This is a genomic window from Pontibacter virosus (genome assembly GCF_003096355.1).
GTDB classification, from domain to species: domain Bacteria; phylum Bacteroidota; class Bacteroidia; order Cytophagales; family Hymenobacteraceae; genus Pontibacter; species Pontibacter virosus.
The window spans coordinates 57,672-139,376 of sequence record NZ_QEKI01000012.1 but is presented as its reverse complement, the minus strand read 5'-3'; the positions used below and the strand labels follow the sequence as shown (position 1 = coordinate 139,376).

Annotated in this window: 68 protein-coding genes (1 of these 68 cut by a window edge); 45 read left to right on the top strand and 23 right to left on the bottom strand. The window is 50.0% G+C overall.

Annotated features, from left to right (window positions below; genetic code table 11):
* The first annotated feature begins 482 nt into the window (after positions 1-482).
* From C8E01_RS16210 to C8E01_RS16190, 5 genes are all read left to right on the top strand, one after another.
* Complete coding sequence (locus C8E01_RS16210) at positions 483-3,620, top strand: efflux RND transporter permease subunit (RefSeq protein WP_116544499.1); 3,138 nt, start codon at positions 483-485, stop codon at positions 3,618-3,620.
* Between the two features lie 406 nt (positions 3,621-4,026).
* A complete protein-coding gene (locus C8E01_RS16205) occupies positions 4,027-4,299 on the top strand; it encodes a DUF4834 family protein (RefSeq protein ID WP_116544498.1) in 273 nt (90 codons plus the stop codon).
* Positions 4,300-4,341: 42 nt separating this feature from the next.
* Complete coding sequence (locus C8E01_RS16200; protein ID WP_165820670.1) at positions 4,342-6,786, top strand: YfhO family protein; 2,445 nt, start codon at positions 4,342-4,344, stop codon at positions 6,784-6,786.
* A 45-nt stretch (positions 6,787-6,831) separates the two neighbouring features.
* Positions 6,832-7,731 (top strand): 1-aminocyclopropane-1-carboxylate deaminase/D-cysteine desulfhydrase, encoded by a 900-nt coding sequence (locus C8E01_RS16195; RefSeq protein WP_116544497.1) that lies wholly within the window; start codon positions 6,832-6,834, stop codon positions 7,729-7,731.
* A 68-nt stretch (positions 7,732-7,799) separates the two neighbouring features.
* Positions 7,800-8,429, top strand: coding sequence for a DUF4230 domain-containing protein (locus tag C8E01_RS16190; protein ID WP_116544496.1), 630 nt, complete (start codon positions 7,800-7,802; stop codon positions 8,427-8,429).
* A 393-nt stretch (positions 8,430-8,822) separates the two neighbouring features.
* Here C8E01_RS16190 and C8E01_RS16185 read toward each other — a convergent pair whose 3' ends face one another.
* Positions 8,823-9,305: a regulatory protein RecX gene (locus C8E01_RS16185; RefSeq protein ID WP_116544495.1), complete on the bottom strand. Its 483-nt coding sequence runs from the start codon at positions 9,303-9,305 to the stop codon at positions 8,823-8,825.
* Between the two features lie 146 nt (positions 9,306-9,451).
* Here C8E01_RS16185 and C8E01_RS16180 point away from each other — a divergent pair, with 146 nt between their 5' ends.
* The 3 genes from C8E01_RS16180 to C8E01_RS16170 all read left to right on the top strand — a co-directional run bounded on the left by C8E01_RS16180 (position 9,452) and on the right by C8E01_RS16170 (position 13,524).
* Entirely contained in the window at positions 9,452-10,333 is an 882-nt protein-coding gene (locus tag C8E01_RS16180; protein WP_116544494.1) for a DMT family transporter, read from the top strand.
* Between the two features lie 202 nt (positions 10,334-10,535).
* Positions 10,536-13,121 carry a DUF5686 and carboxypeptidase regulatory-like domain-containing protein gene (locus C8E01_RS16175; RefSeq protein WP_165820669.1) on the top strand — a complete coding sequence of 862 codons (2,586 nt, stop codon included), beginning with the start codon at positions 10,536-10,538 and terminating at the stop codon, positions 13,119-13,121.
* Positions 13,122-13,209: 88 nt separating this feature from the next.
* On the top strand, positions 13,210-13,524 hold the full coding sequence (locus tag C8E01_RS16170) for a hypothetical protein (RefSeq protein ID WP_116544493.1): 315 nt from the start codon (positions 13,210-13,212) through the stop codon (positions 13,522-13,524).
* Between the two features lie 119 nt (positions 13,525-13,643).
* Here C8E01_RS16170 and C8E01_RS16165 read toward each other — a convergent pair whose 3' ends face one another.
* Positions 13,644-14,594, bottom strand: a complete 951-nt coding sequence (locus C8E01_RS16165) for an EamA family transporter (protein WP_116544492.1) — start codon at positions 14,592-14,594, stop codon at positions 13,644-13,646.
* 163 nt (positions 14,595-14,757) lie between these two features.
* Here C8E01_RS16165 and C8E01_RS16160 point away from each other — a divergent pair, with 163 nt between their 5' ends.
* From C8E01_RS16160 to C8E01_RS16130, 7 genes are all read left to right on the top strand, one after another.
* Positions 14,758-17,208, top strand: coding sequence for a bifunctional UDP-N-acetylmuramoyl-tripeptide:D-alanyl-D-alanine ligase/alanine racemase (locus C8E01_RS16160; RefSeq protein WP_116544491.1), 2,451 nt, complete (start codon positions 14,758-14,760; stop codon positions 17,206-17,208).
* Positions 17,209-17,805: 597 nt separating this feature from the next.
* Positions 17,806-18,054 carry a FeoA family protein gene (locus C8E01_RS16155; RefSeq protein WP_116544512.1) on the top strand — a complete coding sequence of 83 codons (249 nt, stop codon included), beginning with the start codon at positions 17,806-17,808 and terminating at the stop codon, positions 18,052-18,054.
* 11 nt (positions 18,055-18,065) lie between these two features.
* Positions 18,066-20,219, top strand: a complete 2,154-nt coding sequence (gene feoB / locus C8E01_RS16150) for a ferrous iron transport protein B (protein ID WP_116544490.1) — start codon at positions 18,066-18,068, stop codon at positions 20,217-20,219.
* A gap of 918 nt (positions 20,220-21,137) precedes the next feature.
* Positions 21,138-24,380: a SusC/RagA family TonB-linked outer membrane protein gene (locus tag C8E01_RS16145; protein ID WP_243409634.1), complete on the top strand. Its 3,243-nt coding sequence runs from the start codon at positions 21,138-21,140 to the stop codon at positions 24,378-24,380.
* A gap of 11 nt (positions 24,381-24,391) precedes the next feature.
* Positions 24,392-25,867 carry a SusD/RagB family nutrient-binding outer membrane lipoprotein gene (locus C8E01_RS16140; RefSeq protein ID WP_116544489.1) on the top strand — a complete coding sequence of 492 codons (1,476 nt, stop codon included), beginning with the start codon at positions 24,392-24,394 and terminating at the stop codon, positions 25,865-25,867.
* Between the two features lie 187 nt (positions 25,868-26,054).
* Complete coding sequence (locus tag C8E01_RS16135) at positions 26,055-28,412, top strand: TonB-dependent receptor (protein ID WP_116544488.1); 2,358 nt, start codon at positions 26,055-26,057, stop codon at positions 28,410-28,412.
* A gap of 11 nt (positions 28,413-28,423) precedes the next feature.
* The gene (locus C8E01_RS16130) at positions 28,424-29,452 is read left to right on the top strand and encodes a DUF4249 domain-containing protein (RefSeq protein WP_116544487.1); all 1,029 of its coding nucleotides are present in this window, start codon (positions 28,424-28,426) and stop codon (positions 29,450-29,452) included.
* Between the two features lie 61 nt (positions 29,453-29,513).
* On the opposite strand, the gene C8E01_RS16125 is transcribed toward C8E01_RS16130, so the two are convergent.
* The 5 genes from C8E01_RS16125 to C8E01_RS16105 all read right to left on the bottom strand — a co-directional run bounded on the left by C8E01_RS16125 (position 29,514) and on the right by C8E01_RS16105 (position 33,976).
* Positions 29,514-30,230, bottom strand: coding sequence for an SAM-dependent methyltransferase (locus C8E01_RS16125; protein WP_116544486.1), 717 nt, complete (start codon positions 30,228-30,230; stop codon positions 29,514-29,516).
* A complete protein-coding gene (locus C8E01_RS16120; RefSeq protein ID WP_165820668.1) occupies positions 30,227-30,997 on the bottom strand; it encodes an alpha/beta fold hydrolase in 771 nt (256 codons plus the stop codon). Before C8E01_RS16120 ends, C8E01_RS16125 begins: the two co-directional genes overlap by 4 nt.
* Positions 30,998-31,054: 57 nt before the next feature.
* Positions 31,055-32,110 carry a selenide, water dikinase SelD gene (gene selD, locus C8E01_RS16115; protein WP_116544509.1) on the bottom strand — a complete coding sequence of 352 codons (1,056 nt, stop codon included), beginning with the start codon at positions 32,108-32,110 and terminating at the stop codon, positions 31,055-31,057.
* 119 nt (positions 32,111-32,229) lie between these two features.
* The gene (mnmH, locus tag C8E01_RS16110; RefSeq protein WP_243409631.1) at positions 32,230-33,309 is read right to left on the bottom strand and encodes a tRNA 2-selenouridine(34) synthase MnmH; all 1,080 of its coding nucleotides are present in this window, start codon (positions 33,307-33,309) and stop codon (positions 32,230-32,232) included.
* Entirely contained in the window at positions 33,263-33,976 is a 714-nt protein-coding gene (locus tag C8E01_RS16105; RefSeq protein ID WP_116544484.1) for a pyridoxine 5'-phosphate synthase, read from the bottom strand. The genes mnmH and C8E01_RS16105 overlap by 47 nt, the downstream gene beginning before the upstream one ends.
* Positions 33,977-34,142: 166 nt before the next feature.
* On the opposite strand from C8E01_RS16105, the gene C8E01_RS16100 reads away from it, so the two are divergent.
* The 15 genes from C8E01_RS16100 (at position 34,143) to C8E01_RS16030 (ending at position 47,723) form a co-directional block, all read left to right on the top strand.
* A complete protein-coding gene (locus tag C8E01_RS16100; protein WP_116544483.1) occupies positions 34,143-34,604 on the top strand; it encodes a GatB/YqeY domain-containing protein in 462 nt (153 codons plus the stop codon).
* Positions 34,605-34,711: 107 nt separating this feature from the next.
* Positions 34,712-35,230, top strand: coding sequence for a CvpA family protein (locus C8E01_RS16095; protein WP_116544482.1), 519 nt, complete (start codon positions 34,712-34,714; stop codon positions 35,228-35,230).
* 70 nt (positions 35,231-35,300) lie between these two features.
* A complete protein-coding gene (locus tag C8E01_RS16090; protein WP_116544481.1) occupies positions 35,301-35,582 on the top strand; it encodes a hypothetical protein in 282 nt (93 codons plus the stop codon).
* 86 nt (positions 35,583-35,668) lie between these two features.
* A complete protein-coding gene (locus C8E01_RS16085; RefSeq protein ID WP_116544480.1) occupies positions 35,669-36,241 on the top strand; it encodes an anthranilate synthase component II in 573 nt (190 codons plus the stop codon).
* 43 nt (positions 36,242-36,284) lie between these two features.
* On the top strand, positions 36,285-37,061 hold the full coding sequence (locus C8E01_RS16080; RefSeq protein ID WP_116544479.1) for an alpha/beta fold hydrolase: 777 nt from the start codon (positions 36,285-36,287) through the stop codon (positions 37,059-37,061).
* Positions 37,058-37,723, top strand: coding sequence for a CBS domain-containing protein (locus C8E01_RS16075; RefSeq protein WP_116544478.1), 666 nt, complete (start codon positions 37,058-37,060; stop codon positions 37,721-37,723). Before C8E01_RS16080 ends, C8E01_RS16075 begins: the two co-directional genes overlap by 4 nt.
* 8 nt (positions 37,724-37,731) lie before the next feature.
* A complete protein-coding gene (locus C8E01_RS16070) occupies positions 37,732-39,120 on the top strand; it encodes a POTRA domain-containing protein (protein WP_243409630.1) in 1,389 nt (462 codons plus the stop codon).
* Between the two features lie 14 nt (positions 39,121-39,134).
* Positions 39,135-40,022: an NAD kinase gene (locus tag C8E01_RS16065; RefSeq protein ID WP_116544477.1), complete on the top strand. Its 888-nt coding sequence runs from the start codon at positions 39,135-39,137 to the stop codon at positions 40,020-40,022.
* Positions 40,023-40,145: 123 nt separating this feature from the next.
* Positions 40,146-41,147: a DUF6089 family protein gene (locus C8E01_RS16060; protein WP_116544476.1), complete on the top strand. Its 1,002-nt coding sequence runs from the start codon at positions 40,146-40,148 to the stop codon at positions 41,145-41,147.
* Between the two features lie 48 nt (positions 41,148-41,195).
* Positions 41,196-42,002 carry a type IX secretion system protein PorG gene (gene porG, locus C8E01_RS16055; protein ID WP_116544475.1) on the top strand — a complete coding sequence of 269 codons (807 nt, stop codon included), beginning with the start codon at positions 41,196-41,198 and terminating at the stop codon, positions 42,000-42,002.
* 60 nt (positions 42,003-42,062) lie between these two features.
* A complete protein-coding gene (locus tag C8E01_RS16050; protein ID WP_116544474.1) occupies positions 42,063-42,806 on the top strand; it encodes an isoprenyl transferase in 744 nt (247 codons plus the stop codon).
* 8 nt (positions 42,807-42,814) lie between these two features.
* On the top strand, positions 42,815-45,292 hold the full coding sequence (bamA, locus tag C8E01_RS16045) for an outer membrane protein assembly factor BamA (protein ID WP_116544473.1): 2,478 nt from the start codon (positions 42,815-42,817) through the stop codon (positions 45,290-45,292).
* A 9-nt stretch (positions 45,293-45,301) separates the two neighbouring features.
* Complete coding sequence (locus tag C8E01_RS16040) at positions 45,302-45,967, top strand: OmpH family outer membrane protein (protein WP_116544472.1); 666 nt, start codon at positions 45,302-45,304, stop codon at positions 45,965-45,967.
* Positions 45,968-45,998: 31 nt separating this feature from the next.
* Positions 45,999-46,604, top strand: coding sequence for an OmpH family outer membrane protein (locus tag C8E01_RS16035; RefSeq protein WP_116544471.1), 606 nt, complete (start codon positions 45,999-46,001; stop codon positions 46,602-46,604).
* Between the two features lie 81 nt (positions 46,605-46,685).
* Positions 46,686-47,723: an RluA family pseudouridine synthase gene (locus tag C8E01_RS16030; RefSeq protein ID WP_243409628.1), complete on the top strand. Its 1,038-nt coding sequence runs from the start codon at positions 46,686-46,688 to the stop codon at positions 47,721-47,723.
* Between the two features lie 91 nt (positions 47,724-47,814).
* Here the strand turns inward: C8E01_RS16030 and C8E01_RS16025 are convergent, their stop codons facing one another.
* The 8 genes from C8E01_RS16025 to mazG all read right to left on the bottom strand — a co-directional run bounded on the left by C8E01_RS16025 (position 47,815) and on the right by mazG (position 56,117).
* Positions 47,815-49,419, bottom strand: a complete 1,605-nt coding sequence (locus C8E01_RS16025; RefSeq protein WP_116544470.1) for a tetratricopeptide repeat protein — start codon at positions 49,417-49,419, stop codon at positions 47,815-47,817.
* Positions 49,420-49,463: 44 nt separating this feature from the next.
* Positions 49,464-50,426: a PstS family phosphate ABC transporter substrate-binding protein gene (locus C8E01_RS16020; protein WP_116544469.1), complete on the bottom strand. Its 963-nt coding sequence runs from the start codon at positions 50,424-50,426 to the stop codon at positions 49,464-49,466.
* A 368-nt stretch (positions 50,427-50,794) separates the two neighbouring features.
* Entirely contained in the window at positions 50,795-51,637 is an 843-nt protein-coding gene (locus C8E01_RS16010) for an energy transducer TonB (protein WP_116544467.1), read from the bottom strand.
* 228 nt (positions 51,638-51,865) lie between these two features.
* Positions 51,866-52,522, bottom strand: a complete 657-nt coding sequence (locus C8E01_RS16005) for an energy transducer TonB (protein WP_243409626.1) — start codon at positions 52,520-52,522, stop codon at positions 51,866-51,868.
* A gap of 177 nt (positions 52,523-52,699) precedes the next feature.
* Positions 52,700-53,224: an ExbD/TolR family protein gene (locus C8E01_RS16000; RefSeq protein ID WP_116544465.1), complete on the bottom strand. Its 525-nt coding sequence runs from the start codon at positions 53,222-53,224 to the stop codon at positions 52,700-52,702.
* Between the two features lie 22 nt (positions 53,225-53,246).
* Positions 53,247-53,849 (bottom strand): ExbD/TolR family protein, encoded by a 603-nt coding sequence (locus C8E01_RS15995; protein ID WP_116544464.1) that lies wholly within the window; start codon positions 53,847-53,849, stop codon positions 53,247-53,249.
* Positions 53,850-53,874: 25 nt separating this feature from the next.
* A complete protein-coding gene (locus C8E01_RS15990) occupies positions 53,875-54,741 on the bottom strand; it encodes a MotA/TolQ/ExbB proton channel family protein (RefSeq protein ID WP_207774908.1) in 867 nt (288 codons plus the stop codon).
* Positions 54,742-55,304: 563 nt separating this feature from the next.
* Positions 55,305-56,117: a nucleoside triphosphate pyrophosphohydrolase gene (gene mazG / locus C8E01_RS15985; protein ID WP_116544505.1), complete on the bottom strand. Its 813-nt coding sequence runs from the start codon at positions 56,115-56,117 to the stop codon at positions 55,305-55,307.
* Between the two features lie 169 nt (positions 56,118-56,286).
* On the opposite strand from mazG, the gene glmM reads away from it, so the two are divergent.
* The 3 genes from glmM (at position 56,287) to C8E01_RS15970 (ending at position 59,637) form a co-directional block, all read left to right on the top strand.
* A complete protein-coding gene (glmM, locus tag C8E01_RS15980) occupies positions 56,287-57,678 on the top strand; it encodes a phosphoglucosamine mutase (protein WP_116544463.1) in 1,392 nt (463 codons plus the stop codon).
* A gap of 135 nt (positions 57,679-57,813) precedes the next feature.
* Positions 57,814-58,956: a cysteine desulfurase family protein gene (locus C8E01_RS15975; protein ID WP_116544462.1), complete on the top strand. Its 1,143-nt coding sequence runs from the start codon at positions 57,814-57,816 to the stop codon at positions 58,954-58,956.
* Positions 58,957-59,055: 99 nt separating this feature from the next.
* Positions 59,056-59,637, top strand: a complete 582-nt coding sequence (locus C8E01_RS15970) for an LOG family protein (protein ID WP_116544461.1) — start codon at positions 59,056-59,058, stop codon at positions 59,635-59,637.
* A gap of 283 nt (positions 59,638-59,920) precedes the next feature.
* On the opposite strand, the gene hemH is transcribed toward C8E01_RS15970, so the two are convergent.
* Positions 59,921-60,949, bottom strand: coding sequence for a ferrochelatase (gene hemH, locus C8E01_RS15965; RefSeq protein ID WP_116544460.1), 1,029 nt, complete (start codon positions 60,947-60,949; stop codon positions 59,921-59,923).
* A 369-nt stretch (positions 60,950-61,318) separates the two neighbouring features.
* Here hemH and era point away from each other — a divergent pair, with 369 nt between their 5' ends.
* The 4 genes from era (at position 61,319) to C8E01_RS15945 (ending at position 64,211) form a co-directional block, all read left to right on the top strand.
* Positions 61,319-62,206, top strand: coding sequence for a GTPase Era (gene era, locus C8E01_RS15960; protein ID WP_116544459.1), 888 nt, complete (start codon positions 61,319-61,321; stop codon positions 62,204-62,206).
* Positions 62,207-62,269: 63 nt separating this feature from the next.
* Positions 62,270-63,583: a ribosome biogenesis GTPase Der gene (der, locus tag C8E01_RS15955; protein ID WP_116544458.1), complete on the top strand. Its 1,314-nt coding sequence runs from the start codon at positions 62,270-62,272 to the stop codon at positions 63,581-63,583.
* Positions 63,584-63,655: 72 nt separating this feature from the next.
* The gene (locus C8E01_RS15950) at positions 63,656-63,835 is read left to right on the top strand and encodes a hypothetical protein (protein WP_116544457.1); all 180 of its coding nucleotides are present in this window, start codon (positions 63,656-63,658) and stop codon (positions 63,833-63,835) included.
* 190 nt (positions 63,836-64,025) lie between these two features.
* Positions 64,026-64,211, top strand: coding sequence for a hypothetical protein (locus C8E01_RS15945; RefSeq protein ID WP_116544456.1), 186 nt, complete (start codon positions 64,026-64,028; stop codon positions 64,209-64,211).
* A 76-nt stretch (positions 64,212-64,287) separates the two neighbouring features.
* Here C8E01_RS15945 and C8E01_RS15940 read toward each other — a convergent pair whose 3' ends face one another.
* The gene (locus tag C8E01_RS15940; protein ID WP_116544455.1) at positions 64,288-64,857 is read right to left on the bottom strand and encodes a hypothetical protein; all 570 of its coding nucleotides are present in this window, start codon (positions 64,855-64,857) and stop codon (positions 64,288-64,290) included.
* Positions 64,858-65,080: 223 nt separating this feature from the next.
* Between C8E01_RS15940 and C8E01_RS15935 the strand changes: the two genes are divergently transcribed.
* Entirely contained in the window at positions 65,081-66,163 is a 1,083-nt protein-coding gene (locus tag C8E01_RS15935; protein WP_116544454.1) for a hypothetical protein, read from the top strand.
* A 90-nt stretch (positions 66,164-66,253) separates the two neighbouring features.
* Here the strand turns inward: C8E01_RS15935 and murQ are convergent, their stop codons facing one another.
* The 4 genes from murQ to C8E01_RS15915 form a co-directional block, all read right to left on the bottom strand.
* Entirely contained in the window at positions 66,254-67,072 is an 819-nt protein-coding gene (murQ, locus tag C8E01_RS15930) for an N-acetylmuramic acid 6-phosphate etherase (protein ID WP_116544453.1), read from the bottom strand.
* A gap of 46 nt (positions 67,073-67,118) precedes the next feature.
* Positions 67,119-67,979 (bottom strand): hypothetical protein, encoded by an 861-nt coding sequence (locus C8E01_RS15925; RefSeq protein WP_116544452.1) that lies wholly within the window; start codon positions 67,977-67,979, stop codon positions 67,119-67,121.
* Positions 67,980-68,039: 60 nt separating this feature from the next.
* Complete coding sequence (locus C8E01_RS15920) at positions 68,040-68,297, bottom strand: cytochrome b5 domain-containing protein (protein ID WP_116544451.1); 258 nt, start codon at positions 68,295-68,297, stop codon at positions 68,040-68,042.
* A 107-nt stretch (positions 68,298-68,404) separates the two neighbouring features.
* Positions 68,405-69,556 (bottom strand): formimidoylglutamase, encoded by a 1,152-nt coding sequence (locus tag C8E01_RS15915; protein WP_116544450.1) that lies wholly within the window; start codon positions 69,554-69,556, stop codon positions 68,405-68,407.
* A gap of 242 nt (positions 69,557-69,798) precedes the next feature.
* Between C8E01_RS15915 and C8E01_RS15910 the strand changes: the two genes are divergently transcribed.
* The 7 genes from C8E01_RS15910 to C8E01_RS15880 all read left to right on the top strand — a co-directional run bounded on the left by C8E01_RS15910 (position 69,799) and on the right by C8E01_RS15880 (position 78,820).
* On the top strand, positions 69,799-71,556 hold the full coding sequence (locus tag C8E01_RS15910) for an AMP-dependent synthetase/ligase (RefSeq protein ID WP_116544449.1): 1,758 nt from the start codon (positions 69,799-69,801) through the stop codon (positions 71,554-71,556).
* A 230-nt stretch (positions 71,557-71,786) separates the two neighbouring features.
* Entirely contained in the window at positions 71,787-72,221 is a 435-nt protein-coding gene (locus tag C8E01_RS15905) for a MarR family winged helix-turn-helix transcriptional regulator (protein WP_116544448.1), read from the top strand.
* 26 nt (positions 72,222-72,247) lie between these two features.
* A complete protein-coding gene (locus C8E01_RS15900; RefSeq protein ID WP_116544447.1) occupies positions 72,248-74,650 on the top strand; it encodes a 3-hydroxyacyl-CoA dehydrogenase/enoyl-CoA hydratase family protein in 2,403 nt (800 codons plus the stop codon).
* 98 nt (positions 74,651-74,748) lie between these two features.
* Positions 74,749-74,883: a GIY-YIG nuclease family protein gene (locus C8E01_RS15895; protein ID WP_116544446.1), complete on the top strand. Its 135-nt coding sequence runs from the start codon at positions 74,749-74,751 to the stop codon at positions 74,881-74,883.
* A 51-nt stretch (positions 74,884-74,934) separates the two neighbouring features.
* Positions 74,935-76,113 (top strand): acetyl-CoA C-acyltransferase, encoded by a 1,179-nt coding sequence (locus C8E01_RS15890; RefSeq protein WP_116544445.1) that lies wholly within the window; start codon positions 74,935-74,937, stop codon positions 76,111-76,113.
* A 38-nt stretch (positions 76,114-76,151) separates the two neighbouring features.
* Positions 76,152-77,948, top strand: a complete 1,797-nt coding sequence (locus tag C8E01_RS15885; protein WP_116544444.1) for an acyl-CoA dehydrogenase family protein — start codon at positions 76,152-76,154, stop codon at positions 77,946-77,948.
* A 140-nt stretch (positions 77,949-78,088) separates the two neighbouring features.
* A complete protein-coding gene (locus C8E01_RS15880; protein ID WP_116544443.1) occupies positions 78,089-78,820 on the top strand; it encodes a glycosyltransferase family 2 protein in 732 nt (243 codons plus the stop codon).
* Here C8E01_RS15880 and C8E01_RS15875 read toward each other — a convergent pair whose 3' ends face one another.
* Positions 78,821-80,281: a hypothetical protein gene (locus C8E01_RS15875; RefSeq protein ID WP_133242781.1), complete on the bottom strand. Its 1,461-nt coding sequence runs from the start codon at positions 80,279-80,281 to the stop codon at positions 78,821-78,823.
* Positions 80,282-80,517: 236 nt separating this feature from the next.
* Positions 80,518-81,705, bottom strand: the 3' portion of a protein-coding gene (gene recG / locus C8E01_RS15870) for an ATP-dependent DNA helicase RecG (protein ID WP_116544441.1). Its footprint extends 909 nt past the window's final position; the window shows 1,188 of its 2,097 coding nt (coding positions 910-2,097); its start codon lies off the right edge, out of view; it ends in the stop codon at positions 80,518-80,520.

Below are 81,705 nucleotides of genomic sequence, written 5' to 3'. Positions count from 1 at the left end.
GGTTAAACTACTTGGGTAAGTCATAAGTCTGCTAACTTTTCTTACTCAAACAACCGGCACCTGCTTTTTTATTCATTCAAATCAAAACAGCCTCTTAGGGTTAGAAAAAAAATTTTTTGTTGATCAACAAACTCAATGTCACTTAATAATAGCTAATATAGAAGGAAATAATATATAGAAAAGTAACTATTAAAAAAGCAATTTTAAATTTAATTATTTAAGTAATATTTAAAATTTTTATAGATACAAATAGGATTTTGAGCTTTCTGCTTTGATTTTTTATTCTTGATTTAATGTTATGTAACAATAAAGGCAATAAATTTTTCAATAAAGGTAAAACTAATTTTTTAGTTTTACCTTTATTGAAAAATAATGTATAACGCTTAATGTGCTACAATAAACTGATTTATCCGCTCTGAGATAGCTGAAATACATTATCAACTATCATTAAAGAATTAAATAAATATTGCGCTGTTGTAGGGATGAAGTTTCTAACACCTTTCAGAACTGTTATACTTTTTGTAGCTGTGAGTCTGCTAGGGCTTGCGCTGGTGCCGAGGCTGTCCATAGACCTTAACCCCACACACAGCCTGCCGAGCTTAACGGTGCGCTATGCCTATCCCGATGCGCCGCCCGCCGTGGTGGAAGAGGCCGTTACATCGGTACTGGAGAATGCTTTTTCGCAGTTGCAGGGGCTAAAGGAGATAGAGTCCATTTCAAATTACAATCAGGGGCATATTACGCTTAGCTTCGGCAGGCACGAAGACATGGACCTGAAACGGTTTGAATTGGCGGCGCTGTTGCGGCAGGTATACCTCACATTGCCCGCCACTGTCAACTATCCTGCTATTAGTCCAGGGCAGGTGAGCTCTGTAAAAGCCATGCCGCTGCTTATCTATAATGTAAATGCTCCGTTGGCTGCCAGTCATATTCAAAAAGTTGCAGCAGAAGTGCTACAACCAAGGTTATCGCAATTACAAGGCGTGGAGCAGGTCACGGTGACAGGAGCAGAGCCGCTGCAGCTGAGTATAATCTTTAACCAGGAGCGCCTGATCCGATATGGTCTGAAGCGCGAAGAGATATTGGAGCGGGTAGGGCAGGAGTCGCAGGCCGTATACCTGGGGTCTGTGACTGACGCAAAGGGGCAGCGACTATCTGTGATGGCCAGCAATGCATTAGAGAGCATCACACAACTAAAGGAACTGCCTGTTGCTTATACAGCCAATGGTGCTGCCGTGCTGCTGCGTGATGTAGCTACCGTAGGTATAGAGGAGCAGGAGCCGCAGCGTTATTTCAGAGTGAATGGCCTGAATACGGTTGCTGTAACAGTGTATGCACAGCCTGGGCAGAACAATATGCAGCTGGCAAATGATGTGGAGAAAGAGATGACGGCGCTGCGACAGCTGCTGCCAGCGGCCTTTACCGTGCAACAACAATACGACGATACCGCTTTCCTGCGGCAGGAACTGCACAAGGTATACGTGCGCACAGGGCTCTCGCTGTTGGTGCTGGTACTGTTCGTTTTTCTGCTTCACCGCGATTGGCGCTACCTGTCGGTACTCTTCTCGGGGCTGGTCGTAAATCTCTGCCTGGGCGCATTGTGCGCCTGGAGTCTTGGCATCGGTATTCACCTGTATACCCTGGCTGGCGTTACGGTGTCATTTGGACTCGTGGTAGACTCTGCCATTATCATGCTGGACCACCTGCACCGCCGCGGCAACCGTAAAATATTTGCTGCCCTGGTGGGGGCCACGCTCACCAGCCTATGTGCTTTGTTGGTAGTATATGTACTGCCAGAGGAGCAACAACTTAACCTGAGGGAGTTTGCCCAGATTATGATGGCCATGCTGGCGGTGTCGTTAGTGGTGGCATGGTTCTATACACCCGCAGCTTACAAGCTTTTAAGCCCAAAGCAACAGTCAAAACAAAAAGGCCGACAACAGTACCGAAGACTCAGAAATCAAGTATGGCTGTGGCAATATTATGGTTCCTTTATTCAGTTTCTGGCGCGTTACCGCATTGCTTTTACAACCACAGTAGTTTTGTTTTTTGGCCTCCCTGTTTTTATGCTGCCTGCTTCTGTGGAGGGGTGGGGTTGGTATAACAGCACCATTGGCAGTGAGCTATATCAGCAACAGGTTAAACATTATGCTGATGTGGCCTTGGGCGGTGCGCTTCGTCCTTTTGTGCAGGAGGTATACGACAAGGCTAGTTTCCGCACGCCTGAGAAAACGGTACTGCACCTGCATGCCACCATGCCCCACGGTGCCACACTTACCCAGATGAACGAAGCTGTGCGAACAGTGGAGCAATATCTGGCTTCGGTAGCAGGGTTGGAGCAATACGTAACGCAGGTGCAGAGCGGACAAAGCGCCACCCTACAAATAACTTTTGACCCTATTTCTGAACGGGCAGGTCTGCCATACACCCTGCGAAGCCAGCTTATTGCACAGTTCATGAACTGGGGCGGCGCTAACTGGCAAATTTACGGTGTGGGAAGAGGCTTTTCGAGCGGGGCAGGTGGCAGTAGTACGCCTGCGTTACTGGCCGAACTGCGTGGCTATAACTACAGTGAGTTAGAGCGGCAGGCTGAACAACTGGCCGCCAAGCTGGCTGAGAATACACGTGTGCGGGATATAAATACTAATGCTGTTGCTTTGTGGGGAGAGCAGGCTACAGAAGAATATGTATTTCAGTTTGATAATGCGCAGCTAAACCTGGCAAAGCTAAACTCGAGTGAGGTGACGGAGGCATTGAGAGCGCACGCAAAACCAATGGCCCCTGCCATGTACCTGCTTTACCAGAACGAGCTGATGCCCGTGTCTCTGCGGGAGCAGGATGCGGAGCAGTTATCGGTGTACCAATTACTCCATGGTAGTTTCAGGCGGGAGGATGGTAAGCCTGGCATGCAGATCGGCACGCTTGGTAAGCTGTCATTCGAAAAAAGCGCCAATGCCATTCATAAAAAGGATCGGCAGTATATCCGTAACCTCAGCTTTACTTACTTTGGTAACTACAAGTATGGCGCGCAGTTTCTGGATGAAGTACTGGCACAGGCAAGGCAGGAAATGAAGCCTGGATACACAGCCGAAGCCACATCGCTTTTTAAGAATGTAAACAAAGAAGCAGGGAAGCAGTACGGCGCGCTGGCGGTAATGGTGCTCGGAATCTTTTTTGTATGCGCCATCCTGTTTGAGAGTTTGCGGCAGCCTTTTTTTATTATGCTTACTGTACCTGTTTCATTTATAGGGCTGTTCCTTGTCTTTAGTCTTTTTAATTTCTCTTTCGACCAAGGTGGCTATGCAGCCTTTATACTGCTGGGTGGAGTAGGCGTAAATGCTGCAATTTTCATTATCAACGATCTGAATAATCTTAAAAGCACCCGAAGCAGTAGTCGGGCTGTCCTTAAAGCTGTTACACATAAGGCCTTGCCTGTCTGCCTTACGGTTACCTCAACGGTACTTGGGCTAGTGCCTTTTCTTATAGATGGGCAGCAGGAAGTGTTCTGGTTTTCCTTTGCCGTAGGGGCGATAGGTGGTTTTCTCTTTTCGCTTATAGCTGTGTTTGTGTGTTTGCCCGTGTGGTTAATGCCCCCGGAAAAGCAAGTAAATTTTGCGTAGCTTATTAGCTACTTTGTGAAGATATACTCCAACCGTGACTTATACCTGAGCGTGTAGTAAGTCGCTGCTTATAAACTGAAAATTCTTCTCTATAATGGGAAGAGTTGGGAGGACCCGGTAACTGCGAAAATCCTGTAAATCCTAAAATCTTGTAAATCCTGATTCAGACATATTCACAACAGCGGCCAGAGTCCGCATGATAACCCTCGCTCGCCTCTGGCGAGCGAGGGTTATCATGTAAGCGCAATACCTTACTTTCAAGCCTCCCTGCAAATTCCTATCTTTGCATAAGCCCCGCCGAAATGGCAGCAAAAACTTTTTGGCAGGGGAATTGTATCTGAACAGGTACTGTTTTTGTTAACTAATAGACGGCCGCTTTGTGCTGGCTATACCTTAACCGACTATCATGATCAAATTCATATTCATAACCCTACTCGTTATCTTTTTTATCCGGCTGGTGGCTCCTTTCCTGTTCCGCTGGTTACTGGCCTTTTTCGTGAAGAAGAGCCTACGCAACGGCACTTTTTTCTATAGCAATATGAACCAACCGCAGCCTGAGCCGCGCGCCAGCAACAACGGCCGTCAGCAAGGAGGCGTCAAGATCGACTACATACCGGAGCAGCCCGACCGTAAGGATTTCAATGGAGGGCAATATGTCGATTATGAAGAAATAAAATAAAAGTCCTATCTTTCAGCTCTATTCTGAGGTTTCCTGAAAGATATGACAGCTTCTATTGACTTTAAGCGCGATGTGCTTCCGCACCTCATCGCGGTTCTGATTTTCCTTCTTCTTACCGCCGTATACTTCGCTCCTGTCCTGTTTGAGGGCAAGGCGATGGCCCAGCACGACATCCTGCAGTTTAAGGGCGGCGCCAAAGAGATACAAGACTACCGCGAGGCTACTGGCGAAGAAACCCTCTGGACAAACTCCATGTTCAGCGGCATGCCTTCCTACCTGATCAACACCCGCTACTCAGGCGACCTTTCGGGCTACATCCATAGCATCCTGACCTTCAACATGCCGGCCATGGCGGGCAATATCTTCATTACGCTGCTCTGTGCCTACATTCTACTGGTCACCTTGCGGCTCAATACCTGGGTGTCGATCATCGGCGCCATCGCCATTGCCTTCACATCCTACAACTTCATTATTCTGGAGGCGGGTCACAATACCAAGTCTCTTACCATTGCCTACATTCCGCTGGTGCTGGCCGGTATGTTCTATGCCCTCCGGCGAAACGTCTGGATAGGGGCTGCCATTTTTACGCTGGGGCTCACCCTCAACCTGCATTTCAACCACCTCCAGATGACCTACTACATGCTCCTGATGGTGCTGGTATGGATGGTGGTGGAGTTGATCTATGCCGTGAGAGAGGGCAGAATAGCTGACCTGATTAAGCGTGGCTTGATACTAGCAGTGGCGGCTGTGTTGGCTGTGGGCGTTAACTTCGGCAGACTCTATACTGTGGCCGAGTACAGCCAGCACAGTATCCGTGGCAAGTCGGAGCTGAGCGTGGCCAACAGCGGCGATAAAACTTCCAGTGGCCTCGACCGCGATTATGCCTTTAGCTGGAGCTATGGCGTAGGCGAAACCATCACGCTGCTTATACCTGATTTTTATGGAGGAAGCAGCAACAACACCCGGCTTGACAAAGACTCGGAAAGCTACCAGGCGCTGCTGGGTCTGGGAATGCCGCCGGTGCAGGCAGAGCAGGCGCTCGAGCAGGGCTTGCCAACCTACTGGGGACCACAGCCGATGACGAGCGGTCCTGTATACGTGGGCGCGATCATCGTTTTCCTGTTCGTGCTGGGACTTTTTATCGTGCACAAACCTACCCGCATTTGGCTGCTGGGCGCCACCATCCTATCGATTGTGCTGGCCTGGGGTAAGAACTTTGAGGTCTTCAACTACTTCATGTTCGACTACTTCCCTGGCTACAACAAGTTCAGGGCGGTATCGTCTGCCTTGATCATTGCGCAAATCACGATGCCACTGCTAGGTATACTGGCGCTCTACAAGCTTATCCGTGATCGTGGTCAGATCAAAGACCTAGACAATAAACTGCTGATTTCAGGAGGTATCACAGCCGGTGTCTGTCTGCTGGTATGGGTGTTTGCCGGTTCAGCCAGTTTTATCGGCACTGTGGATCCGCAGCTGCAGCAGTCTTATTTCCCGGTTGACGCTATCCGGGCTGACCGCGAAAGCATGATGCGCTCGGATGCCCTGCGTTCCTTTGTCTTCATAGCCTTGTCGGTTGGTCTGCTATACTTTTATTTGAAAGGTAAACTGTCAGCCACCATGGCCATGGCAGGTATAGGTCTGCTGATACTGGTGGACCTGTGGAGCGTGAACAAGCGTTACCTCAACGATGGCGATTTTCAGAAGCGTATCGTAGAGAACCATTTCCAGCCGACCAAAGCCGACCAGATGATCCTGCAGGACAAAGACCTGCACTACCGTGTGCTATACCTGCCGAATCCGTTTAACGATGCCCGTACTTCTTATTTCCATAAGTCAGTGGGTGGCTACCATGGCGCCAAGCTGCGCCGCTACCAGGACGTAATTGACCGTCACATTGTGCAGAACAACCTGGAGGTACTGCGCATGCTCAATACCCGTTACGTGATCACGGGCGATCCACAGCAGCCGGTGCAGCGTGTGCCAGGTGCCCTGGGCAATGCCTGGTTTGTGAGCGAAGTAAAAACGGTAAACAGCCCGGATGAAGAGATCGAAGCGCTGAACGGGCTGGATGCCAGCACTACGGCAGTAGTGGACGTGTCGAAGTTTAAGACAGCTGCTACAAATTATAATGCCGAGGGTTCTACCATCGAGCTGACCGAGTACCAGCCAAATGCCTTAACCTACACCGTAAATGCAGCGCAAGCCGGTCTGGCAGTGTTCTCCGAGGTATATTATGAAGATGGCTGGCAGGCTTACCTGAACGGACAGCCTGTGGACCATATCCGGGTGAACTACATTCTGCGTGCCATGGAAGTGCCGGCTGGTCAGCATACTATCGAATTTAAGTTCGAGCCGAGCTCTTATACCTTGGGCAATACCATCTCATTGATCTCATCCATTTTGCTGCTCGTAGTCATCGGTGGTGCTATCTTTTATGGGATGCGCCGCAAGCCTGTAGAAGTAGATAAAGAAGTGATCGTATAAATTGAGGCCCCGGTTGAACAGATCGGGGCCTTTGTTTTAAAGCACATGGAAGCACCGCTGCAACAGCTACACAGCAAGGTATGGGAGGCGCAAGGTATAGCGCTTTGGGTCAAGCGCGAGGATTTGCTTCACCCGACCATTTCGGGCAATAAGTGGCGCAAACTCAAGTATAACCTGCAGGAGGCCAAGCGGCTTCAGCACGACACACTGCTGACTTTTGGCGGGGCCTACTCCAACCACATCGCGGCAGTAGCAGCGGCGGGGCAGGAGTTCGATTTCAAAACCATCGGCATCATCCGGGGAGAGAAGCACCTGCCGCTCAACCCGACACTCAGCTTCGCCGCATCGGCAGGTATGGAACTGTACTATATCTCCCGCGAGGCTTACCGGCAGAAGTCCGATCCGGTATACCTAACTCAACTGGCCGGGCAGTTCGGAGATCCTTACATCATACCTGAAGGCGGTACTAATGCCCTAGCCGTAAAAGGCTGCACTGAAATTGTGTCAGACATCCCGATCGACTATGACTACATCTGTTGTGCAAGCGGCACGGGCGGTACTCTGGCAGGTATTATTGCCGGACTTGGAGGAGAAAAACAAGTGCTTGGCTTTCCGGCTTTGAAGGGAGGAGAATTCCTTCGTGAGGAGATTGAACAACTGGTCGATAGGTATAACGGCCAGCACTACCACAACTGGCAGCTGATCACTGATTACCACTTCGGCGGCTACGCCAAGGTAAAACTGGAATTGCTGGACTTTATACGCAGCTTTCAGCAGGAGCATAGCTTGCCGTTGGAGCCGGTCTATACCGGCAAAATGTTCTACGGCCTGGTTGATCTGATCCAAAAAGGCTACTTCCCGCGAGGCAGTCGTATAGTGGCAGTGCATACCGGCGGGCTGCAGGGCAATGCTGGTTTTGAGGAAAGGCTAGGTATAGCGCTGTAGCTGATTTGAACTTTAGCACCAAAATTGCTGTGTAGACCGTAGTTAACACAATCGACATAAACCTGCTCATGCCCCTCATCCGACTTTTGTTCCGCCTGCTGCCCTTCATCCTGTTGCTGCTGGTAGGCTGGTATGTCTGGCGACAAGTGAAAGACACCTTCGGCCCCGACGAGAAACAACCTGAAGTCATCGTGAATTACAACACCATCCTGACCACTGTGGAAGAGCTCGGAAAGATGGAGCTGGTGCGCTATAATTTCAAAGATGTAGTGGAATACGAGAAGAACGTGTCGCGCTGGGTGCCAAATTCTAAAGTAGTATTGATCGTGACGGGAGAAGCTGTGGGCTGTATTGATTTTACGAAGCTGACCGAGCAAGACATTCTTTTTCAGGGCGACTCGCTGGTGCAGATCAGTCTGCCGGAGCCAGAGCTCTGCTACTACAAGATAGACCACAGCAAGTCCAAAGTCTTCTCAAAGGAGAACACCTACTTCCAGGATGCCGACCTGGTGCAGGAAAGCTACCGCTACGCCGAGTCCAACGTGAAAGAAGCGGCCATCAACGCCGGCATCCTGCGCCAGACGCAGGTAAACGCCGAGAAGGTACTCAAGCCTATTTTAGAGGAAGTGACTGGTCGAAAAGTGGTGCTGGTGCCACAGCGGCGTATCCAGAATCCGGAAATGCCGAAGAGGAGGTGATGATTGGATTGTTAAATTGTTGATGGTTAAATTGTTGGGTGCACGATTAACCCACCGCTCTCGAGAGGGGGATTCCCGCAATTCCTATATAATACAGGTATAAGCCTTTTAGTTATTTTTTACTCTACCAGCTCTAACCACTCCTGTCCCTATGACGCCAAATAGACATTTTTCTGTCATTTCGACCTGGGGGTAGGGGCCCTCTTTTGGGAGAAATCAGGAATGTAGTTAAGGTACTGAAATATTCCAGCTCTCTCAATTTTTTTGAGATGACAGTTTCGGCTCACTATTTCTGAAGTTGACAGCATTCCTTTCTGCCACTAGGCGAAATCTTTCGTGCACGATTCGGACAGGTCGCGACCTGTCCCTACAGTTTATACCTTTCTAAATTCCTCAACTCTCCAGCTTCTTTATCGCATCCTGCACCAAATCACTTTCATAGCCTTTGCTGACCAGGTAATAAGTTAGCTTCTGGCGGCGGGCAAAGGGGTTCTTTTCTTTTTCGGAGGCGTTTTTTTTCTCCAGGAGTTGCTGCAGGTTCTGATCGTATACCTCAAAGTCAATCTCTTTCAAGCCCTGCTTAATGCAGTAGTCCGAGATGCCTTTGGCTTTGAGGCCCTGCACGATCTTGCGGCGACCCCATTTCTTGAGGCCATACTTGCCGCGCACATAAGCCTGGGCGTAGCGTTCCTCATCCAGCATTTTCTCCTGCCCGAGGCGCACAATAATTTCCTCTACATCATCAGGTTCAAGTCCGTAGGTATAGAGTTTGGTGCGCACCTCCTGCTGGGTTCGCTCCTGGTAGGCACAGTAAGCTGCCGCCTTGATCAGGGCTTCTTTGGGGGTATAGGTTTTCTGTTTTTTCTGTCGTTCCAAATCGTTCGTGTTGCTCCTGTTTAAAACAAGTTTGGGCCTGCAAGAGTTGCGCTATTTTAAGTAAAAACAAGTTAGCAATACCGCAATTAAATCAACAATTAAATTGAATTACCCGCACCTTTGTGGTTGCAATAGTAATTTCGAATATGTTTTCAAAAGGAGTCAGGTACATGCTGCTGTCCACCCTGTTCTTTTCGCTCATGAATGTGTGCGTAAAGATGGTGCCGCATATACCTGCTATTGAGGTGATTTTGTTCCGCTCGGTGGTGTCGCTGGTGATGAGCTATGTGGTGTTGCGCAGTAAGCGGGTGAGGGTATGGGGGAGTAACTACGGCCTCCTGATCGCCCGCGGGGCGGCTGGGGCCGTGGCGCTGATGCTGTTCTTTAATACGCTGCAGAATATACCGCTCGCCACTGCGGCTACCCTGCAATACCTGTCGCCCATTTTCACCACGATCATGGGCATCTTCATCGTGAAAGAGAAAGTGAAGCCCTGGCAGTGGGTGTTTTTTGCTGTTTCGTTTGCAGGTATTCTGGTTATCGAGGGCTTTGATACCAGTGCCGACTCTTTTTATGTGTGGCTGGGGGTACTGAGTGCGGTTTTCTCAGGGTTAGCTTATAACTTCATTCGTCGCCTCAATGTGCGGGAGCATCCACTGGTGATCGTGTTTTATTTCCCGCTGGTGGCGCTGCCTATATCAGGCATTTACTCCATTTTCAATTGGGTGCAGCCCGAAGGGTGGGACTGGGGTATACTGTTGCTGGTGGGTGTGCTCACACAGCTCGGGCAGTATTACATGACCATGTCGTATCAGGCCGAGGAAATCTCGAAAGTAGCGAACCTCAACTTCATCGGCATCATCTACGCGCTATCGCTGGGCTTTATCCTGTTCGACGAGCACTTTGAGCTGGCCACCTATGTAGGTATGGGACTTGTGCTGGTAGGGGTAGTGCTGAACGTGCGCTACAAAAACCGACTGTCTCAGCGCGAGATCGACGCCCACGAAACGAAGCTGCCTAAGGTTTAGCGCGCAGATGAAGCCGTCTTCATCTGCTAGCCATATTTTGACGCATGCACCGTGTTCAACTTCTGAGGTATAGGGATAAAAAAAGCGTATACCTGTGAAGAGTTTTCCAGACTTAAATTATGAAAAAGCTAAACATGAAGGGCACGTTTTGTCGTTAGTTCTTAAATTGTAAAGCTGAACATCCAACACAAGAGCCCCGTACATGCGCCCTGCTTTTCTACTCTTCCTGCTATACCTGCTGCCAGCTATCACCATGGCGGGTGTCCTGCGCGGGCGCATCACTGATGAGAACAACCAGGGCTTGCCCTTTGCCAGCATCTACATCAAAGAAACCGCCAGCGGCACTGCCTCAAACGATCAGGGCAATTTCCAACTGCAGCTACCCGCCGGTACTTATACCCTGGAGTTTAAGTATGTCGGGTACAGGGCCCGCATCGAAACGGTGACGATCGGCGATGGCGCGCAGGAACTGAACGTGCAGCTGCTGCCGGAAGTACTCAACCTGAAAGAGGTCGTGGTGAAGGCAGCCGACGAAGACCCGGCTTACGGCATTATGCGCAACGCCATCCGGCTGCGCAAGTACCACCGCGACGAAGTGAATGCCTGGAGCGCCCGGGTGTACATGAAAGGCGTGGCCCGCATGGATAAAGTGCCCGGCAAGGTGCTGGGGGTGCGGGTGGTGGATGTGGACACGGGCATCGTATACCTGTCGGAGTCGGTGTCGGAGCTGCATTTCAAGAAACCGAACAAAGTAAACGAGCGCGTCATCTCATCTAAAGTGAGCGGCAAGAAACAGGGCTTCAGCTTTAACCAAGCCTCAGAGATGAACATCAGCTTCTATGATAATCTGCTGAAGGTGGAGGGGCTAAGCGAACGGGGCTTTGTGTCGCCACTGGCCAATAACGCGCTCTTCTTTTACCGCTTTGAGTACCAGGGCGCTTTCGAGGAAAACGGGCGCACGATCAACAAGATCAAAGTCATACCCAGGCGCAAGAACGACCCGGTGTTTCAAGGGAACATCTACATCGTGGACGGCTCCTGGCGCATCCACAGCACGGATCTCACCCTCACTAAAAACGCGGGTATCGATTTCGTCGATTTTATAAGAGTGCGGCAGGTATACGCCCCGGTGCAAGACCATGTCTGGATGCCGGTGTCGCAGCGCTTTACTTTTGAGGCATCGGGGCTTGGCTTTAAAGGAGGCGGTTATGCCACAGGCGTGTACTCCAGGTATAAGGTGCAGCCCGCCTACAGCCGTCCGCCAACGGTGGTGGAGCCGGAGTCGGAAGTGGTGGAAGATGCCTTGGCGGTGGAAGTGAAGCCCGCCCGTCGGCAGCGGGCGCGGGTGATCGAACCTATATCGGCAACACCCGAGGAGCAACCTGCCATACACGACGAAAAGCTGTTCAGCCGTGAGGTGCTGGTTGTGGAGAAAGAAGCCAATACCCGCGACTCGGCCTACTGGGCTGAGATCCGGCCGGTGCCGCTCACCGAGGAGGAGCAAACCGACTACCAGCGCAAAGACAGCCTGGAGGAAATTCGCGAGTCCAGGGTATACAAAGACTCGGTGGACCGCATCCGTAACAAACCTACTTTCGGGAGCTTTTTTACGCGCGGCTATACGTACAACAACACTTACGAGCGGCGCTTTTTCCGGATCGACCCGCTGCTGAGCCTGACGGGCGGACCGAGCGTGCTGCAGTACAACACCGTGGAGGGCACCGTGCTAAACGTGGGCATGGAGTACCGGCAAAATTTTGAGGACCGTCGCTTTTACGAAATAGAACCGACCATTCGCTATGGACTCGCCAACGAGAAACTTAACGCCAAACTGCGCGTGGGCTATACCTACGACCCCATCAAGCGGAGCATGATTTCGGTGGAAGGGGGCCGCTTTGTGGACCAGATCAACTCCACCAACCCGATCTCACCGTTTGCCAACACGGTCTATACCTTGCTGCTGCAGCGCAACTACCTCAAGCTTTACCAGCGCGACTACGCCCGGGTGAACTACCGCTCTGAGATACTAAATGGCGTTACCATCCTTACCTCGCTTGATTACAGTCACCGCATGCAGCTGGAGAATTCCACCGACTATACCTTCCGGGAAAGCAGCAGCGGCGGCTTCACCTCCAATGTGCCCGAGAACGCCGAGCTGGCCGATGCCTCTTTCAATCCGCACCAGGCCTTGACGGCGGCCTTTACTGTCGCTTTCCGGCCGGGCATGAACTACATCTCCCGACCCGACCGCAAAATCAACATCGGGTCGCGCTGGCCTACCTTCTCGCTGGGCTACCGGGGCGGCATCAAGGCCCTAGGCGGCGATGTGAGGTATACTACCCTGGCGCTTCGTATTTCCGACGACTTTAGCCTGGGCCTGCTGGGCAGCAGCGAGTTTAGCTTTACCGGTGGCACCTTTTGGGGCAAGGAGAACATGCAGCTGATGGACTACCGTCACTTCAATGGCAACCGAACGGTGTTTGCGGGCGTGTATACCGGCTTCCAGCTGCTCGACTACTACAGGTATAGCACCAGCAGCCGCTACCTGGAAGGGCACTACGAGCATCACTTCAACGGCTTTCTCTTCAACAAAATCCCGCTCTTCCGCAAGCTCAAGTGGCAGGAGGTGGTGAGTTTGCATTACCTAAACACGCGCGAGTCGGAGAACTATCTGGAACTTGGCCTGGGTATAGAGCACATCTTCAAAGTGCTGCGCGTCGATTTCTTCACCTCGTTTCAGGAGCGGCAGAAAGTGCACACCGGGCTACGGTTCGGGTTTGGATTTTAAGGTATAGTGCCGGGTGGGTGCTGTTTTATAACCAAATACACAGGATGGCCGTTAAAAAAGCACAGTTCATAACCATTTATACACGACCATGAAGAAGCTAAAAGATATACTAATAACAGGATTGGCGCTGGCGCTGGTAGCGGTATTGGGTACCAGCTGCGGCGAGCGACCACAGTCTGACCCGGTAGATGATACCAGTACCGCCGAAGCTATCACAAACAAGAGCGAGTCCGCACAAAACCTGACCAAGCCGCGCCCAGCCCCCATTGGAGACACAGCTGAAACAGGCGAGCAGGCCGACCGCTTTGGCAACCTGCCTTCTAACGTAGATACAGTAGCCCGCCAGCGGGTAGAATTGGAAAAGCAACAGCAACAACAAAAGAACCCCAATCAGCAGCCCTAACAGCGCAACCTAATTGAACCTGGCTGCGGATAAAAGCAGGCAAGGACAGTAACAGGCAAATCAAACAAGAGGCCATACCTGAAAGCGATCAGGTATGGCCTCTTGTTTATGGCTTGCAGCTACTTTACCACTGCCGTAGTGCCCACGGGCGGAATCACCAGGCCGGCGCCCGTTTTCTTGCGGCCTTTGAGGTTGATGTTGTAGATGATCACCGAGATAAAGATCAGCACATAGGCCGCCACCTTTACCGCCGTGGTTTCTTCGTTGAAGTACAGGAACGCCACCACAAAGTTGAGAATCGGGTTTATGTACATCAGGATGCCGATGGTGCCGGAAGTGAGCTCTTTTAGTGCATAGAGGTTCAGGAACAGCGGCAGCACCGTAAAAACAGCGCTCAGTATACCTGTCATTAAAAAGAAGTGTCCGTCCAGCACCACCTCAGAGCTGCCTTTGAACTGCTCGTAAAAGGGTGCGATGAAAACAAAAGAGAGCACTAGCTGAAGTGTGAGTAGCACGATCTTGTCGTATACCTTGAGGAGGCGCTGCGTGATCAGGTAAAAGGCGTAACTCAGCGCAATCAGCAGACTGAACAACAGGCTCGTCAGTTCGCCCGTCCCGATCAGCACGCAGCTCAGCGCACTCAGCCCGATGGCCACCCACTGGTTTGGCCGCAGTTCTTCTTTGAGCAAGGTAAAGCCCAGCACCGCCGTCAGGATCGGGCAGAGCAGGTACGAGAAAGAGCCGGTCTGGATGTTGATGTGGTTGATCACATAAATGAAAGTCAGCCAGTTAATGGTCAGCAGCGAGCCGCCTAGAAAGGTATAGAGGAGGAACTTACGGGCCTCACGCGGCTTGGAGGCCTTTACCTGCATTATCGTCTGCATCAGGTTCTTCCGCCGGAACAGTACTGTAATAAGCAACAGGAGGATGACAGACAAAGCCACCCGAAAAAAAAGTATCTGCCCGCTTGGGTAGTCGGCCAAGGCCTTGAGCGGGAAGGGGATGAAGCCCCAGATTACGAAGGCCGCTATACCTGCCGCGTAATATGGTTTGGTATTCGTCGTTTCCATTTTAAACTAAAAAGAGCGCAAAGGTATTGTTTTGATTTTGAAAATGCTGCTATATAGTGCTCAGTATATGAGTTTCAACATCTATTGCCGGCTTGTTTAATTCTTTGCAGCGCACCACAACCCTTCGCATGAAACATTATCTTTGAGCTTTAAATTAATTTGTATGCTCACCTTTTCCCAGCTTCAAGCCATTACAGGCGGCACCGTAGTACAGCAGGGGCAGGACACTTCCGTGGTGCACCTGCTTACCGATAGCCGCAAGCTCTCGCAGCCTGCGGGCACGCTGTTTTTTGCCATCAAGGGGCGCCACAATGACGGGCACGTATACCTGGGGCAACTCTACAGGCTGGGTGTGCGGCAGTTTGTGGTGGAAGAGGCGGCAGGATTGGCACCGCTATACCCGGAGGCTAACATCCTGCAGGTGCACAGCAGCCTGGAGGCTTTGCAGGTGGCGGCGGCGTGGCATCGGGCACAGTGCCGTATACCTGTGTTGGGCATCACGGGCAGCAACGGCAAGACCATCGTGAAGGAGTGGCTGGCGCAACTATTGAGTCCGGAGGAACTGGTTGTGAAGAGCCCGCGCAGCTACAATTCCCAGATCGGGGTGCCGCTCTCGGTGTGGCAGCTGGATCAGAACCATACCTTCGGACTGTTCGAGGCAGGTGTATCGCAACCCGGCGAGATGCAGAAGCTGCAGCATATCATACAGCCAACCCTCGGGCTGTTCACCAACATTGGCAGCGCCCACGACGAGGGCTTTACCGACCATCGGCAGAAAGTAGCGGAGAAAATGCAGCTGTTCAGTAAGGTCGGGCTACTCTTCTATTGCCTGGACCATGAGCTGATACACGAAGCAGTGCAGCGCCAGGGTATACTTTCCTTTACCTGGTCGCGCAGGCAGCAGGCAGACGTGGAGATTCGCAATAGCAGCATCTCCGGTCACAAGACCATTGTGGGCTATACCTTCCGGGGTGAGCAGCACAGCCTGGCCATCCCTTTCACAGACGATGCTTCGGTGGAAAATGCCCTGCACTGCCTGGCGGTGCTGCTGCAACGCGGAACCGACCTGACAGCCATTCAGGATCGCCTGGACCGGCTGCAGCCCGTGGCCATGCGCCTCGAAATGAAAGAAGCCATCAACGGCTGTTACCTGATCGACGACACCTACAACAACGACCTCGCGGGCCTTTCCATCGCTCTTGATCTTTTGGCCAGTCAGCCGAAGCGGGGAAGGCGTACGCTTATACTTTCTGATCTGCTGGAGTCGGGTATGGCGGAGGAGAAACTCTATAGCGAAGTAGCTGCCCTGACCAAAGCCCATCAGGTGGAGCGCCTGGTCGGGATAGGGCCGACCATACAGGCGCATGGCGCTAAGTTTAGCTGCGAAACAACCTTTTTTGCCAGCACTGCCGAGTTCCTGCAGCAGTTCAGTTCTGAACAGTTCCGTAACGAGCTGGTGCTGGTGAAGGGCGCGCGCGTGTTCGGTTTCGAAAAGATCGTGCAGGCTTTTCAGCAGAAGGTGCACGGCACGGTGCTGGAGGTGAACCTGGATGCGCTGGTGCACAACCTCAATTATTACCGCTCTAAATTGGCATCGGGTACCAAGCTGATGGTGATGGTAAAAGCCTTCGCCTACGGCAGCGGCAGCTTCGAGGTAGCGAACCTCTTGCAGTTCCATCGGGTAGACTACCTGGCAGTGGCTTACGTGGACGAAGGCGTGAGCCTGCGCGAGCACGGCATCACGCTCCCGATTATGGTCATGAACCCGTCGCCGGACAGCTTGGCCAAACTGCATCAGTACAGCCTCGAGCCTGAGATTTACTCGTTGGAACTACTCCGCGATTTTCTGGCAACTGCCCAGCCTGATATCAGCTACAAGATTCACCTGAAGCTCGATACCGGCATGCACCGTCTTGGCTTTACAGAAGAAGACTTCGACGAGCTTTTCTCCTTATTAAGGGAGCATCCGCAGGTGCGGGTGGTGAGCGCTTTCAGTCACCTGGCCGGGGCCGACGAAGCCCTACACGACGATTTTTCGCGGATGCAGCTGCAAAACTTCACCGCTTTGGCTGCGGAAGCAGAAGAACGCCTCGGCTATACCTTGCTCAAGCATATTCTCAATTCGGCGGGCATCGTGCGCTTCCCGGAGCACCAGCTGGACATGGTGCGGCTAGGTATAGGCTTGTACGGAGTGGAGTCTACGGGCTCGGAGCAGGAGGCGTTGCAACCTGTGAGTACGCTCAAAACGACCATCTCCCAAATCAAGCACATCCGCCAAGGCGAAACCGTGGGCTACAGCCGCAAAGGTATAGCCGACACCGACAAGACCATCGCCACCATCGCCATCGGTTACGCTGACGGCTATGACCGTCGCTTCAGTAACGGAGCCGGGCAAGTGATCATTGCAGGACAGCGTGCCCCGATCATCGGCAACGTGTGCATGGACATGTGCATGGTTGATGTTACCGGTATACCTGCCAAGGTTCGCGACGAAGTGACGGTGTTTGGCCCGCAGCTTACACTCGTGGAGCTGGCGCAGCGCATTGGCACCATCCCCTACGAACTGCTCACCAACGTCAGCTCACGTGTCAAGCGTATCTTCTTTTCGGAGTAATTCGGTAAAGTGCTAATGTGGGAATGTGCTAACGGGTTAATTATGGAATGGGAGTATTTATGATAGATTGATGTATTGCAGGTTAAAAAGCCTGCTTTCGGTTGTAGCTGGTACGGCTATACCTGTCCTATACCCATGCCGTCAACTTAAGGAGTAGTAGACCTTAATTGTCATCTCGACAGAATGGAGAGATCTGGTTCATCTCTAGAATTTGGCAACATTTCAGATTTCTCACTAGTGCTCAAAATGACAACGGAATGCTTAAATAAACGTCATTGATGCCTGTTCTGAACCTATGCTATACCTGTAAGCACCTGCCATCCTATACCTGGCCCTGTGACCCGGTCAAGAACTCAGCCTCAACAAGCCCACGCCCGTCAGACCACAAATCAATTGCCCCTTAAAATTTGAGAGGTCCGGATCCTGAATTCGCCATCAGTGCATTACCCCGCCAGCACATTCATTTTCACATCTCTAAATTTTCTCATCCCCAAATCCTCCTATCTTCAAATCATAAGTCCTATTCTTTTGCAATACCGGGGAACAGCTTGTATCTTGCAGTTGTTTATAAACAGTCTAAATAAAAGAAGAGAAATCGTGCGTAACAGGATACAGGAATCACAAGAACAGAAAAGTGTGCGCGATCTGAAGATCGGAGAGAGCGGGGAGATTTCTAGCCTTAATGACCCGGAAATGGCACTCAAGCTGCTGGAGATGGGCTGTATACCTGGTGCGGAGGTGAAGCTGAACAGTAAAGCCCCCTTCGGAGACCCTGTCACCATCATCGTGAACGACTATACGCTCTCACTCCGTTTAGACGAAGCTGAAACCATTCTGCTGAAGTAGATTATTACCACATGGCTGTTACTATAGAGGCGGAAGCGCCGGAAGCCAAAAAAGTACCTGTCCATCACCCGGTGGCCAGAATTGCTTTAATTGGCAACCCGAACTCGGGTAAAACTTCACTTTTCAACCAACTCACAGGCCTTAACCAAAAGGTGGGCAACTTTCCGGGTGTTACCGTCGACAAGAAGACCGGTATCAGTCAGCTGACGCCGCAGCTCAAGGCACAGATCATTGACCTGCCTGGCAGCTACAGTCTATACCCCAAATCGCTCGACGAGCGGGTGATCATCGACCTGCTTTACGATCCGGCTTCTACTCAGCGCCCTGACCTGGTAATCGTAACGGCTGACGCTTCTAACCTGAAGCGGAACCTGCTGCTGTTCACACAGCTGGCGGACCTGCGCATACCTGCTGTCCTGGCTCTCAACATGATGGACGTGGCAGAAACCGAAGGTGTGAAGATCGACATCGAAGTGTTGCAGCGCGACCTGGGTGTACCGGTTATACCGATGAATGCTCGCAAAGGCATAGGTATAGCGGCGCTCAAAATCCTTGTTTCGCAGCAGCTGACAGCCACCGAGGTTTCATTCTTTGAGGTGCCGGCCAAGCTCAGGCCAATGGTAGACCAAATAAAAGAGCGGTTCAGGTTGAGCAACGATTACCTGGCCCTGCACTACGCACACCAGTACAAGCACCTGCGTTTCTTGTCGGAGGAGGACAAAGTATGGATGGCGCAGCTGCTGGAAGCACAGGAATTCAGGTCCACCATAGAGCAGGCCAACGAGACCATCGCCCGTTATGTGCGCATCAACGAGGTGCTGCTCGATGTGGTGCGGGTAGAAAAGGCGAAGGAAGAAGAGAAGTTCAGCAACAAGCTCGACCAGATTCTGACGCACCGGGTCTACGGCTACCTGATTTTTATGGCGCTGCTTTTCATGGTGTTCCAGGCGGTCTTTGCCTGGGCCAGCTACCCGATGGACCTGATCGACGAAGGTATAGCCGCACTGAATGGCCTTATTCAGGAGAACTTTAGCGGGCCGTTGATCAACCTGCTCACTGAAGGCGTGATCGCCGGTTTGGGCGGCGTGCTGATTTTTATACCGCAGATTGCCATACTCTTTGCCTTTATCGCCATTCTGGAAGAAACCGGCTACATGGCCCGAGTGACTTTCATGATGGACAAGATCATGCGTAAATTCGGTCTGAACGGAAAAAGTGTGGTGCCGCTTATTTCAGGTGTGGCCTGTGCGGTACCGGCTGTGATGTCGGCGCGCACGATCGAGAACTGGAAAGACCGCATGATTACCATTTTCGTGACGCCGCTCATGAGTTGCTCGGCCCGCATACCGGTGTATACGGTGCTGATTGCCCTGGTGGTGCCGGAAGTATACTACCTCGGCTTTATGAACCTGCAGGGCATTGTATTGATGGGCCTATACCTGTTGGGCTTCCTGTCGGCCATCTTCTCGGCACTACTGCTCAAAGTACTGTTGAAGGCCCGTGAGCGCAGCTACTTCATCATGGAGTTTCCAGTATACCGCATGCCGCGCTGGAAAAACGTGGGCCTAACCATTTTTGAGAAGTCCAAGACTTTCGTGCTGGAGGCCGGTAAGATCATTGTGGCGGTTTCCATTATCCTGTGGGTGCTGGCCTCCTACGGTCCCGGCGACAGCTTTGAACGTGCCGAGGAGCGCGCCGTAGCGGAGGCTGAAGTGAAAGGCCTGGGCGAAGAGCAAACCGATAACCTGATCGCCTCCTATCAACTGGAGTCGAGCTACGCGGGCAAATTCGGGCAGGCCATTGAGCCGGCCATCCGGCCACTGGGCTACGACTGGAAGATAGGTATAGCCCTGCTGACCTCCTTTGCTGCCCGCGAGGTGTTTGTAGGCACGATCTCTATGATCTACAGTATAGGCGAAGAAGAAAACGTGAGCACGATAAAAGACAAGCTGATGTCAGAGAAGGACGCTGATGGCAACCCGTTCTTCACGCCGGCCCGGGCTTTCTCGCTGTTGATCTTCTACGCCTTCGCTATGCAGTGCATCAGTACGCTGGCCATTGTGCGCCGCGAAACGAAGAGCTGGACTTGGCCACTGGCGCAACTGGTCTACATGACGGGGCTGGCGTATGTATCCGCTTTTGCCGTTTTCCAACTGATGAGTTAAGCCAAAGTTTAAGCATATCTGAAAAGCCCGCTCCCGACAGGAGCGGGCTTTTTGCATTTAGTACTGGAAGGCTGGGGTGCTGAGGCAGAATTTATTCTGAGGTTATACCTGAGGCTAAGAAAGCTAAAATCTTGATTTTGTTCAGCTTATGTTTTAAAAATTTAATTTTTCTGTTATAGTATTGAATAAATTTATCTTTTCTAATAGTTGCTCGTATAAAGAGGAGCTTTTACCGTTTTGTTCAAATTCCGCCTATATGAACCACCTAAAAGGCACTCGGAAAGTGGGCAGAATTTGTTCTTGAGGTCAAAAAACGCGCTAAATATTTGTGAAAGCCGAAAACATTCTTTAAAATTGAGCATCTCTCACCTTAAACAAATAAAACAATGAAAAGACCTCTACTACTCTCAGAGTTATTTTTACCCCACTGCCGCTTACCAATTTCAGCCAAACTAGCGGCCTCCTAAGTATTTTTCGAAGTAACATAGCCTGCTTTTAAGGTTATCAGACTACTGTAGTCAGGCTTTTGTTGTCTGCTCTTGCAATAGTTGTATACTTATTTTGACAAATAATTTAATATAATCTAGCTTTCTCGGTATCTGATACAACGATTTGTTGGAGAAGATTTTCTGTTTAGGGTCGTACTAATGCCCCCTCATAATGTTGGTTTCAGCATTTCAGGTGAGTCTGGGCAAAGACATTCTACAGGGTCCTTTCTATCAGTGTCACTAATCAGTATCAAACAGTATCAAATCTCAGAAGCGAAGGAAATCGATAGAAGAAGGAGGTGATCAATAGAAAGAGCGAGCCTTTGCTCACAATCAATACAAAACAAACAGACTGACGCGGTTAGCCGACGCAGTAACAAAATAACACCTTAACTATTTTGATTTAATTCTTACCTAAACAAACAGCGCAATGAAAAAAATTCTAATGCTATGCCTGCTGCTTGTGTCGGCCTTGATTCACGAGGCCATGGCTCAAGTCAGGGCGATCACCGGTACGGTGACAGACGCTACTACCAATCAGCCGCTGCCAGGGGTTACCGTCCTGGTGAAAGGCACCACAGTGGGTACTGCCACAGGAGCAGATGGTACCTATACTGTAAATGTGCCTGAAGGCAGCAATACCCTCGTTTTCCGCTTCGTAGGTTACCAGACCATTGAGCGGCCTATCGGCAACGCAGCTTCCGTGAATGTGTCTATGGGAACCGACACCCGCCAGTTGGGTGAGGTAGTGGTTACGGCTCTCGGTATCGAGCGTACTAAAAACGAACTCCCTTATGCCGCCCAGACAATTGGTGGCGAGGAAGTAGCCCAGACGCGCCAGCAGAACTTCACCAATGCACTTTCTGGTCGTGTGGCTGGTGTGCAGGTGTCGCAGAATAACAACCTCGGTGGTTCTACCAACGTGGTTATCCGCGGTAACAAGTCAATTGGCGGTAACAACCAGGCCTTGTTCGTGATTGACGGTGTGCCGATCGATAACTCCACCAACAACACAGCTAACCAGGCGACAGGTCGTGGTGGTTACGACTACGGTAACGCCGCAGCCGACATCAACCCGGATGACATCGAGACTTACACTATCCTGAAAGGTGCCGCTGCAACAGCGCTCTACGGTTCGCGTGCTGCCAACGGTGTTGTGATGATCACAACCAAGAAAGGCTCTAAGCGCCAGGGAATTGGTGTTACCATTAACTCTGGTGCTAACTGGGGAACTATGGATAAAAGCACTTACACCCGTTTCCAGAAGGATTACGGTAGAGGCTATCCGGGTGCTGTGTATAGCACGGAGTACCCTGGTTTCTACGCCAATGACGTAAACGGTGACGGAACTCCGGAGCGTGTGGTTGTATTGAACGAAGACGGTTCTGCCGGCCCACGTTTTGATCCGAACCTGCTTGTTTGGAACTGGGATTCATTCGACCCTACATCTCCAAACTTTGGACGTCCTACCCCATGGGTAGCAGGAGCTAACGACCCGACTACTTTCTTCGAAAACACTTACGGTACATCACACAGCATCGCCATTGACGGTACCAGCGACAAAGGCTTTTTCAAAGTGAACTATGGTCGCAATAGCAACGACGGTATGCTGCCAAACTCGAACGTAACGAAGAACTTCATTAACTTCTCTACTTCTTATGACCTGGTTGACAGATTGACAGCCACTACTTCGTTAAACTATACTGAAACTGATGGTCTTGGCCGTTACGGTACTGGTTACAGTGGCCTGAACCCGAACCAGGGCTTCAGACAGTGGTGGGGTATCGACGTAGACCTGAAAGAGCAGGAGCGTGCTTACATGGATACACGCCAGAACATAACCTGGAACCCAAGAGCCTGGAATGATCCTCGCCCAATGTTCTTCGACAACCCATACTGGACGCGTTACGAGAACTACAACTCAGACAACAGACGTCGTGCCTTAGGTTATGTACGCCTGGATTACAAATTGACAGACTGGTTGAACATCATGGGTCGTGCCTCACTTGATACGTATGACGAGATCCGTGAAGAGCGCTATGCTGTGGGTTCGGTTGGTGTATCGAGCTATACCAGACACAATGGTCGTTTCAGCGAAGCTAACTACGACTTGATGGCCAATATTGACAGAGATTTCTCTGAAGACTTCAACTTCAAAGCTACTGTAGGTACCAACATCCGCGACACCAAGACTTCTATGATCCGTTCTGCTACGAATGGTGGTCTGGTTGTGCCTCGCCTGTACTCGCTTTCTAACTCACGCAACCCGCTCGGCCCTCCGGTGGAGCAAGACACGCGTCTTCGCGTAAACGGTTACTTCGCAAGTGCTACACTGGGTTACAGAGACCTGGCTTTCCTGGACGTAGCTTCTCGTGTTGACCAGTCTTCTTCGCTTCCTCCTGCCAACAGAAACTACTTCTACCCATCTATTTCTGGTAGCTTTGTGTTCTCTGAATTAATGGAGCCAACTTACTGGTTTACTTATGGTAAAATCAGAGCGAACTATGCTGAGGTAGGTAACATGGCAATTCCGCTGAGCGTGTATGACACTTACAACCTGTTGGCTCCGTTCGGTTCTACTTCGTTGGCATCTGTTAACGGTACCAGAAACAACCCTGACCTGAAGCCAGAGCGTACGAAAAGCTGGGAACTTGGTCTTGAGTTGACGTTCATGGACGGTCGTACCGGTTTTGACGTGACTTACTACAACGCAAGCAGCGTTGACCAGATCCTGAACGTTCCGCTTTCAAGAGCAACTGGTTTCAATGCCCAGTGGATTAACGCCGGTGAGGTGGTAAACAAAGGTTTTGAAGTGAGTGCCTTCGGTTCTCCAATCAAAACAGATGACTTCTCCTGGACAATCAATGCCAACTGGACAAGAAACAGAAGTGAAGTAGTGGACCTGGGTCCTATTACAAACTACCAGATCGCTGCCTTCCAGGGTGGTGTGTCGCTTAACGCAGCTGAAGGTGAGCCGTTCGGTATCATGAGAGGTGCAGGCTTTGTATACAACGACAACGGCCAGCGTGTAGTAGGTGCTAACGGCCTATACATGTCGAACAGAAACGCCAACACCAACATTGGCGACATCAACCCTGACTGGATTGGTGGCGTGTCTAACACGTTCCGTTACAAAGGTGTTTCGTTTGGCTTCCTGATCGATGTGAAAAAAGGTGGCGACGTGTTCTCACTTGACCAGGCCTATGGCCAGTACACAGGTATTCCGGACAACACTTCCTTCATAAACGACCTGGGCAACCCAGTGCGTAACCCTATAGTTAGAAACGCAGACGGCAGCTACGCTGAAAACAGTGGTGGTATGATTCTGCCAGGTGTGAAAGAAGACGGTACGCCAAACGACAGACGTGTAGAAGTATTCTACGCTATGGGTTACAACAACCCGCCTGAAATGCACGTGTATGACGCCAGCTACGTGAAGCTGAGAGAGGCTACTTTAGGCTTCTCACTTCCAGAGTCTCTGGTTTCTAGATTCAAGGTGTTCCAGGGCATCGACTTGTCGATCTATGGCCGTAACCTGTACATCTTCCACAAGAACACGCCATACTCTGACCCAGAAGAAGGATTGAGCGCTGGTACCCTGTCACTGGGTTACCAAAGTGGTGCCTACCCTACGATGCGTAATGTGGGCTTTAACGTAAGAGCAAGATTTTAATTAAGAATAATATGAAAAAGATATTTGCACTCTTGATGATCGCGATATCCTTCGTCGGTTGTACGAAGGATTGGGATGACGACCTGATAGACCCCAAAAACCCAGTTTCGGTACCTGCCCCTATGCTTTTTGCTAATGCGCAGCGTAACCTGGTGGACCAAATGGTAACACCTAACGTAAACTCCGGCATCTTCAGGCTGATTTCACAGCACTGGGCGAATACCACGTATCCAGAAGAAAGCCGGTACGACCTGGTAAGCCGTAACATTCCACAGAACTTCTGGTTCACGCTGTACCGCGATGTGCTGATGGACTTCAGAGAAGCCTCTATCATTATCAATGATGATCAGGCGCTGAACGCTACAACAAAGGCAAATCAGCTAGCTGTGATCGAGGTGATGGAAGTGTATACCTGGTCTGTACTGGTTAACACGTTTGGGGATATTCCTTACTCTGAGGCCCTGAACCGCGACATCATCTACCCAACCTACGACGATGATGCAGCAATCTACGCAGACCTGTTTGCAAGACTGGATGCCGCTATTGCTACCATGAACGCCGAAGGTGCCGCAGGTGCCGGTAGCTTTGGGTCTTCTGACCTGATCTATGGTGGTAACATAGCCCGTTGGCTTACTTTCGCTAACTCGTTGAAGCTGAAACTCGGTATGACCGTAGCGGATGTGAATCCAGAGCGTGCCAGAACCGCTGCCAGCGAAGCCGCTCCAGGCGTATTCAAGTCAGCTGCCGACCAGGCCGTATTCAGATATACAGCTACTACGCCAAACGTAAACCCTGTGTGGTCAAACCTGGTACAGAGTGGTCGTAACGACTTTGTGCCTGCCGCTACGCTGGTTGACAGAATGAACGAGTTGAATGACCCACGTCGTGCTGCTTATTTCACACTGCACAATGGTGCTTATGTTGGTGGTATCTATGGTAACAACAACACGTATGCTAACTTCTCGAAAGTAAATCCTACGATCACGGCACCTGATTTCCCAGCCATTTTGCTTGGCTACGAAGAGATCGAGTTCTACCTGGCTGAGGCTGCCGCCCGTGGCTTTATTACAGCAGCTCCTGGCGATCACTACAGAAAAGCGATCACAGCGTCGATGGCGCAGTGGGGTGTGGCAGAGGGGCAGGCTACTGCTTATCTGGCTCAGCCACGCGTAGCAGCTTACCTGGCCGCTATGTCAGTGCCTGGCCCAGCTAACTCGCTGACTGAATTGCAGCGTGAGGCACTTGGTGTACAGAAGTGGATCGCGCTTTATGAGCGTCCGTTCCATGCCTGGACAGAGTTCCGTAGACTGGACTATCCACAGCTACAGGCTCCGGACGCGCAGTACAGACCAGCTTACAACACAGTGCCGGTGCGTTACCCTTATCCGCCAACTGAGCGTACGCTGAACCCTGACGCTGTAAACGCTGCTGCATCTGCCATTGGTGGAGACGAAGCGACAACCCGTATTTTCTGGGATGCGCGTTAGTAACCTGATTTAGACAAAATGATAATATTGAAGAAGTTTAATTAACTAGGTAGTAGTCTTCTTCATTTGAAAAAGGCCTTCGGTTTCCGGGGGCCTTTTCTGTTTTTATTTTAATTCATGTTTACACATAATTTTATGTTGGAATTTGTAAATTGCTATTCACCGCTTTTCACTTCAACCGACTCTCATGCACAGGTTCGCTTCTTTGCTAACGCTGCTTCTGTTGTTTTCCTTTTTTTATGCTGAGCCCGCAATAGGGCAGGAAAGGCACTATGAGCTTAGCGGAACAATAAGTAGCCAGTCAGGTGAGCCGATGGCAGGCGCCTATGTTCTGATAAACCCGGGCAACAAAACGATCAGCACCGATGAGCGGGGGCGATTTAGCGTCAGTTTGCCGCCAGGCGAATACACCCTGGAGAGTCAATACTTAGGTATGGAGCGTGTGGAGCAGCAGGTTAACCTTTTTCGGGACACGAGTGTGCGCCTGCAAATGAAATCTAAAGCTACCAATTTGAGGCAGGTAGAGATAGTAGCCAAATCGTCGATGGATGTGCAGTCTACCCAAATGGGCAGCACCTACATGGACGTGAAGCTACTCACTAAAATGCCTGCCTTGCTAGGCGAGGTGGATGTGATCCGATCGGTGTCTAGCTTGCCGGGTGTGGTGAGTGCCGGCGAGGGCACGGCGGGCTTTTATGTGCGCGGGGGCAGTGCAGACCAGAACCTGGTGCTGCTCGACGATGTGCCCGTGTTCAACTCAGCGCACCTGTTCGGTTTTTTCTCGGTATACAATCCCGATGTGCTCAAGAGCTATACCTTACACCGCAGTGGCATATCGGCCAGGTATGGCAGCCGTATTTCGTCTATCTTGGATGTGCAACTGCGCGACGGCAACGAAGAGCGCCCGCAGTACCAGGCAGGTATATCGCCTATCTCCGCCAAGTTTAGTGTCGATGGCCCCGTAAGCCCTAAACTGACGATACTGGCAGCTGGCCGGGCGGCCTACCCGACTTACCTGCTCCGTATGTTCAACAGCGACAATATCCGAAACAGCTCCGGCCACTTTTACGACCTCAACCTGAAGGCCAACTACAAACTCAACGAGAATAACACAGTTTCTTTCTCTTCTTACCACAGCAACGACGGCTTTAAATTTCCTTTTGATACGACTTACCAGTGGTCGAACACACTCGGCAACATAAAGTGGACCCATGTGTATGGCAACAGCCTGAGTAGTACAGTGACAGTGGCCAAAAGCACGTACACCAACCAAATAGAAGGTATAGCGACAGGCGATGAGTTTAATATGAGCTCAGGTATAGACTTCACGCAGATTAAAGCGGACCTGGGTTACTTCGGGCTGGAGCGTCATGCCATTGACTTTGGAGGGGGCGCCTCCTACTATACCATCGAGCCTGGCAAACTCGAGCCCTACGGTACTTCCAGCCTCAACCCGCGTGAGCTGCAAATTGACAAAGGCACGGAGTACCATGCCTATTTAAATGATGAGGTTACCCTAAACCCGCGTTGGACGGTTTCGCTGGGTTTGCGCCATACCTATTTTGTAAAGCGCGGCCCAACGGATGTGTATGTTTTTGCAGAAGGAAGGCCACGCAGCGAAACCTCCATTACTGACACCACACACTATGGCGAAGGCAGCAAAGTACATACCTATCAGGGATTGGAGCCAAGAGCTTCTGTCCGGTTTTTGCTCAATGACACCCGCTCCCTGAAAGCCAGCTATAGCCGTACGCGGCAATATTTACAATTAGTGACCAATACAGCGGCCATCACACCGGTGGATGTCTGGAAACTGGCCAACACACACATACAGCCGCAGATAGCAGACCAGGTTGCTGTCGGGTACTTTTACGTGAAGCCCGACAATGCCTATGAATTCAGTTGGGAGGTATACTACAAATGGCTGCAGAACCAGGTGGACTATAAGGATGGGGCTGTGCTACTGCTCAACCCGGCGCTGGAGGCCGAGCTGCTGATTGGCAAAGGCATGGCGTATGGGTCGGAGTGGCTGCTTAAAAAGAACACCGGTCGCACTACCGGTTGGCTCAGCCTGACCTACTCCCGATCTATGCGGCAAATCGACGGCGAAACTCCTGAAGAGACCATCAACAGCGGCAACTGGTACCCGTCTAACTATGACAAGCCCCTTAATCTGAACGTATTCCTGAATCGGCAGCTGCATCCGAAATGGACTGTCTCCGGAAACTTCAATTACACCACAGGCCGGCCGATTACCGCCTCCGACTCTTGGTACCGCTACCACGGACACATATTTGCAAATTACGTCGGCCGCAACCAGGCCCGCATGCCGGACTATCACCGCCTGGACGCTTCGCTCAATTATGAGTTTGAGAAACGAAAGCGGGTTGCATACACTGCCAGCTTTTCGGTCTATAACCTGTATGGGCGCAAGAACGCCTACTCTACTTTTTTCAGACATTATTACGGCCGACCGCCGGGCGCTTACAAACTGGCCATCATCGGGGTGCCTATACCTTCTATTAACCTGAATGCCCGTTTTTAACCAAAGACTACATGTTTAGGAAATTCTTATCCATAGTGCTTATCCTGTTGATGGGGTGTATCGACCCGATCGACTTTAAAAACAACGACCAGCAGGAGCACATGGTGGTGGAGGGCAGCTTTACCAACATGGCTGGCATAAACTATGTGCGGCTTTCTTATGCGCAGCCTTATACCTACCCATACAACAAGTTTGAGGAAAGGGCTTCCGTAATTATCACGAGTGAGGAAGGCGAGCAGTTTTACTTCAGCCACGATCAGGCGGGTTATTACTATCCGGTAGATGCTGAGAACACCTATGGTAGGCCCGGCCATACCTATACCTTGCAGGTAAATGTGGCCGATAAGTCATACCGGTCGGAGCCGATCACGCTCAGGGAGCCTGTGCCAATCGGGCAGGTGCACTTCGCGATCAACGAAAAGACATTTGCTTTGCAGGGCGATAAAGAAAAGCGAAAGCACATGGGCTACCAGGTGCTGGTGGATTTTCAGGATCCGGCTCAGGTACGGAATTATTACCGCTGGTCCTTTGCCCGGCAGTATGAAGTGCTTACCCAGCCTTGGGACTACCTGAACGATATGGGGGACCCTGCCCCTAAAAACTGCTGCGCTCGCTGCTGGATTCAGGAAAAAGAAGAAACCTTTACCGTGTCGGACGACCGCCTAACCAACGGCAAGCAGGTGATCAATAGAGAAGTGCTTTTTATCCCATTTGAGAAATATTTGCAGACCAGGTATAAAATGAAGGTATACCAGCATGCCATCACCCCCGATGCTTTTGAGTTTTACCGGATCATGGGGCAGCAGAAAGAGAGTACCGGCACCGTGTTTGATCCGCCGCCCTCAGAGATTAAAGGGAACATGCGCAGTACAAGCACACCAGAAGAGCAGGTGCTGGGCTTTTTTGATGTATCAGGCGTGGTAATGCAGGAGGTTGATATTAGGGCCAACGACATCCCGTACCCGGTCGGTATCTTTATACATCCAGATGACTGCCGCGAACTGCCCGGCGCTACTGATGTGCAGCCTGTGGGGTGGTAGACAACAGCTGCATGCCGTGCTATTTCTGCCTTAAAGCGTGGGCGGAGTATTGGAACATCCCTTACTTATAGATCAGAAATACCGCCGGCTGCTTGTGAATATCCGGTAGCTTGCCCTTCCACTCAGCTATGGTTTTGGTTTGGATGAACTCATGCTCAGGCGAGGTGATGTTGGCTGCAATGCAGAGGCGGGTGCTGCCGCTGAGCGTCTGCACCAAGTCCTCGAGCAGCTTGTTGTTGCGGTAGGGCGTTTCCATGAAGATCTGCGTCTGGTCCCGCTGCAGCATCTCTTTTTCCAAATTACGCAATGCCTGCAGTCGTGGTCCCTTCTCGATCGGCAGATAGCCGTGGAAGGCAAAGCGCTGCCCGTTGAAGCCACTGGCCATCAGGCTGAGCAGAATAGCCGATGGTCCGGCAAAAGGCACTACCCGTATACCTTTCTGATGCGCATACCTGGCCACCTCGGCCCCGGGGTCAGCTATACCTGGGCAGCCTGCCTCTGATATAATACCTGCGTCTATACCTTGCTCCAGCAGTGGTTTCAGAGAGGCTTGCACCTGGGCTGGTGTGGCATCCTTATCAACCTGCACAAAGTTAAGCTGCTCGATCACCAGCTCCGGGCAAATGCTTTTGACAAAGCGGCGGGCGGTGCGCAAGTTCTCCACAATGAAATAAGTCAGCCGACTCACCGTGTCCCTCACCTGCGGCGAAATTACCTGGTCAGCTGTGTTGTCTGCCAGTATGGTCGGAATCAGGTATAGCGTGCCGGTCTTCTTCATGGTGTATCCAGGAACCTTGTCACCAGGTCGTAGACCTTGTCCGGGGCTTCGGCGTGTACCCAGTGTCCTGCTTCAGGTATGGTTTCTACTTCTACAAGTGTGAACAAGCGCTCAATGCTGCCATACACATCTTCGGGCAGGATGTAGCGCGAGCGGCCGCCTTTGATAAAGAGTGTGTTTTTCTTGAAAGGCGTATCGGAGGTGATAGGCGCCGCTATCTTCTCGTAGTTTTTTTCGATCGCGTCCAGGTTCATGCGCCAGCCAAAGGTGTTGTCCTCTTTGCGGTACAAGTTTTTCATCAGGAATAGGCGTACCTCCTCCTGCGATATCGTTTTGGCCAGTTGCTTGTCCACTTCACCTCGGCTGGTCACGGTGCTAATATCTACCGACTGCAGCGCATCAATAATCTCATCGTGATGCGGTGGGTAAGCTTTGGGGGCGATGTCCACCACGATCAGCTTTGTGAGGCGGGTAGGATATTTGAGCGCATAGTTCATCGCTACTTTGCCACCCATAGAGTGTCCCATAATGGCTGGTGTTGGGATTTGCAACTCGTCTACCAGGCGCAGCACATCATCGGCCATGGCATCGTAATCGTGCTGCTCGCTGTGTGGAGAACGGCCGTGGTTGCGTAAGTCCACCATAAATACATTGTAGTGTTCAGCCAGTCGTTTGGCCAGGGTTGCCCAGTTGTCTAATGTGCCAAATAGCCCGTGCAAGATCAGCAGCGGCTGCCCGTGGCCCATTTCCTTATAGTGTAGCTTCATGTTTTTCAGTTAACAGTCAATATTAGTTTTTAGCTTACGGTGGAAGAGGAGAATGGATTATGATACCACCCGAATCAGATGCTCTTCGCTGCCACGCTCTTTCAGCACACCCAAAGGTTCCAGTTGCAGGCCGTACTTCTCAAACAACTGCAGCACTTCTTCGCGTCCACTTGGGTCGACGGCTACCAGCAGACCACCACTGGTCTGTGGGTCGCAGAGCAGGTGCTTTTGGTCTGGCGTGAGCTCAGCTATTTTGTGGCCGTAGCTGTCGAAGTTGCGGTGGGTGCCGCCAGGTATGGCTTTTTGGGCCAGGTAATCCAGCGCCTCGGGTATAAGCGGCACTTTATGAAAATATACTTCTGCCGAAAGGTTGCTGCCTTCGCACATCTCGGAGAGGTGGCCCAACAGGCCAAAGCCTGTCACATCGGTCATGGCTTTTACCTGTGGCAACTGGCCAAGGTCTGCACCGATCTTATTCAGCTGCATCATCTGCTGCGGGGCCAGGTGCACGTGCTCGGGCCTCAGAATGGCTTTCTTTTGAGCAGTGGTCAGAATACCTACGCCAAGCGGTTTGGTCAGGTATAACTCACAGCCGGCGGTGGCAGTGTCGTTTCGTTTTAGGTGTAGGATGTCGAGCATGCCGGTTACGGCCAGGCCAAAGATCGGCTCCGGGCTGTCGATACTGTGGCCGCCTGCTAGCGGTATACCTGCCTCGTGGCAAATGCTGCGGCTGCCTTCGATCACACGCTTGGCCACTTCGGGCGCCAGTTTGTCGATCGGCCAGCCCAGCACGGCAATAGCCATGGTAGGCGTGCCGCCCATGGCGTATACATCCGAAATGGCGTTGGCTGAGGCGATGCGGCCAAAGTCATAAGCATCATCCACGATCGGCATGAAGAAGTCGGTGGTGCTGATCACGGCGCGGCCGTTGCCGATGTCGTACACGGCAGCATCGTCGCGGGAGCTGTTGCCCACGAGCAGCTTGTCATTTTCCGGATAGTGGATGTCGGTGTGCAGGATCTTGTCGAGCACTTTGGGGGATATCTTGCAGCCGCAGCCTGCGCCGTGGCTGTACTGGGTGAGTTTTATGTCCTGGGTGTTGGTTTCTTCCATGGTAAGTGAGTTATTGTTCATTGCAGGTATAGCGGTTGTATGCCTGTAAGATATTGCTGCCAGGTTATTTCAACTGGCTTCTTTGTGACCTTTACCTCGATTGCTGTTTGTGCAGGCACTTATTTAATCAGCTGGTGCAGCCTGGCGAATTCAACCAGGCGCCGGGCGTTCTCTTCCGGATTCAAGGTTTCCAGAGGCAGACGAAGCACGTTTTGCTTTTTGGCCAAGTCGTAGGTATAGGCTTTGTCGTAGTAGGAGAGAGCGATATCCACCATCTTTTCCATGTCACCAGCCGAGATGGCCTCGATGGCCTCTTTTGTGGCCAATCCGCCCAGCCGTTTCTTTATCCTAAGAATAGCCGCCTCCAGCAAAGCCGGGTCGGTGCGGCAGTACTCCTCAGCCAGCTTCTGTATACGCAACGTCTTCGGAACCTCGAGCACAATGGCCGGGGCTTCCTGCATTTTATTAAACAGCGACTTGGGCATCTGTACCTTCCCAATGCCGATGCTTTCGTCTTCCAGCCACAGCGGTTTCTGGTCATCCAGCTCGAGCATGGCCATACCCAGTACGTTCTCAAAGTGCTCCGTGCTGGGTTGCGCCGCCATGCCAATGCTCCCGAAAGAAGAGCCTTTGTGACTGGCCAGTCCTTCGAGGTCAATGACTTGCTGACCGCGCTGTTGCAGGTATGGGAGCAGGTCGGTTTTGCCGCTTCCGGTGTTGCCGCTAAGTACAAGCAATGGGCGTTCCCGCTCAAACTGCTTGTGCATGTACTGCCGGTAAGCCTTGTAGCCGCCCTGCAACAGGTATACCTGAAAGCCCGAGAAATCGAGCAGCCAGGCCATGGCTCCGCTGCGCATACCACCGCGCCAGCAATGTACGAGTAACTCTTTGGATGGGGCCAGCTTTTCCGCTTCCCGCACAAACCCTGACATCTTGGAGCCAAACAAGTCGAGCCCGATCAGCACGGCCGAATCATGCCCCTGCTGTTTGTAGGCTGTGCCTACTGTAGCCCGCTCTTCGTCTGAGAAAATAGGAAAGCTCAGGGCCTGCGGTATACGGCCGATCGCGTACTCTTTGGGTGCACGGGCATCCAGCACAGGCAACTGCTTCGCTTTCGACAGAAACTCCTCTATGGTGATGGTGTTGATCACTTTATTTGAGTTGGCGCAGGTATAGCTGGATCGTATTTTCCAGACCAAGGTATAGCGCATCACAAATCAGCGCGTGCCCGATGCTCACTTCCAGCAAACCAGGCAGGGTGTCTTTCAGGTACTTCAGGTTGTCGAGGTCCAGGTCGTGACCGGCGTTTAGCCCGATGCCAAGTTCCTTCGCCTTTTGAGCGGCCACCAGGTAAGACCGTATGGCTTCATCAGGATTGGTCGGGTATCCTTTGGCATAGGCTTCAGTATAAAGTTCGACCCGATCGGTGCCTACAAACGACGCTCCCTCGATCATACGCACATCCGGATCTACAAAAATGGAGGTGCGTATACCTAGCTCTTTCAGCTCAGCGATCACATCCGTCAGGAAGTCTTTGTGCTGCAGCGTGTCCCAGCCGGCATTGGAGGTAATGGCGTCGGGCGCATCGGGCACCAAAGTGGCCTGGGCAGGACGAACGTCTTTCACCAGTTTCAGAAAATCGGGTGTTGGGTTGCCTTCGATGTTAAACTCGGTGGTCACGACTTCCTTCAGGTCGTACACGTCGCGGTAGCGGATGTGGCGCTCGTCGGGGCGTGGGTGCACGGTTATACCTTCGGCGCCGAATCGCTCGCAGTCTTTGGCGGCCTGCACTACGTTGGGTCTGTCGCCGCCGCGGGCGTTCCGCAGTGTGGCTATTTTGTTTATATTTACACTGAGTTTGGTCATGGTGTGTGTGTTGTAGCCCGCAGGCTGGTGATACGTATGCTTACGGAAAAACTAAATTAGTGGAAATTTGCTTAAGATGATAACCTATGGCCCCGGCTGTAGTAGTGTATAAGGTACAGGCAGGAAGTTTATCGCTTGCTATGAAGAATCAATCAACCATAAAACTATGAGTCTAAAACAACGCATTGAAGCCGATATTAAACAGGCGATGTTAGCCAAAGATAAAGCCCGTCTGCAGGCATTGCGCAGCATAAAATCACTTATACTGCTGGCCGAAACTGAAAAAGGCGGCACCGACGGTATCAGCGAGGACGCAGAGATGAAATTGCTCACCAAAGCTGCCAAGCAGCGCCGTGAGTCAGCCGAGATTTACGCCAGGCAGCAGCGACCTGACCTAGAGCAGGTTGAACTGGCCGAACTGGCCGTTATAGAAGAGTACCTGCCCAAGCAGCTTGACGAGGGTGACCTGCGCATCCAGTTGCTGGAGATTATTCAACGCGTGGGCGCAAGCGGTCCCTCGGACCTTGGCAAGGTAATGGGCGTTGCCTCCCGCGAACTGGCCGGAAGAGCCGATGGACGTGCTATTTCCAAAGCCGTGGGAGATTTGCTGAACAACACAGATTTCTAAAAATCCGGATTTTTTGCGGCTCGCAGACTAGCGCGCGTGCTGCAATTATATTATATTTGAAGGCAGGAGCGACAGGTGTTCGCTTCTGCCTTTAATGTTTTTATCCTGTGAGTACCTTCGATATTTTTCTGGCTATACCTATCCTGTTCGGCGCCTTCCTGGGTTTCCGCAAAGGCCTCTTACTCGAGCTGATTTCGCTGTTCGCGCTTGTGCTGGGCATTTTGCTTGGCCTCAAATTGCTTGATTCCGGCCTCCCTATCATGAAAGAATACATCGGTGATGCCGGTGGTTTGTTGCCTTTCGTTACTTTCCTTGTCATCTTCGTTGCCATTATTCTGGGAGTACGGGTGCTGGGCATCCTGCTCAAAAAGGTGATCGATTTCACCCCGTTTGGTATGTTTGACAACATACTAGGCGCCCTGCTCGGAGCCTTGAAGTGGACCGTGGCCCTGAGCCTGTTACTTTATGTGTCAGAAATGGCAGGTATAGCCATCACCCCCGAAACAGCGGCCAGCTCCACTGTATACCCGTTTGTCGTAAAAACGACTCCTTATGCCCTTGGCGTGATGAGCTATGTATTGCCGTTTGTGAAGTCGCTGCTGCTTTCTCTTAAGGAGCATTTTTAGTTTTGGGATAGAAATTTGGTAGTGTGTTAATGCTGCCTATTCAAAACTGAAAAATCCCTAAGCTAAAAATTTGAAAAACCTGATATTTGATAAAGCAGTCAGAAATGCGACGGTTATACTCATTACATTGCTGTCCGCTTTTGTTTGGCTCTTCATCAAAGGTTTAGAATGGGAAGCATTCATGAATGTTGTTTTCCAGTTTTGCATCTCGTGGCTGTTAAGCTATGCTGCTACCCACCTCTACTTAAAAGCTTATGACGCACATTTGCATATAAAGCTTTGGAAGAATCTCTATTTATTTATTATCGCATTGACCTTGTTGAGTTTTTACTTCCTTCCGGAAAGCCAGTAGTCTATACCTCTTATCGTCATTCTCATATCTCTGGATCACCTCATTAGTACATTATATAATTAGCCCATTACCACACTGCCAACTTCATGCTTCTACTGCTCGACAACTTCGACTCCTTTACCTACAACCTGGTAGACTATTTCGGCCAGCTGGGGGTGGAGGTGCATGTGTTGCGCAACGATGTGAAACTGGAGGAGATCGAGGCGCTTCCAATGGAAGGTATCGTATTGTCGCCCGGGCCGGGGGAGCCCCAGCAGGCAGGCGTGATGATGGAGGTGATCCGGCACTACCATGACAAAGTGCCCATGCTAGGAATCTGTTTGGGGCATCAGGCGCTGGGTGCGTTTTTTGGCGCCCAACTCGACAAAGGTATAAAGCCCATGCACGGAAAAATCTCCGAGATCACTTGTGAGGCTGATCCGCTATTTGCAGGACTACCGCCCAAAATGCCCGTCGTACGCTACCATTCGCTGGTTTTGAAACATTGGCCTGACAGTATTGTGCCGCTTGCGTATACAGCCGAAGGAGAGCTCATGGCCTTCAGGCACAGCACACTGCCGCTGCATGCGCTGCAGTTTCATCCGGAGGCTGCGCTCACGACTTATGGGCTCGACATGCTGCGAAATTGGCTTGATATTGCTAATATTGCAGGTCGGTAATAGCCGGATTTTTTACAACACATTACTTTTAGAAATTTCAGGAATGAATCTACAAGTCAAACACGAAGGCGAATTTCAGTACATAGACGAGGGAGAAGGTGAAGTATTGCTGCTGTTGCATGGCTTATTTGGGGCCCTGAGCAACTGGAACGGTGTAGTGGACCATTTCTCCAGGAATTACCGTGTGGTTATTCCGCTCATGCCTATTTACGAAATGGCGCTGCACAAGGCAGGTGTGCCGGGACTTGTTTCTTTTATCGAAGATTTCGTTAAATTTAAGAACTTAAGCGATCTGACGCTGCTCGGCAACTCGCTGGGCGGACATGTGGCGCTCGTCTATACCTTAAAAAATGCCGCCAAAGTGAAGCGTCTCGTCCTGACGGGTAGCTCTGGCCTGTTTGAAGACTCCATGGGAGGTTCGTTTCCGAAGCGTGGCAACTACGAATATGTAAAGGAGCGTGTAGGCTATACCTTCTACAGCCCCGAAACGGCTACTAAGGAACTTGTGGATGAAGTATTCGACATCACTAACAGCAATGCCAAGTGTTTACGCATCATCGCCATCGCCAAGTCGGCGCAGCGGCACAACCTGGGCAAAGATCTGGAGAACATTCAGGTACCTACCCTGTTAATATGGGGACTGAACGATACGATCACGCCGCCGCTGGTAGCGCACGAGTTCAACCGGCTGATTCATAATTCTGAACTTTATTTCATAGACAAGTGCGGACACGCACCAATGATGGAACATCCGGAGAGATTTAACAGTATCTTAGATAAATTTTTGGCCAAGACACAAGTAGGGGAAACAGCCACATGATCGCAGAAGAACTCATCAATCAAATGATACCGCCGCTCAAGCTTTATGACACCGTGGAGAAGGCTTTGCGATGGATGGATGAGTTCCGCGTAAATGAATTGCCAGTGTCCCGCAACCGCAAGTATATGGGCCTTGCCACTGAAGTCAATCTGATCGAATTGCCGGACCGCGGCCAGACGTTAGAGCATGTCGGGCTGGAGTACCAGGATGTGTTTGTGATGCACCATCAGCACTTTTATGATGTGATGGAGGCCGCTATCAAAAATAAAATTCAGGTAGTGCCCGTGCTTGACGAGGAGCAGGACTACATGGGCATCATCACCATCAACGACACCTTGGCCGCCTTCGGCCAGATGTCGGCGTTGCAGGGCCAGGGCAGTATACTGGTGCTTACGATGCCGGAACGCGACTACTCCCTCGGGCAGATCAGCCGTCTGATAGAGGAGGAGAACACCAAAATCCTAAGCGCCTATGTGTCGCCTGACGAGATTGATCCCCATAATATCAAGCTCACACTTAAGCTAAATACTTCCGATCTCACCCGTATCATCGCTACGCTGGAGCGATTCGAATACCGGGTAACGGCGCAGTTTCAGGATGGGGCTAAGTACGACGTGGGCCGCGACCGCCTGGATATGCTGTTCAAATACCTGGACATATAGGCCCATCCGTGATCCTGCGTACTTTCCTGCTGCTGTGCCTTAGTTTGTTCTGCCATACCTTGGCGGCGCAGTCCTGCCAAACCGAATCCGTTGTGATCGACAGCATTAGCTTTGAAGGCAATGAGGTCAGTAAAAGCCGCATGCTACTCTTCGAACTCAACTTAGCCCCCGGTGACACGCTGCCGACAGCTGAGTTGGAGGAGAAATTGGAGGAGAACCGTCGAAGACTCTTTAACCTGAGGCTTTTCCATGAGGTCGGCTATACCTATACCTGCCGCGAGGGGCTTGTAACCGTGGCCTACACCATGCAGGAACGCTGGTACCTATACCCTATTCCCATCTTCGACTTAGCCGATCGCAATTTCAACGCCTGGCTCGAACGCCGCGACTGGGGTCGTGTTGACTATGGCATCAACCTCATCAGGCGAAATTTCAGAGGCCGCAACGAGGAAGTGCGCATCAGGCTGCAGCAGGGTTTTAACAAACGACTGGAGTTCATATACCGAGTACCCTATATTAGTCGGGCTCATAAACTAGGGATGGATTTCGGGATTGCAGATTACCGTAGCCGTGCCATCGACTACCGCACGCTGGATAACCGGCAGCGATTTTTTGTGCAGGAAAGCGGCGTGCCTATTCAGCGTACCCTGCTCACAACCGGACTCACATACCGGCAAAGCGTACAGCGCCAGGAAGGACTGCGCCTGACTTATGTGCAGGAACAGGTGGCAGATACGGTGCTGGCACTGAATCCGGTCTATTACAGTGAAGGTAAGCCAGACAGGCAATACCTGCGTCTGGAGTTAGCTAAAGTGGTGAACTTGCGCAACTCATTTGTTTATCCGCTAACAGGCAGTTACTTCGAAGCGATCGCTGCGCAGACATTTTTTTTAAATGGAAACGGAACGCCTGTCACGACCCTGCGTGCAAAGTATGTAGATTATCGTCACTTATCAGGTAAATATTATTATTTTGTAGGTGGCGAAGCGCAGGCCCGAATCTCGAAACGATACGCCTACGCTGATAATGTGGCGTTGGGCTTCCGCTCGCTGGTGCGGGGCTACGAGCTGCAGGTAGTGGGTGGCCAGCATTTTGGGTTATTCAAGCAGGGACTTACCCGGGAGCTTTTTCAACATGAGGGCGTGCACCTGAAATTTATTAAAAGCCCGAAGTTTAACAAAGTGCCGCTCGCACTGTATGCCAACTTGTTCACAGATGCTGGCTATGTGGTGGATGAGGTGTTTGAGAAAGGCAACCCGCTGGCCAATCGGTTTCTGGCAGGTATGGGGGCGGGACTGCACCTGGTTACTTTTTATGACTTTGTGTTCCGGGCCGAATATACCATCAACCGGGAGAAAGCAGGCGGTTTTTACCTGAGCGGCCGCTTCCCTTTTTAAGTAAAAGAAGATTTATGAAGATAGCTATACTTGGAAAACCCTTCGACGAAGAATACGGACCTTTTATCCAGAATCTGTTCGACGAACTTCAACGCCGGAATACCGAATTGATGGTAGTGGAGCACTTCAGTTTTTTTCTTCAGAACCGGATTCACCTGCCAACGGGCATTACAACTTTCAACCGTGGCGACAGTCTGGCGGGAGTTGACTTTGTGCTGAGTTTGGGCGGGGATGGCACTTTGCTGGACACGGTTACCTATGTCGGGGCGCTTCAGATTCCGATCCTGGGCATCAACACGGGGCGGCTTGGCTTTCTGGCTACAATTGCGCACGACAGCATTAACCTGGCACTGGATGCCCTTTTCAAGGGGCACTATACGTTCGATGACCGGGCGTTGATTCGGGTGGATTCTGATCTGGAAATATTCGACGGGATCAACTTTGGCTTGAATGAGTTCAGCTTGCTCAAGCGCGATTCCTCGTCCATGATAGCCGTTCATGCGTATATAGATGGGGAATATTTGAACACATATTGGGCTGATGGACTGGTGGTGGCTACCCCAACCGGCTCGACCGGCTATTCACTTAGCTGCGGCGGTCCGCTGGTGCTGCCACAGACCAACAATTTCGTTATATCACCCGTATGCCCTCACAACCTGAATGTGCGGCCCATGATCGTGTCAGACCGGACTGTGATCTCGTTTGAGGTAGAGGGGCGCAGCAGTACCTACCTGGCCTCCCTCGACTCGCGGTCCGTTCCAGTAGACATGTCCGTTCAGATAGCTGTACGGCGAGAGAACTTCGTGGCGCGGCTGGTGAAACTTCATCACGTAAACTTCCTGACCACGCTACGAGGCAAGTTGAATTGGGGTCTTGATAAAAGGACAAATATTTTTAGGTAAATTATATTCTATATTTGATATACATATTTTTATACCAGAAAATTATTTCTATTTTTGTCACAAAGGTTTAATTTGGATGAATTGTAAGCCTGCAGAAATACGCTTAAAAGAAATTGGTTCGCTATGAAGAAATTTACTACGCTGTTTTTATTACTTACCATTGTGCTTGCTACTGTGGCCCTGGAGGCCGAAGCACAGCGTTTTACGAAGCGAAAGCAGTACTCCACGGTGGGTATTCAGCTGGGAGCTTCTAACTACTTTGGCGACCTGGTGCCTCAGCCTAACTTCACCAGTATGCGCGTGAAGTCTACTCGCCCGAGCATAGGTATCAATTATACGAAGCGCCATTTCCCGCGTATTTCCTCGCGCGTGGCTTTCAACTGGAACCGTATTGCAGGCGATGACGCCAAGGCAGCAGGACCGGACGAGGGGGAGAACCTGGGACGTTACAGACGTAACCTGTCCTTCCGCAACGATATTAAGGAACTCAGTGCCGTAGCCATTGTAGATCTTTTCGAGAACCGTCACTACTACCGTCGCCGTCCTGATTTCGTGCCTTATGGTTTTGTTGGTGTTGCAGTATTGCACCACAACCCAAAAGCGTATTACGAAAACGGCTCGCACCCTGGCCTGTCGGCGGATAAAGACATCCCTTCTGGCTGGTATGCACTACAGCCGCTTGGCACAGAAGGTCAGTTCGTAGATCACGAAGGTACTGTTAGCGACCCCTACAGCCGTGTGCAGATTGCTATTCCATTTGGCCTCGGTGTAAGATACAAGCTGGACCGTAACTGGGACTTCAGCTTTGAAGTAGGTTGGAGAGCTACTTTCACGGATTACCTGGATGACGTAAGTACAGCTCACGTAGACAAAAATGTACTGCTCAGCGAAGGCAACCGCGTGGACAACCGCAATGCCTCTGTTATTTTCTCTGACAGAAGCGCTGAGTCAGGTTTCACGAATGACCTGATCACAGAGCCCAATGGCTTTAGTCGTCTGCGCCCGTATGGTACAAGCAACAACCGTACACGTGGCAACAGCTCTGACAACGACTGGTATATCCAAACCAGCCTGGGTCTTAACTATATCCTGAACCCACGTATAAGAAGACCTAAATTCAGATAATATAACGGAGTATAGTACGTTGTTTTCTAAACTCCGAAACAAGTATACATGACTTTGAATACATTCAGACAAACGCTCCTTGTTTGTGCACTACTGCAAATTGGGAGCGTTTTTTTATGCCATACTGCAAAGGCACAGTTGCAGCAGATTAAGCCCGTGACTACCAGCGAGATAGGTGCTGGCATAGGCGGAGCTAATTACGTTGGTGAAATATCGCCCAATTACCGTTTTCTGAATAACCAGCCTGCCATGACGATCTTCTATCGTCATGACATATCCGCTCCCATTACATTAAAGGCTGCTTTTATGGGCAGTCATCGCATTTTCGACGACAAATCCTTCAAAGACGAGTCTCAGAACCTGCCGCATCATGATTGGCGCGATGCGGAACTGAAGTTGAGTATGCTGGAATTTTCGTTAGGTTTAGAATACAATTTTCTCGACTACTACGAAGATATCCGGCAGCCACACCGTGTCTCGCCTTATTTCTATATTGGAGCGGCACTGCTCAATTTTAATCACCAGCTTTCCCGACAAGGCGATGTGATGGAGCCATTCGACAACAAGTTCACAGTTTCGATTCCATTTGGAGTAGGGGTGAAGTATGCGTTGAGTAAGCATTGGAATCTGGGTCTGGAGTTTGGCCCTCGTTTTATGTTAACTGATAATCTGGACTATCTACAAGCGAGTGGGTCTGAATTGCTGGCTACCGATCTGGGAGCAGGTAGCTCCAAAGCATATGCTAATCCATTCGATAAAGACATGTACTTCTACAACGGTATAAGCCTCTCTTACACGCTCTATCGACTCAACTGCCCACCCGTTTACAAACGCAAAGCCGGAATACTAGATTAACCCGCTAAAATTTCATTAAATTATCTTGCTTTTTGTAACTTGCAAGGAAATTGTGGTTTAATGAATTTTAGGGAACAAGTAGATTTAGACAATTTGCCAAGACACATTGCCGTTATCATGGACGGAAATGGACGTTGGGCAAAGAAACGGGGCGGCCTGCGAATTTTTGGCCATCAGAGTGCCATCACAGCTGTTCGCGAAACTGTAGAGGCAGCCGCAGAGATGGGGGTCGAATACCTAACCCTATATGCCTTCTCTACCGAAAACTGGTCGAGACCAGCCACTGAAGTTTCCGCGCTGATGCAGTTGCTGGTGTCTACTATTAGGAAAGAAACTGCGACACTGAACAAGAATAACATTCGCCTGCAAACGATCGGGAACACAGAAAGCTTACCGAAAGCCTGCCAGAAAGAATTGTTGGAAGCGATGGAGATAACAAAGGACAACACCCGTATGACCCTGGTGCTGGCCCTTAGCTATAGCGGCCGCTGGGATATCGCGCAAGCCATGCAACGCATTGCAGTAGAAGTGGGTCATGGTACTATAGCACCAGCTGATATTAGTGAAGCGACCATAGCACAGCACCTCTCTACGGCATCTATGCCAGATCCCGAACTGCTGATCCGTACGAGTGGAGAGCAGCGTATCAGCAATTTCCTGCTTTGGCAGCTGGCTTATACGGAGCTATACATTACAGAGCTACTCTGGCCTGACTTCCGCAAAGAGCACCTATACGAAGCCATATGTGCCTTCCAGAGAAGAGAACGCCGCTTTGGCAAGACAAGTGAACAACTAACAAAGTGAACATATTAATGACAAGATGCATCTGGGTGCTTGTGTTTTTCCTAATGGCAGGCACAGCTTCTTCCCAAGTTCTGAATAATCCAGCACAGAGCAATACGATAGACTACGCCCAGCCCCAGCAGTACCGCATCGGCGGGATTGAGTTTACAGGTATTAAATTCCTCGACCCTACTTCACTTATGGCTGTTTCAGGTCTAAAGGTGGGTGATGAGATCACTGTGCCGGGCGAAGACATCAGCCGTGCCATTCAGAAACTTTGGGACCAGGGTATATTGGGGGATGTGGATGTATACGTAACACGTATCGAAGGCAACCAGATTTTCCTAAACTTCGACCTGAAAGAACGCCCACGTCTGTCCCGCTTCGAGTTCACCGGTATAAACAAGTCGCAACAGGATGCGCTCCGCGAAAAGATTAACCTGATTAGGGGCAAAGTGGTGACAGATGCCGTTCTCAACCAGACACGTGCCGCTATTCGCAAATACTACGCTGAGAAAAGCTACCTCAATGCAAAGATCAACATTGTGCAGCGCCCTGACTCACTCCTTCCAAACAGTGTGGTGCTGAACATTAACATTGACAGAGGCGATAAAGTAAAGATATCCGAAATCATCTTTGAAGGCAATGAAGCCTTTGCTGACAAAAAACTGCGTCGTCAGCTCAAGAAGACAAAAGAGAAGCGCCTTTACAAGATATTTACTTCTTCAAAATTCCAGCGCTCAGAATACGAGAACGATAAACAGCTTTTACTAGACTTTTACAATTCAGAAGGCTATCGGGATGCAATCATTGTGTCAGATACTGTCTATAATGTGAGTCCAGACCGTTTGGGAATCCGGATTGTGCTGGATGAAGGCAACCGCTATTATTACCGCAACATTACCTGGAATGGAAATTATCTGTACGAAGATGATTACCTGACCCGAGTGCTGGGCATCAACAAAGGCGATGTTTACAACAAGCAGGAGTTGGACAAGCGACTGAACTATAACCCTACGGGTGTGGACGTGTCGGCCCTTTACCAGAATGATGGTTACCTGTTCTTTAACATCGATCCGGTGGAGGTGACAGTGGAAGGCGACTCGATAGACATCGAAATGCGCGTGTCAGAAGGTCCGCAGGCGACGATCAGTAAAGTGACGGTGACAGGCAACACTAAAACGAGCGACCATGTGGTGCTCCGCGAGATTCGCACCTTGCCTGGACAGAAGTACAGCCGCGATGACTTGATCCGCTCACGTAACGAATTAGCTAACCTAGGCTACTTTGACCCGGAAACGATCGGGCTGAACCCGATGCCAAACCCGGAAGAAGGAACGGTGGACATTAACTATACCGTATCGGAGCGCCCGAACGACCAGATCAGCCTTTCAGGGGGTTGGGGTGGACCGATTGGAGCGGTAGGTACTGTAGGCCTTACCTTGAACAACTTCTCAACCCGCAAGCTGCTGAAGCTGTCGGAATGGAGACCGCTGCCTAGTGGTGATGGCCAGCGCCTCTCACTTAACGTTCAGGCAAACGGACGCTATTACCAGTCTTACTCGTTCTCTTTCACAGAGCCGTGGCTGGGAGGGCGTAAGCGGAACTCACTTACAGCGAGTTTGTTCAAAACCGTCCGTCGTGACCCGAGAGCCGATGTGGACAGCCGACTGAATGTAGACGGTGCAGCGCTGAGTTTGGGCCGCACTTTGAATTGGCCGGACAACTTCTTCCAGTTGAGCCACTCTCTAAGCTACAACCGCTATACCCTGAAAAACTTTAATCTGTTTGGTGGTTTTAACAATGGTATATCGAACAGTATATCTTTAAACAACACACTGGCGCGTGTAAGTATCGACAACCCGACTTTCCCTCGCAGAGGTTCCAATATCTCTCTCAGTGTGAACCTGACACCGCCTTACTCCCTGTTTTCAGAGCAGCGCAACAACTACGAGTTTGTAGAATTTAATAAATGGATGTTTGATGCCTCGTTCTTCATGAATTTGGCAGGGAATTTGGTATTGAACACACGAGCCCACTTTGGCTTCCTGAATAACTACAACTCGAAGACAAGCATTGGACCGTTTGAGCGTTTTAGATTAGGAGGTAACGGCTTGGGCGGCGCCAACATCTTTGTAGGAACTGACTACATTGGTCTGCGTGGCTATGACGACGAATCCGTAATTAACAACCCGGATCCAACTTTAGCTAACACTGGCGGCATTGCTTATAACAAGTTTGTAATGGAGGCGAGGTATCTGATCTCTCCTAACCCGGCTGCTACGATCTATGGTTTAACATTCCTGGAAGCAGGTAACAGCTTTGGTGCTTATGACCGATACAATCCCTTTAAGCTATACCGCTCAGGTGGTGTGGGTGTGCGTATCTTCATGGCAGCCTTCGGTCTGCTAGGCTTCGACTACGGTTGGAGGTTTGACGATGTGCCTGGACGTCCGGAAATGAAGCGTGGTCAGTTCCACTTCATGATCGGACAGCAGATACGATAAGGAATTAGTATGAAAAAGTTTTTGTTCATCTTTTTAGCCGGATTTTTCCTAACGACTGTTTCACAGGCGCAGAAGTTTGGCTATATTGATTCTAACTTCATCCTCAGCAAGATGCCGGCTTACGCCAAAGCGCAGGTGGAGTTGGACAAGCAGAGTGCGGCCTGGCAGAGGGAGATAGAAGGCTTGCACCAGGCGGTGGAGAAGATGAAAGAAGACTACAAGGCCGAGGAAGTGCTTCTGACGGAAGAAATGAAGAAAAAGCGTCTGGCTGAAATCACTCGAAAAGAGAACGAAGTGCGGGAATACCAACGCAAAGTCTTCGGTTTTGAGGGGATGATGTTTAAGCGGCGTCAGGACCTGATCAGACCAATTCAGGACGAAGTATTTACGGCAGTAGAGAAAGTGGCCAAGGCCAAAGGCCTGCAAACGGTATTTGATAAGTCAGGCGACCTGATCATGATCTATACCAACCCGGTGCATGATTACACAGAGTATGTGTTGGAAGAGTTGGGCCTTGCTACCGATAAACAGAATGTGCCTGGCAAACAGCCAGCAGATGCGTTAGTGGATGATCCGGATAGCCTACCTGAAACAGGTATACAAAACGAAGAGAACCAAACGCAACAGCAGGACAAGAAAAAAACGCCCCCAACAAAGAAGAAGTCAAACAACTAAACAACAAGAATAACAAATTAACCATCCAATCATGAACAAAATCAAATTTTTAGTAGTAGCGTTTTTCTTTATCAGCTTTGCCTCTTTTGCACAGACGAACGAGCAGGCGACTAAGATAGGATATGCTAACGTAGAAGAGATTCTGAGCAAGATGCCAGAAAGAGCCTCTATGCAAAAAGAGTTGGAAGTATATGGTCAGAAGCTGCAAGAGCAGTTCGCAACAAAAGAAACTGAGTACAATACCAAGTTGCAGGCTTATCAGAAAGGTGCTTCCACCATGGACAAAGTGGTACGCGAAGACAAAGAGCGTGAACTGATGAACCTGGAGCAGTCTATCCAGAAATTCCAGTACGATGCTCAGATGTCTATCCGTGAAAAAGAGCAGTCTTTGATTCAGCCAGTGCTAGTTAAGATCGAGAACGCCATTAAAGATGTAGCTAAAGAAAACGGTTACCTATATATCCTGAGCGAGCAAGCTATTCTGGAAGGTCCTGAAAGTGGCAGCATCAACAACCTGGTGTTCAAGAAACTGGGTGTAGACCCTAGCAAGCAGCCGGCAGCAGCACAGCAGGCCCAGCCACAGCAGCAACCAGCTGCCGCTAAGCCAGCAGCTACTCCAGCTAAGAAGAAAAAGTAATTAACACTCCTTTGTGAGTTCAGGAAAGCCGATGTTCTATACCTCGGCTTTCTTTTTGTTTATACCTAAAGCCAGTACACCGTGATTGACTTTGAAGAAGAAGAGCAGGACAGTATAGAAGATTCGGACGAATTATACGAGCACCATCGTATTGTAGTGGACAAGGGGCAGGCGCTTTTACGAATTGATAAATTCCTGATGGACCGACTGCCCAATGTGACCCGCAACAAGCTGCAGGGGGCCATACGTTCCGAATCAGTGCAGGTGAACCAGAAGCCTGTAAAAGTAAGCTACAAGGTGAAACCGCTGGATGTGATCACCATTACACTGGCTACGCCCCCACGTGACACTGAGATAATCCCGGAGGATATACCGATCGACATTATCTACGAAGATGATGAGTTGCTGATCATTAACAAGGAACCAGGGATGGTCGTGCACCCAGGGTTTAATAACTGGTCAGGGACACTGGTAAATGCGCTTACCTATCACTTGCAACAGCTTCCTACTAAACGTAATGGAGAGGGGCGACCCGGGCTGGTGCACCGTATTGACAAAGATACCTCCGGCTTACTTGTCATAGCCAAAACGGAGTATAGCATGGCTTTTCTGGCAAAGCAGTTCTTTAAGCATACGATCGAGCGAACCTATTATGCTCTGGTATGGGGCGTACCTAAGCAGGAAGCAGGCACAATTGTAGGCCATGTAGGTCGCAGCGCAAAAGATAGGAGAGTAATGACCGTATACCCGGGCGGAGAATTTGGAAAACACGCCGTTACCCATTACAAGGTACTGCAGAAGTTCAAGTATGTATCGCTGGTGCAGTGTAATTTGGAGACGGGTAGAACGCACCAGATCAGAGCGCATATGAAGTACTTGGGGCATCCGCTATTCTCTGATACTACCTATGGAGGAAATAAGATACTACAAGGCATGCCAACAGGCTCATATAAGACATTTGTAGAGAATGCCTTTAAGTTGATGCCACGTCAGGCATTACATGCAAAATCACTTGGTTTTATTCATCCTACTACCAAAGAGTGTATACAATTCAACTCTGAATTACCCGAGGACTTCCAGGCTGCATTAGAAAAGTGGTCGCTTTACGAAAATCAGTAAGGTATAAAATCATCACTTACCCGAAGGTATAGAATACAAAAAGCCCACTCCATCAGGAGCGGGCTTTTCTATGGTCAAGCGGTTAATTAGATTAACGCTTCTTTTTAGTTGCAGTCGTCTTGTTGATTTCAGCCAGGGCTGTTTCAGCCTGTGTGTTAGTTGGGTCCAAAGTTTTCACTTCTGTCCAGTACTTAACAGCATTATCACGCTCACCCTTCAGGTAGAAATAATAACCCAGGTATGTGTTAGCCTCAATCAACTCCTTCTTATACTTCTCTTTTTCACCATTGGTGAGTTTGATAAACTCTTCGTAGTGAGGTTTAGCTAAGCCTTGCTCAGTTTCAGGGTCCAGGTTAGCCTGCGCACGGGCTCTCCACAGGTGAGCATAAGCATAAGTAGGGTTGGCGTCCGTGATCTTCTTATAAGTCTCGTCAGCCTTATCAAACTGCTCTGCCATCATGTAGGCATTACCCAGGTGGAAGTAGTCAGTATTGGAAGCGCCAAGCTTCTCCTGCTTTCTGTTGTACACCTCTACAGCTTTATCAAACTGCTTTTCACGAGCATACATGTTAGCCAGGTCGTAATAAAGCTCCGGTTTAGTTGGCTCTAGTGCAATCGCCTTCTCTAGGTTCTCTACAGCCTTGGCTGGCTGGTTGTTTCTTGCCAGTATTCTACCATAGTATTCGTAGTCACTTGCGATCAGGCTATTCTGGTCTACCTTGCTCAGGTAATTTTCCATTGCCTGAAGCGCTTCTTCTGGCTTGCCGAGCTCCAGGTAAGAGTAAGCTAACAGACGGTTCATCGTCTTGTTCTCAGGATCTGTTTTCAGAACTTCCTGTACTTCACGCAGTGTTCCTTCATAGTCTTTTGTCAGGAACAGGAAAGACGCGTACTTAGCACGTGTAGCAGGAGTGTTCTCAGACATGTCTACAAACTGCTTGAACGTAGAAAGAGCCATGTCATACTGGCCGGCAAAGTAGTAAAGCTCGCCTAGGTCGCTGTAAGCAGGTGCGTAGTTAGGGTCTAGCTCAATTGCTTTCTTATAAGCTTCTTCTGCTTCGTTGTAGTTACGTGAGCTAGTGTAAAGCTGTCCTCTTCTCAAGTGAGCCTTTGGAGACTTGTCGTTGATACGGATAGCATTGTCATAGCTGGTCATAGCCTGACCACCGTTACCCAGTTTCAGGTAAGCATCACCCATTAGCAGATAAGCCTCCGCATTATTCTTATCGCGATCAACGGCCTGCTTCAGGTATTCAATCGCTTTGTTATAATCCTGCTCTGTTGCTTCAGGAGCCATTAGATAAGCTTCTCCGATGCTTGACAGCACAAATGAATCCTTTTTGCCACGTTTCATCGCATCGGCAAAGTGCTTCTCAGCGCCAGCGCGGTTGCCTTTGGCCATCTCTACTTTACCCAGACCTACCATGTTGATGGCAGACTTCGAGTTCTTTGACAGACCCTGGTTAAAGTAATAGGCAGCTGAATCCGGATTTTCGGAGCGAAGGTATACATCACCTAGTCCAAAATATGCGTTGTCAGCTTTTTTGTCGTTCAACTGAGATTTATAAATAGACTTAGCCTCCTGATAGCGGCCTAGTTCAGCTGCTCTACGGCCCTGATCGCCAGACTGCGCAAATGCCGCTGCCGTAGGGAACATGGCAGCTACCAGTAAAGCATATTTCCAGTTATTTGTCATTGTTAGTTAAATTTAGGTTGTGTTATTATTGTTTGTTGTAATCTTTAATCTTGATCGAATTTGCTTGGCCTGTTGTTAAAGCCTACTATACGTACAGGCATAGTGGCAGGCACAAGGCCAGACTTCAATATAATGCGTTGCCCGCGGTCGCTTGCTACGTAAGCTGCAAAACCTGTGCCAAGACCTGCACGGCCCTCAGTACTAATGATATACCAGAATCTCCTGAGCGGGTAATCGCCTTGTGCGATGTAAGCCTGATACGGTTGAAAGTAACTGTCTGTTGTTATCGGATTGTCTTCTGTACTTATACCTACCACTTTTATTTGGTTTAAGAAATTAACAGAAGTCGTATCATCCCGATCGCTGATCCAGTTTACCCCGATCACCCCAATCGCATTCTCGTTCTTGGCCACATAGTCTATAAGGGCCGGGTGGGAGTTGCTTGCGGTGGCTGTTGGAGGCAATGGCTGGCCCGCTATCAGGGTATCGCGCATATACCTGGCCGTACTGGAGTTATTGTTATCAAACACGAGGGCAATATCCCGCAAGCTACTCTCTGGGTTCAACTGTTTCCAGCTAGTGATCTTTCCTGAAAAGATGTCACGCAGTTGGTTCATGGTCAGGAGCGTATCCTGGTTTTTGTTGTTCACAATAAGTGCAACGGCATCAATAGCAATTCTGGTATACCTGGGTGTGATCTTTCTTTGGTCAAAAACTGCTTTTTCCTGGTCAGTTAGCTGCCTGGACACAATCGCAATTCGAGTGCTGTCATCGAGCAGTTCTCTGAACACCTGGCCTTCTGCCTTGTACTGCGCATTTATGCTGGCGTATCTGTATATGCCTTCAAAAGCGTTAACCTGGCTTTCTATAATAGGTTGGAGTGTTTCGTCTACCCGGATGCCGATGGTACCTGTTGTAGAGGTGTCACGTTCTGTCTTAGGGTCACTGTTGCAAGCTGCCAGTGCAACCAGCGCGAGCCCAAGAAACACCTTGGCTGCTTTAATCATCTTGTCTGTCTCTCCTTGATTTGGAATTAACCTGATATGCTCTAACAAATCGTACGAGTCCGTAAAGGATAAGTACCCCACCAAAGATCGTTTGTGATGTCTTAGACATGCTCAAATTGTATTTATCCCCATCCATAAAGATCATAAACAACCCTGCTGCCACATAAACCAATGTCATCAGCATGCCGAAATAGCGTGCAAATTTATTGAAATACGTAACAGACGATCTCTCATCTCCTCTCCTTGGTCGTAACATGTTCAGGTTTGCCTATATATGTAGGCCTAAATTTAAGGTTTATACTTTAAAAACTAAAGCAGAAGCCGCGCTATGTGTAGTTTAGCTTCTGCTTTATACTTTATATTCTTACTTATCGTTGCAGATTGAACCGGATTGGTAGCGTATAGCGGACTGCAACGGGCTTTCCGTTTTGCTTGCCTGGTGACCAGTCTGGTAAACTCTGAATAACGCGTAGTGCTTCTTCGTCTGTCCCGAAACCTAATCCTTTCAATATAGTTGCATCGGTTACCTTGCCATACCTGTTCACGACAAAACTCACAATCACCATGCCCTCTATCTGCTCTGTAACAGCCTGTCTCGGGTAGCGTATTTTTTTGCTAATATGGCGCATCAAAGCAGCTTCTCCTCCCTCAAATGAAGGCATCTCCTCAGCATAATCAAACACATTACTGCTTTCACTGCTTCCTGTGCCTGTGGAGCCGTCTCCTCCTTCGCCCTCTATACCTGACAGGTTCAGGTTACGTAGTGATTCCCCCTCAATATTCTGGGTCCCGATTACTGCTCCTTTCAATTCTTGCTGGGTAGGAGGGGCTTCATCAGGCCCGGGATGAGAGTCTGGCACCACTCTGGTAGTCGGGTTTCTTACAGTTTTGATTTGTTCTTCGCTGGCGGGCACTGGCGCCTGTTGCTGCGGTTCAGGATCTGCCGCAGGTGGCGGTGGTAATTCCCATTGCTCTATCACGATGCCACCATTGTCTTTCGCAGGTGTTTTTTCACTAGCAATAGCTTTTTCTTGCACGGGCATCAGTAAAGGCCAACCTAGTCCTGCAGCGAACAAGCTTGTTGCTATTAGTGCCGCCGCCATAATGTGCTTGCTATAGTCTTTCCTTAGCTCATAAGCTCCATAGGCTTTGTTGCGTGTGGCAAATACTACATTGTTGAAGGTCATGTCGAATAAATAGCTCTCTTTCATGGCGCATAGATTTTAGAAGTGATACAGTTTTACCTGCGTTTTCTTATTAGATGCACCACCCGTCTTTTTTCCACAAGCACATTTGATATTTTTAATATAGGGCGAATCTTACTAGTGTTTGATTCCCACTGCCTGGGTATGGCACGATCAAAAGGTATAGCTGTTTGCAGTAGGTATAAATAAAAAAGGCCCTCCTTCGAGGGCCTTTTTTATTGTTATGTATAGGACTTACTTAATAGCAAATCGTACTGGCAATGTGTAGCGAACAGGTACTGATCTACCGTTCTGCTTTCCTGGAGACCACTTCGGCATTGTTTTCACAACGCGTACAGCTTCTTCGTCAGTACCAGAGCCTAAGCTTTTCACAACCTCAATTTCTGAGATCTCGCCTGTGCGGCTAACTACGAACGAAAGAACCACAAGGCCTTCCACACCGGCACGTTGAGCGGCTGCTGGGTAGCGGATGTTCTTGCCAAGATACCTCATCATTTCGCCTTCACCACCTGGGAATTCGGGCATCTGCTCCACGTAAGTATATGGCTTTTCTTCTACTACTTCAGCAACTACATCGCTTGTACCGTCTATGTCACCTAGATCAAGCGGAGCGCCTTTAACACCTTCTACCGTTTTGGTTCCGATGTCTACGTCCTCCAGTTCTGATTGATCCGGCACTTTTTCCTCTTCCTGCACCTCTTGGTCACGCTTAACAACTGGTGGCGTGAACTTTACCTGTGCACGTACTGGCGGTGGCGGTGGTGGAAGATCTGGCGGTGGCGGCGGCGGCGGCGGCGGCGTTGCTTCATCCAGTGGTGGTGGTGGAGCCAGGTCTACTTCTGTTACAATTCGGTCTACCACTTGTTCTTCTTCCTGGTCTCCTTTGATCATTTTCGTAATCAATGGAATGCTTAGGAAAAGGAAGAACAATGCAATTGCTACAGTTGCGGCAATTGTGATATGCTTATTGTAAATTTTGCGAAGTAGGTAGGCACCGTACGCTCTATTTCGTCCTTCGAAGACGATATCATCGAGCGATGCTTTTTCTAACTTACTTACTTCCATATCTTAATTCCCAATTTGTTCTTGTACCAATTTTTTGTCTGATTCGCCTATGTCTACCATCGCAAACCTCTTGGTATCCGTTATTTTTAATTCGTCCAGAATATCCACCATATTTTTATAGCGTGAGTTCTCCATTGGCTTTACCATCACGGTCATCATATCGTTCGATTTAACCTGTGATGATAATAGAACTTGACGGATACCGTTTGCAGCATAACTAGACTCAACTATCTCTGGGCTGTCCTCTGCCAAACCGAAGTAGTAGTACAGCTCGTCATCAGGGCCAAGTATAATCGTCATGGCGTTACTGGCTTTCAAGGCTATCTGCTCCTCTGGGTTGTCGACCTTCTTCGGCATGTTGATCTCCATGGTCTGAGGCTTGTTGAAGGTCGTGGTAAGCATGAAGAACGTAATCAGAAGGGCGGCAAGGTCTACCAGCGGTGTCATGTCAATTTTGGTCGACTGGCGTTTGGCGCGTTTTTTCCCGCCTTTACCGCCAGAGTCGGCCTGTTGTTGCATTTCTGCCATTTTCTTATCTCCTTTCTAATTATTAGTTAGTTGGCTTCATCTCCATGTCCGTAATGAGATTAAACCTGTCGACTTTCTTTTCCTGCAGGATATCCATTACTCTCTTCACTGTTGGATAGCTTACATCCTGGTCGCCCTTGATGGCAATTACCACCTGAGGGTTAGTAAGACGTGTCTGCAATACCCAGTCGCCAAGCTCATTACGCGTCGAATCAATCGGAATCCCCGGCTGGTTTACTTCCTTACGATCGTTTGACTCCATTGCCAGGTAACCTTTCAGTTGGTTAATTGGCACGCCGAAGTTGCTTAGAAGAGAAAATGTTTTTCGCTCCTCTTCGGTAAAACCAATATTGTAGTTCTTAGCAATTCTGTCAAGCAATACTTCCTTTGTATGCTGCCCGTCTACCCCAAAGAACACACGGTCATCTTTATCAACCGTAATAGTTATTACGTTGGTATCCGGGATCTTGATTTCTGAAGCAGATGAAGGAGTGTCTACTATAACAGCCTCATCTGGTCTGGCTGTTGCAGTCAGCATAAAGAAAGTAACCAGCAAGAAGAATAAGTCCACCATTGGCGTCATATCCAATGAAGGGGCTGTTCTTTTTACTTTTACTTTAGGCATCTTATCTGGTTAAATACGGTTTAACTTATACAGTGTGTGGTCTTGCAGCTGGTGTTTCGTGCTCTGCTGTGAAAGTAGACACCATGCTGAATCCTGCTTCGTCGATGCCGTAAGTAAGCTCGTCGATTTTGCTTGTAAAGTAGTTGTACGCGATGATCGCGATAGTAGAACCAGTGATACCAAGGGCTGTGTTGATAAGGGCCTCAGAGATACCGTTTGCAAGTGCTACTGAGTCAGGAGCACCTGAAGTCGCAAGAGCCGAGAAGGCCTTGATCATACCAAGTACCGTACCGATCAGACCTACCAGTGTAGAGATCGAAGCGATGGTAGAGATAATCACGAGGTTTTTCTCCAGCATTGGAAGTTCCAGTGAAGTAGACTCTTCGATTTCTTTCTGGATAGCAGCCACTTTCTCTGCTTTCAGCAGTTCAGGCTCGTTCTGCATTTCCTTGTACTTCAGCAAGCCAGCCTTTACCACGTTGGCAACTGATCCTTTCTGATTGTCGCAAGCTGCGATAGCACCGTTAATGTCACGCTGTCTCAATTTAGTAGAAATAGTGCGCACGAATTGAGCAACACCACCTTTGCCTTTTGCCTTGCTGATTGTAAGAGCACGCTCGATAGCGAAGATGAATACCAACAGGTTAAGCGTTAGCAAAATTGGTACTACCCAACCACCCTTGTAAACGATACCAAGATAGTTTCCTGGAAGTGGGTGATTATTTGGGTCATTGCCTTCGAAGTTAGCAGGGGCACCGAAAACGAACATATAGATAAGCACACATGCTATCAGCGCAATCGGAATAACAATGCTCGCAAATACGCCACCAATTGGGCTCGGCTTTTTTTCTACATTAGCATCTTTGCTCACTACTGCAGTCTTTTTTTCCATTTTGTTTAAAAGTTTAAAGTTTAGCTGTTTGTGTTGTAATTAAAATCGATTGTGTAATATAATGAATGTAATTGTTTTCGGTTTAGTTCTTTATTGGTTTTGCAATTTCTGCTTTTTCCGCAATTTTCAAACGATATGAGGCCTTTAATTTTGAAAAATCATACAACAATACTGTAAAGTTAATCCTAAATAGATTTTTCAATACTTTTACTAAAGGCGAATGTTGCGGCTTTACAAATATATTTTATTTTAAATTCTTATCCAAAGTTTAAACTTTGTACGCCTCGTCTGTCTTCCTTCGCTCTCTTTATTACTAATTGCTAATCAAGGTTTTAATGCCGCTGTTGTAAGCGACATACCTTTTGTTTTAACGTGGCAATAATGTGAGCTGCTAGTAAGATTCCTGTAATAGTAATAAATCAGACCGGATAATATGAAGAGAAGTGCAACGTATTCAAACTAGTTGTTAACAAAAATTAAATTCAAATAAGCTTGTTTGGATAGGGTATGAGAACAAATTGAAGCCTAAATATAAGGCATGTTCTTTTAATCTGTATGCAAGCCTATCTCTTTTTTGCCTGATTCCAGTAAATATCCATTTCTTTTAAGGACAAATCCTGCAGTCGTTTGCCATCATTTGAAGCCTCCTTCTCCATGTATTGGAACCGATCTATAAATTTGAGGTTGGTTTTCTCAAGTGCCTCTTCTGGGTTTATGTCTATAAAGCGTGCGAAATTGATAAGTGAAAAAAGCAAATCCCCAAATTCGCTGGTAGCCTTCTGGTGATCAATCGACTGGGACTCCAGCGGGTTGAACTCAGCCTCAAACTCCTGCAATTCCTCCTGTACTTTCTTCCATACCTCCGACTTATCATCCCAGTCGAAGCCCGCGCCACGTGCCTTTTCCTGTATGCGCATGGCCTTCACAAGCGCAGGGAGTGAGGTTGGTACGCCACCCAGCACAGACTTGTTGCCTTCTTTCAGTTTTAAACGCTCCCAATTCTGCTTTACCTCCTCTTCGGTGTCGGCAGTGGCATCCCCATATATGTGCGGATGTCTGAAAATAAGTTTCTCGCAGAGAGCAGTTAGAACATCGGCTATATCAAAAACTTTTTGCTCAGAAGCGATTTTGGCATAGAACACCATGTGGAGCATGATGTCGCCGATTTCCTTTTTGATCTCCTGCATATCCTGTCGGATAATGGCATCGGATAACTCGTAAGTTTCTTCAATGGTCAGGTGGCGTAGGCTCTCGATGGTCTGCTTTCTATCCCAGGGACATTTCTCGCGTAGCTCATCCATCACGTCCAGCAGACGGTCAAAAGCCTGTAGCTGGCGCCCGCGCGGGCTGTCTTCAAATTTTTGCGTGTTATTCATAAACACAAAGATAATAAAATCATCTGTGGCGATGTTGTGCCTCAAAACGGTGCAGTGCCTACGCAGTAATGCCCTTTAAATATTAGATGTACGAAGCAGCTAAATTCCATAAACTGTTAAACCTTAATTCTAAATTATTACTTTTGCAGCTGTAAAAAATATTCTCGTTGTGGCTTTAATAAAATCAATTTCAGGAATCAGAGGTACGATTGGAGGACAGGCTGGCGAGGCACTCACGCCTGTTGATGTGGTAAAGTTTGCCGCAGCTTTCGGTACCTGGGTGTTGCAGACGACTGGCAACAGCACCATAGTGGTAGGCCGTGATGCACGCATTTCTGGCGACATGGTAAACAAACTGGTATGCGCCACGCTGCAAGGCCTGGGTATACACGTCGTGGATTTGGGGCTTTCTACTACGCCAACCGTGGAGATGGCTGTGCCTGATTACCAGGCCGGAGGCGGCATTATCCTGACTGCCAGCCACAACCCCAAACAGTGGAATGCGCTGAAACTCTTGAACCAGAAAGGCGAGTTTATTTCGGACAAGGAGGGGAAACTGGTGCTGGAACTGGCAGAGCAAGAGGCTTTCGATTTTGCGGATGTAAATGAGCTGGGTAACTACACAACGGACGATACTTACTTCCAAAAACACATCGACGCCATTTTAGCTTTACCCCTGGTGGATGTGGAAGCTATCAAGTCCAAGGACTTCAGCGTAGCGATTGACTGTGTGAACTCCACGGGAGGAATAGCCATACCTATGTTACTTGAAGCGCTGGGTGTAACTAAGGTGGAAAAACTGTACTGCGAGCCAGACGGCCATTTCCCACACAACCCGGAGCCGCTTCCGGAGAACCTGCGCGAGATTTCGCGTGTGATTGAAAAAGGCAAGTTTGACTTAGGTATAGTAGTTGACCCGGATGTGGACAGACTGGCCCTGATCAACGAAGATGGCAGCATGTTCGGCGAAGAGTATACTCTGGTAGCCGTGGCGGATTATGTGCTCAAAAACCAGGTAGGCAACACGGTATCGAATCTGTCGTCCACGAGAGCGCTGCGCGACGTAACCGAGAAAGCCGGTGGCCAGTATTATGCAGCCGCTGTGGGTGAGGTAAACGTGGTAAACATGATGAAGGCGGAAAATGCCATCATCGGTGGTGAAGGCAATGGTGGTATCATCTACCCTGAGCTGCACTACGGTCGCGATGCACTGGTAGGTATAGCGCTTTTCCTGACACACCTTGCCAAATCAGGTATGAGCATGACGCGCCTACGTGCCAGCTACCCCAATTACTATATTTCTAAAAACAAGATTGAGTTGACACCTGAGGTGGATGTAGACCAAGTACTCATCCGGATGCAGGAGCGCTATGCCAAGCAGCCGATCAATACAATTGACGGTGTGAAGATTGAGTTTGACAAGGAGTGGGTGCACCTGCGCAAGTCGAACACAGAGCCGATCATCCGCATCTATGCAGAGTCGGAGAGCAACGCTACTGCCGATCATCTGGCTAATAAGATTATTGCTGACATCAAAGAGATCATCTCTGCCAAAGCATAATGTGTTGTTGCTGTAGCATATTTTTTAACTAGCAATCAGAGGTTGCGCCAAAGGAGCAAGCATGTTTTTTCTCCGCTGGCGCAACTTTTTTTTATACTTTAGTAGTTCGTTTAAGAGAATCCAATACAAAATATCATGCGTGTTTATTTAGATAATGCAGCTACCACACCTCTTGACAAAGAGGTTTTTGATGCCATGGCCCCTTTTATGCTGGAGCATTTCGGCAACCCTTCTTCCATCCATTCCCATGGACGCGAGGTGAGGTCTGCCATTGAGAAAGCCCGTCGCACGGTAGCTACGCTGCTAAACACGTCTCCTGCCGAGGTTTTTTTCACCTCCGGCGGCACTGAGGCTGATAACGCCGCTATTGTCTGTACCTGTCGTTCCCTGGGAATAAAGCACGCGATCACCACTAAATTGGAGCATCATGCCGTTTTGCACACCATGGAGATGCTGGAGAAGCAGGGCGATGTGCAACTGAGCTACCTGCGCCACGACGAGCGCGGCAACCTGGACCTGGAGCATCTGGAGGAGCTATTGGCAAACCAGCCGCGCACCATCGTGTCAATCATGCATGCCAACAATGAGATCGGCACGTTGAACGATATTGAGAAGATCGGTGAGATCTGCAGAAAGTATGATGCGATTTTCCATTCGGATACGGTGCAGACTATGGGCCACTACAAGCATGATGTACAGCAGATCGGTGCCAACTTTCTGGTAGGATCAGCGCATAAGTTTCATGGACCGAAGGGTGTGGGCTTCCTTTATTGTGATGCGGCCACCAAAATTCAGCCGTTGATTCAGGGTGGTGCACAAGAGCGCAACATGCGTGGCGGAACCGAGAACGTGTATGGCATTATCGGACTGGCCAAGGCGCTGGAAATTGCTTACCGCGATATGGCTGAGCACCAGAAGCACATGCAGGGCCTGAAAGACCGCATGATCTACAAACTTCGGGAGCAGATGGAAGATGTGAGCTTCAACGGAATGTCAGAGTTTGCGGACAAGAGTCTGTATACCGTACTCAACGTAAGCCTGCCTGCTTCTGACATTAATGAAATGCTGTTGTTCAGCCTGGACATTGCCAAGATTTCGGCCTCGGGCGGAAGTGCCTGCAGCAGCGGTGCCAATGCCGGGTCCCATGTGTTGCGTGCATTGGGCGTAGACCCGTCTCGTGGTTCGGTTCGCTTTTCGTTCAGCAAGTATAACACGGAAGCTGAGATCGACTACGTAGCCGAAACGCTTGCCAAAATGTATAAAAAAGAGCTGGCCTAGGTATAGGTTATCTTTATTATAAATATGAGAAGGCTTCAGCAGTACTGCTGGAGCCTTTCTTTATCAATCATAAAATCAGAATAGAATAAGAGTTAAGTAATGAGAAGTATAGGCGTTTTTTGTGGAGCCAATGCAGGTATAAACCCAATATATAGTAAAGCTTCGGCACAACTGGGCAAACTGATGGCTGGGCAAGGTATAAAGCTGGTATATGGTGGGGGCAATGTAGGTTTGATGGGTGTGATAGCTGACGCTGTGCTAGCCAACGGAGGTAGAGGTATAGGCGTTATTCCGCAGAGCCTGGTAGACAGAGAAGTCGCCCACAAAGGACTGCAGGAGTTGGTGGTAGTAGAAACCATGCACGAGCGGAAAGCTATCATGGCAGCTCGTTCCGATGCTTTTATTGCCATGCCTGGCGGCTTTGGTACCTTCGACGAAATTTGTGAGATCATCACCTGGAATCAACTTGGGATTATCAAAAAGCCAGTAGCTTTTTACAACATCAACGGTTATTGGGACAAGTTTTTCGAGATGATCGATCATACAGTTAGCGAAGGTTTTGTGAAGTTTGACCAGCGCGAAAACCTAATTGTCGAAAGTGATCCCGAAGTGCTTTTACAAAAGATCAGGGCATATGCGGATGCTACATCCGATTATTGGGTCGATTTTAAGAGGATATAAATTGCTGTTTGTTAGTTGCTGAATCTTAGTTGCCTGATGACCAACAATGCCTGTAAGGACTGGTTGCGGCCCATCTAAATCGTGCAAAGATATAGCAGAGCAAGCCTTTAGTTAAAAAGGATAGGAGCTGGCAAATTCCTGCGACACTTATTGGAGGTATAAAAACAGAGGCGCCGCTGCAAGTTTTTGCAGCGGCGCCTCTGTTTTTATACCTGTTAAGGAGGGGCTATACCTGCTAAGACATATCTAGAGTCCTAAGTTCCATAGCCTCAATTTTTCAGATTTAATTCTCCAGCACCATATTCTTTAGCGCCTCTACCCAAGTGTCATTAGAGTTTAAGCTTTCGACTAGTACCCACTTCTCGCCGCCAGCGTGCTCAAACTCTTCTCTAAACTCTTCGCCAACCTCAATAGTCGTCTCCAGGCAGTCTGCCACAAAGGCGGGACTAAAGGCGAGCACTTTCTTGATACCTTTGGCCGGCATTGTTTTTAAGACTTCGTCGGTATAGGGCTGCAACCAAGGGTCCTTACCCAAGCGTGACTGAAAGGCCACTGTGTACTGGTCTTCTGTCAAGCCTAGTTCAGCAGCCAGTAGGCGGGAGGTTTCGAAACAGGAGGCGCGGTAACAGTAGCGGTTACGCTTGTTGTAGCTGTTGCAGCATGAGCCCAGCTTGCAGTAGCCTTTATCACTGCCCTTCAGGATCTGCCGCTCTGGCACACCGTGGTAGCTAAAGACAATATGGTCATAATCATCTTCGGCCATGTACTTCTTGCCTAACTCGGCGAAGGCGTTGATAAAGCCTGGGTCATCGCAGTAAGTCGAGATGAAGTTGATGCTCGGGATGATCCACCATTCCTTCACGATATCCATGATCTTATCCTGAACCGAACCTGTGGTGGCGGAGGCATACTGCGGGAACAAGGGTACCACAATGATGCGGGACACGCTCTTGTCACGTAGTTCGTCTAATGCGCTTTTGATGCTCGGGCTTTGGTAGCGCATACCAAAGGCCACATAGTAGTCATCGCCTAGGGCAGTCTGCAGCTTGGCCTGGAGGTCACGGCCGTGGTACATCAATGGCGAGCCGCGATCTGTCCAGAGTTGCTGGTAAATCTTAGCCGATTTGGGTGCCCGAAACGGAGCGATTACGCCATTTACGAGCGCAAAGCGGCCTACGGGGTTTATGTCGATCACGCGCGGGTCCAGCAGGAATTCGCGCAGGTATTTTCTTACGTCAGGAGTACTGGGCGTATCCGGTGTCCCAAGGTTCACCAGCAAAACGCCAATCTTGCCTGTTTTTTTCTTGCTCATCTATAACAAATAGTGCTGTTGCTTTACAAAGATACGAAGTATAACGAGTTAGTTATGATCGATAGTTTCTATACCCTGATAGAGGAAGGATGCCATTGTTAACATCTGAAGCCCAATCTTGTTTCTCCTTTCGTTTTTCCTTTTCGTAAGCGAGTGCCTTTTCCTGCATAGCATTGCCAAGGCAATTTCTTCTTCATAACGGAATATTAAGAGGTACAACTGGCAAACAAAATGTCAATATAGCAGAGAATGTGAGGCTTAGAGTACGCCCAACTTCGGGAGCATGCCAGTAGCTCATTTACAATTATTTACATATTCCGGCTCAGTGTCGTAAAAAAGAAGTAATTTTGCATCCTTAAATTTTAGTGTATGTCCGAAAATCCGCACAAAGCCGGTTTTGTAAGTATAGTAGGTAAGCCCAATGTAGGTAAATCCACGCTTATGAACGCCCTGGTAGGAGAGAAGCTGTCTATTATCACGTCCAAAGCCCAGACAACCCGCCACCGCATCATGGGCATACTCAATGGTGAGGACTTTCAGATCGTGTATTCTGATACGCCAGGCATCATCAAGCCGCAGTATGCGTTGCACGAGTCGATGATGAGTTTTGTGCGCACCTCGCTGGAGGATGCAGACATCATCCTATTCGTGACCGACATTTATGAACAGCACGACGAGGACGATGTGATCAAGCGCCTGCAGCACGCCGAGGTGCCGATCTTGCTGCTAATCAACAAGATCGACCAGGCCACAGAAGAGGAAGTGAACGAGAAGGTGGCCTACTGGCAGGAGAAGATGAACCCGACCGAGATCCATCCGATTTCGGCTTTGCATAATTTTGGCGTAGAGCAGTTATTTGCCCGTTTGTTGGCGTTGTTGCCAGAGCATCCGGCTTTTTATCCGAAAGATGAACTGACTGACAAGCCCGAGCGTTTCTTTGTGTCGGAGATCATCCGTGAGAAGATTTTACTCAACTACAAAAAGGAAATTCCATACAGCTGCGAAGTAGTGGTAGAGGAGTTTAAGGAAGAAGAGGACATTATCCGCATCCGTGCTGAAATCAGTGTGGAGCGCAAGAGCCAGAAAGGGATTGTGATCGGTCACAAAGGCGAAGCGCTGAAAAAAGTAGGCACGCAGGCCCGCTTGGATATGGAGCAGTTTTTCCAGAAAAAGATATTTCTTGATTTATACGTGCGCGTGAACGAGAACTGGCGAACCGACCAGAAGCTGTTACGCCGATTCGGCTACAGCGAGTAGCGCACTATTAAAGCTTCGGGGCAAGGTGCTCCGGGGGCACTTTAACTATTTTATTTTTATTAGATGTCAACCAACATCATTGCAATCGTAGGCCGCCCGAACGTGGGCAAGTCTACACTTTTTAACCGCCTTGTAGGGCGCCGCCAGGCCATTATGGACAACGAGAGCGGCGTAACCCGCGACCGTAGCTACGGACACGGCGACTGGACCGGCAAGTATTACACTGTGATCGACACAGGTGGCTACGTGCACGGTTCCGACGATATTTTCGAAGGAGAAATCAACAAACAGGTAGAGCTGGCTATCAAAGAAGCCGACGTGATCCTGTTTATGGTAGACGTGGAGGCCGGCCTGACCGGATTGGACGAAGAGTTCGCCAACGTACTGCGCCGCACCGACAAGCCTATTTATGTAGTGGCCAACAAAGCCGACACCAATGCCCGCGCCCACCAGATGGGTGAGTTTTATGCACTGGGTTTAGGTATAGACATCTTCCCGGTCTCGTCGCAGAGCGGCTCAGGTACTGGTGAGTTGCTGGACGAGGTGGTGAAGCACTTCAAAACAGAAGGGACAGAAGATCCGGATGCAGGTATACCCAGACTTGCGGTATTGGGCCGTCCGAATGTGGGCAAGTCTTCTTTTGTGAACATGCTACTGGGTGTGGAGCGTAACATCGTAACCGACATTGCCGGCACTACCCGCGATGCTATCGACTCGCGCTACAATGCATTTGGCAAAGAATTTATCATTGTTGACACAGCTGGTCTACGCCGTAAGAGCAAAGTGAGTGAAGACATTGAGTTCTACTCGGTGATGCGCTCGGTGCGTGCCCTGGAAGATGCCGATGTGTGTATCGTGATGCTGGATGCTACGAGAGGTATAGAGTCGCAGGATGTAAACATCATCTCGCTGGCCGAGAAGAACCGCAAAGGCATCGTGATTCTGGTGAACAAGTGGGACTTGGTAGAGAAGGATACGAACTCGACAAAGGAGTTTGAGGAGAAGATACTGGAAGCGATTGCGCCGATCAAGTATGTGCCGATCATCTTCACGTCTGTGGTAACGAAGCAACGTGTGCACAAAGCCGTTGAGACAGCCATGGAGGTATACGAACAGAAAACGCGCAAAATACCTACCTCGAAGCTGAACGATAAGATTCTGCCGGACATAGAGCGCTACCCGCCACCATCTGTTAAAGGCAAGTTCATCAAAATCAAATACGTGACGCAATTGCCGACGCACAACCCAACGTTTGCATTCTTCTGCAACCTGCCACAGTATTTGAAGGAGCCTTATACGCGCTACCTGGAAAACAGCATACGCAAGCATTTTGGCTTCGAAGGTGTACCGATCAAAGTGTTGTTTAAGAAAAAATAAGAGCTTCTATATCAGTATATTCAGATATAGTGTTATATTTGAAGCTTCATCTTTAACCAATCACAAAACATTATGAAAAAAGTATTCGGTTTACTATTCGTTGCGGGTCTTTTCGCATTTGCTTCATGCAACAACACTGAAGAAACTGCAACTGAAGTTGAAACTACTGAAACAGTAGAGGAAGTTGAAGTTGAGACTGACGTAGATGTTGACACTACAGCTACTCCAATCGACACTACTAACAACCAGTAGTCGAAACAGTACCTGGTACTACCCGGCGTATGGCCGGGTTAAGGAAAAAGCACTCTCCAGAGAGTGCTTTTTTTTATATATATACCTGAACTAATATGTGCAGGCTGCGTATTGCCTTTCAAGCTTCGGTGCAGGGTGGTGCACGCTGCTATAACCAACCATTTTCCACCATCACATTAAACTTATAAACATGAAAAAGTCATTTTACCTTTTCCTGGCCGCTGGTCTTTTCACATTCGCCTCTTGCGACTCACCAGCCGATGAGAGAGCCGACCAAGTAGAAGATGCTGCTGAAGAGCAAGCAGATCAAATCGAAGAAGCCGGTGAGCGTGAAGCCGACCGGATTGAAGACGGTGACACAACTATAGTTCAGTAGTCTCACGTCAGGTATAAAAACTAAAGAGCGGGTTCACAACGAGCCCGCTCTTTTGTTTTAACTTGGTTTGAACCGATTACGCGCCCAGCCGTTTCTGGATCATGCTGTTGATTAGCCCAAAGAGTCGTTTGGGGGTATAGGTGCGCCAGTGCAATTCATCCAGGGTGCCGCCTGTGTTGATGTAGGAGTCAATGTTGTAGCTGCGCATTTCGTTGAGCACAAAATCCCGGAAACTGATAGCGGCAATCCAACCTTCCTCCACATCCTCAAACCACTCCTCGTAATAGTCGTCTTCGGAACCGTGGAAGTTGAACACATTCTCTCCGATCAAGATAAAGTGCTTAATGCCTTCCTGTACCAGCGGGTCGATGATGTTGCGTTTGAGCTTCATGATATCGTTGTGAAGCGTGTCATTCCACTCCCCCATAAACTCGATCACGGCGAAGCCCAGGTCGTAGTCGGCATAGAGGATTTTTAGAAATAGCGTTTCAGAGTCAATGTCGTCCCACTGCGGGTGGATGTAGTAGCCATAGATGGTATGGGTATACTGTGTCAGGCTATTCTCGGCGCCGTAAAGCGGAGAGCGGGGGTCGTCAGAAGCTGAGTACAGCTCCAGCCAGTTGTAAAAGGGCTCAATCGTGTGCATATATCAAGTTGTTCTGCCACCCGTAGCAGGGGCTTGCATTTGTCTGTCTACTTAAAGAATCTGGACAAAGTTGGCTATATTTAAGGAAGAAATTGCCTGATTAGTCAACTCCTGTGCACTGATGCAGGTATAAGCAGGTACAAAATGGCAACCGGATATGCTAAGGCTGCCTCACGTACGTTATAACATAGCACGTTCCAACTGAAAACACCACCCATCTTCTATGCAGTTCACATTCAGCTTCAATCCTTTTAAACCGACAGCGGTTATTCTCTGCCTGCTGGCATTGCTGAGTTTCAGTACCCAGACATTGGCCAAGCCAGATTATACCAAAGACTACCACCCGCACATCAACAAAGCCGAAAGAATGGTGATGGCAAAAGACTATGAAGGTGCTCTCGGGGTATACCAGCAAGCCTTTGCGGCGGTGCCGCATGGTTTTGCCCGCGACTACTACAATGCTGTCGTATGCGCCGCATTCACTGGCAATGAAAAACAAGGTATAAACTACCTGGAGAAGCTAGTGGAAAAGGGAGTATCGCTGGAATACCTGGAACAGCAGGAGGCACTTGAACCACTGCGAGCGCATAAAGGCTGGAAGAAGTTTGCCAAAAAGTACCCAAAGCGCCGCAAAGCCTTTCGGGAGAACACGAACATAGACCTGCGTGCCGACTTGGACGAGCTCTGGGCGCGGGATCAATTCTTTCGACAGGCAAAGGGAGGCCTGCGCGTACATGCCGATACGATCAGGAAAATAGAGGCTGATAACGTGAAAAGACTGCTGGCCTGGATCAGCAAGCACGGTTATCCGGGAGAGGAGTTGATTGGAATGCCCGACACACTGGAGGTCTTGCCGCGCTTCAGTATCGTAATTCAGCGGCAGACCACTGCCCGTAACGGTTTTGATTTTAAAACCGTGCTCACTCAAGCTGTGCAGGAGGGGAAGCTCGACCCGCACGCGGCCGCCTACCTGATGGACCAGCAACAGGGCAAAAACATATACCGATCCAAGGTGCTGGCACGCGTGATATGTAACAAACCGGAAGATTGCAAGGATGATGAAGAATTCGGAGACCTGTCGAGCCGCTATCTGGTGCAGCGCATGAGTGAGGAGGAAGAGGCAAAGGCGAACGAGCTGCGTCAGGAACTTGGTCTGGAACCTGTAGCCGACTACCGCGAAAAGATGCGGTACGCTATCAAGGACGATCGCTTTAAGTTAGGCTACGACTGGGCTGTGATCAATTACAAAGTGCCCAGCAAAGAAGCTGCAAAGGTGCTGGTGGAGAGCATGGCCATTTTGGATTAGCAACCTTACAAAGTGGTTTTAAAGCAAAGTGGCCTGCCAGTATTTTCTTATGCTGGCAGGCCACTTTGCTTTGTTCAGGTATAGGCTTACTTAAAGAAGACCACTGCCATTACGGTAGGCCTCGATGGCAGCGCGTACACTGCCGTACTTCTTAAGCAGCGCAGCAGCCTCGGGTTTTGCCAACTGCAGCTCTTCCATCAGCATGCGCGTGCCGCGCTCTACCAGCTTCGTGTTGGAGAGTTGCATGTCCACCATCTTGTTGCCCCTTACGTGGCCAAGCTGTATCATGGTGGTTGTGGTAAGCATGTTGAGTACCAGCTTCTGGGCTGTGCCGGCCTTCATGCGCGTGCTGCCAGTCACAAACTCCGGCCCGGTAATTACCTCCACCGGAAAGTCAGCTACGGCGGCTACGGCGCTGTTGGCATTGCACACGATGCAACCAGTGGCTATACCTTGACGCTGACAGGTTTCAAGGCCTCCTACCACATAGGGAGTCGTGCCGGATGCAGCTATACCTACCACCATGTCCTTGTCCGTAATGTTATGCTCCTGCAAGTCCTTCCAGGCCTGCTTAGTATCATCTTCTGCAAACTCCACTGCTTTCCGGATGGCGCCATCACCACCCGCTATGATGCCGATTACCATGCCATGTGGCACACCATAAGTAGGAGGACACTCCGATGCATCCAGTATGCCGAGCCGTCCGCTGGTGCCTGCTCCAATATAAAAGAGTCGGCCACCTGCGCGGAGACGCTCCACAGTGGCATTCACCAGGGTTTCTATTTGCGGGATTACCCGCTCAACGGCTACTGGCACGCTTTTGTCTTCCTGGTTGATGCAGGTAAGCAGCTCATGCACGGGCATTTGCTCTAATTTATCGTAAAGAGAGTCGGATTCGGTAGTAGACACTGTATTGGTCGGTCAAAATTGAATTCTAAAATAAGTGTACGTGCCCTTAGGCACTCTGCATGTTGAGCAGCTCCTGGTGGTACTTAATCAAGCCTTCGCTCGGGCTGGAAATGATAACCCCAATGTGGCAGCCGTATTTCTTTGCCACCAGCTTAAGGGTGTCCGAGAAATGAAACGCGATAGACCCTACAAAGTTTACCGGGAGCTCACCAAAGCCCTCATATTTACTTACGTGGCGCTCAAAGAACTCCTCAAAGTTTTCGTAAATCATTTCCTTGATCACCGGATTCTTGCGCTTCTCGTGCATAAACTTGGCAAAGGTTGCCAGGTACTGACTCGGAATGTCAGAGCCGTACACCGCATCCAGCACGCCATCTTTGGTCAGGTTGTACCTGTTTTTGAGCGAGGTTGCCAACTCTTCTGGCAGCTCGCGGTACATATAGGCTTTGATCAGGAGTTTGCCCAGGTAAGCGCCGCTTCCTTCGTCCCCCATCAGGAAACCCAGCGAAGTCACATTGTCGATGATGTTCTGACCGTCGTAAAGGCAAGAATTAGAGCCTGTGCCCAAAATGCAGGCGATGCCCGGTTTGTGGCCACACAGGGCACGTGCCGCAGCTAGCAGATCGTGGTCCACATGGTTGGGTATACCTGGAAAGGCACGGCTCAGGGCGTCTTCCACAAGTCTGTTACGTTCCGGGGAGCTGCAACCGGCGCCATAGTAGTAAATGGCGCTGATGTTTTTCTCTTTCAGCTGAGGCAGCAGCTCGGTCTCAAAAATGCTATAGATCTTGTCCGTATCCAGGTATTGGGGGTTAATGCCAGTGGTGGTTACCTGTTCATACTCGTTGTCGGCGTCAATTATGCGCCAGTCTGTTTTTGTAGAGCCGCTGTCAGCTATCAGAATCATAGTATTGGTAATTTATAGTTGATCAGGAGCCTGCCTGCTATGGCAAATACTCCCTGTGCTTTATTTTCGGTATACTGAGTTTTTAACAAGTCCGATCACCTCAAATTTGTCAAACACATATTCAGTGTGCGGAGCATCCTTTAGTTCCTCGGTCAGATCTTGCCCGGCCCAGTGTTCGTAATGGTTGCCGCTCCGCCACAGCCTTGATTTTTTTACGTCATAAATCAGCCCTTTGAAGGCAACCCATACATCGTCACGGTCCTGGCCATTGCGCAGGGCGAGTTGTTGCAGGGTATACTCAGGTAGATTTTCTTCCATTAAATTGCAGGCTCTACAGAGTCCGGGTTGCAAATATAATAATACTGCCCTAGTGATTGGGGCAAACGGAACAGAATCAGGTTTGTTTCTTTCTAAGCTTCCAGTGTTTAGCCGATTCGGGCTTGCGTGAGTATCCAGCGATTGGGTACTTCGCCCTTAATGGCCTGCAGGTAGTCTTCGTAGCTGCAGGGCACGATGCGCGGGCTTTTCTCATCTGAAAGAGGCTCTACCTCCATCCACCACTTTTCGCTTACCTTGCTTTTAAAGAAAGTCATGCGGTCAGGGTTATTATTAAAGGCCACAGCATACCTGGTAAACTTGCTGGAGCTGAACTCTGTTTCGTGTTTGCGGTGGTAGAAGCCTTCTATAAAGTACCAGATCATAGTGGCGATCGTCATGGCTGTGAGCTCCTGCCCATCCTGTTCCGGATCATATTCATAGATGCCGAGCGATGTCATCTGGTCGCTCAGGCCCGCATACCAGCAAAGCTGGCAGGCCTCCTCACCGGAGAGTCCGAACGGGTTGGCAGGGGTATAGCCAGGCGCATCCTGATGGCGGATAGCAGCGATATCAAAGGTCAGCAAATCGGCCTGGCGTACCACGGGCTCCATTTCCTGTATGCTGCGGTGCACCTCGCCCACACGGTAGGCTTCAAAGTGCAGCTTCTCAAAGGTAGCCATCACTTCCGGATCAACCAGGTACGACTGGTAGCCAATCTGCCCTAAACTGAAGAGGTAGTTCGGCTCGTGCATCAGAATCTGGCGCAGCTGCTTTTTGTTGGCGGGCACGTCATTGTCTTCGCTCATGTCTACGCTGCTGTCCACGGCTACCATGTTCACGGCGCGTTCCAGGTGCTCGTACCCCATGTACTGGCCGTACTCCAGGTCATGCGAACCGCCTATGATCACGGGTATGGTGTTGTGCGAGATGAGGATTTCCACAATTTCCTTTAAGCGCAGGTAAGTGTCGTCAAGTGTTATACCTGGGCGTAGGTTGCCCAGATCGACGATGTTGCAGCGGCCCGCCCCTTTGTGCAGGCTGTAGAGTTTTTTGCGTACTGCGCGGGCCGGAAATATCTCCGATGCTGTTTCCTCTCCTCGTCCGCGGATTTCATTCACGCCGATCAGGGCAATATCGGCAGAACGCCAGTCCGGGAATTTGCCTGTAAAGCGGCCAATGTAGGCACCGAGCGTACGCGGCTTGTCGAGCAGCGCGAAGATGTCCTCATTCAGAGGCTCAAAGAATATAGAGAGGTTCATAAAGCAGTATCAGGAGTGTCAAATATAGTAAAAATACAGCTTTTGTAAGCGGCTTTTAATTAAGTATAACTTTTTAGTGTGAAAAGTGCTATCAATATAAGGATTGACAAATATTTGTGCAGGCAGGTATAGAAATTTCAGAAAAAAATAATTAAAATGCACTAAAGAACGTAGGCACGGCCAAAGTTGCGCCATTAAACACACTGCCTTATAAAAGTCTGACACTAACCTAAGCAATCACCATGAACGTAACCCGTACTCTTGATTTGCTGCCTTTTCAGCTGCAAAACTCGCCTCAGCCAGACTGTCTGGCCACTAAAATAAACGGACAGTGGGTAAAATACAGCACGCAGGACGTGCAGGACATGGCCAACCAGGTGAGCCTTGGTCTACTGAAACTGGGTATAGGAAAGGGCGATAAAGTAGCCATCATTTCCCTGAACCGTCCGGAGTGGGTGTTTGCTGACTTCGGTATCCAGCAGATAGGCGCTATCAGTGTGCCGATGTACCCGACCATTACTGTGGAGGATTACCGCTACATTTTCAACGATGCGGAGGTGAAGGCTGTGTTTGTGTCTGACGCAGAACTCTATAATAAAGTAGTGGCCGCCACCGAAGGAATGGAGAGCATCAAAGAGATCTATACCTTCGATGAAATAAAAGGCGCCAAGCATTGGAAAGAAGTGGTGAAGATGGCCGAAGGGGAAGATGTGGCGAAACTCGAACCATTGAAGGCCGGTGTTTCTCCTGACGATATCCTGACCATTATTTATACCTCTGGTACCACCGGCAACCCAAAAGGGGTAATGCTAACGAATAACAACATCATCAGCAACGTAACGGGCACGCTGCCTTATGTGCCGGTCAACCAGCACCACCGCGCACTAAGCTTCCTGCCGCTCTGCCATATTTTTGAGCGCATGCTGTTATACCTGTACATGCGCATTGGTGTGTCGATCTACTATGCCGAGAGTATCGAGAAAGTGGCCGATAACCTGAAAGAGGTGCAGCCGCATGTGTTCACCACGGTGCCGCGCCTGCTCGAGAAGGTATATGACAAGATCGTGGCCAAGGGTATGGAGCTGACCGGCGTGAAACGTAAGCTTTTCTTCTGGGCGCTGGAGCTCGGACTGGAGTACGATACCCGCGAAGACAAAGGCTGGTGGTACAATAAACAACTCGAACTGGCTAACAAAATTATCTTTAGTAAGTGGCGCGAGGCGCTGGGCGGCAACGTAATAGCCATCGTATCCGGTGGCGCGGCTTTGCAGCCTCGTCTAGCCCGTGTGTTCTGGTCGGCTAACATTCGCGTGATGGAAGGTTATGGCCTGACAGAGACTTCGCCGGTAATTACTGTGAACCGTTTTGAGCCGGAGAACAACGCGATCGGTACGGTTGGTTTGCCAATTGATGGCGTGGAAGTGAAAATTGCCGAAGACGGCGAGATTCTCACCCGCGGACCGCACGTGATGAAGGGCTATTATAAGAAGCCTGACCTGACGGCTGAGGTGATCGACGCCGAAGGCTGGTTCCATACCGGCGACATCGGGGAGTTGGTTGATGGCAAGTACGTGAAGATCACGGACCGCAAGAAAGAGATGTTCAAAACGTCGGGCGGTAAGTATGTGGCGCCACAGCCGATTGAGAACAAGTTGAAGGAGTCGGTGGTAATCGAGCAGGCCATGGTGGTTGGAGCCGGGCAGAAGTACGCTGCTGCCCTGATCGTGCCTTCGTTCCTGGGTCTGCAGGACTGGTGCGCACACAAAGGCATTCCGTATACCTCTGATGCCGAAATGATCACCAAGCCGGAAATTCTCGACAAGTACAAGCGTGAGATCGACAAGACAAATGAAGGTTTGGCGCAATTCGAGACCATCAAGAAGTTTACGCTCGTTCCGAATATGTGGACCGTGGAAAGCGGCGAACTGACGCCGACCCTAAAGGTGAAGCGAAAAAACATCTCGACCAACTATCAGAAAGAGATCGACAGTATGTTCTAATACAGCATGATTTAAAGGCTAACAAACCTTTCAGATGCCAAAAAACCCTTTCCCTGCCGGAAAGGGTTTTTTGTTTGTAACTATTCTTCGGATTATACATAAACTATATAAAAAGATACTATAGCTGTAATCCTTTCCCATTAGGAAGAAGGATAGGGGAAATAATTTTTTCGAAAAATAGTATGCTTGCATAACATTTTTCTTTATATTTGGTATAAACAATACAATGCATGAAGCCTGAAGAGACCGTAGATTATAATGTAAAGGTATGTTGGCACGCTATCTCGCGTATGTATAATACAGAGGCGGCCAAAAACGACATTACCACTTCCATAGGATTTGTTCTTCTCAACATCAATCAGGAGGCAGGCACCCCCGCGACCAAAATCGCCCCCTTGCTTGGGCTGGAGGCACGCAGCCTGACCCGCATCCTGAAAAGCATGGAGGAGAAAGGCCTTATCTACAAGGTGTCCGACGACAAGGACAAACGGTTGGTGCGGATTTTCCTGACCGAGAAGGGATTGGAGAAAAAAGAAGTGTCACGACAGACGGTGCTCCACTTTAACCGCAAGGTACAGGAGACTATACCACAAGAGGAACTGAATACCTTTTTCCGGGTATCGGAACGCATCATCAACATGATCGAAAACAAAGAGATTTTCTAACCATAGTAGACCATCAAGCTTTTTCTATGAAAAGAATTATTAAGAAAGTAGCCGTGCTGGGTTCCGGTGTAATGGGCTCCCGCATTGCCTGCCACTTTGCCAACATCGGCGTGCAGGTGCTGTTGCTCGACATCGTGCCGCGCGAACTTACCCCTGACGAAGAGAAAAAAGGACTAACGCTGGAGAATAAGCATGTCCGGAACCGCATTGTGAACAGTGCGCTGCAGGCCGCCATCAACTCCAACCCCTCACCGCTCTACCGCAAGTCCGACGCCCGCCTGATCCAAACCGGCAACTTCGAAGACAACATGAAGGAAATCGATACCGCCGACTGGACCATTGAAGTGGTGGTGGAAAACCTGAAGATCAAAAAGACGGTGTTCGATCAGGTGGAGCAGCACCGCAAATCGGGCACGCTGATCACCTCCAACACCTCAGGTATACCGATCCACATGATGTTGGACGGTCGCTCTGACGATTTTAAAAAGCACTTCTGCGGCACGCACTTCTTCAATCCGCCGCGCTACCTTAAACTATTAGAGATTATTCCTACCCCCGAGACGGATCAGGATGTTGTGGACTTCCTGATGCATTACGGCGACCTCTACCTTGGCAAGACTACGGTACTGGCCAAAGACACACCGGCCTTCATTGCAAACCGGGTAGGCATCTACGCCATCATGCAAGGCCTGCAGGTAATGAACAAGCTCGGCCTGAACGTAGACGAAGTGGATCGCATCTCCGGCCCGATCATCGGTCGTCCGAAGTCAGCCACTTTCCGCACACTGGATGTGGTGGGACTGGATACACTGGCAAATGTAGCCAACGGCTTGTACCAGACCGGTGAGAAGGACGAATCGCGTGAGCTGTTCAAGCTGCCGGGCTACCTGCAGAAAATGGTGGAGAACAAATGGCTGGGTGACAAGACCGGTCAGGGTTTCTACAAAAAGACCAAAGACGCCAAAGGCAAAACCGAGATCCTGACACTCGACCTGAGCACGCTGGAGTACGGCCCGAAGCAACGGCCGAAGTTCCAGAGCCTCGAAGTGCTCAAGCCGATCGAAGACCTGAAGAAGCGTGTGAAGACCTTCTCCAAGCAAAACGACAAGGCCGCTCAATTCTTCAACGAGTCGCTTTACGGACTGTTCCAGTATGTGAGCAACCGCATTCCTGAAATCTCCGACGAACTATACCGTATCGACGATGCCATGCGTGCCGGCTTCGGCTGGGAACTTGGTCCATTCGAGTACTGGGACGTGATCGGTGCCCGTGAAGCCGTGCAGCGCATGACCGAAGCCGGTTATCAGCCTGCCGCTTGGGTAGAGGAAATGCTGGAGAGTGGCAAAGAATCTTTTTACATCGTGGAGAATGGCAATCGCCGCTACTACGACATCAACAGCAAAGAATACAAGGCTATACCTGGCGTCGAGAATTTCATCATTCTCGATAACCTGCGCAGCAACAAAGTGGTGTGGAAAAATACCGGAGCTACCTTGATCGACCTCGGTGACGGCATCCTGAACGTGGAGTTTCATACCAAGATGAATACCATAGGTGGCGATGTAGTGCAGGGCCTGAACAAAGGCATTGAGATCGCTGAGAAAGAGTTCAGAGGCATGGTGGTAGGAAGCCAGGCAGCTAATTTCTCAGCTGGTGCCAACGTAGGCTTGATCTATATGTATGCCCTGGAGCAGGAGTATGACGAAATCAACTTCATGATAAAGCAATTCCAGGACACCATGATGCGCATGCGCTACTCGGCTATACCTGTGGTGGGCGCTCCGCACGGTCTGACACTGGGCGGTGGCTGCGAGCTGAACCTGCACTGCGACCACGTGCAGGCTGCTGCCGAGACCTATATGGGTCTGGTAGAGTTTGGCGTGGGGCTTATACCTGGCGGTGGCGGTACCAAAGAAATGACGCTCCGCGCAGCCGAGATGTACGAGGAAGGCGACATCGAGTACAATACGCTCAAGAACATCTACCTGAACATCGGTATGGCCAAGGTGTCTACTTCAGCGAAGGAAGCCTTTGATCTGGGCTTTATGCGCCAGGGCGATGCCATTACCCTGAACATTAACCGCCAGATTGCCGATGCGAAAGCGCAGGCGATTCGTCTGGCCGAGGCAGGGTATACGCAACCAGCCAAAAAGACCAACATCAAGGTGCAGGGCAAAGGCGCGTTGGGTATGTTCCTGACAGGAGCCAACGCCATGGTAAGCGGACGCTACATCTCAGAGCACGACCAGAAGATATCGCACAAGCTGGCATACGTAATGTGCGGCGGCGATTTGTCGGCCCCAACCGAGGTGAGTGAGCAGTACCTGCTGGACCTGGAGCGTGAGGCGTTCCTGTCACTGACAGGCGAGCGCAAAACACTTGAGCGCATCCAGAGCATCCTGACCACAGGCAAGCCGCTGAGAAATTAGTGTGGTTTAATACAGCATTCGCTGTTTGTTCTTTGTCATTCTGAAAGAAACTTGGTTGCTATAGAGGGCCCCTACCCCCGGGAGGTTAAGCCTTAGCTATGAAAAGTCACAACTACCTTATCTACATCACTACTAATTCAAACAAAACAGTTTTTTATGTGGGGATGACAAATGACTTGACGTATCGGCTTGAGCAGCTTCAAACACTAGCAACCAAGATCCTTACAGGATGACAAATTAAAAATGAAACATAGCTGATAGTATAAACTATAAAGAGCATCAAAATGAACAACGCATATATCGTAGCCGGATTTCGTAGCGCAGTAGGCAAAGCCGGGCGCGGTGGTTTCCGGTTCACCAGACCCGATGACCTGGCCGCTGACGTCATCAAACATCTTTTGGCATCCGTACCTGCCCTTGACCCGGAGCGCGTAGACGACCTGATTGTGGGTAACGCCGTGCCGGAAGCCGAGCAAGGCCTGCAAATTGGTCGTATGGTGTCTTTACTAGCCCTGCCCATGTCAGTGTCGGGTATGACCGTGAACCGCTACTGCGGCTCGGGTGTGGAAACCATTGCCATTGCCAGCAACCGCATCGCAGCAGGTATGGCTGACTGCATTATTGCAGGTGGTACCGAATCCATGTCGATGGTGCCGACGGCCGGTTGGAAGACCGTGCCGAACTACAACATCTCGAAAAACAACCCCGACTGGTATTTGAGCATGGGCCTCACAGCCGAGGCAGTGGCCGCCGACTACAAGGTTTCACGTGAAGATCAGGACGAGTTTGCATTTAACTCACACCAAAAGGCGATCAACGCCATCAAAAACGGTTACTTCAAAGACCAGATCGTGCCGATTACCATAGAGGAAACTTACGTGGACGAGAACGGCAAAAAGAAGACCCGCTCTTACGTGGTGGATACCGATGAGGGGCCGCGTGCTGATACCTCTATGGAGGCTTTGGCGCGTCTGAAGCCGGTGTTCGCTGCAGGTGGTTCTGTAACGGCCGGTAACTCGTCGCAGACCTCTGACGGGGCCGCCTTTGTGATTGTGATGAGCGAGCGCATGGTGAAGGAGCTAAACCTCGAGCCAATTGCCAGGTTAATTAGCTATGGTACAGGCGGTGTGGATCCGCGCATCATGGGTATGGGTCCGATTGCAGCTGTTCCTAAAGCTTTAAAGCAGGCGGGCATGACCCTCAACGACATCGATCTGATCGAGATGAACGAGGCCTTTGCTGCCCAGTCCATCGCCGTGATGCGTCACCTCGAGTTCGACCCGGCTAAACTGAACATCAACGGCGGTGCCATTGCCCTAGGTCACCCACTGGGTTGCTCGGGCGCCAAGCTAAGCGTGCAGCTCTTCAGCGATCTGCGTCGCACAGGTGGCAAGCACGGCATTGTGACGGCCTGCGTTGGCGGTGGTCAAGGCGTAGCGGGTGTATTCGAATTATTGAAGTAAAAAAAACTGTACCTAAAAACACTAATCATAATTCTGCCATGGAAAATGTAACAGATAAAAATAAGGCCACTGTTCGCGGTGGTGAATTCCTGATCAAAGAAACGGATCCGCAGGACGTATTTATACCTGCCGAGTTTAGCGAAGAGCAGCGCATGATGGCGCAGACCTGTCTGGACTTTGTGCGCGAAGAAGTAACCCCACTCCTCGAGCGCCTCGACAACCACGAGGAGGGACTGATGGAAGGGCTGATGAAAAAGGCCGGTGAACTTGGTTTGTTCGCGGTATCAATGCCGGAGCAATACGGTGGCCTCAACATGGACTTCAACACCTCACTGCTGGTAACGGAGTCAGTGGGTGGCGGTCATTCTTTCCCGGTAGCTTTTGCGGCGCACACAGGCATCGGCATGCTGCCAATTCTGTACTTCGGTACAGACGGGCAGAAAGAGAAGTACCTGCCTAAACTGACTTCTGGCGAATGGGCGGCAGCTTACTGCCTCACCGAGCCGGGCTCTGGTTCTGATGCATTGGCTGCTAAAACAAAAGCGGTGCTGAACGAAGCGGGTACGCATTATATCCTGAACGGCCAGAAAATGTGGATCACGAACGCCGGTTTTGCTGATGTGTTCATTGTGTTCGCGCAGGTGGATGGCGACAAGTTCACGGGCTTTATCGTGGAGAAAGGTTACCCGGGCCTGAGCCTTGGCAACGAGGAGCACAAGATGGGTATCAAGGGTTCATCTACCCGTCAGGTGTTCCTGTCTGACTGCGAAGTGCCGAAAGAAAACGTGCTGGGCGACATTGGCAAAGGCCACCTCATCGCGTTTAACATCCTCAACATCGGTCGTATCAAGCTTTGCGCCGCTACCTTGGGTGCCGCTAAGAAAGTAGCAGACCTCTCAGTGAAGTATGCGAATGAGCGCCAACAGTTCAAGCTGCCTATCTCTAAGTTCGGTGCTATCCGCTATAAACTGGCAGAGCAGGCCATTCGCATCTATGCAGTGGAGTCAGCGCTCTACCGTTGCGGTATGGACATCTTCCGCAAAGAGCAGGAGTTATTGGCAGAAGGCAAAGGCGAGAATGAAGCCATGCTGGGTGCCGCCCGCGAGTTTGCCGTGGAGTGTGCCATCCTGAAAGTGGAAGGCTCTGAAGTGCTCGACTACGTGGTAGACGAAGGTGTGCAGATCTATGGCGGTTACGGCTTCTCGGCTGATTACCCAATGGACCGTGCTTACCGCGACTCCCGCATCAACCGCATCTTCGAGGGCACCAACGAGATCAACCGCATGCTTACTGTGGACATGATCCTCAAGAAAGCCATGAACGGCGAGCTTGACTTGATGGGCCCTGCCCAGAATGTGCAAAACGAACTGATGGCTATACCTGATTTCGGTGCTGAAGAAGAAGGCTTGTTTGCTGCCGAGCACAAAGCGATCCGCAACCTGAAGAAAGCAATTTTGATGGTAGCCGGTACAGCCGTGCAGAAATACATGAACTCCCTGGCTAAAGAGCAGGAAATTCTGATGAACATCGCTGATATGGCGATTAAAACCTATGTGGCGGAATCAACACTATTGCGTGTGGAGAAACTGGTAGGTATGAAAGGCGAAGAGGCTGTGGCCAATCAGATCGACATCGTGCGTGTAACTGTGAACGATGCTGTGGACACTGCCTTCCTGTCCGGTAAGGACGCCATTGCTTCGATGGTAGAGGGTGATGAGCAGCGCCTGTTGTTCATGGGCCTGAAACGCTTTACTAAGAAAGACCTCTACAACACCAAAGAGGCACGCCGCCGCATAGCAGCCGCTATGATCGAGGCAAACGAATTCGTGTACTAGATTCTGACAAATCTATAGTTTTGGAAAGGCTACCTCCGAAGGGGGTAGCCTTTTTGTTTAATTGGGTTACCATGGAGTGACTTAATGAATAAACATGCGTAAATATACCCAAATACCAAAGTATAATTAAACATAGAGGAATGGGAGTAACATGTCTGATTCCATGCTATAACGAACGGGACCGTATTGCGACTGTATTGGATGTTGTGACCAAGATTGAAGGTATACAGCAGGTAATCTGTGTGGATGACGGATCATCTGACAACACGGCAACCATGGTAAGCCGGCAGTGGCCCACTGTACAGGTCATTCGCCTTAGCCAAAACCGGGGGAAGGCCGCTGCCATACAGTATGGTCTGCAGTTTGTGGAGCACGAGTTGGTGCTGCTAATGGACGCCGACCTGCAGGAGTTGAACGGCGCCGAACTTGAAAAAGCCATTCATGCTTTTCAGCACACCGCAAAAGTTGACATGCTGATCTTGCGGCGAATCAGGTCGCCCTGGTTTGTGCGCTGGTACCGCAGCGACATACTGCTGTCAGGTGAGCGGCTCCTTCGGCGAAGCGATTTAGAAGAGGTGCTGGCCCAGCCTGTGGCCCGTTACCAGCTGGAAGTAGCCATTAATCGCTATATGATCAAACGGCGCAAACGGGTACGCTGGATGCCCTGGTCAGCCATGAACACCTACAAAGTAGACAAGCTCGGCGTGCTGGAGGGATCCAGAAGGGAGTTTAAGATGTATGTCGAGATCGTAGACTATGTGGGGCTTGTGCACATGTTCGTACAGCTGAGCTCCTTTACCCGAAAGTTGAAAAAACAAAAAAGCGCGACTAAAGAGTGGCCGCGCTTTTTGTCAGGTATAAGAATGTCGTAATTACTTGATCTGCAAACGGCGCAACTGCAGGCTGTTCGCTTTTTTGGATGGCCGCACCACCGTTACCAGATCTCGCTCTGAAAGCCAGGCCGTGAAATCCTTTACATAGGCGATGTTCTTATCGTTTGCCACATTCAGACGGGCTGCCGTTGGTGCTTCCGCTTTGCCCGTATTGGTGTCGATGCGGCGCAGGTATAGGTCATACTTACCGTCTAGCTCTTCCAGCGTAAGCAGGTTTAGCGTGTTGCCATTCAGGTGATAACGATAGGATATACCTGTAAAAGCCTCGTCAGACGGTGCTTTCTGGCTCTTCATCAACACAGAGCTCCAGGCAGTGCCCATAAACTGATCGTAAGCAAAGAGGTGAATCTCTTTGGCATAGTAAGGAGAGTTCTCGCCGCCCTCCATGTATTTTTTCTCGGCCAGCACGATCAGCTTTTCTTCCGGCGTCAGAATCAGGTCAGTAAGGTAAATGTCCTCCAAGCGATTGGCTTTTGCTCCACCGCTTTTGTCCAGTTTGTTCACACTGGCCAGGTATTCGGGGGTAAACCTGAATTCCTCCGCAAACACCATGTCTTCGTTTTCAAAGTCAAATTTCACGGCTTTCAGACTATAGTAATCACCTGTTTTCTCGTCGGCCGTGAGCACCACGCCATACAGGTTGCCATTGGGTTGCAGGGCGTACTTGCTGTCCATGATGTAGACCTTTTTGCCATCGAACATGCCGCCTACCAGCACCGACATTCCCTTGGCATCCGGTGACTTGAGGGTATACTGACGCACAGTCAGGCGCTCCATGTTCTCTGAGATCAGGCTGATAAATTGATCGCCTGCATCGTTTACGATCACCTCAGCAGACACAATGCCACGAAGGTCGCTCAAGTTGTATTTTGTATCTTTTAGTTTCTGAATTTTGCCGTCATATAGGCTGCCGCTTATACCTTGCACTACCTGGTTGCCCGTCACATTGAAGCGGTATGCCAGGAGTTTGGTGGCATCCGGCGACAGAGTTATACCTGCTTTGCGGGCATCAGCAGGAGCTTCTAATAGTAAGACCGGTTTGTCTTTCTGACCGTTCCGCAGGTCTACCCGGTGCGCATAAAGTACCTGATTTCCCTGCTCGTTCAGGCGATGCGTTACCACCAGTGCTGCCTCCTCGTTCCTGGCAAAGGCCTCCAGCGTTTCTTCTGCGGCAAGCGGTATAGCCGTTGACCAAGCATTCTTGAGGGTGGCATTGTAACGCTCTATAGCATACTCACCCGGTTTGTTTCGGCTGAGGATCACAAAGCCATCAGCCCCGAGCGGAAGCGTTTTGCTAGTGATGCTTTGGTTGTACTGGTCTTCGTTATTGTCAGGGAGATAGGTGAAAGGTATAGCGGCCTTCTTGCCCTGAGCGGCGGCTGTTGCAGCGGAGAGAAGCGCTATAAACAATAAAAGCGGTAAAGAGCGAAGTGTTTTCAAGGTATAGCTTTTAGATTTTTACTGAGTAAAATGTTCTGTGCCAGGTATAGGCAAGTCGAATATAGGATAAAATTGTTTCTCGTGGAACTGGCGCAAACAAAACCTTTAACGCAAATTGTCAGAAGCAGGTATAGCTTATACCAGTGCCGGAGTTCTCTCTCTGATTCCATCCCGACAACTTTGTATACCTGCGCTATACCTGTCAAAGGCTTCTCAACACAATTTGGAGATAGATTTTAACTGATACGGCTCCAGTTAACTGTATTTACGCTCAGCGATTTGATATGCCGCATGATATTTTGGTTCTGGGACTGCTCCAGTTGAGGATCCTCATTTAGTACGCGCTGCGCGGCCGCCCGTGCCTCTTGCAGAATAGGCGCGTCTTTGGCCAGGTCGGCGATGAGCAGGTCGAGCACACCGCTTTGCTGCGTACCCATCAGGTCGCCAGGCCCGCGCAGCTTCAGGTCGATGTCGGCAATCTCGAAACCGTTGTTGGTGCGTACCATCGTTTCCAGTCGGGTCTTGCTGTCTTTGCTGAGTTTATACCCCGTCATCAGGATGCAATAGCTCTGCTCCGCGCCGCGCCCTACACGGCCCCGCAGCTGGTGCAACTGCGACAGACCAAAGCGCTCCGCACTCTCGATGATCATCACGGAGGCATTGGGCACGTTCACGCCCACCTCAATTACGGTAGTCGCCACCATGATCTGCGTCTCGTTTTTGACAAAGCGCTGCATCTCGTAGTCTTTATCCTGTGCCTTCAGTTTACCGTGCACCATGCTCACCTGGTACTCCGGGAAAGCCCTCCGTACGCTCTCGTAGCCGTCCATTAGGTCCTTGTAGTCCATGCCTTCCGACTCCTCGATGAGCGGGTACACGATGTATACCTGACGACCCAACTTGATCTGGTCGCGCACGAACTGAAACACCTTCAGCCGGTGAGAGTCGAAGCGGTGCACGGTTACGATTTCTTTACGGCCAGCCGGCATCTCGTCGATCACCGACACATCCAGGTCACCGTAGAGCGTCATGGCCAGGGTACGAGGTATAGGGGTGGCCGTCATTACGAGCACATGCGGAATGATGCGCGGGTTCTTGCGCCACAGCCTGGAGCGCTGCTCTACGCCGAAGCGGTGCTGCTCGTCCACAATGCAAAGGCCCAGGTTCTGGAATTGCACCACATCTTCCAGCAGCGCATGCGTGCCCACGATCATCTTCATTTCGCCGGAGCGCAGCTGTTCGTGCAGCACTTTGCGGTCTTTTGACTTGCTGGAGCCGGTGAGTTTGCCAATGTTTATACCTAGCCGGTCAGCAAAGGCTTTGAGACCGGTGTAATGCTGGTCAGCCAAAATCTCCGTAGGCGCCATCAGCACAGACTGTGCTCCGTTGTCGGCAGCAATCAGCATGGTGATGAAGGCCACAAT

Excerpts from the sequence above, each read along its gene's own strand:
- C8E01_RS16075 (WP_116544478.1), top strand. The coding sequence starts at position 37,058 with ATGATCGCAGAAGAACTCATCAATCAAATGATACCGCCGCTCAAGCTT.
- C8E01_RS15950 (WP_116544457.1), top strand. The coding sequence starts at position 63,656 with ATGAAAAAAGTATTCGGTTTACTATTCGTTGCGGGTCTTTTCGCATTT.
- C8E01_RS16020 (WP_116544469.1), bottom strand. The coding sequence starts at position 50,426 with ATGATTAAAGCAGCCAAGGTGTTTCTTGGGCTCGCGCTGGTTGCACTG.
- C8E01_RS15890 (WP_116544445.1), top strand. The coding sequence starts at position 74,935 with ATGAACAACGCATATATCGTAGCCGGATTTCGTAGCGCAGTAGGCAAA.
- C8E01_RS16210 (WP_116544499.1), top strand. The coding sequence starts at position 483 with ATGAAGTTTCTAACACCTTTCAGAACTGTTATACTTTTTGTAGCTGTG.
- selD (WP_116544509.1), bottom strand. The coding sequence starts at position 32,110 with ATGGAAGAAACCAACACCCAGGACATAAAACTCACCCAGTACAGCCAC.
- C8E01_RS15970 (WP_116544461.1), top strand. The coding sequence starts at position 59,056 with ATGAGAAGTATAGGCGTTTTTTGTGGAGCCAATGCAGGTATAAACCCA.
- C8E01_RS16135 (WP_116544488.1), top strand. The coding sequence starts at position 26,055 with ATGCACAGGTTCGCTTCTTTGCTAACGCTGCTTCTGTTGTTTTCCTTT.
- C8E01_RS16050 (WP_116544474.1), top strand. The coding sequence starts at position 42,063 with ATGAATTTTAGGGAACAAGTAGATTTAGACAATTTGCCAAGACACATT.
- C8E01_RS16085 (WP_116544480.1), top strand. The coding sequence starts at position 35,669 with ATGCTTCTACTGCTCGACAACTTCGACTCCTTTACCTACAACCTGGTA.
- C8E01_RS15910 (WP_116544449.1), top strand. The coding sequence starts at position 69,799 with ATGAACGTAACCCGTACTCTTGATTTGCTGCCTTTTCAGCTGCAAAAC.
- C8E01_RS15895 (WP_116544446.1), top strand. The coding sequence starts at position 74,749 with ATGAAAAGTCACAACTACCTTATCTACATCACTACTAATTCAAACAAA.
- hemH (WP_116544460.1), bottom strand. The coding sequence starts at position 60,949 with ATGAGCAAGAAAAAAACAGGCAAGATTGGCGTTTTGCTGGTGAACCTT.
- C8E01_RS16065 (WP_116544477.1), top strand. The coding sequence starts at position 39,135 with ATGAAGATAGCTATACTTGGAAAACCCTTCGACGAAGAATACGGACCT.
- bamA (WP_116544473.1), top strand. The coding sequence starts at position 42,815 with ATGACAAGATGCATCTGGGTGCTTGTGTTTTTCCTAATGGCAGGCACA.
- C8E01_RS16160 (WP_116544491.1), top strand. The coding sequence starts at position 14,758 with ATGCTCACCTTTTCCCAGCTTCAAGCCATTACAGGCGGCACCGTAGTA.
- C8E01_RS15990 (WP_207774908.1), bottom strand. The coding sequence starts at position 54,741 with ATGGAAAAAAAGACTGCAGTAGTGAGCAAAGATGCTAATGTAGAAAAA.
- C8E01_RS15925 (WP_116544452.1), bottom strand. The coding sequence starts at position 67,979 with ATGATTCTGATAGCTGACAGCGGCTCTACAAAAACAGACTGGCGCATA.
- C8E01_RS16190 (WP_116544496.1), top strand. The coding sequence starts at position 7,800 with ATGCCCCTCATCCGACTTTTGTTCCGCCTGCTGCCCTTCATCCTGTTG.
- C8E01_RS15975 (WP_116544462.1), top strand. The coding sequence starts at position 57,814 with ATGCGTGTTTATTTAGATAATGCAGCTACCACACCTCTTGACAAAGAG.
- porG (WP_116544475.1), top strand. The coding sequence starts at position 41,196 with ATGACTTTGAATACATTCAGACAAACGCTCCTTGTTTGTGCACTACTG.
- C8E01_RS15995 (WP_116544464.1), bottom strand. The coding sequence starts at position 53,849 with ATGCCTAAAGTAAAAGTAAAAAGAACAGCCCCTTCATTGGATATGACG.
- C8E01_RS15915 (WP_116544450.1), bottom strand. The coding sequence starts at position 69,556 with ATGAACCTCTCTATATTCTTTGAGCCTCTGAATGAGGACATCTTCGCG.
- C8E01_RS15885 (WP_116544444.1), top strand. The coding sequence starts at position 76,152 with ATGGAAAATGTAACAGATAAAAATAAGGCCACTGTTCGCGGTGGTGAA.
- mazG (WP_116544505.1), bottom strand. The coding sequence starts at position 56,117 with ATGAATAACACGCAAAAATTTGAAGACAGCCCGCGCGGGCGCCAGCTA.
- C8E01_RS16175 (WP_165820669.1), top strand. The coding sequence starts at position 10,536 with ATGCGCCCTGCTTTTCTACTCTTCCTGCTATACCTGCTGCCAGCTATC.
- C8E01_RS16125 (WP_116544486.1), bottom strand. The coding sequence starts at position 30,230 with ATGAAGAAGACCGGCACGCTATACCTGATTCCGACCATACTGGCAGAC.
- C8E01_RS16100 (WP_116544483.1), top strand. The coding sequence starts at position 34,143 with ATGAGTCTAAAACAACGCATTGAAGCCGATATTAAACAGGCGATGTTA.
- feoB (WP_116544490.1), top strand. The coding sequence starts at position 18,066 with ATGGCTGTTACTATAGAGGCGGAAGCGCCGGAAGCCAAAAAAGTACCT.
- C8E01_RS15905 (WP_116544448.1), top strand. The coding sequence starts at position 71,787 with ATGAAGCCTGAAGAGACCGTAGATTATAATGTAAAGGTATGTTGGCAC.
- C8E01_RS16000 (WP_116544465.1), bottom strand. The coding sequence starts at position 53,224 with ATGGCAGAAATGCAACAACAGGCCGACTCTGGCGGTAAAGGCGGGAAA.
- C8E01_RS16180 (WP_116544494.1), top strand. The coding sequence starts at position 9,452 with ATGTTTTCAAAAGGAGTCAGGTACATGCTGCTGTCCACCCTGTTCTTT.
- C8E01_RS16145 (WP_243409634.1), top strand. The coding sequence starts at position 21,138 with ATGAAAAAAATTCTAATGCTATGCCTGCTGCTTGTGTCGGCCTTGATT.
- C8E01_RS16200 (WP_165820670.1), top strand. The coding sequence starts at position 4,342 with ATGACAGCTTCTATTGACTTTAAGCGCGATGTGCTTCCGCACCTCATC.
- C8E01_RS16205 (WP_116544498.1), top strand. The coding sequence starts at position 4,027 with ATGATCAAATTCATATTCATAACCCTACTCGTTATCTTTTTTATCCGG.
- C8E01_RS16010 (WP_116544467.1), bottom strand. The coding sequence starts at position 51,637 with ATGAAAGAGAGCTATTTATTCGACATGACCTTCAACAATGTAGTATTT.
- C8E01_RS16195 (WP_116544497.1), top strand. The coding sequence starts at position 6,832 with ATGGAAGCACCGCTGCAACAGCTACACAGCAAGGTATGGGAGGCGCAA.
- C8E01_RS16105 (WP_116544484.1), bottom strand. The coding sequence starts at position 33,976 with ATGACCAAACTCAGTGTAAATATAAACAAAATAGCCACACTGCGGAAC.
- C8E01_RS15940 (WP_116544455.1), bottom strand. The coding sequence starts at position 64,857 with ATGCACACGATTGAGCCCTTTTACAACTGGCTGGAGCTGTACTCAGCT.
- era (WP_116544459.1), top strand. The coding sequence starts at position 61,319 with ATGTCCGAAAATCCGCACAAAGCCGGTTTTGTAAGTATAGTAGGTAAG.
- C8E01_RS16165 (WP_116544492.1), bottom strand. The coding sequence starts at position 14,594 with ATGGAAACGACGAATACCAAACCATATTACGCGGCAGGTATAGCGGCC.
- C8E01_RS15920 (WP_116544451.1), bottom strand. The coding sequence starts at position 68,297 with ATGGAAGAAAATCTACCTGAGTATACCCTGCAACAACTCGCCCTGCGC.
- C8E01_RS15935 (WP_116544454.1), top strand. The coding sequence starts at position 65,081 with ATGCAGTTCACATTCAGCTTCAATCCTTTTAAACCGACAGCGGTTATT.
- C8E01_RS15880 (WP_116544443.1), top strand. The coding sequence starts at position 78,089 with ATGGGAGTAACATGTCTGATTCCATGCTATAACGAACGGGACCGTATT.
- C8E01_RS16025 (WP_116544470.1), bottom strand. The coding sequence starts at position 49,419 with ATGACAAATAACTGGAAATATGCTTTACTGGTAGCTGCCATGTTCCCT.
- C8E01_RS16120 (WP_165820668.1), bottom strand. The coding sequence starts at position 30,997 with ATGAAGCTACACTATAAGGAAATGGGCCACGGGCAGCCGCTGCTGATC.
- C8E01_RS16060 (WP_116544476.1), top strand. The coding sequence starts at position 40,146 with ATGAAGAAATTTACTACGCTGTTTTTATTACTTACCATTGTGCTTGCT.
- C8E01_RS16005 (WP_243409626.1), bottom strand. The coding sequence starts at position 52,522 with ATGATCAAAGGAGACCAGGAAGAAGAACAAGTGGTAGACCGAATTGTA.
- C8E01_RS16140 (WP_116544489.1), top strand. The coding sequence starts at position 24,392 with ATGAAAAAGATATTTGCACTCTTGATGATCGCGATATCCTTCGTCGGT.
- C8E01_RS16170 (WP_116544493.1), top strand. The coding sequence starts at position 13,210 with ATGAAGAAGCTAAAAGATATACTAATAACAGGATTGGCGCTGGCGCTG.
- C8E01_RS16080 (WP_116544479.1), top strand. The coding sequence starts at position 36,285 with ATGAATCTACAAGTCAAACACGAAGGCGAATTTCAGTACATAGACGAG.
- C8E01_RS16035 (WP_116544471.1), top strand. The coding sequence starts at position 45,999 with ATGAACAAAATCAAATTTTTAGTAGTAGCGTTTTTCTTTATCAGCTTT.
- C8E01_RS16130 (WP_116544487.1), top strand. The coding sequence starts at position 28,424 with ATGTTTAGGAAATTCTTATCCATAGTGCTTATCCTGTTGATGGGGTGT.
- C8E01_RS15945 (WP_116544456.1), top strand. The coding sequence starts at position 64,026 with ATGAAAAAGTCATTTTACCTTTTCCTGGCCGCTGGTCTTTTCACATTC.
- C8E01_RS16040 (WP_116544472.1), top strand. The coding sequence starts at position 45,302 with ATGAAAAAGTTTTTGTTCATCTTTTTAGCCGGATTTTTCCTAACGACT.
- der (WP_116544458.1), top strand. The coding sequence starts at position 62,270 with ATGTCAACCAACATCATTGCAATCGTAGGCCGCCCGAACGTGGGCAAG.
- C8E01_RS15900 (WP_116544447.1), top strand. The coding sequence starts at position 72,248 with ATGAAAAGAATTATTAAGAAAGTAGCCGTGCTGGGTTCCGGTGTAATG.